The 115,343-nt window shown below is 55.1% G+C and carries 94 protein-coding genes, 1 tRNA gene, 2 pseudogenes and 1 riboswitch; of the genes and pseudogenes, 33 read left to right on the top strand and 64 right to left on the bottom strand.

All coding sequences use genetic code 11. The features are described from left to right. Window positions 1–426 precede the first annotated feature (426 nt). The 10 genes from DRET_RS02085 (at window position 427) to DRET_RS02035 (ending at window position 13,766) form a co-directional block, all read left to right on the top strand. A complete protein-coding gene (locus DRET_RS02085; RefSeq protein WP_015750877.1) occupies window positions 427–1,494 on the top strand; it encodes a Coenzyme F420 hydrogenase/dehydrogenase, beta subunit C-terminal domain in 1,068 nt (355 codons plus the stop codon). Window positions 1,495–1,517: 23 nt separating this feature from the next. Continuing rightward, window positions 1,518–3,542, top strand: a complete 2,025-nt coding sequence (locus DRET_RS02080; RefSeq protein WP_015750876.1) for a CoB--CoM heterodisulfide reductase iron-sulfur subunit A family protein — start codon at window positions 1,518–1,520, stop codon at window positions 3,540–3,542. A 24-nt stretch (window positions 3,543–3,566) separates the two neighbouring features. Continuing rightward, window positions 3,567–3,986 carry a hydrogenase iron-sulfur subunit gene (locus DRET_RS02075; RefSeq protein WP_015750875.1) on the top strand — a complete coding sequence of 140 codons (420 nt, stop codon included), beginning with the start codon at window positions 3,567–3,569 and terminating at the stop codon, window positions 3,984–3,986. Between the two features lie 62 nt (window positions 3,987–4,048). Beyond that, window positions 4,049–5,197, top strand: a complete 1,149-nt coding sequence (locus DRET_RS02070; RefSeq protein WP_015750874.1) for a 4Fe-4S dicluster domain-containing protein — start codon at window positions 4,049–4,051, stop codon at window positions 5,195–5,197. 43 nt (window positions 5,198–5,240) lie between these two features. Next, window positions 5,241–8,669, top strand: coding sequence for an FAD-dependent oxidoreductase (locus tag DRET_RS02065; protein ID WP_015750873.1), 3,429 nt, complete (start codon window positions 5,241–5,243; stop codon window positions 8,667–8,669). Between the two features lie 88 nt (window positions 8,670–8,757). Next, window positions 8,758–9,342, top strand: coding sequence for a 4Fe-4S dicluster domain-containing protein (locus DRET_RS02060; RefSeq protein ID WP_015750872.1), 585 nt, complete (start codon window positions 8,758–8,760; stop codon window positions 9,340–9,342). Next, window positions 9,309–10,217, top strand: coding sequence for a CoB--CoM heterodisulfide reductase iron-sulfur subunit B family protein (locus DRET_RS02055; protein ID WP_015750871.1), 909 nt, complete (start codon window positions 9,309–9,311; stop codon window positions 10,215–10,217). The genes DRET_RS02060 and DRET_RS02055 overlap by 34 nt, the downstream gene beginning before the upstream one ends. Window positions 10,218–10,671: 454 nt before the next feature. Further along, window positions 10,672–11,562: a universal stress protein gene (locus DRET_RS02050; RefSeq protein ID WP_015750870.1), complete on the top strand. Its 891-nt coding sequence runs from the start codon at window positions 10,672–10,674 to the stop codon at window positions 11,560–11,562. A gap of 202 nt (window positions 11,563–11,764) precedes the next feature. After that, window positions 11,765–13,120 (top strand): (Fe-S)-binding protein, encoded by a 1,356-nt coding sequence (locus tag DRET_RS13245; RefSeq protein WP_015750869.1) that lies wholly within the window; start codon window positions 11,765–11,767, stop codon window positions 13,118–13,120. Window positions 13,121–13,364: 244 nt separating this feature from the next. Beyond that, window positions 13,365–13,766 carry a cytochrome c3 family protein gene (locus tag DRET_RS02035; protein WP_015750868.1) on the top strand — a complete coding sequence of 134 codons (402 nt, stop codon included), beginning with the start codon at window positions 13,365–13,367 and terminating at the stop codon, window positions 13,764–13,766. 261 nt (window positions 13,767–14,027) lie between these two features. Here DRET_RS02035 and DRET_RS02030 read toward each other — a convergent pair whose 3' ends face one another. The 5 genes from DRET_RS02030 to DRET_RS02010 all read right to left on the bottom strand — a co-directional run bounded on the left by DRET_RS02030 (window position 14,028) and on the right by DRET_RS02010 (window position 20,778). Further along, on the bottom strand, window positions 14,028–14,807 hold the full coding sequence (locus DRET_RS02030; protein WP_015750867.1) for a glycosyltransferase family 2 protein: 780 nt from the start codon (window positions 14,805–14,807) through the stop codon (window positions 14,028–14,030). Beyond that, entirely contained in the window at window positions 14,804–16,153 is a 1,350-nt protein-coding gene (trmFO, locus tag DRET_RS02025) for a methylenetetrahydrofolate--tRNA-(uracil(54)-C(5))-methyltransferase (FADH(2)-oxidizing) TrmFO (protein ID WP_015750866.1), read from the bottom strand. Before trmFO ends, DRET_RS02030 begins: the two co-directional genes overlap by 4 nt. Before the next feature lie 342 nt (window positions 16,154–16,495). After that, window positions 16,496–17,212: a response regulator gene (locus DRET_RS02020; RefSeq protein ID WP_015750865.1), complete on the bottom strand. Its 717-nt coding sequence runs from the start codon at window positions 17,210–17,212 to the stop codon at window positions 16,496–16,498. Continuing rightward, window positions 17,209–19,188: an ATP-binding protein gene (locus DRET_RS02015; RefSeq protein WP_244147919.1), complete on the bottom strand. Its 1,980-nt coding sequence runs from the start codon at window positions 19,186–19,188 to the stop codon at window positions 17,209–17,211. The genes DRET_RS02020 and DRET_RS02015 overlap by 4 nt, the downstream gene beginning before the upstream one ends. A gap of 339 nt (window positions 19,189–19,527) precedes the next feature. Then, window positions 19,528–20,778, bottom strand: coding sequence for an ABC transporter substrate-binding protein (locus DRET_RS02010; RefSeq protein WP_244147918.1), 1,251 nt, complete (start codon window positions 20,776–20,778; stop codon window positions 19,528–19,530). Between DRET_RS02010 and DRET_RS02005 the strand changes: the two genes are divergently transcribed. Beyond that, a complete protein-coding gene (locus DRET_RS02005; RefSeq protein ID WP_015750863.1) occupies window positions 20,777–21,628 on the top strand; it encodes a transposase in 852 nt (283 codons plus the stop codon). The two genes, DRET_RS02010 and DRET_RS02005, sit on opposite strands and share 2 nt — an antisense overlap. 631 nt (window positions 21,629–22,259) lie before the next feature. On the opposite strand, the gene DRET_RS02000 is transcribed toward DRET_RS02005, so the two are convergent. Then, window positions 22,260–22,769: an HNH endonuclease gene (locus DRET_RS02000; protein ID WP_015750861.1), complete on the bottom strand. Its 510-nt coding sequence runs from the start codon at window positions 22,767–22,769 to the stop codon at window positions 22,260–22,262. A gap of 576 nt (window positions 22,770–23,345) precedes the next feature. Between DRET_RS02000 and DRET_RS13795 the strand changes: the two genes are divergently transcribed. From DRET_RS13795 to DRET_RS01990, 3 genes are all read left to right on the top strand, one after another. Continuing rightward, entirely contained in the window at window positions 23,346–23,597 is a 252-nt protein-coding gene (locus tag DRET_RS13795) for a hypothetical protein (protein ID WP_167317782.1), read from the top strand. A 208-nt stretch (window positions 23,598–23,805) separates the two neighbouring features. Beyond that, on the top strand, window positions 23,806–25,179 hold the full coding sequence (locus DRET_RS01995; RefSeq protein ID WP_015750860.1) for an MATE family efflux transporter: 1,374 nt from the start codon (window positions 23,806–23,808) through the stop codon (window positions 25,177–25,179). Beyond that, window positions 25,166–25,621, top strand: a complete 456-nt coding sequence (locus tag DRET_RS01990) for a thermonuclease family protein (protein ID WP_015750859.1) — start codon at window positions 25,166–25,168, stop codon at window positions 25,619–25,621. Before DRET_RS01995 ends, DRET_RS01990 begins: the two co-directional genes overlap by 14 nt. Window positions 25,622–26,376: 755 nt before the next feature. Here the strand turns inward: DRET_RS01990 and DRET_RS01985 are convergent. Together DRET_RS01985 and DRET_RS01980 are read right to left on the bottom strand one after the other, a co-directional pair. Continuing rightward, window positions 26,377–28,017 (bottom strand): glutamate synthase-related protein, encoded by a 1,641-nt coding sequence (locus DRET_RS01985; RefSeq protein WP_015750858.1) that lies wholly within the window; start codon window positions 28,015–28,017, stop codon window positions 26,377–26,379. A gap of 126 nt (window positions 28,018–28,143) precedes the next feature. After that, entirely contained in the window at window positions 28,144–28,329 is a 186-nt protein-coding gene (locus tag DRET_RS01980) for a hypothetical protein (protein ID WP_041281836.1), read from the bottom strand. Window positions 28,330–28,520: 191 nt separating this feature from the next. Here DRET_RS01980 and DRET_RS01975 point away from each other — a divergent pair, with 191 nt between their 5' ends. The 4 genes from DRET_RS01975 (at window position 28,521) to DRET_RS13235 (ending at window position 32,939) form a co-directional block, all read left to right on the top strand. After that, window positions 28,521–29,996, top strand: a complete 1,476-nt coding sequence (locus DRET_RS01975) for an MraY family glycosyltransferase (RefSeq protein ID WP_015750857.1) — start codon at window positions 28,521–28,523, stop codon at window positions 29,994–29,996. 617 nt (window positions 29,997–30,613) lie between these two features. Continuing rightward, window positions 30,614–30,910, top strand: a complete 297-nt coding sequence (locus DRET_RS13790; RefSeq protein WP_015750856.1) for a type II toxin-antitoxin system TacA family antitoxin — start codon at window positions 30,614–30,616, stop codon at window positions 30,908–30,910. Beyond that, window positions 30,907–31,554, top strand: coding sequence for a GNAT family N-acetyltransferase (locus DRET_RS01960; protein WP_015750855.1), 648 nt, complete (start codon window positions 30,907–30,909; stop codon window positions 31,552–31,554). Before DRET_RS13790 ends, DRET_RS01960 begins: the two co-directional genes overlap by 4 nt. Further along, window positions 31,539–32,939 carry an ISKra4-like element ISDere1 family transposase gene (locus tag DRET_RS13235; protein WP_015750832.1) on the top strand — a complete coding sequence of 467 codons (1,401 nt, stop codon included), beginning with the start codon at window positions 31,539–31,541 and terminating at the stop codon, window positions 32,937–32,939. The genes DRET_RS01960 and DRET_RS13235 overlap by 16 nt, the downstream gene beginning before the upstream one ends. A 304-nt stretch (window positions 32,940–33,243) precedes the next feature. Here DRET_RS13235 and DRET_RS01950 read toward each other — a convergent pair whose 3' ends face one another. The 23 genes from DRET_RS01950 to DRET_RS01850 form a co-directional block, all read right to left on the bottom strand. Continuing rightward, entirely contained in the window at window positions 33,244–34,158 is a 915-nt protein-coding gene (locus tag DRET_RS01950) for a transposase (protein WP_015750854.1), read from the bottom strand. A 598-nt stretch (window positions 34,159–34,756) separates the two neighbouring features. After that, a complete protein-coding gene (locus tag DRET_RS13600; RefSeq protein WP_208595896.1) occupies window positions 34,757–34,894 on the bottom strand; it encodes a hypothetical protein in 138 nt (45 codons plus the stop codon). A gap of 65 nt (window positions 34,895–34,959) precedes the next feature. Continuing rightward, complete coding sequence (wecB, locus tag DRET_RS01940) at window positions 34,960–36,180, bottom strand: non-hydrolyzing UDP-N-acetylglucosamine 2-epimerase (protein ID WP_015750853.1); 1,221 nt, start codon at window positions 36,178–36,180, stop codon at window positions 34,960–34,962. After that, the gene (locus DRET_RS01935; protein WP_279614521.1) at window positions 36,177–36,551 is read right to left on the bottom strand and encodes a four helix bundle protein; all 375 of its coding nucleotides are present in this window, start codon (window positions 36,549–36,551) and stop codon (window positions 36,177–36,179) included. Before DRET_RS01935 ends, wecB begins: the two co-directional genes overlap by 4 nt. Window positions 36,552–36,608: 57 nt before the next feature. Continuing rightward, complete coding sequence (locus tag DRET_RS13730) at window positions 36,609–36,758, bottom strand: hypothetical protein (RefSeq protein ID WP_153304096.1); 150 nt, start codon at window positions 36,756–36,758, stop codon at window positions 36,609–36,611. Continuing rightward, window positions 36,755–37,966 carry a glycosyltransferase family 4 protein gene (locus DRET_RS01930; RefSeq protein ID WP_015750852.1) on the bottom strand — a complete coding sequence of 404 codons (1,212 nt, stop codon included), beginning with the start codon at window positions 37,964–37,966 and terminating at the stop codon, window positions 36,755–36,757. The genes DRET_RS13730 and DRET_RS01930 overlap by 4 nt, the downstream gene beginning before the upstream one ends. Further along, on the bottom strand, window positions 37,963–39,615 hold the full coding sequence (locus DRET_RS01925; RefSeq protein ID WP_041282162.1) for a heparinase II/III family protein: 1,653 nt from the start codon (window positions 39,613–39,615) through the stop codon (window positions 37,963–37,965). Before DRET_RS01925 ends, DRET_RS01930 begins: the two co-directional genes overlap by 4 nt. Before the next feature lie 22 nt (window positions 39,616–39,637). Next, the gene (locus tag DRET_RS01920) at window positions 39,638–40,069 is read right to left on the bottom strand and encodes a protein-export chaperone SecB (RefSeq protein ID WP_041281832.1); all 432 of its coding nucleotides are present in this window, start codon (window positions 40,067–40,069) and stop codon (window positions 39,638–39,640) included. Continuing rightward, on the bottom strand, window positions 40,047–40,454 hold the full coding sequence (locus DRET_RS01915) for a helix-turn-helix domain-containing protein (RefSeq protein WP_015750849.1): 408 nt from the start codon (window positions 40,452–40,454) through the stop codon (window positions 40,047–40,049). Before DRET_RS01915 ends, DRET_RS01920 begins: the two co-directional genes overlap by 23 nt. After that, window positions 40,438–40,773 carry a type II toxin-antitoxin system RelE/ParE family toxin gene (locus DRET_RS01910; protein ID WP_041281831.1) on the bottom strand — a complete coding sequence of 112 codons (336 nt, stop codon included), beginning with the start codon at window positions 40,771–40,773 and terminating at the stop codon, window positions 40,438–40,440. Before DRET_RS01910 ends, DRET_RS01915 begins: the two co-directional genes overlap by 17 nt. A gap of 108 nt (window positions 40,774–40,881) precedes the next feature. Next, window positions 40,882–43,047 (bottom strand): bi-domain-containing oxidoreductase, encoded by a 2,166-nt coding sequence (locus DRET_RS01905; protein ID WP_015750847.1) that lies wholly within the window; start codon window positions 43,045–43,047, stop codon window positions 40,882–40,884. Further along, on the bottom strand, window positions 43,044–44,444 hold the full coding sequence (locus DRET_RS01900) for a phenylacetate--CoA ligase family protein (protein WP_015750846.1): 1,401 nt from the start codon (window positions 44,442–44,444) through the stop codon (window positions 43,044–43,046). Before DRET_RS01900 ends, DRET_RS01905 begins: the two co-directional genes overlap by 4 nt. Continuing rightward, window positions 44,434–45,738 carry a DUF362 domain-containing protein gene (locus DRET_RS01895; RefSeq protein ID WP_015750845.1) on the bottom strand — a complete coding sequence of 435 codons (1,305 nt, stop codon included), beginning with the start codon at window positions 45,736–45,738 and terminating at the stop codon, window positions 44,434–44,436. The genes DRET_RS01900 and DRET_RS01895 overlap by 11 nt, the downstream gene beginning before the upstream one ends. A 78-nt stretch (window positions 45,739–45,816) precedes the next feature. Then, window positions 45,817–46,497, bottom strand: coding sequence for an NAD-dependent epimerase/dehydratase family protein (locus DRET_RS01890; protein WP_279614520.1), 681 nt, complete (start codon window positions 46,495–46,497; stop codon window positions 45,817–45,819). 31 nt (window positions 46,498–46,528) lie between these two features. Beyond that, window positions 46,529–47,707: a glycosyltransferase family 4 protein gene (locus tag DRET_RS01885; RefSeq protein ID WP_015750844.1), complete on the bottom strand. Its 1,179-nt coding sequence runs from the start codon at window positions 47,705–47,707 to the stop codon at window positions 46,529–46,531. A gap of 17 nt (window positions 47,708–47,724) precedes the next feature. Next, window positions 47,725–48,780: an O-antigen ligase family protein gene (locus tag DRET_RS13595; protein WP_167317781.1), complete on the bottom strand. Its 1,056-nt coding sequence runs from the start codon at window positions 48,778–48,780 to the stop codon at window positions 47,725–47,727. A 329-nt stretch (window positions 48,781–49,109) separates the two neighbouring features. Further along, window positions 49,110–50,513, bottom strand: a complete 1,404-nt coding sequence (locus tag DRET_RS01880) for an oligosaccharide flippase family protein (RefSeq protein WP_015750842.1) — start codon at window positions 50,511–50,513, stop codon at window positions 49,110–49,112. Continuing rightward, complete coding sequence (locus tag DRET_RS01875; RefSeq protein ID WP_015750841.1) at window positions 50,510–51,427, bottom strand: sulfotransferase; 918 nt, start codon at window positions 51,425–51,427, stop codon at window positions 50,510–50,512. Before DRET_RS01875 ends, DRET_RS01880 begins: the two co-directional genes overlap by 4 nt. After that, entirely contained in the window at window positions 51,390–52,565 is a 1,176-nt protein-coding gene (locus DRET_RS01870) for a glycosyltransferase family 4 protein (protein ID WP_015750840.1), read from the bottom strand. The genes DRET_RS01875 and DRET_RS01870 overlap by 38 nt, the downstream gene beginning before the upstream one ends. Before the next feature lie 49 nt (window positions 52,566–52,614). Further along, on the bottom strand, window positions 52,615–53,676 hold the full coding sequence (locus DRET_RS13230) for a sulfotransferase family protein (RefSeq protein ID WP_015750839.1): 1,062 nt from the start codon (window positions 53,674–53,676) through the stop codon (window positions 52,615–52,617). 5 nt (window positions 53,677–53,681) lie between these two features. Then, window positions 53,682–54,728 (bottom strand): CgeB family protein, encoded by a 1,047-nt coding sequence (locus tag DRET_RS01860; RefSeq protein ID WP_015750838.1) that lies wholly within the window; start codon window positions 54,726–54,728, stop codon window positions 53,682–53,684. Window positions 54,729–54,928: 200 nt separating this feature from the next. Continuing rightward, window positions 54,929–56,065: a glycosyltransferase family 4 protein gene (locus DRET_RS01855; protein WP_015750837.1), complete on the bottom strand. Its 1,137-nt coding sequence runs from the start codon at window positions 56,063–56,065 to the stop codon at window positions 54,929–54,931. Between the two features lie 381 nt (window positions 56,066–56,446). Further along, a protein-coding gene (locus DRET_RS01850) for an IS3 family transposase (protein ID WP_425248167.1) occupies window positions 56,447–57,972 on the bottom strand; the annotation gives its coding sequence in 2 pieces (ribosomal slippage) (window positions 56,447–57,534 and window positions 57,534–57,972; 1,527 coding nt in all). A 252-nt stretch (window positions 57,973–58,224) separates the two neighbouring features. Between DRET_RS01850 and DRET_RS01840 the strand changes: the two are divergent. From DRET_RS01840 to DRET_RS13220, 4 genes and pseudogenes are all read left to right on the top strand, one after another. Next, window positions 58,225–59,046, top strand: a pseudogene (locus DRET_RS01840) (ISKra4 family transposase); the annotation flags it as partial. A 143-nt stretch (window positions 59,047–59,189) separates the two neighbouring features. Continuing rightward, complete coding sequence (locus DRET_RS01835; RefSeq protein ID WP_015750833.1) at window positions 59,190–60,416, top strand: ISL3 family transposase; 1,227 nt, start codon at window positions 59,190–59,192, stop codon at window positions 60,414–60,416. 102 nt (window positions 60,417–60,518) lie between these two features. Then, a complete protein-coding gene (locus DRET_RS13225) occupies window positions 60,519–61,919 on the top strand; it encodes an ISKra4-like element ISDere1 family transposase (protein ID WP_015750832.1) in 1,401 nt (466 codons plus the stop codon). A 13-nt stretch (window positions 61,920–61,932) separates the two neighbouring features. Further along, a pseudogene (locus DRET_RS13220) lies at window positions 61,933–62,517 on the top strand (ISKra4 family transposase); the annotation flags it as partial. Here DRET_RS13220 and DRET_RS01820 read toward each other — a convergent pair. The 10 genes from DRET_RS01820 to DRET_RS01770 form a co-directional block, all read right to left on the bottom strand. Beyond that, window positions 62,464–62,946 (bottom strand): class I SAM-dependent methyltransferase, encoded by a 483-nt coding sequence (locus DRET_RS01820; protein WP_083777061.1) that lies wholly within the window; start codon window positions 62,944–62,946, stop codon window positions 62,464–62,466. The pseudogene DRET_RS13220 and the gene DRET_RS01820 sit on opposite strands and share 54 nt — an antisense overlap. An 18-nt stretch (window positions 62,947–62,964) precedes the next feature. Next, the gene (locus tag DRET_RS01815; protein ID WP_015750830.1) at window positions 62,965–63,921 is read right to left on the bottom strand and encodes a UDP-glucuronic acid decarboxylase family protein; all 957 of its coding nucleotides are present in this window, start codon (window positions 63,919–63,921) and stop codon (window positions 62,965–62,967) included. Window positions 63,922–63,984: 63 nt separating this feature from the next. Next, a complete protein-coding gene (locus tag DRET_RS01810) occupies window positions 63,985–64,353 on the bottom strand; it encodes a hypothetical protein (protein WP_041281824.1) in 369 nt (122 codons plus the stop codon). 109 nt (window positions 64,354–64,462) lie between these two features. Then, a complete protein-coding gene (locus DRET_RS01805; protein WP_015750829.1) occupies window positions 64,463–65,005 on the bottom strand; it encodes a hypothetical protein in 543 nt (180 codons plus the stop codon). A gap of 392 nt (window positions 65,006–65,397) precedes the next feature. Then, entirely contained in the window at window positions 65,398–66,858 is a 1,461-nt protein-coding gene (locus DRET_RS01800) for a mannose-1-phosphate guanylyltransferase/mannose-6-phosphate isomerase (protein WP_015750828.1), read from the bottom strand. 747 nt (window positions 66,859–67,605) lie between these two features. Then, window positions 67,606–67,797 carry a DUF2283 domain-containing protein gene (locus DRET_RS01790; protein ID WP_015750825.1) on the bottom strand — a complete coding sequence of 64 codons (192 nt, stop codon included), beginning with the start codon at window positions 67,795–67,797 and terminating at the stop codon, window positions 67,606–67,608. After that, window positions 67,794–68,054 carry a DUF4258 domain-containing protein gene (locus tag DRET_RS01785; protein ID WP_083777058.1) on the bottom strand — a complete coding sequence of 87 codons (261 nt, stop codon included), beginning with the start codon at window positions 68,052–68,054 and terminating at the stop codon, window positions 67,794–67,796. Before DRET_RS01785 ends, DRET_RS01790 begins: the two co-directional genes overlap by 4 nt. 794 nt (window positions 68,055–68,848) lie before the next feature. Beyond that, window positions 68,849–69,667 carry a 3'(2'),5'-bisphosphate nucleotidase CysQ gene (gene cysQ / locus DRET_RS01780; protein WP_015750822.1) on the bottom strand — a complete coding sequence of 273 codons (819 nt, stop codon included), beginning with the start codon at window positions 69,665–69,667 and terminating at the stop codon, window positions 68,849–68,851. A gap of 436 nt (window positions 69,668–70,103) precedes the next feature. After that, window positions 70,104–70,700, bottom strand: a complete 597-nt coding sequence (locus tag DRET_RS01775; RefSeq protein WP_015750821.1) for a virulence RhuM family protein — start codon at window positions 70,698–70,700, stop codon at window positions 70,104–70,106. Window positions 70,701–71,567: 867 nt separating this feature from the next. Beyond that, entirely contained in the window at window positions 71,568–71,885 is a 318-nt protein-coding gene (locus DRET_RS01770; protein ID WP_015750819.1) for a MarR family EPS-associated transcriptional regulator, read from the bottom strand. A 247-nt stretch (window positions 71,886–72,132) separates the two neighbouring features. Here DRET_RS01770 and DRET_RS01765 point away from each other — a divergent pair, with 247 nt between their 5' ends. Continuing rightward, window positions 72,133–73,023, top strand: a complete 891-nt coding sequence (locus DRET_RS01765) for a Wzz/FepE/Etk N-terminal domain-containing protein (RefSeq protein WP_015750818.1) — start codon at window positions 72,133–72,135, stop codon at window positions 73,021–73,023. 110 nt (window positions 73,024–73,133) lie between these two features. On the opposite strand, the gene DRET_RS01760 is transcribed toward DRET_RS01765, so the two are convergent. Then, the gene (locus tag DRET_RS01760; RefSeq protein ID WP_015750817.1) at window positions 73,134–75,245 is read right to left on the bottom strand and encodes a helix-hairpin-helix domain-containing protein; all 2,112 of its coding nucleotides are present in this window, start codon (window positions 75,243–75,245) and stop codon (window positions 73,134–73,136) included. A 322-nt stretch (window positions 75,246–75,567) separates the two neighbouring features. Continuing rightward, the gene (locus DRET_RS01755; RefSeq protein ID WP_015750816.1) at window positions 75,568–76,464 is read right to left on the bottom strand and encodes a LysR family transcriptional regulator; all 897 of its coding nucleotides are present in this window, start codon (window positions 76,462–76,464) and stop codon (window positions 75,568–75,570) included. Window positions 76,465–77,045: 581 nt separating this feature from the next. Between DRET_RS01755 and DRET_RS01750 the strand changes: the two genes are divergently transcribed. From DRET_RS01750 to ybiO, 5 genes are all read left to right on the top strand, one after another. After that, the gene (locus DRET_RS01750; protein WP_015750815.1) at window positions 77,046–78,305 is read left to right on the top strand and encodes a M24 family metallopeptidase; all 1,260 of its coding nucleotides are present in this window, start codon (window positions 77,046–77,048) and stop codon (window positions 78,303–78,305) included. A gap of 869 nt (window positions 78,306–79,174) precedes the next feature. Beyond that, complete coding sequence (locus DRET_RS01745) at window positions 79,175–80,530, top strand: radical SAM protein (protein WP_041281822.1); 1,356 nt, start codon at window positions 79,175–79,177, stop codon at window positions 80,528–80,530. 146 nt (window positions 80,531–80,676) lie between these two features. Further along, entirely contained in the window at window positions 80,677–81,525 is an 849-nt protein-coding gene (locus DRET_RS01740) for a glycine betaine ABC transporter substrate-binding protein (protein WP_015750812.1), read from the top strand. Between the two features lie 250 nt (window positions 81,526–81,775). Further along, window positions 81,776–82,537 carry a class I SAM-dependent methyltransferase gene (locus DRET_RS01735; protein ID WP_015750811.1) on the top strand — a complete coding sequence of 254 codons (762 nt, stop codon included), beginning with the start codon at window positions 81,776–81,778 and terminating at the stop codon, window positions 82,535–82,537. Between the two features lie 284 nt (window positions 82,538–82,821). Continuing rightward, the gene (ybiO, locus tag DRET_RS01730; RefSeq protein WP_015750810.1) at window positions 82,822–85,101 is read left to right on the top strand and encodes a mechanosensitive channel protein; all 2,280 of its coding nucleotides are present in this window, start codon (window positions 82,822–82,824) and stop codon (window positions 85,099–85,101) included. Window positions 85,102–85,495: 394 nt separating this feature from the next. On the opposite strand, the gene DRET_RS01725 is transcribed toward ybiO, so the two are convergent. Then, window positions 85,496–86,395, bottom strand: coding sequence for a DMT family transporter (locus DRET_RS01725; protein WP_015750809.1), 900 nt, complete (start codon window positions 86,393–86,395; stop codon window positions 85,496–85,498). Between the two features lie 333 nt (window positions 86,396–86,728). Here DRET_RS01725 and DRET_RS01720 point away from each other — a divergent pair, with 333 nt between their 5' ends. After that, window positions 86,729–87,697: a GlxA family transcriptional regulator gene (locus DRET_RS01720; RefSeq protein WP_015750808.1), complete on the top strand. Its 969-nt coding sequence runs from the start codon at window positions 86,729–86,731 to the stop codon at window positions 87,695–87,697. Between the two features lie 28 nt (window positions 87,698–87,725). Here the strand turns inward: DRET_RS01720 and DRET_RS01715 are convergent, their stop codons facing one another. The 4 genes from DRET_RS01715 to DRET_RS01700 form a co-directional block, all read right to left on the bottom strand. Further along, on the bottom strand, window positions 87,726–88,205 hold the full coding sequence (locus tag DRET_RS01715; protein ID WP_015750807.1) for a thioesterase family protein: 480 nt from the start codon (window positions 88,203–88,205) through the stop codon (window positions 87,726–87,728). Continuing rightward, window positions 88,189–89,172, bottom strand: a complete 984-nt coding sequence (locus DRET_RS01710; protein ID WP_015750806.1) for a 3-hydroxyacyl-CoA dehydrogenase NAD-binding domain-containing protein — start codon at window positions 89,170–89,172, stop codon at window positions 88,189–88,191. The genes DRET_RS01715 and DRET_RS01710 overlap by 17 nt, the downstream gene beginning before the upstream one ends. A 44-nt stretch (window positions 89,173–89,216) precedes the next feature. Continuing rightward, entirely contained in the window at window positions 89,217–90,089 is an 873-nt protein-coding gene (locus DRET_RS01705) for a beta-keto acid cleavage family enzyme (protein WP_015750805.1), read from the bottom strand. 106 nt (window positions 90,090–90,195) lie between these two features. Then, window positions 90,196–91,137: an ABC transporter substrate-binding protein gene (locus DRET_RS01700; protein WP_015750804.1), complete on the bottom strand. Its 942-nt coding sequence runs from the start codon at window positions 91,135–91,137 to the stop codon at window positions 90,196–90,198. Window positions 91,138–91,418: 281 nt separating this feature from the next. After that, window positions 91,419–91,493: riboswitch (cyclic di-GMP riboswitch) on the top strand. Between the two features lie 324 nt (window positions 91,494–91,817). On the opposite strand from DRET_RS01700, the gene DRET_RS01695 reads away from it, so the two are divergent. Continuing rightward, on the top strand, window positions 91,818–93,917 hold the full coding sequence (locus DRET_RS01695) for a methyl-accepting chemotaxis protein (RefSeq protein WP_015750803.1): 2,100 nt from the start codon (window positions 91,818–91,820) through the stop codon (window positions 93,915–93,917). A gap of 117 nt (window positions 93,918–94,034) precedes the next feature. Here the strand turns inward: DRET_RS01695 and DRET_RS01690 are convergent, their stop codons facing one another. The 4 genes from DRET_RS01690 to DRET_RS01675 form a co-directional block, all read right to left on the bottom strand. Then, complete coding sequence (locus DRET_RS01690) at window positions 94,035–95,261, bottom strand: ISL3 family transposase (protein ID WP_015750802.1); 1,227 nt, start codon at window positions 95,259–95,261, stop codon at window positions 94,035–94,037. A 221-nt stretch (window positions 95,262–95,482) separates the two neighbouring features. Then, window positions 95,483–95,559, bottom strand: a tRNA-Pro gene (locus tag DRET_RS01685). Window positions 95,560–95,783: 224 nt separating this feature from the next. Beyond that, complete coding sequence (gap, locus tag DRET_RS01680; RefSeq protein ID WP_015750801.1) at window positions 95,784–96,800, bottom strand: type I glyceraldehyde-3-phosphate dehydrogenase; 1,017 nt, start codon at window positions 96,798–96,800, stop codon at window positions 95,784–95,786. Between the two features lie 14 nt (window positions 96,801–96,814). Then, complete coding sequence (locus DRET_RS01675; protein WP_015750800.1) at window positions 96,815–97,384, bottom strand: GAF domain-containing protein; 570 nt, start codon at window positions 97,382–97,384, stop codon at window positions 96,815–96,817. A 289-nt stretch (window positions 97,385–97,673) separates the two neighbouring features. Between DRET_RS01675 and DRET_RS01670 the strand changes: the two genes are divergently transcribed. Next, window positions 97,674–98,420: a DUF364 domain-containing protein gene (locus tag DRET_RS01670; RefSeq protein WP_015750799.1), complete on the top strand. Its 747-nt coding sequence runs from the start codon at window positions 97,674–97,676 to the stop codon at window positions 98,418–98,420. A 113-nt stretch (window positions 98,421–98,533) separates the two neighbouring features. Here DRET_RS01670 and DRET_RS13215 read toward each other — a convergent pair whose 3' ends face one another. The 10 genes from DRET_RS13215 to DRET_RS01630 all read right to left on the bottom strand — a co-directional run bounded on the left by DRET_RS13215 (window position 98,534) and on the right by DRET_RS01630 (window position 108,679). Continuing rightward, window positions 98,534–98,671: a DUF3096 domain-containing protein gene (locus tag DRET_RS13215; protein WP_015750798.1), complete on the bottom strand. Its 138-nt coding sequence runs from the start codon at window positions 98,669–98,671 to the stop codon at window positions 98,534–98,536. Between the two features lie 102 nt (window positions 98,672–98,773). Continuing rightward, window positions 98,774–98,917: an entericidin A/B family lipoprotein gene (locus DRET_RS13210; RefSeq protein ID WP_015750797.1), complete on the bottom strand. Its 144-nt coding sequence runs from the start codon at window positions 98,915–98,917 to the stop codon at window positions 98,774–98,776. A 24-nt stretch (window positions 98,918–98,941) separates the two neighbouring features. After that, window positions 98,942–99,232, bottom strand: a complete 291-nt coding sequence (locus DRET_RS01665; protein WP_015750796.1) for a sll1863 family stress response protein — start codon at window positions 99,230–99,232, stop codon at window positions 98,942–98,944. Window positions 99,233–99,493: 261 nt separating this feature from the next. Beyond that, on the bottom strand, window positions 99,494–99,937 hold the full coding sequence (locus DRET_RS01660) for a sll1863 family stress response protein (protein WP_041281819.1): 444 nt from the start codon (window positions 99,935–99,937) through the stop codon (window positions 99,494–99,496). 424 nt (window positions 99,938–100,361) lie between these two features. Next, entirely contained in the window at window positions 100,362–101,792 is a 1,431-nt protein-coding gene (locus tag DRET_RS01655) for an RtcB family protein (protein ID WP_015750794.1), read from the bottom strand. Between the two features lie 16 nt (window positions 101,793–101,808). After that, a complete protein-coding gene (locus DRET_RS01650) occupies window positions 101,809–102,231 on the bottom strand; it encodes an archease (protein WP_015750793.1) in 423 nt (140 codons plus the stop codon). A gap of 217 nt (window positions 102,232–102,448) precedes the next feature. Beyond that, the gene (locus DRET_RS01645) at window positions 102,449–104,638 is read right to left on the bottom strand and encodes a malate synthase G (protein WP_015750792.1); all 2,190 of its coding nucleotides are present in this window, start codon (window positions 104,636–104,638) and stop codon (window positions 102,449–102,451) included. Window positions 104,639–104,980: 342 nt separating this feature from the next. Beyond that, complete coding sequence (locus DRET_RS01640; protein WP_015750791.1) at window positions 104,981–106,576, bottom strand: histidine kinase N-terminal 7TM domain-containing diguanylate cyclase; 1,596 nt, start codon at window positions 106,574–106,576, stop codon at window positions 104,981–104,983. 397 nt (window positions 106,577–106,973) lie between these two features. Then, entirely contained in the window at window positions 106,974–108,104 is a 1,131-nt protein-coding gene (gene cfa / locus DRET_RS01635; protein WP_015750790.1) for a cyclopropane fatty acyl phospholipid synthase, read from the bottom strand. A 146-nt stretch (window positions 108,105–108,250) separates the two neighbouring features. Continuing rightward, window positions 108,251–108,679: a PaaI family thioesterase gene (locus DRET_RS01630; protein WP_148213991.1), complete on the bottom strand. Its 429-nt coding sequence runs from the start codon at window positions 108,677–108,679 to the stop codon at window positions 108,251–108,253. Between the two features lie 363 nt (window positions 108,680–109,042). Between DRET_RS01630 and DRET_RS01625 the strand changes: the two genes are divergently transcribed. Beyond that, window positions 109,043–111,013: a peptidase U32 family protein gene (locus tag DRET_RS01625; protein WP_015750788.1), complete on the top strand. Its 1,971-nt coding sequence runs from the start codon at window positions 109,043–109,045 to the stop codon at window positions 111,011–111,013. A gap of 182 nt (window positions 111,014–111,195) precedes the next feature. After that, a complete protein-coding gene (locus tag DRET_RS01620) occupies window positions 111,196–111,549 on the top strand; it encodes a phenylpyruvate tautomerase MIF-related protein (protein ID WP_015750787.1) in 354 nt (117 codons plus the stop codon). A 126-nt stretch (window positions 111,550–111,675) separates the two neighbouring features. On the opposite strand, the gene DRET_RS01615 is transcribed toward DRET_RS01620, so the two are convergent. Together DRET_RS01615 and DRET_RS01610 are read right to left on the bottom strand one after the other, a co-directional pair. Further along, window positions 111,676–112,653 carry a nucleoside recognition domain-containing protein gene (locus DRET_RS01615; protein WP_015750786.1) on the bottom strand — a complete coding sequence of 326 codons (978 nt, stop codon included), beginning with the start codon at window positions 112,651–112,653 and terminating at the stop codon, window positions 111,676–111,678. Continuing rightward, window positions 112,650–115,022, bottom strand: a complete 2,373-nt coding sequence (locus DRET_RS01610; protein ID WP_041281818.1) for a penicillin-binding protein 1A — start codon at window positions 115,020–115,022, stop codon at window positions 112,650–112,652. The genes DRET_RS01615 and DRET_RS01610 overlap by 4 nt, the downstream gene beginning before the upstream one ends. Window positions 115,023–115,343 lie beyond the last annotated feature (321 nt).

Here is a 115,343-nt window from a genome sequence, read left to right as displayed (position 1 = left end):
CCATGCCCTGTGACGAAGAGCCAAGTTTTTTGACAGCCCTTTCCCCGAAGCTGTTCACGGAATCAGACCTCACTGTCCCAAGGAGCTCTTTAAGACAGTGAACCAGTTGAATTTGTTGTCACTTTGCTGTCAGCAAGAGTTCTCCAGCACTATGTCTCTATCGCGATCCCGGCAATAGCTTTGCAAAGTTCTATCTTGTCTAACAAGACATTTTCCTTTCCGGCAACCCAAATATCAACAAAAGCCGGAAGTCATCTTCTGCGCTACCTAAATAACAACATAAAATATATAGAAATTATTCTCCTGGTATCTTTTTTGAATACTCTACAATAGCGAATGGCGCCAAAAGACACAGCACAGTGTGCACCAGATGCACGCTCCCAGGAACACACCCGCTCAGCAATGTCACCTACATGGGGAACACGCATGGCTTCCTTTTTCGACTTGCTCAGAGACATCATCCACCCTGGATATTGCCGCCGTTGCGGCGGGTGTGTCGCGTTTTGCCAGGCCAACAATTACGGGGCCTTGGAAACAAGTCCCGAGGGGTGGCCGCAATTTCGCAACGCGGAACGGTGCCTGGAATGCGGCGTCTGTTATCAGATCTGCCCGGCCACGGGACAGTTGACCGCAGAAACCCGCCGTCGCGTGGCCTGGTCAGCTCCCATCGGCCGGGTCATGGACAGTGGCGTATTTCGCAGCACTGCCTCCTCCGCTGCCACGCACCCCGACGGCAAAGTCGGACTGGGGCTTATCGAACATCTGTTTGCCACCGACCGGATTGACGGCGCCGTGGTTTTGCCCACGGACCATGTCTTCAACAAAGCCTCCCAACTGGCCAGGACCCCGGACCAGCTCCGGGCCCTGGACGACAAAGGCCTGACCACGTCCCAGGTCCGGGCGGCGGCCTCGTCACTCGAGGTTTTGGGGTCAGTGCGCAAAACCGGGCTGCGCCGGGTCGCCTTCATGGGCACCCCCTGCCAGGTGGAAACAGTGCGCAAAATGGAAATCCTGGCCGTGCCTCCTGCCGAGCGGCTCTATTGCACCATCGGGTGCTTTTGCGACGGCGACTTTCTGCTCGGTCCCGCCCAGCAGGACCGCTTGGAAAAACTCGGCTTCTTCCGCTGGAACGATGTGCGCCATATCACGTTGCGCGACCATCTGGAATTCTGGCTCGCCGAGGGCAAAACCCGGGACATCCCCATGGAAGACCTGGATTTCATGCGCCGCTACGCCTGCCGCTTGTGTACTGACTATTCCGCACAATTTGCGGACCTCGCCGTCGGCGGCACGGGGGCCCCGCATGGATGGAGTACGGTCATCGCCCGAACGCCCCTGGGCCAGGCCATTCTCAGTGAAGCCAGGCAGACCGCATTGGAACCATTCAACGGGACCGCAGCTTCCCAGACCCGGCACAACGCCTTGTACACCGTCTGCCGGCTGGCGGAGCGAAAACAGCACCGGGCCCTGCACAGCAGCAGGGCGGCAATGTGACCTCAGCGCAAGGAGAGGAGTCCATGGCTGTCAAAATCGGAGTCTATGTCTGCCACTGCGGCACGAATATCGCCAGTAAGGTGGACTGCCCTGAGGTAGCGCGTTTCGCCGCTGGCCTGCCCGGCGTGGTGGTGGGCCGGGACTATAAATTCATGTGTTCCGATCCGGGGCAGGACATGATCATCAAAGATATTCAGGAACTCGGCCTTAACCGCGTCGTTGTTTCCTCCTGCTCGCCGCGCCTGCACGAAAAGACCTTTCAAAAGGCGTGTCTCCGAGCCGGGCTCAACCCCTTTCTCTTCCAGATGACCTGCATCCGGGAACATTGCTCCTGGGTCACTGCCGATCCGGCCGAGGCCACTCGCAAGGCCAAGCACCTCGTGGCCGCAGCCGTCAATCGGGTCCAGCGCCACGCCAAACTCTACGCCCGGCAGGAACACGTCCATCCCGATGTCCTGGTCGTCGGCGGCGGCATCGCCGGCATCCAGGCCGCCCTGGATGTGGCCAAGTCCGGACACCGGGTCCACCTGGTGGAAAAAGCCCCGTCCATCGGCGGGCACATGGCCCAATTCGACAAGACCTTCCCGACCCTGGATTGCGCGGCCTGCATCTCAACCCCCAAAATGGTCGCCGTGGCCCAAGAGCCGAACATCAACCTCATGACCTACGCGGAAGTCCAGGAAGTCAAAGGGTTTGTCGGCAATTACGAGATCACCGTCCGCCAGCACCCCCGGTACATCGACGCCACCAAGTGCACCGGCTGTGGGCTGTGCCTGGAAAAATGCCCGACCAAGGTTCCCAGCGAATTCGAGGAAGGACTGGGCATGCGCAAGGCCATTTACCGCTATTCCCCGCAGAGCGTCCCGGCCACCCCGGTCATCGATGCCGACCACTGCCGCTTTTTAAACGGCAAAAAATGCCAGGTCTGCGCCAAATTCTGCCCCTCTGAGGCCATTGATTTCAGTCAAAAACCGCAAGACGTCGTCCTCGAAGTGGGCTCCATCGTCCTTGCCACAGGGTACGACGCCTTTGATCCCGCCGGGCTGGAACAATACGGCTACGGCCGCCTGGACAATGTCTACACTGCCTTGCAATTCGAGCGCCTCAATAACGCTGTCGGTCCCACCGGCGGCAAAATCCAGCTCAAGGACGGCTCCGCGCCCCAGAGTGTGGGCATCGTCCACTGCGTCGGCAGCCGCGACACGCATTACCACGAATATTGCTCCCGGGTCTGCTGCATGTACGCCCTGAAATACGCCCACCTGATCAAGGACAAGGTCGGTCACGACGTCGCTATCTCCAATTTCTACATCGATCTGCGGTGTTTTGGAAAAGGGTACGAAGAGTTTTCCCGCCGGGTCCAGGAAGAAGGAGTCACCTTCATCCGCGGTCGCCCCGCCGAAATCACCGACGAGGCCCAATCCCCCGCCGAGGACGGCAAGCTCGTGGTCGTTTGTGAAGACACCTTGCTCGGCCGCAATCTGCGGGTGCCCGTGGACATGGTCATTTTGTGCACAGCCATGGAGGCGGGGCGGGATGCCCCGGAGCTGGCCCGGCTTTTTGGCATCAGCCAGGGGCAGGACGGCTTTTTCCTTGAAGAACACCCCAAACTCGGACCGGTGACCACGGCCACAGACGGTGTCTTCCTGGGCGGATGCTGCCAGGGTCCCAAGGATATCCCGGACGCGGTCTCCCACGCCTCCGGGGCCGCGGCCCAGGCCCTGGCCCTGGCCACCCGCGGCGAAGTGGCCATCTCCCCGACTACAAGCTGGATCGACCCGGATATCTGTATCGGCTGCCAGGTCTGCATCGGGCTGTGCGCCTACAGCGCGATCACTTTTGATGCCCGCCGGGGCGTGAGCGTGGTCAACGAGGCCCTGTGCAAAGGATGCGGCAGCTGCGCCGGGTATTGCCCGAGCGGCGCGGCCCAGATCAAACACTTCAATCAGCAGCAGGTCTTCGCCGAACTCGAAGGCATTCTGGAGCCCGCTGCACCGCCACCCCCGGCCGAGGAAGAAGCACTCGCCGCGGAAAAAGGGGCCTCATAACGTCAACGGCCCGGGAGGAGCATTATGAGCGATTTCGAACCGACCATTGTGGCTTTCGTCTGTAACTGGTGCACCTACACCGCCGCCGACCTGGCCGGGACCTCGCGCATGACCCAGCGCCCCAATGTCCGGCTCATCCGCATGATGTGCACCGGCATGGTCGATCCCAAATACATCATCAAAGCCCTGCTCAGCGGCGCGGACGCGGTTCTGGTCAGCGGCTGCCATCCCGGGGATTGCCACTATATCAACGGCAATTACAAGGCGCGGCGCCGGGTCAAACTGCTCAAGGAGATGCTCTCGAACTTCGGCATCGATCCCCGCCGGGTCCGGCTGACCTGGGTCGGGGCCAGTGAGGGCAACGAATTCGCCGCCACGGTCAATGCCCTGGTCGAGGAAGTCCGGGAACTCGGGCCCTGTCTGGCCCAGCCCCTGGCGGTTTGAGCACACGGGACACAACGTTTCGAGACAGAGTTCATCCACATTGAAGCGATACGAGGTGGAACATGGCCACAACAGCACGAATCGACGTCAAGGACCAGGGACCGCTGGGGGCCATACGGGAACTGGGACACCATATGCTCGAAAGCGGTGACATCCAGGCCCTGCTCGTGGCCAAGCGCTTGCCGCGCCAGGGCAGTGTCATGCCCGCCCTGATCAGCGACCCCGCCGAACTCGAAGAGGCCGACCCCCTCTCTCCGGCCTTTCCGCTCAACGCGGCCAAGCTCGTCTCCCGCCTGACCAAAGGGGAAACCCGGGGACGTATCGGGGCCATCCTCCGGCCGTGCGAGATCCGGGCCTTCGTGGAGCTGGTCAAACTCAACCAGGGCAGCATGGAGGATGTACTGCTGCTGAGTCTGGATTGTTTCGGGGCCTTGCCGAACAACGAATACAGCGCCCTGGTCCGCCAGGAGGGCACCGCAGCGCTCACCGAGCGTTACCTCAAAGCGGTCCAGGAAGGGCACGAGACCGTCACTGCAACCTTCCCTCTCGCTCCAGCCTGCGCGATCTGCGAACACCCTGTGGCCGAAGCGGCGGACCTGCACATCGGCCTGGCCGGCGTGGATCTCTCCAAGCACCTGTTGCTCCAGGCCAACACCGCCCGCGGCGAGGGGTTGCTGACCCGGCTCGGCTATCAGGACTGCCCGGAGCCCCCGGCCCACCGGCAGGCCCTGGAAGGGTTGCGCAGCAGCAAAAAGACCGCCCGCGACGCCTGTTTTGCCGCCACCCAGGAGGCCACCACCGACCTGGACAAACTCTCAGAGTACCTGGCCGGCTGCGTCAACTGCTACAATTGCCGCGTGGCCTGTCCGGTCTGCTATTGCAAGGAATGCGTCTTCGTCACCGACGTTTTCGACCACCGGCCGACGCAGTATCTGGGCTGGGCCAACCGGCAGGGGAGCCTGAAACTGCCCACGGACACGGTTTTTTTTCACCTGACCCGTTTGGCGCACATGTCCCTGTCCTGCGTGGGCTGCGGCCAATGCTCGAACGCCTGTCCCAACAACATCCCGGTCATGGAACTTTTCCGCACGGTGGCCCAGAACACGCAGAACGCCTTCGGATACGTCCCGGGCCGCAACCCCGATGAACCGATACCGCTGTCTGTCTTCAGCGAAGAGGAATTCGAAGAAGTCGTCGACCACCTGGCCTGAACCCAGGCAATCGGGAGTCCAATCCTCGGCAAGGAGCTGGATCATGCCCACACAAGAATACGCAGCCCTCGTGGTTGGAGCCGGCATCGGCGGCATTCGCGCCGCCCTGGATCTGGCCGAAACCGAACACAAGGTCCTCTTGATCGACAACAAACCCCACCTCGGCGGGTTGCTGGCCCAATTGGACTATCAATTTCCCAGCGATCATTGCGGGATGTGCAAAATGCTCCCTCTGACCGAGCGGGACGATTCGTCCCAATTCTGCCTGCGCAAGGGACTCTTCCACCGCAACCTGGACATCCTGCTCTCCAGCCGGTTGACCAGTCTGGAGGGGGAACCCGGTAAATTCCAGGCCGTGGTCAAGCAGCAATCCTCTCTTGTGGACGCCCACAAATGCATCAGCTGCGGGCAATGCAGCACCGTCTGCCCGGTTCGCATCCCGGACACCTTCAACGCCGGACTCGGTGAACGGGCAGCCATCTATCTCCCCGTGCCACACAACATCCCCAACCAATACGTGGTCGATCTCGCCCACTGCACCCGCTGCTGGAAATGCGCCGAAGCCTGTCCCACCGGCGCGGTGGATTTCAAATTCGCCGAACGCGCGAACTTCCCTATCCTCGTCGCCCACCAGGACAGTTCCCTGCGCCAAAGTATCGACCAGTCCTTGGCCGATGAGAATTTTCCCCTGCACTGGGCGACGACAGGCGAAGAGGCCCTGCGGATGGTGGAACAGGAGACCTCTCTGGGCCTGGTCCTGCTCGACAGCACCTTTGCCGATGTCACCGCCCAGCGCGTCCTGCAGCGCGGCCTGGAAATCCATCCCGATCTCCAGGTCGTGGCCATGGCCCCGGAGTCGGTCGCCGAAGCAGCGCAGGCCCTTGTCGCCAATGGCGCCCGGACCACCCTGGCTACGCCTCTGACTGACGATTTTCCCGGCTGGCTGGACAAGCTCTATCTCCGGATCACCTCGGAAACGAGCCACCAATTGGAGGTCGGCGCGGTCATCCTGGCCGGGGGGTTCGAGTGTTACGACCCCGCTCCGGTCCACGATGTCCTCGGCTACAAAGACCATCCGCAAGTAGTGACCAGTCTGGAATTCGAACGTTTGCTCAGCTCCACCGGCCCCTGCGGCGGAGACCTGCAACGGTCCGACGGGAAGCCGGTGCAGTCCATCGCCTGGCTGCAATGCGTCGGTTCCCGGGACCGGCAGAAAAACGCGGACTATTGCTCCTCGATCTGCTGCATGTTCGCCATCAAGGAGGCCCTGCTGGCCAAAGACCATGCCCGAGACCAGATCGAGACGACTATCTTTGCCATGGATGTGCGCACCTTCGGCAAGGGATACCAGCGCTACCGCGATCACGCCGAGCAGGAACGCGGCGTCCGTTTTGTCATTGCCCGGCCGCACTCCATCATCCCCGACGGTCACGGGGGGCTTCTCCTGCAATACATCGACGAAAACGGGCAACCGCAAAACGCCGAGTACGATATGGTGGTCCTGGCCACCGGCGCCAAACCGCCGCAAGACATGCCCGGTCTGATCCAGGCCACGGGCATTGAATGCAACGAATTTGGCTTCTGCCGTACCGACGCCCTGGCCCCGACCCGGACCAGCCAATTCGGCGTCTTTGCCGCCGGGGCCTTTGGCGAACCCAAAGACATCGCCGACACCGTGATCCAGGCCAGTGCCGCAGCCCTGGAGGCTTCCCGCCTGATCTACCTCTACGCCGCGCCCAAGCGGTGGGAAAAAGAGCCTGAACCGACCTACCGCCGCGTCGAGCAGGAGGCGCCGCGAACCCTCGTCGTCCTCTGCGACGCCTGCCCGACACTGGAACAGAGCGTGGACATGCCCACGCTCACCGAGCAATTACAGCAGATGTCCTCGGTCCAGGAAGTCGTGCGCATTCCCCAGGCCTGCACTGAAGCCGGGTGGCAGCGCATCGAGGACCAGGTCCGCCAGAGCGCGCCCAACCGCATCGTGCTTGGGGCCTGCCTGCCGTACGCCCACGTCCCCCGCTTGCGCCAGTTGGGCCGGACCGTGGCCCTGGACCCGGCCTTCATGGAGGTCGTGGACATCTACACCCCGACCTTTCCGGATATGCCGCTGACCTCTGAGCAGCGGCTGCGGGAAATTGTCTCCAATCTCGGCATGGCCGTGGTCAAAGTCCAATCCGCTTCCCCCACGCCGCTGCTCAAACCGGTGCCGGTCACCCCCAAAGCCCTGGTCGTCGGGGCGGGCCTGGCCGGGATGACCGCGGCCATGGCTGTGGCCGACCACGGCATGGATGCCTATCTGGTCGAAGAGGGTGACAGCTTGGGCGGCACCGCCAACCGGCTGCGTTCGACCCTGGAAGGCTCTGATCCGGTGAAATACATCCAGGATCTCTGCGAGCAGGTCCAGAAGCACCCCAAAATCACCCTGCTCACTGAAAGCCGGATCACCTTGTCCATGGGGCGCGCCGGGCAATTTTTGAGCGCGGTCCAGACCGAGGCTGGCCAGTCCCTGACCATCGAACACGGCGCCACCATCCTGGCCACCGGCGGCAAGGAGGCCAAATCCTACGCCTACGGGTACGGAACCCGCAAAACCATCTTCAGCCAGCTGCAGTTTGAAGACAAACTCGCCACTGGCGCGATCGATGCCGGGGCCTTGTCCGGGGTGGTCATGATCCAATGCGTCGAATGCCGCGAGGAACCTCGGAACTATTGCAGCCGGGTCTGCTGCGCCACCGCGGTCAAAAACGCGATCACCCTCAAGCGACGCAACCCGAAGCTGCCGGTCTACATCCTGTACCGGGACATGATGACCTACGGGTTCAGCGAACACTCCTACACCGAAGCCCGGCGGCTGGGAGTCGTCTTCATCCGCTACACCCCGGCGCACAAACCGCAGGTCGAATGCATGGATGACGACCGGTACCGGGTCACGCTCACCGAACCCATTTTGCAACGCCCCTTGGAGATCCACGCCGATCTGCTCGTGTTGGCCACCGGGATCGTGCCCAATGAGGTCGAAGAATTGAGCGAAATCTTCCGTGTCCCGGTGGACCAGGACGGCTTTTTCCAGGAGGCCGAATCCAAATGGCGGCCCGTGGAATTTCTGCGCCAGGGCGTCTTCGTCTGCGGACTGGCCCGGGCGCCCGGCAACATGCGCGAGACAGTGGCCTCGGCCAAGGCCGCGGCCCAGCGGGCCCTGCGTCTGTTGACCCACGACCGGATCGCCGGGGGCACGGTGACCGCCGAAGTGCGGCACAGCCTCTGCTCGTTGTGTCAGGCCTGCGTCAACGTCTGCCCCTACGGGGCGCGGAGTCTGGATTGGGAGAACGAACAGATCGTCGTCGACGAAATCCTCTGCCAGGGATGCGGGGCCTGCACTGCAGTCTGCCCGAACAGTGCAGCAGTCCTGCGTGGCTTCCAGGACGAACAGGTCCTGGCGGAAATCGACGCCTCTCTGGGGGTCGTCCCCTGACCGGAGTGGTTGTCCAGAAAGCGTTTCAGGCGCGTGCCCGGTCACAGGCAGGGTTCCGGCTGCCAACGAGAAGTTCAGGAGAAGTCCAATGACCACGACATATTCCGGTTCGCACGAAGACGCCGCTCTCCAGCAGCTCCAGGACATGGTCCAGGCCTGCATGCAATGCGGCACCTGCAGCGCCTCCTGTCCCAACAGCGGGGCCATGGATCTGACGCCCCGACAGGTCTGGCGGCTGGTGCTCCTCGGCCAGTTCGAGGACATCTGGCACAGCCACACCTTCTGGCTCTGCTCCAATTGCTACACCTGCACCCTGCGCTGCCCGCGCGGCCTGCCGCTGACCGAAGCCGTGAACACCCTCAAACGGCTGGCGCCGCGCGAGACGCTGCACGATCGGCGCCAAGCCGCGTTCTACGAGGTCTTTATGGACAATGTCCGCCGCTACGGCCGGGTCCAGGAAATGGACATGATGCTCCACTATTTCTGGGCCATGCGCGATCCCCGGGTGCCGATGGCCTTCACCCCCCTGGGGACCAAGCTCCTGCGCCGCGGTAAAGTCCACCCCGGCCATCCCCGCGTCAAAGGCCTCGGCAAATTGGACCGGCTTTTCGCCAAAGCCCAACTCATGGAAGGTGCCCCATGCGCTACGCCTACTACCCCGGATGCTCCCTGACCGCCACGGCCAAGGAATACGACACGTCGACCCGAGCCCTGTGCGCCCGTCTCGGGATCACGCTGGAGGAGATCCCGGACTGGACCTGTTGCGGTGCCAGCGCGGTTGAGCCGGTCAGCCAATTGCTGACCCATGTCCTGCCGGCCCGCAATCTGGCCCTGGCCGAAGGCCTGGACGAAAACGAGGGGGTCCTCATCCCGTGCAGCGCCTGCTACCTGAACCATCTGCGGGTGGAAATGGAAGACGCTCCTGTCCCGGAACGCAAACGGCGGGTGAACACGGTCCTGGCTGAAGAAGACCTGGTCTACGACGGAGACCACCCGGTCGTCGTTCACCTGCTGGAAGTTCTGGGACGCCCAGAGATCCTGGAGACGTTGACGACCGAGACGACGTCGCCCCTCAACGGCCTGCGGATCGCCCCGTACTACGGTTGCCAGATCCTGCGCCCCTTCGCCCGCTTCGACGACCCGGAAATTCCCACGAGCATGGAGCCGATCCTCCGGGCCGTGGGAGCGGAGATCCATCCCTGGCGCCTGGGCAATGCCTGCTGCGGGGCCTCACTGATGACCACGCACAAGGAGGTCGCCCTGCACAATGTCGGACGCATCCTCCACAGCGCCCAGGGCGCCGACGCCGTGGTCACCGTCTGTCCCATGTGCCAGCTCAATCTGGAGGGATTTCAAAAAAACGCCCTGCACCGCTTTCCCGACGACGAGCCGCTACCGATTCTCTATCTGCCGCAATTGATCGGACTGGCGCTCGGCCTGACTCCTGGGGAGGTGCAGTTGAACAAGAATCTCCACGCCGGAGAGTTTGTCCACGGATTGGCGGGCCTGGTTCCGGAAAAGCAGCCGGAGGCGGACGCCGTCTCCTGAACGCTTTCGAAGACGGGCTTCGCCAAATCAATGAAGAGAAAGCGAAGCACGCGGCCCAGCCTCAAATTTTCGGCTCTTCGTCACAGAGCATGGAATTTCAGACGCAAAAGTTTGCCGTCTCTTCTGTGTGCTTCGAGCGAAAGGCCCGCACATTTTCTTGGTCCCGCCAAAAGGGGGAAACCGGACCGCGAACTGAATGCTCCCAGACGGATTCCGATACAACAAGGGCCATCTTCGACACCTGGAGTTCTGTTCCACTTGAGAGTCCGGAGGGGGCAAGGATCCCCCTTTGGCGGGATTGAGAAAATACCGGGCCGAAAGTGGGCACACAGAAGAGACGGCAAACTCCAAAAATCCACAGGATCCGTCAAAGAACCAAATTTTCGACCCTGTTTTTGGCTCCGGCCCGGGGCAACCACCGATCCCAACCCTTTGACCACAAGGGGGTATGACCATGTTTAAGGACATCGTTCTCGCCGCCACCTCGTCGCAGGTCACCGAAGCCGCTGCCGATGCAGCCTTCGCCTTTGCCCGGAAACACGATGCCCGACTCATTGTCACCCATGTCTGTGGCTTGCCCTCGCCTGGGTGGGGAGCCATAGAGCACATGATTCCATCGGGAGAAGTCGAGCGCATCAAGAAACAGATCCAGGAATACTACGGCGAACGGACCTGCGATCTGGAGAATTGCTGCTACGAAGTTATCCCCGGCGTCCCGCACAGCGAACTCCTGCGCCTGGCCCGCAAAGTCAACGCGGACCTTATTGTCATGGGCACGCACACCAAGGAGTTTGCCGAGAAGCGGGCCAAGATGTGGGGTATGGCCGGCTCGACCCTGGAACGTGTCAGCCAGAAGGCGCGCTGCCCGGTCATGGTCGTCTCCCGGCCGGTGCCCGAGACTCGCATGGACTTCAAAAACATTGTCGTGGCCACGGATTTCTCCTACCAGGCCGAGTGCGCCATGCTCTATGCCGGGCAGATGGCCCGCCAATACAAGGCGGCCCTGCACGTCTTCCACGTCCTGGAAAACGGCTCCGCCGGCAAGATGGCCACGGACCAGGAGATCGACCGGGTCAAACAGCGCATGGCCGATGAGTTTGATGAAAAGCTCAAAGGGGTCCAGGAATACCACTTTGAAACCTGGGAAGGCACGCCGGCCATGGAAATCCTCAAGTTCGCGCGCCTCAAGGACGCCGATCTGATCATCATGGCCCACCACTCCAAGGAAACCGACCCGGAAAAGGCCTATCTCGGCTCCACGGTGGCCCAGGTCGCCTTGAACGCCAGCTGCCCGACCATGAGCGTCAACCGCCACTTCGACCTGCGGTGCGCGCTGTATGATTAAGCGAAAGGCAGAGCACGTTATGTCAGAGGCCAGCAGCTCCTTCATACCCGCGGGCGGCGACAGGCCGCCCGCGTTATCCGGCCCGGCGCTGAAGCGGTGCCACACCCCCAACCATGTGGACAGGCTCTGCAACGCATTGTAGGGTCATATAGCCTGTAGTGGAAGACACCCAGCGCCCCGCCGACCCGCCAGGAGGCCGACCATGCTCGAAAACGCGAATACCACTCCGCCGACGCCGGGCCATCACCCGCCCCATGTATTGGACGGTCCCCCCGTCTCGACCTTCACCGCTGCCCTGCGGGACCTCCTCCCCGAGGCCGGCGGACTGGATATGTGTCTGACCTGCGGCCTGTGCGCCTCCGGGTGCCCCGCTTCCGGTCTTGAGGGGCTTGATCCCCGCAAATTTCTACGTCTTATCGCCCTGGGGCTGGAGGAGGAGGCCATCAACTCCCCCTGGGTCTGGATGTGCACCATGTGCCAGCGGTGCATCAGGGTCTGTCCCATGCAAATCGACATCCCCCAGCTTGTCTACCAGGCCCGGGCCCGGTGGCCCCGCGAGGACCGACCCAAGGGCATCCGCGGCTCCTGCGATCAGGCGATCAACAAGGAGACCAATTCGGCCATGGGCGCCGGGGCGGAAGACTTCGAATTCGTAGTCGCCGATGTCCTCGAAGAGATCCAGGAGAACCAGCCTGACTGCGCTGAACTCCAGGCGCCGATGAACAAGAAGGGGGCCTACTTTTTTCTCAACCAGAACTCCCGGGAGCCGGTCACCGAACCCGACGAGATGGTCCCGCTGTGGAAGATCCTCAACTACGTCGGCGCGGACTGGACCTATTCCTCCGTGGGCTGGGCCGCGGAAAATTACTGCATGTTCCTGGCCGATGACGAGGCCTGGGAATCCATTGTCCGCAACAAAGTCCAGGCTGTGGAGAATCTCGGGGCCAAGGTCTGGCTCAACACCGAGTGAGGCCACGAATTTTACGCGGTCCGGGCCGGACTGCACAAATTCGGGATCACCCCCAATTTCGAACTCGATTCCATCATTCGCTGGTACGCCCGCTGGATCCGCGAGGGGCTGCTGCCGGTGAATTCGGACTGGAACAACGATCTGGGCATCACCTTCACCGTCCAGGACCCCTGCCAGCTGGTCCGCAAATCTCTGGGCGATCCGGTGGCCGAGGATTTGCGCTACGTAGTCCGTTCCGTGGTCGGCGAAGCCAACTTCCGGGAGATGTACCCCAACCGCTCCAACAATTATTGTTGCGGCGGCGGGGGCGGCTTTCTCCAGTCCGGGTATACCGAAGCCCGACATGCCTACGGACAGCGTAAATACGAACAGATTATGGCCACGGGCGCCCAATACTGCATCGCGCCCTGCCACAACTGCCATTCGCAGATCCATGACCTGAGCGACCATTTCCAGGGCGGCTGGCACACCGTGCACCTCTGGACCCTGATCTGCCTCTCCCTGGGCATTCTTGGCGAAAACGAGCGGGAATATCTGGGGCCGGAACTGGCCGAAGTCGCCCTCCCGTCCCCAAGCACTGAGCCGTGAAGGGCAGTTCAACTGACTGTTGAGAAATTTCGTAGTACGCAGGTCGTTCAAAAATCCCAAGGGACGGCGACAAAACGTTCAAGGTCGCAGCGTACTTAGCCGTAGGTACAAGTTTGAACGTATTGCAGCTGTCTGCCATGGGGAGATATTCAACGGCCTGCCAATCTTGACAGGATCGAAGGGGCCAGGGTAAGGGCAGGCTATTGTTCATCCGATCAGTATAGAAGGAAGGAGAGAGTGTGTCGTGAAAAAACAGATCTGTTTCGCCCTGGCCTGTTTGGTTGTGGTCGGTTTCGCTGTGCTGCCCACATTGCAAGCCCAGATGCCGCCCTCGAACATCACCTACGAGGCTCCGGAAATCATGCCCCGGCTGGGTCCGAGCCACTTTTCCCATGATTCCCACTACGCCCATGACTGCATGACCTGCCACCATATGTGGGACGGCTTTTCCGAGATCAAGAGCTGCTCCGCCGAGGGGTGCCACGACCAGCGGGGCACCATGAAAATGGAAGGCAGCACCATCTATTACGCTTTCCACAAAAAATCGAGTCAAGCCAGCTGCCTGGGCTGCCATATGCAGCTCAAGAAAGCCGGTGAGCCCACCGGTCCTATCGGCTGCACGACCTGCCACGAGAAACAGGATTAAGCGCTTTCCCTTTTTTTAAAATGCCACGTAAAAGAGCCGCTGACCTGATGGTCAGCGGCTCTTTTACGTGGCACCCAATCGCTGCCTTGGCAGGAGGGAGGGCGGCTCCGACGGAGCCAAAGCCCCCCAACGAGATCACACCTCGAGAGGAAAAGCCGGAGTCCCGATTTCGATCCCGATAGCGATTTGCAGAGGCCCCACGTCTTCAATCCTTCAATTCCTCGATTCCTCAATTCCTCAATCTTCTTAACCACTTAAAACCTAAAACTTGACACTTCCCTTCTTCTTCTCCTCCTTCCCCAACTCCGCCACCCGGATATACTTGTGGAAGACATAGAAAAAACCGTTGAGAGCCAGGATCAGCCCGGCCCGCCCGTCCAGAAATCCCCTTTTGAGCACATAGATCTTGAAAAACCGGGCCAGACCGTGGCCCAACGCTTTACCCAGCCCAGCGCGTTCGCCGCGCGCGAATTTGTCTTCAGCCGCGCTCTGGGTATAGCTGTTGATTTTCTCCAGATGCTCAGCCAGTCCGCTGTAGGGATAGTGGACGATGTCGCCCTGAAGTTTTCCGGTAGGGCCCTGAGGATGGAAGCTGTAATGGGGCATGGAAATCTTGAGTTCCATGCGCTCCAGCCGGAAAACCCGCAGCAGATAATCCGGGTACCAGCCGCTGTGGGCCAGGAAGCGATCAAAATAAAAGGAGCGCCGGGGGCAGTACCAGCCGGCCATCTCGCCGGGATTGGCCAGCACGCCCTGGATCTCCTCCTGGAGTTCCGGCGTGCAATACTCGTCGTGGTCCAGGGAGACCACCCAGTTGGTGCGCACCTGTTCGAAGGCGAAAGCGAACTGCGGCCCAGGGCCCTCCCAGGCCCGAGTCAGAATCCGCGCTCCGGCCGCCTCGGCAATAGCCAGGGTCCGGTCCGTACTCCCGGAATCGACCACCAGGATCTCGTCGCAAAAGGCCAGCGAGGCCAGGGTCTGTTCCAGGACCCGTTCGCCGTTGAACGTCAGGACCAACCCGGTAACGCGTTCCCTGTTCATGCCTGCTCCTCGGTCGTTTGCCCCTCCAGCCAATGCTGCCAAGCCCGGTCGGCCCGCTCAGCGTAGAGTTCCTTACGCCGGGCTTTTTTGGCCCGCACCCCGAGCGGGGGCATGAGACCGAAATTCACGTTCATGGGCTGAAAATGCTTGTTCGGCGTGGAGAGATGCCCCAAAAGCGCCCCCATCGCCGTCTCCACGGGGGGCAGATCCACCGCTTCGCCGTGCAAACGCCCGCCAAGGAATTTCCCGAGCCAGAACCCACTGGCCGCCGACTCCACATACCCTTCGACCCCGGTGATCTGGCCAGCGAGGTAAACGCCCGGCATGTCCCGAAGTTCCAGATGGGGGAGCAGGACCCGCGGGGCATTGACAAAGGTATTCCGGTGGATGGACCCCATGCGCACAAATTCGGCCTGCTCCAGCCCGGGGATCATCCGAAAGACCCGCTTTTGCTCCGGATAGGTCAGTTTGGTCTGGAACCCGACCAGATTGCACATGGTCTTTGCCGCGTTTTCGGGACGCAATTGGACCACGGCAAAGGCCTGTTTCCCGGTCCGCGGGTCTTCCAGGCCGACCGGTTTGAGCGGCCCGTAGGCCAGGGCCAATTCCCCGCGCTCAGCCAAGGTCTCTACAGGCAGACACCCCTCGAAATGGACCGACTTTTCAAACTCCCGCGCCGGCACCTTGTCCCCGTCCAGGAGGGCCTGGCGAAAGCGATAATAGGTCGCTTCGTCCATGGGGCAATTGAGATAGTCCTTCTCCTCCGGATTGTAGCGTGAGGCCCAGAAGGCGACGTCCATGTCCACAGAATCGGTGTTCACAATCGGCGCGATGGCGTCATAGAAATAGAGATCTTCCCCCCCGATGCGCTGGACCAGATCCGCGGCCAGGGTTTCGGAAGCCAACGGCCCCGCCGCGACAACCACAGCGTCAAACCCGGACAGGGCCGGGTCGGTCAGCGAGCGGATCTCCTGACGCCGAAGACCAATACGAGGGTGCGCCTCCAGGGCGCTGGTGACGGCGGCGGAAAAGGCATGCCGGTCCACGGCCAGGGCTTTGCCTGCCGGGACCCGGGTCTTCCGGGCCGCATCCATGATCAGACTGCCGGCGGACTCCATTTCCCGCTTGAGCTGGCCAACCGCCGTGGTCGTGTCGTCGGAGCGCAAGGAGTTGGAACAGACCAGTTCGGCCAGGCCGGACTCGGTGTGCGCCGGGGAGAACCGCTCCGGTTTCATTTCGAAAAGCGTTACTTCGATATCGCGGTGGGCCAGGGCCCAGGCTGCTTCCGAGCCAGCCAGCCCGCCGCCGATAACTGCGACGCGCTGCGGAGTATGTATTTCAGACATAGAGTGGTTTCCATTTGTGGTCGTATTTGCAAAGAGATGTGACAGTGCGGAGGTCGGCTCCGGCGGAGCCGAAGCCGACAGGAAAATCAACCCGACATGAAAAGGCAGGGCAGGGTCACTGCACACGATCTGTTCAAAGGCTTCCGTCGGACGCTTCGCGTTCAGCAATTTAATCTCAAGGCGTCGGGACTGGCCGTGACTCCCTCATATCCGTTCACGGATACCAGATAACCGCTTCGCGAAGATCGATCCCGATTTCGATACCGATCCCGATTTGAAAAGGATTCCTATTCTTCAATCCCTTGATTCATCAATCCCTCGATCCTTCAATTTCAAAATCCCTCAATTTTCTTCAATATCTATCCCCACCGCCTCCTCCAAAGACCCATACAGCGGCGCCAGCTCATGCAGCCCAAGGCGGCGGAAGACCTCCTGGAAGTTCTCGGAGAGACAGACGACCCGCAGCTGCGGATACTCCCGCAGCAGGCTTTCAAGGGCCGCCAGCCCGCCGCCGTTGACCGAAACGCTGGCCGGAAAATGAAGAACCATCGCCCCACGCGCCTTTGCTGCGGCCCGCTCCAGGGCTTGGCGCAAAAACGGTTCGCTCTCGCTGGTCACATGGCCGTGCGCAGTGACCACCACTGCCGACTCCAGAGACTGGACTTCAATATTCTGCTCCTGCTCCCGGCTGCAGGCCCGGCGCTCCTTGCACCGCTCCAATGAGGTCTCCAGGGCCTCGCGGCCCAGCGGCTTATTGATAAAATCGGCGGCGTCGCATTCCAGGGCCCGCAAAGCGAGTTCCATATCCCCGTGCCCGGTGATGACAATGACTTCGGTGGCCGGCGACCGTTTTTTGATCGCCCGCAAGACCTCAATCCCGTCCATGCCCGGCATTTTAATGTCCGTCATCACCAGCGGCGGCTGGTGGGCGTCGAACAGGCGCAACCCCTCCTCCCCGGTCAGGGCGGTGAGCGGTGTATAGCCAAAGGCCTCCAGAAACAGGGCGAACATATCCAAAGTGGGTTGCTCGTCATCAATGACCAGAACGGCTTCGGTCATGGGGTGCTCCTTTGCAAAACGCCCGGGGCGGTCTTGGCCACCGGAAAAGATACCGTAAAGCACGCCCCTTCACCCGGCGTGCTGTCGATGGTGATGGTCCCTTGATAGTCGCGGACCAGGGACTGGGTGATCGCCAGCCCCAAACCCATGCCCTGCCCGCTCGACTTCGAGGAGACAAAGGGCTCGAAAAGGGTCTGGCGCAGGGAATCAGGGATACCGGGCCCGGTATCGCAGACCGCAGCGCAGACCCGCCCGTCCGCCGCCCAGGTCCGGACATGGATAGTGCCCTCGGCCTGCGGCGAACTGCGGCGCAGCTCTTCAATGGCCTCTTTGGCGTTGGTAAAGAGATTGAAAAAAACCTGCTGCAACCGGGTGTCCTGGGCCAGAACAGGCGGCAGATTCTGACCAAGAGCCAGATGAAAATCAACATTGTGGAGTTGAAATTGCTGCCGCAGGATAGAGAGCACCGCCTTGATCGGCTCATTGATGTCCAGAACATCCTTGGAAAGCGTCTCTTTGCGACCAAACGCCCGCAAGGTGGCGATGATGCCGGCGGCCCGGTCGACTTGAGCGCTGATTTCGTGGACCACGCCCTGCCACCGTTCCGGCGGCAGTTCCGTCCCCCGCTCCACCGTAAGCGCCAGAAAATCACTGCCCATCTTGATGGCGTTCAACGGCTGGTTGAGCTCATGGGCGATCCCGGCGGACATCTCGCCAAGGCTCTTCATCTTCGCCGCCTGAATGAGTTGGGCGTCTTTTTCGATCATCTCCGTAATGTCGGTGCAGGCCACGATCAGGGCCGGACAGCCGGTGTAGCTGATGACGCAGGCGTGGGCATTGACAAAGAACGGATGCTGGTCCCGTTTGTAATGGATCTCCTTGGGATAATAGACACACCCCTGCATGGGCATATCTTCGACGAAATCGTGGACACATTTCTGGGCCTGATCTGGAGCGAGTTCGGCAAAGGGCATACCCCGCAACTCGTCGGCCCCGTATTCGTAAATCTCCTGCGCCCGGGGATTGGCATCGAGGATGCGCATATCCTCCTGGGCCAGGACGAACACCGGGTCCGGTCCGCTGGCAAACAGGGAGCGGTACTTTTCTTCCGATTCCTGGAGCCGTTTGCGATACAGCCGGATGGAGCCGACCATGTTCCGAAAGGCCGTGGCCAATTGGGAGACCTCGTCGCCCGAGCGGGGGCGGTAAAAAACGCATTCCCGGCATTGCGGCTCGTCCTGGGCGATGTCCTCCGGACAGCCGTCGTTCGGCGACGCCCCGTCAAGATGCCAGCAGGGCACATTCGTATCCCGGTAGGCCGGGCATTGCTGCAATTTGTCGCCCAGTTCCACACCGCTTAAATCCTCAAGAGAGACGTCGAAATTCCCCCGGCTGAGTTCATCAGCGGCGCCGGTCAGCGACCGGATGGGCCTGGTGATGTATTTCGCCAGCAAATGACTGATAACAAATACGATGACCACGACCGCGGAGATAAACCCCAGAAAAGTCACCCGGAGTTTGTAGACAAGGCTGTCGATGTGGCTCTTGTTCAATCCGACGTGGACCGTGCCGATGCGGTAGATGCCTTCTTTGATGGGCACGCCGATGTCAAAGGCTTCTCCCTCGGCCACCGGCACCAATTGCATGCTTTCCCGGGCGCCGGGCGGGATGGGATTGGCCATGTGCAACGATTCGGGAAACGGCCTGGTAAAGGTGTGGGCCAGGACAGTGTGCTCACGGTCGAGGACGTAGATGTAGTCGATCAGATGGTGACGCTCCCGCAATTGGGCCTCGTCAAAGATGAGACTCAACAATTGCGGGTACTCCTTGTCCAGGATATAGCCGCCGCCGCGCTCAGAGATGCTCCGGGCAATAGCCACACCCCGCATCTTGAGCTCACTCGTCAGCCCGGAGACCAGTATCCACCGGGCCAGAAAAGCGATGGCTACACTGATGACCAGTATAACGGTCAGCATGGACAAGAAAATTTTATTCTTCAGCGTCACGTTCATTTTTTTTTTAAAAAGTTTTATGTTTTATGTGTTAAGTTTTAAGGAAGAAAGACAGCACCTAAAAAATCATACCTCTTGTATATTAAACCAGGTAATAAAACCCAAATCACCACCTGATTCTTCAGCTCTTGAATTCTTCAATCTCTAAACTCTTCAATTCCTCAATCTCCTTATTTCCTGACTCCTCAATTTCTGAATTCTTCAATTCCTCAATTCCTCAATTCTTCAATCTTCTTAAATCTCAAATCTTAAATCTTAACACGTAACACTTAACACTTAAAACGTAACACGTAAAACTTCTTCTCATTCCTCCAACAACTGAAACGCCCCATCCTGCAGTCGAGTCAGATAGACTTCGTCCAACCCCTGATTGTCCTGGGGCCCGAACCGGATGCGGGTTCGGCCGCCAAGATCGAAATTCCGCATTTGCTGAAAAGCCTGAAGAAACCGCTCCCTCGTTAAGTCCCGCCCGGCCCGGCGCAATCCTTCAACGAGAATACGGGCGTTGAGATACCCTTCCAGGCCGACTACATTCGGCGTCTCCTCAGGGTAATACCGTTTCAGGAGTTGGATATACTCCCGGGCAAGCGGCAAAATCTCCTCGGTGGCCGCTGCGGTGGGCGGCGGCACCACCTGGGACATGAACACCGAAGCGTCATCCACGGAATACCTGGCCAAGTGGTAGGCCAGATCTTCGGCGCCGACAAAGGAAAGGGCATAGAAGGTGGGCGTGTAGCCACTGCGGCGGGCCATCTGGATGAGCTTGGCACACGGTTTCGAGGTTCCGATCATGACCACGGCGTCAGCTCGCGATGTGCGTATCCGGCGCAGGGCGTCGCTGACATCCAGGGTGCCGCGAATGTAGGAGCCGCGCGCCACCGGGGTCAGATCGTACTGCCGCAGGGCCAGTTCGGTCCCGGCCAGTCCGTCGAAGCCGTAGGCGTCGAACTGGTAAAACACGGCGATCCGTTCCTTCTCGAGGCCTTCGACGAGATGCCGGACAATGGCCGCGGTCTCCTGGTAATACGAGGGCCGAATATTGATCAGCAGCCGATTGTACGGCTCCCTGAGTCCGTTGGCGCCGGTGAACATGCCCACCAGGGGGATCTCGGCGTCCTCGATCATCGGCACCACCTTCACCGTGGTCGGTGTGCCGACATAAGAAAAGAGGGCAAAAACCTGGTCTTCAATGATCAGCCGCTGGGTGTTGGCCAGACATTGCGGCGGTTCGTAGCTGTCGTCGTAAGCTCGGACCACAATACGCCGGCCGTGAACGCCCCCCTGGGCGTTGATCTCCCGGATATAGGCCATGGCCCCGTGGTAGAGCTGTGAGCCGAGATACCCGGCGTGGCCTTCCAGCGCCAGGGATGAGCCAAGAAAGATCTGATTTTCCGTGACCCCGGTGGAGATAGGGCTGTCAGAGTTGGAGTCGCGCTGGACCGGACAGCCGGGGACTAACGCGGCCAGCAGGATGAGCAGCGCACCGAGGACGGCGGCGGCAATCAGCCCCCCCTTGCTTGGTCTGTCAGCAGTGGTGTACATATCCTGTCCCATGCTCGATACTCCCTGCACACTTTCTGAGGAGAGCGCCCACGCCCGTCTCTCCGGATTCTGCTGGCCCGACGGCACCGTCTTTTGCCCGCGATGCCGGGAGACCGCCATCTATCACCTCGCCTCAGGGCGCAAACGGTGCGGGGGATGCGGCTACACCTTCCATGACTTCAGCGGTCGCTGGCTCAATTCCGCGGGTCTTGGCAGCAGCCATTGGCTCTGCTTCATCCGTCTCTTCTGCCAGGGACGCCCGCTCAAGGAGGCTGCCGAAGCCCTGGGACGGTCCTATAATGTCGTCTACAAAGCGGCAACCGTCTGCCGCTTCGCCATCACCGCCGGATCTCTGGACGGGGCGCAGATCATGGGGCGACAAACCGGTCTCTCGGCCTGCCTCCATAAAGGCAAGGTCCAGGGGCTCAACCATGTCCAATGCCAGACACCCCCCGTCTTCGGCATCATCGAACGGCGCGGCATGGCCTTTCTGGACTATCTGCCCCATTTCACGACCGAAGACATCCTCCACTTCCACCGCAGCTTCCACCTCCCGGCCAGCTGTCACGGCAATATCCTCGTCACCGGGGCCTACCGGCGCTACTCGAGTCTCATCCTCTGTGGCAGCCCGGATTTTCCGTGGTACCTCATAACGCCAGAACACGGAAGCCGTCCGGCGGCCACTCCGTTCTGCGCCTTCGTCCTCGAGCAGCTCAAGGGGTACAAAGGGATCAGCCCGCCCCGCTTCCCACTGTATCTCAAGGAAATCGAGTTTCGCTACAACCACGCCCCCGAGAAACAGGAGGAACTGCTGGCCAAACGGCTGTGCGGCTTCGTACCGGATGAAACGGACATCGACTGAACGGCCTGGAGAAGAGGAGAGGCGCAGACAGGAGACGGAGGACGGAACACTGAGGACGGAAGACGGAGGACAGAAGACGGAAAAAAAACCACCATCACATCGCTATCGGGATCGGTATCGAAATCGGGTCTCCGACCTTTCATCTGGGGTGGAGATCTCCATGTCGGCTTCGGCTCCGCCGGAGCCGACCTACGCACGAAGATGAGTGGTGAATTATGGGATTGAAAATTGAGGGATCGAGGAATTGAAGAATGGGGGCCTCTTCAAATTGCTATCGCTATCAGGTTGCTATCGCTATCAGGATCGGTATCGAAATCGGATTGTGGTTTTACGCTCCCGTAGGTCGGCTGGAAGCGCAGCGCCAGCCGACGAAAGCGTTGGTTTGCAGCCGCTGGCTGTGACCGGGTCGCATTTGAAACGACAACAAAGCTGCACCGCCTTTAGTCCCAATCAAAATCGAATTTTGATTTGAGATTCCAGGACAGTGGTTTTAAGCACACTGGAAAACCAGATATTCCCCCCCCTGAGCACCTCTCCAGATAACTGCTTGCTGATAACCGATAACTGATACCCACAACACGCTGAAGACAAAGAGAGCTACAACAGCCGCACGGCCCGTGTCCCCGTCCGGCTATGTTTCTTGCTGAAGTAAAGAGTTGACCAATTCCTGGATCCCGGAATGGTGGTTCTGGATATGGAGGAATTCACCGATGGTCGGCTGACTGGGCTGGCGCAGCAAGGGCATACGGGCTTCGCTCGGGGTCTTGTTCCCCTTGCGCTGGTTGCATCCCCGGCAGGAGGTCACGCTGTTGGTCCAGGTGGTCTGGCCTCCGCGCGACTTGGGCAGGATATGGTCGATGGTCGGATGGTCGCGGCAAGACCCGCCGCAATACTGACAGCGGTACCCGTCGCGAAGAAAGATGTTACGCTTATTGAGTGGGACTTTGCCTTTGTAGATCCGGCGCACCATCTTTACCAGACGCACAATGGCCGGCACCATGAATTCGGTTCCGAAACTGGCGACCTTGAGCGTACTGTACTGCAGGACTTCCACCTTCCCCTTGAGATAGAGGTTGATGGCCCGTTTCCAGCTGATGCTGTGCAGATAGGTGTAATTGGCGTTGAGTACGAGGACGCGCACGTTCCGCCTCCCGCATTTGCGGCGTGCTCACCCGAACATGGCTCGCGTCCCGCCAGTGCCGCTTCACACGCCTTGAGCAGATAATTCCCGCCATACACAGTCCACCCTCTCTTGGCAACCGGCCCGCGCAAAAAGACACAACACTGCCATACAATTGACAAAAAATATGCCCAGCCGACGGTCAACCGCCCCCGCTCACTTGCTTCTATTCGCCGGAATCCCTACAGTGGCGCGACACTGCCGCCGCCCTGCACCGGTTGAGTGAACTGAATGGCTGGGAAAAGACACGCTATCTCCCAGGTCGCTCAACAATCCCCAGGGACGGCGTAAAAAACGTTCAAGGTCGCAGCGTATAGGCAATACGAAAGAGTTTGAACGTTTTGCCGCTTTGCTGCCATGGGGAGATTTTCAGCGATCTCCCCAAATGGCTGCTCAAAAACCGCACCCGCAGCTCGCTCAACAATCCCAAGGGTAAGGCGCAAAAAACGTTCAAGATCGCAGCGCATAGACAATACGGATAAATTTGAACGTTTTGCCGCTTTGCTGCCATGGGGAGATTTTCAGCGACCTCCACAAATGGCTGCTCAAAACCGCACCTGCAGCTCGCTCAACAATCCCAAGGGCAAGGCGCAAAAAACGTTCAAGGTCGCAGCGTATATGGAATACGCAAGAGTTCGAATGTTTTGCCGCTTTGCAGCCATTGGGAGATTTTCAGCGACCTCCACAAATGGTTGCTCAAAACCGCACCCGCAGGTCGCTCAAAAATCCCAAGGGACGGCGCAAAAAACGTTCAAGGTCGCAGCGTATATGGAATACGTAAGAGTTTGAACGTTTTGCCGCAACGCAGCCATTGGGAGATTTTCAGCGATCTGCCCAAATGGTTGCTCAAAACCGCACCCGCAGATCGCTCAAAAATCCCAAGGGCAAGGCGCAAAAAACGTTCAAGGTCGCAGCGTATATGGAATACGTAAGAGTTTGAACGTTTTGCCGCAACGCAGCCATTGGGAGATTTTCAGCGATCTGCCAAGAGGCCCCTATGCCGCAGAACAAAGGCGACCTCACCACCCGCCCCATTCCGCAGCTCATCCGCCAGATCGCCATCCCGGCGAGCATCGGCATCTTTTTTCACACCATGTTCAATGTGGTCGACACCTATTTCGCTGGCCATTTCTCCACGCAGGCCCTGGCCGCGCTGTCGCTTTCGTTTCCAGCCTTTTTCCTGATCATTGCCATGGGCTCGGGACTGCAAACCGGCACCACAGCGCTCATCGGCAACGCCCTGGGCAGCTACGACCACGAAGAGGCGGGCCGCCTGGCCCTGCAGGGACTGGTATTTGGACTGATCACCGGCATCCTCCTCACAGGCGTGGGGATCGCTGTCTCGCCGTGGCTGTTTCGCTCCCTCGGCGCTTCAGGCGATTACCTGGCGATCACCCTGGAGTATATGGACACCATTTTCATCGGGGCGGCCGCCTTTCTGCTCGTGTACATGAATAACGCCATCCTCCAGGCCCAGGGCGACACCCGTCCCTTTCGCAACTTCCTCATTGCCGGTTTCGCCGCCAATTGTGTCCTCGATCCGTGGTTCATCTTCGGGGGGTACGGCGTGCCCGCAATGGGCATCCAGGGCGTGGCCTTGGCCACCATCTGCATCCAGGCTGGAGGCGCGGCCTACCTGGGCTGGAAAGCCCGCAAAACCGGCCTGGTGCGCATGCAACAATGGCGCGACCTCATCCCCCAATGGCGCCCCTGTCGGGAAATCGCCAGACAGGGACTCCCCTCGAGCCTGAACTACATGACCATCGGCCTCGGCATCTATGTCATCACCTATTTTGTCAGCGACTTCGGTCCGCAGGCTGTCGCCGCCTACGGCTCGGCCATGCGCGTGGAACAGATTGCGCTGTTGCCGAGCATCGGCCTGAACATCGCCACGTTGAGCCTGGTGGCCCAGAACCGCGGCGGACAGCGCCATGCCCGGATCTGGGAGACCATCGGCAAAGCTCTGCAATACGGCGCCATAGTCACCGGCATCGGGACCGTCGGGGTCCTGCTCCTGGCGCGGCCACTGATGGGGGTCTTCACCGACGATCCGGCGGTCGTGGATATCGGGACGACCTACCTGCGCATCGACGCCCTCGTCTTTTTCGCCTACGTCATCCTGTTTGTGCACGTCGCCGCGTTGCAGGGCGTCAAGCGTCCCATGTTCGGGGTCTGGATCGGCCTGGCTCGGCAGATCGTCGGCCCGGCCCTTGTCTTCAGCCTGCTGATCAAGGTCTTGGGCGTGGGGTTGCTCGGCATCTGGTGGGGGATTTTTGGAGTCACCTGGGCCGCGGCCCTCACCGCCGCGCTTGTCGGGCGGCGCTATCTGGCACGGGTGCTGGCGGAGGATGCGCAGCGTGACAAGACATAGAATCCGGATTCTCTTTCTCTTGCTGGTGCTCATCGGTTCCACCGGAAGTGCCTGGGCTTGGCCGGGACGGGTGCTAGAGATCGCCTCTTCGCAGGTGCTGGTGATCAAGACGGAGCAGGAGGTCAAGCGGGTGAGTCTGTTCGGTGTGGACAGCGTGCCCAAGGGCCACCCGCACCAAGCCCAGGTCCAACGGTGTATCAAAAACGAATTGGCCCCGCTCAACCGGGTCGAGGTCGTGCCGGTACAGGGGCACCAGGCCCATGTCTATATTGAAGGCGACGGCCAGAATCTGGCCGAAGAACTCATCCGCGCCGGCTACGCCTGGGTCGACCGCGCGGACTGCGGCACACGGATCTGCCGCTTCTGGCGCTCCCTGGAAGCCCAGGCCCGGCAGGAACACCGCGGCCTGTGGGCTGAACCGTCATTCCCGGTTGGCAAATGAGAAGGTGTGCGGAATCCAGTCCACTGTATCTCTCTTGCCGGGGATACAGCTGACGTCGGCTGACGCTCTGCTTTCAGCCGACCTACCCGGGCAGAAAAATAAACAAATTGAGGGGATAGAGGAATTGAAGGATTGGATCGATTTCGATCCCGATCCCGATCCCGATTTCGATACCGATTTGGACACAACCCCTCTTCACCAACTCTCTAAAAAACCAGTAACTAACCGTACTCACGCCGTTTCTTTATCTATCCGCCCCAGCCACAGCACAATACACACTCCACCGACCTTCCCTCCCCGGACCGCCAGGCGCCTGCTTGGCTCTTACAAAGCAGAGCAGTTTTTTCAATATTCAACTTTGCAAATTTCTGTTCTACAATTATTGATTTGCAAATGTATATAATTTATATTTTTTTCCAATCTTGCAACTCTTCAAGTCATGATTTTCTCTTTGTTCTTCAATTCTTCAATACTTAAATCCTTCAATTCCTCAATTTTTCAATCCCTAAATCTCTCAATCCTTCAATTTTAAATCAAAAAAACCGGCGCCACCTCGAAAGGCAACGCCGGTTATAATCAACTCCAAGGCTGTCTATCAACCTAGCTGACTGCTACAAAACTCTTTATGCTGCAGGTCGTTCAAAAACCCCAAGGGCAAGGCGCAAAATACGTTCAAGGTCGCAGCGTACTTGGTCGTACGTAAGAGTTTGAACGTATTGCCGCAACACAGCCACTGGGAGATTTTCAACGGGCTGCTAAGCTTTCAGCAACCGCTTGGCAACCTCATCTTCCACATCAGCAATAAACGGCACTCCGGTTTCCTGTTCCGTCTCCCGGTTGGCCGAGGCGATGTCGTTGCGCTCGATCTCCGAAAGGCTGAAGTGGCGGGCACCGGCGAGAAGCTGCTGCAAGCCGGCTCCGATCTTGTCCATTGCCGTCCACATGGCGATCGCGCCGTACGGGATATTGGCCATCTCGTCGGCACCGACCTTTTCCTGCAGATCGTAATAGCCGGCAAAGATCTCGGCCGCGCTTTGACCGCGGTCCGCCACCGCCTTGGGCAGGGAATTCCAGTGGCCATGCACGTTCGCTTTGCGTTCTGGATTCAAAGCACCCTCGACATTGGCGCCAACAAATCCGGGGATCATCAACCCGCGGCCCATGCAGATCAGTTTGGTGTACGGGGCGCCCAGGGCCAGTCCTTTGTAGATCTGGTCCTCGGTGCCGAAGCCGCCGGCAAAGGAGAGGTCCACGACCCGTTTGCCCTGCGCCGCGAGCATTTTGGCGTACTCCACAGCCTTGGCGTGCAGCAGGACAGAGGGCACGCCCCAGCTTTCCATCATGTTCCACGGGCTCATGCCGGTGCCGCCGCCAGCGCCGTCAATGGTCAAGAGATCGAGTTCCGCGTCTGTGGCCAACCGCATGGCCAAGGCCAAGGCTTCCATGCCGTAGGCACCAGTTTTCAGGGAGATGCGGCTGAAGCCGAGCTTGCGCAACTCGGCCACCGCGTCCATAAACGCCTCGCTCACGCCGTCGGCAGTCGAGAGGTCTGTAAAGCCCAACCGGCTGTGACGGGCAAAGGCGCGGATGCCGCCGGCCTTGAACGACTCCTGCACGCCGGGCTTGGTCGGGTCCGGGTCGACCACGTAGCCGCGCTCTTTGAGAAACAGGGCGTAATCAAGGGAGTTGACTTCGATCTCGCCACCGATGTTCTTGGCGCCCTGGCCCCATTTGAGTTCGATGACCACCTGGTCGCCGTATTTCTCAGCCACGTATTCGGCCACGCCGTTGCGGGCGTCCTCGATGTTGAGTTGGACGATGATCGCGCCGTAGCCGTCATAATAGCGGAGATAGGTGTCGATGCGGCGATCGAGTTCCGGGGCCTTGGTGATCCGGCCGTTGGACAGTTCCGCGTCGCGGTCCACACCAACCACATTTTCGCCGATAACGATGGGAATCCCGGTCAGGGCGCAGCCGGTGGCGAAGGAGTCCCAATACTTGGAGGCGATAAACGTCGAGCCCAGGGCTCCGGTCATCAGAGGCAGGCGGACCTTGGTCGTCTTGTGACGGCCGAACTCGGATTCCAGACCGACGTTGGGGAAGACGCAGTCGTCGGGATCGTTGCTCAACCCTTCGGCCAGCCCGTCCGACCCGTAGCAAAACCCCTGAATGCGCAGCGAGGAATATGAAACGCCGGTGTGAGTCGTGCGCGCGCTGCCGGCGGTAACGATCCCGAAATCCCGGGGATAGAGCATCTTGCGCCCAGCCAGACTCGACATCCACATCTCGCACTTGCCCTGGCAGTCGGCCCGACACAAGGTGCACAGCCCGCTTTCACAAGGCGTGCCGCGGTTCACGGTTCCAAGAACATCATTACTCTTCGGTGGAATATGCATCCCTTCCTCTCCTTTGGGTTTGTAGAAAATGCGCGGACCATAGCGAGACCCCACAAGGAAGGCAAATGCATGTTACGAAAATGTAAATATACGTTTTCGTCAACCTATAAACTTTACTCAAAATATTCAAATACTTATTCCAATGAAAATCAAAACCGCCCCACAAAAAATATTTTTTGGCTCCCAAAATGGGAGCGTTTTTCTCCCACTTGGAAACCGGATCTGCTCCCAACCCGGCCAGATCCCAAATGCTGACTTGGCATACACTTGACTGTCAAAGCCAAGTTTTTCTCTTAATTCTATATGCTTCATCCCCACACTCTTGACTCGCCAACCACATACCCAGCCATCAGCCTCGGCCCCACCGCACCATTTGCCTCCACCCCGGTTCTTCGATATAAACATTTGGCCATTTTCTCTGCGGCTCATTCTGGTCCTCAACTACAAAAATCAAGCACTCCAGCCAATCTAGACCAAACTGCCAACAAGCCACCTGCAGATCTATGACCACATTACTCATCGCCTTTCTCTTCGCCTGGGGGCTGTGCCTGCTTCTAACCCCCATAGCGCGGCGCCTAGGCCGTCAATGCGGCGCCGTCGACGAACCCAATGCCCGCAAGGTCCATGCCTGCCCAGTTCCTCGTACTGGTGGCGTTGCGATTATTGCCGCACACATCCTGGGCCTGCTCACTATTAAACTTATCGGTACAGACATCAGTTCGCTTCTCACGTCCGAAACCGCTCTGCTCTCCCTCTGGGGCGGGGCCGCCCTCGTCTTCGGCATTGGACTGTGGGACGATTGTAAAGGGCTGGCAGCCAAACCCAAACTTGCAGTCCAAGTTCTCGCAGCCACTTGCGCCTTTTTCGGCGGCGTGGCCATTGACCCAAGTCCCCTTTTTGGCTGGCTCCCCATTCTTGACTCCTGGCTCGGCAGCTACCTGTTGACCCTGTTCTGGTTTGTCTTGCTCATCAATGCCATGAACCTTATTGACGGTCTCGACGGCCTGGCTGGGGGCATCGCTCTCTTTGTCTGTCTAGTGCTTTCCGTGATCCAGGTCATCAACCGTGATTTTCTTCTGGCCCTCTATTTCCTCACTCTGGCCGGAAGTGTTGCCGGTTTCCTGCGCTACAACTTTAACCCGGCGACCATTTTTATGGGCGACAGCGGCAGCTATTATCTCGGCTTCATGATCGCCGGATTAAGTATACTCGGCTCTGTCAAAAGCCATGTCGGCGCCACCCTCACTCTTCCGCTTCTGGCCATGGGGGTTCCGGTCTTCGACACCCTGTTCGCCCCGGTGCGCCGTATTATTCTCGGTCGCAGACCTTTTGAACCTGATCGACACCACTTGCACCACAAACTCCTCGCTCTGGGCCTGTCCTCAAAGCGCGTTGTCTTGGTACTATACGCGGTCACCGCAGCTCTCTGTGCCACTGCCCTCATCCTGGTGAACCTCCAGGACGAACAAAGCGGCCTGCTGCTGGTGCTCCTTGGGGTCGGGGTAGTCATCGCCCTGAACGGGTTGGGGTACTTCCGGTATGTGGACCGGGAAAAGGTGGGATCCTGGTTTCGCGACGTCGGCTTCGTCACCGGCCTGCACCGCGATCGGCGCCGTTTTCTGGATCTGCAGGTCCGAATCAATCAAAGTCAGACCTTCGATGCCCTTTGGGAGACCATAGCCCACGGACTGGCCTTGCTTGATATCGACTATGGGGAAATTCGATTGACTTCAAATTCAGAGGCTACAGATGTCCACCGCAATTGGACACGATCCAAGAAAGGGATTGACCTCCAGGCTCAAGGGTTGTTGAAGATGGAGTTGCCCTTGCAGTGTCAGGAAGGCCGCTACTTAGGAGAGTTGTGGCTGGTTAAAGACATCAAACGCTCCGACCTCGGGCACTACACCCTCAGCCGGATTGAGCACCTGCGACGGGCGGTGGTGCGGACCTTATCCAGATGGGACAAACCCAGCACGTAATCAGTAGGCCCCATCTCCTTCCTTTACGTCTATTCACGCCACGCGTAGGTGCCTCTATCTGTATCACGCGCAACCTGACGGTCCTCAGGTCCGGTTGGGTGATCTGGTATGGACACGAAAAACGCGCTGCTTCCCCCTGCTGCAACCACATCCTCAATGTCCATAGCTTTCCCCCTCCCCGTGCAATTACCGATTTCTGGACAGTCCCGGATCCGGTAATCTGAATTCTGCTCCTCGGACCGCCAGGCGCCTGCCAGGCTCATTGGGTGGACATCCCAATGGTGCCTCGTGCTTGCGGCACCGGCCCGCTGTGGACAAAACTCCCCGCCCCGCCTTTCGAACGATCAGAGGCAGCGACCATCAACTTCTCGTACCCCCCATTCATCGCTTTTCTCGCAATTCGCGAACCACTCTTGCCCCCGGTCCCCGATGGAAACAATCAGGGAATGCGGTGCCAGCCGGGAATTCCAAGGCACTTTTCCCCAGGCTTTTGCTGGCCAAAACATATCCAGCCTCCATTGCGTGGCCGAGACCATCCCCCGCATACCATCGCCTTGCTTGACGAACACCTCGCCCGATGTCATACAAAGTATGTCATCAACAAGGAGGAAAATCGTATGCCGAATACAACCAAAAGAGAAAAATGCTCCGAACGTTTCAGTTTTCGGATTTCCGCCCGAAACAATGAGCTCATTCGGTCTGCTGCCCAACTCAAAAATATGAGTGCGTCCCAATATGCAGCCGAAAGCGCAGCCAATCAAGCCGAGATGGACCTTGCAGACAGGCGCTCTTTCTCGCTCTCCGAGGGGCAAATGCAGGAATTTCTCAATGCCTTGGATCGTCCGATCCAGGAAAAGACCCGTTTGCGCCAACTCTTCAGAGAAAAAACGATTTTGGACCGGGACAGTGAATGACCGCCGCCGACTCCAGATTCCAAGGCCCTCTTTCAGATGTGGAGAAGCTCTCTGCAGTGCATGACTTAACCCACTTTGACTGCGGAAAAAATTCTTTGAACGTTTGGCTGCAGCGCTATGCAAGGCAGAACCAAAAGGCCGAGGCCGCCCAAACCTATGTTGTCCATCGCGAATACCGAGTTACTGGGTATTTCACGTTAACCTACGGCAGTGTCCAGCCTGAGGAAGCGCCTGCACGGATAATCAAAGGGTTAGCCCGGCACCCAGTACCAGTAGTCCTTTTGGCCCGCCTTGCTGTTGATGTGAACGAAGCCGGCAAAGGGCTTGGGAAAGCCTTACTCAAACAGTCGCTGATCCAGGTTGATGCTGCTGCAGACATCGCCGGCGCTCGTGCTCTGTTGGTACACGCCCTCGACGAGCCGGCGCGTGGCTTTTATGAACATTTTGGATTTGAACCGTCACCTGTGGACACCTACACATTACTGCTTCTTATGAAGGACTTGCGGGGGGTGCATTCGGTAGCTGCGACCGTTTTTAAAAAGTCAAATTGCCAAATAAGCAACTGTTATTTATTGAAAAGTTTCGGTAAATACTGTAATATCTCCGCAAATCTACCGGAGGTATTACCATGCAGACTGCTCTAAATCAGAGTGATATTTATAAAGAACGTGCTCATCGGAAGTACTTTAGCGATATGAAAGAATTATTTGACAACGTATACGATATAATTGACGTACCCGGGCTGTCACTTTTTGAAAATATTGAAAAACTCTGTGAGCATAAGCTATACAATCTCGATCCAAAAATGCTGTCTGCGATCATTGAGACCAAGCTAGAGCATTACTTTTCTGGCTTCGAATGCCCTCTATGTGGTTGCAAGTGTTCTCATAATAAAAAATCAAAGAGACATATCGAAACCACTTACGGAACCGTATCATTTGATTCACCTTATTATAAATGCAAAAACTGCGATAAATTTTATGAACCGTACGTCTCTGCGTTGAACCTTCGAAAGGGAAAGTACCAATACGACGTCCAAAAAATTGTCGCCAAAGTGGCCTCGTCGGTGCCTTTCGATGAAACAGCGGAAATCTTGTACGATACGCATGGCCTTTCCCTCTCCCAGGCTACAGTTCATGAGTTGACCAATGAACTAGCCGCCCATGCTCGACTTGAAGAGATCAGCCCAGAAGCAGCAACTATCCATGAGATTATCGAACAGGCTACCCGCCCCAATAAAGCCAGGCCGGTGCTTGTTTTCGCCGCAGATGGAGCCATGTCCCCAACTCGAACAGAAAAAGGCAAACCCAATGCGTGGAAAGAGGCCAAAGGTATACGGGTCTACTTGCTTGATGGGCAGCATTTAGCCCAAGTGCTGAGTTGGCATCAGATATGCGACAAACACCGCTTCAAATCCTTTTTGCAGCAGATTAAACAGCAAAACCTTTTCCCGGAAGACAAAGTTCGGATCTGCTGTATAGGCGACGGAGCCGGGTGGATATGGGAGGCGATGGAAGAGGCTTTTCCAGACGCACGGCAAATTTTGGATTATTACCATTGCCAAGAACATATCCACGAATTTGCCAACGCCCGCTTTGCTGACAAGGCAGCCCGGGACAAGTGGCTGCGTGAAACGACAAATCGGCTCTTTCAAAATAAACTGAGCAGTGTTCTCGCTGGATTGAGGCGAATGAAGCTCACCGGCGAGGCAGCAGAGAAGCGAGACGCTCTGTGCTCGTATTTGTCAAAGAACAAGGACCGCATGGATTACGGGAAAGCCAAGCGGGGCGGCTATCCTCTGGGCAGCGGGGCCATAGAAAGCGCTAACAAATTTATAAGCCACATACGGCTCAAACGCTCAGGAGCCTGGTGGAAAGTCGACCTGGCTAACAATATCCTGGCCTTGCGCTGTTCGAGGTACAACAAATCCTTCGATCGCTTCTTTGCCGCCTATGAAAAAAGCCAGCGGCAGGACTTAGGGTCGGCTCAGCCCCACTTGTCGCTTTGTCAAGGGGGTCGTCGCAAGTAGCGAATGCACCCCTTGCGGGAAATGACGCAGAAGCATCCGTAAAAATTGACGAGTCGTTGCAACCCGGGAGCGACGATAGCGCTCGTGAGTTTTGCGCTGTCAGCGATACCCGCACCAAAATCAATGTCCTCAACCCCGCCTGTCCCAAAATGGGCCAAGATGCGACTTGTTCAGTGGCTTGCTGTCAATGGCCGTGCTGACAGCCCCATTTCCTATCCACGTTCATGAAGCCACCTGCTCCACGTGCACCGCGTATACAAAATTACCGTTTTTTGGACAGTCCCGAGACCGGAAATCTTTCCGCTCATGAGTGCAAAAGATTATAGACCGTCTTCGGCGCAATACCGAGGCGTTCGGCTATTTCTTTACGGGGAAACCCTCTGGCCTCAAGTTGCTCCAGAACATACTTCTTGGCTTGTCGCGTTTCCGGACGCCTCGCGCTTCCAGTTGGAAACTGGGCAAGGAGCTGCTCAAGGGAAGGACTGCCTTGCAACGGCATGGAAGTATCGTGAGGAAGAACTCGCTTGCTTTGCAACCGCCCAAACAGTTTCGGAAAACGGGCACCAAGACGATCACAGAATTTTTCAATCACCCCCGGCTGCTCCTGCGCATTCTCTGGAGCATCTGCCCGCCCCTGGTGCAGCAACCGAGCGTACACCTGCCGCGCTTCATCCGGGTCTGCGGCCACCAAAGTACATATACGTTCGGGCAGAAGAAAGGAATCCTGCTCCGCCTGCCTGCAATAGACCGCCGCAGAGGACCATGGATAGTCGCTGGCCCTCTTGGTCAGTCCGGCGCGCACTGGGTTAAGATGGATATAGACTGAAGCGGTCAGCAAATAATCTGGAGCAAGACACAGCGCTTGGCGATATCGCCCGCCGAAGAGATGCCCCCGGCGTTGGTATTTACGGTTAAAAAACGTGGCATACCGAAAAAACAGGGAGTGCATCCCACTGTCCAGGTTCGGCTTGTGCGGCTCAACCAGCAAATGGACATGGTTGGGCATCAGACAAAACGCGTAATAGCCCAACTCAAACCGGGAAGCACTCTCCTTCAGCAGCGCTAAGAAGTGCAGATAATCTCCCTTTTCCAGAAAAAGCGGCTCTTTTCCTGCCGCTCGCTGGGTAATGTGCGAAATAAACCCCGGTTGGTTAATCTTGTACTTGGCCCGGAAAACCCGCTGGTTGCCACCTGCTGCAACCACATCCTCAATGTCCATAGCTTTCCCCTTCCCCCGTAATTACCGATTTCTGGACAGTCCCGGATCCGGTAATCTGAATTCTGCTCCTCGGATCGCCAGGCGCTTGCCAGGCTCATTGGGTGGACATCCCAATGAGCCTCGTGCTTGCGGCACCGGCCCGCCGTGGGCAAAAATCCCCGTACCGCCTGTCGAGCGGCCAACGGGAGCGGGCGGTTGCACCAACCAAAATTACCGGATTCTGGACAGTCCCGAGATCGGTAACTCTTTGATCCCTCACCAATGAGTGGCGGGTAGATGAACGGCCTGAGCCCTATACCTATCTGTGCCATCTCTTTGAGCACCTGCCCCGGTCTCAGGATGAACAGAATCTTCAAGCACTCCTGCCCCAGCACATCGATCCCACCCTGATCCAAACGCCTTCCGCAGGCTAGCCCAACAACCGACTTCGTCCCAACCAGGCCCGCTTGGTAGCACCTACCAAGCGGGCCTTACCATTTCCTGCTCACCTCTACCATGTGGGGTTAATTGGACGCTTACATAGCTCCCCCCCCCCCCCCGAGATTACCGATTTCTGGACAGTCCCGAGACCGGTAACCTGGAAGAACAGTACATCGGATCAGTCCACAATCTCCCGGATCGCGGCCAAGTACATGTCCAGCACGATGCGCTCGTCAAACTCCCGGACCATCTTCTCCCGGCCCCGGTGGCCCATCTGCTCCCGCTCGTCTGCCGGCAAAGCCAGGAAAGCACGCAACTTGGCTGCTAAAACACCTGCCCTGAAGTGGGAAATCCACTGCTGCCCCACAGCCAAATAGCGCTCTATCCTTCGAACGCCACCAATGCCTGGACAATACGCTGCGCGGTGCGACCGTCCCAGAGTTCCGGTCGGGCCGGAGCCCGCTCGGCTACCAGCATTTCTCGGTAGGCGTCCCGGATTTTGTGTACATCATTGCCCACCAATATGCTGGCGCCCCCATGTTCTTGCAAGGTCACCGGCCGCTCAGTATTCCACCGCAAAGTCAAACAGGGCGTCCCCAGAACACAGCATTCTTCTTGTAGCCCCCCGCTATCGGTGAGCACCACCCGGGCAGCCATATTCAAACGCAACAGTTCATGGTAGCCAAGCGGGTGCAAAAGAAGCACCCCTGGACAATCCAACACCTTTTCCCACAGCCCGCAGTCTTGCAATCGCTGTTGCGTCCGCGGATGGATCGGCCAGACAAGCGGCATTTCCGCAGCCACTTCCTCCAGCAGAAAATCCAGAATAGCGGTGAGTGTCCCTGCGTCATCCACATTCGAAGGTCGGTGCATGGTCATCAATGCGAACGCGTCTTGACGCAGCGGCGACGCCTCCGGACGCTTTTGCCCGGCAATAGCGTTCTCCTGGACAATAGTGGCGATTTCCAGGCGTTCGGCCTTGGCCCGCTGGTGCTCCAGGGTATCGATCATAATATTGCCAACAAAGTGGATCGCGGTTGCAGCCGCGCCTTCGGCGCGCAGATTGGCGCTTGAGAGCTGATCCGGTGTCAACAACAGATCGGACAAGCGGTCCGTCACCAGCCGGTTCACCTCTTCCGGCATGGTCATGTCCCGGGATCTGAGCCCCGCCTCGATATGCGCCAATTTGACATGTTCCTTTTTGGCCGTGATTGAGCACGCGCAGGTGGCGTTCACGTCCCCGACCACCACGACCCAGTCCGGCCTATGTTCCCGAAGCACCTTTTCAAAGGCTATCATGGTCTGCCCCACCTGTTCAGCATGGGAGCCGGAGCCGATTTCCAAATTGATGTCCGCTTGGGGGATATCCAGGGCTTCAAAAAAGGCCAAGGACATTTTGTCGTCATAGTGCTGCCCGGTGTGCACGAGGATATGCTGGAGAGGCGAGGTGGCAGAGTGATGGAGGGAGCCAGAGGGGGGGCGGGAAGGAGGGACAGGCTGGGAATCCTCCCTGAAGGCATTGTTATAGTCCTCAATAGCCCGAATAAATGGAGCGATCTTCATAAAGTTGGGCCGAGCACCAACCACAGACATAATTTTCATGGCCACCCTTCGCTCTTTAACTGTTCATTTGAAAACGACCAATCACCAGGATTCATGATCATACTGATCAGCATGCCTAAGACTTGATCATAGGCTTGATACATTGTTTTGTGAATCTGTTCATCCATATATTTGCATGCGAAAGCGTAATCAAGCCAGACCTGAGTTTCTGCCGCCTCGCATTCAGCTTGCCCCAGTTTCGCAACAAAGGCCTTTGGGTATCGCCGGGATCGAAATGCTTCTGCTATATTAGCGGACACTGATCGTGAACTGCGTCGTATCTGATCTGTCAAAGAATATCTTTCTTCTTTAGGGAACTGCTTCGAATACGTAAAGACCTCCATACCCAACTCAAAAGACTTCTGATACACACGCAAATCTTAGTGTGTCCGTATCTTCCCCATCACTCCCCCCCACTTTCCATCTCTCTATCTCTCCTCTCTCCCTCTTTCCCTCTCCCTCCATCTCTCCTCTCTCTTCCTCTTCCCCCTCCCCATCCCTCCATCTCTCCTCTCTCCCTCTCTCTTCCTCCTCCCCATCTCTCTATCTCTCATCTCTCCCTCTTCCTCCCCCTTCACCCTATAGCCTTCTGCAACACCTGCAACATCTCCCCGGCCAGTTTCTGCCGGTCGTATTCCCGGGCCAAACGCGCGCATCCATTTTGCAATTGGGCATACAAATCAGGGTCATCTTTGAGCCGCCTGACCTGCCGTAGAAAATCGGCTTCATTCTCCGGCTCGAAACACACCCCGGCCCCATGTTCCTCGACAATTTCCTGGGCCTGGCCTTCCACGCCGAGGATAATTGGCTTGCGCATGGCCGCGGATTCAAAAATCTTGGAGGGAATAACCGTGGTAAAGGTTTCGGCCTTGATAAGCGGCACTAGCGCGGCATCGGAAACACTGATATACCGCCCGACCTGATCTTTGGGCACCGGGGGAACGAAGGTGGCATTTTTAACCCCCAGTTCCCGCGCCACCTGCACGACCCGCTCTTTTTCCGCCCCGTCGCCGACAAACAGAAAGTGGACGTCCGTATCTGGCAACTGGGCTACACTGCGGACAATAAACTCCAAGCTGTGGGCCAGCCCGTGCGTGCCGATATAGGCAATCACGAACTTCCCGCTCACCCCCAACTCCGCCTCCAACGCTTGGTCCTTGGGCAACGGGGTGAAGCGCTGCATATTGGCCCCGTTGGGCACCACCTCGATTTTCTCCGCCGCAATCCCCCGGGAGACGAGGTTGCGCTTAAAAGCCGGGGTGACCGCAACCACCCGACTGGCCTTGCGGTAGAAAAACAGCTCCATCGCTTCAAGCCAGTCCAAAACCTTGCTCTCCCGCATGGCCCCCACTGTGCGGATGGACTCCGGCCACAGATCGCGCAATTCAAACACCCACGGCCGCCGTTTCAAAACGCTCAACCCCAGACCGGCAAAATTGGTAAAAAACTGCGGCGAGGTGGTCAGGACAATATCGGCCTTGTGGAAAATCCCAGCCAGGAATCCGGTGAAGGCGAAACTGGCATAATCGAGCACCCGTCTGGCAAACCCGGCGTTGGGCGCCATGTACGACCAGACCCGGACCACGGTGATCCCGTCCATGTCCTCTTTGCGGTACAGCCGGTTGCGATACCCGGGATACACCCGCCCAGAGGGGAAATTGGGCGCACAGGTAATAACCGTCACCCGCGCCCCTTGCCGGATCCATTCCTGGCAGTGCTCATAGCCCCGGGTCGCCGGTGCGTTGACTTCCGGAGGAAAATTATCGGTCAAAAACACAATATTCATACGTCCCAGCCAATCTCCGTATACAATTGCCCGTAAAAATCCAGCACAAGACAGATGTTCGGCAACGACGCGCCAAATTCTGGATGCCATGTGCTCTCTTCCATTGTCATCTGCCCGCCCCGAATGGCCACCCGCACCCGTTTTCCCGGGGCCAGATGCAGGTCAGCCGTATGCCCGTCCACACGTCGGCAGTGCCAAGCAGGATGCAGATGCAAGCGGGCCTGCGCCCCGGATTGTGCATCGGAAATACTGTCCTGCATGCCCAGCTTGCCCGGAGTAAACTCCCAGCGCCTGGTATGCACAGGGCTCCCCGGCAGCCGCGTATACCCGTCATGGCTGCACTGCACCGTGACCACCTCGTGGTCTTGCCGCACGGTCAATCCCTTGGGGTACGCCCGCCGAGCGACCCGAAAGCCCGACCAGACCTCGGAGGAATCCTTCCCGTCCACGACCACGGTGTTGTGCGCGGCGGTCGAGCGCTGCCGCAACCGCTCCGGACCCAGCCCGTAGCATGACGCCCCGGAGTCCACGATCAGCCGCTGCCCCCACACAGACAGGGCAAACGTCAATGTGTCCGCATGCGCATGCCCCGGCAGATAATCCGGCCCAATGGGGGCGGTGTCTAAAAAGGCAACCGCCTCCCCGGCGTCAACCCGGATATAGCCGGTGTCCGGCAACTGCGTCACCCGCAACCGCTCCCCGCTCTCCCGGCTGGCCGGCCTAATCCCCAGCCGCTGGCAGTATTGGGCCAGCTGCTTTGGCCCAGGGGCAATATTCAAGGCGGCATCGTTCAACAGCACGATATTGCCGTCCGGATGGCACATGGCCTGCAACCACTCCAGCATCCGCTGCACGGTATCCGGCCAAGAGCGGACAAGCTCGTGGCCCTGCTGCGGCAGGCTGTGCGGATAGGCCCGGCAGATATTGACCAGATCCGCCATATCTTCCACAGCGATGGCGTGGTACATGGGCGAGCGCTCAAAATGCCCCCCGTCTGGCAGAATCTGCTCCGGGATTTCCCGGGCCAAAATGGCCAGGCCCTTGTCCATCCATTGGCGGGCTTCCTGGCCCTCAAAAAAAGCCCCGGCAAAAACCAGGGCCTTGGCGTTGGCAAACAAGTGGTTGCCCAGAAGATGGTATTCCAGATGCTTGCCCAACCAGCGGACCTGCACCGCCAGGCTGTGCACCGCGGCTTCCGGCAACGTATTCCCGGCCAAGGCCCACTTGACCCAGTTCACAACTCGAAGCGAGGTGGGATACGGCTCCCAGCCGTTGCCCTTGCCAGGCGGGTTCTCGTCCACCCAGCGCAAAAGCAGCCGGTGGTGCCATGCGGTGCGCTCTTCTGCGCCCTGGGCATGGAGGTCATCAAAATAGTGCAGGTTGTAGAGCCACAATTTGTCCGCGACCGCATCGTTCCAACCCTGCGGCCAGTGCAAGGTGTGGGTCTGGTTCAAAAAGCAAAAGGTCGCCGGCCCCAGCATGGACTGGGGCCGCTTGACCGGCTGCACCCAATCTTGCCGCCCCCCGGTACGAATGTCCGGCGCCGGACGGGAATCGATTTGGGGACGGCGGAGCTTACGGATCAAACGGGCATAGATTTGGCCGGCTTTGAGATGCCGAAGGGTGTGGAAATATGTTTGAATATCCATGGCAGGAAAACGTCGCCCCATATCAATCAGGCCTGGCCTGGTCTTGCGAGGCAAAGTCTTCTTCGTGTTCGCAGGTATTGAAACGAACCGTTGGCAGCATCAACGGAAAACTTGGCCCCCGGGAGGTGATGGAAAGCACAAATTCACGGGCCGCAGAATAAAGGATCGATGCACCGTTAATATAGACCTGTTTTTCTTTTTCCTCCACCTCAGAAGCCACTGAAAAAATGCCGACAACCTTGACGCGACCAATATACGAACAGTGCTCTCCTTCGCTTCCAAAGCGAATCTCCAGCGCAAGGCGATAGATAGCATCATCATCTTCCTTGACCGCCATGCGAGGATTCACCTGGACTTCCGGTGGACACACTGCATCGGGATTGCGAGGACAATCAGGATTCTCGCGGCACTCAATTTCTGGAAAGACATATTCAACGAGTTGCAACACCGGCATACGCATATCCTTCCTTTTCCCTGAAGCCATCCGCAAAACGCGCCCGGCGGTCTCCTTGCCGCTGCTTATTCACAGGGGATACAGCAAAAACCCGCGCTTCCCAATGCTTGGGGATCATGGAAATACACGTTTTGTATCCCAAAGCAGATGCAACCTTGGCCAGGGTCTGCAAGCTCACGTTCGTCCCGCGAAGCAATTTTGTTATATACGGCCTGGAAACGCCCATCTTGTCAGCCAGCTCCGCTTTCGTCAGGCCTTCTTTGCACATAATCCTATTGATTTCTTCCGAAACAGTATGCAGCAATTCTTCATACTGCATTTCCTGCTCAGAGATCTGCGAAAAAATGCCGTCGATCACACCGCTGTATTCATTGTCCGTCTGCATAATACAGCTCCCTGCGTTGTTGCGCCTTGGCAATAAGCTCCGGAGCAAGCTTTTGTTTCTTTTTCACACCCATACAAACAATGATAAAATCAGGATGGACCTCAAACCCCAGCAAGCGCACTTGGCTGGTCGGCTTCAATTCGCAAATCTTGCCCGCAACATGCCTGAATTTCTCTTTGTTTGTCCGTGGCAAGCCGTTTGTAGAAAATATGGCCAATTGCGCGAGCAGTTTTTTCTTCACCTTGATGTCCAGTCGGCTTGTGGCCAGCCACTTCGAAAAGCCGTGCGCCTCATCCGGCGACCAAAAATAAATGCTCACCTTCCTTGCTTCCGGCTCAACGTGGCCCCGAAGGATATCTTGACACGGCATCTATTAACTCTCAGGTTAACTAATCTACAAATCCTGTCAACAAAAATCCCCGCCCCATTAGGCCAGAGCCAGCGTCACCCGCATGACCTCAGTGATCTCTTCAAAGGGGATCGGGCTTGCTTGGCCCTCGCGGATCGCCGCGAAAAACGCCTGCATTTCTGCTTGCTGGCCCTTGTCCTGCCGCCAGAGCCGTTTATTGCCCCCCCTACCCTTGCGAGGAAAGCCATAGCCCTTCAATGTGCGGAAATTGTTCATCTGCAGGATCTTGCCCTCACAGAAGACTTCCAGCCGCTCCTTGGGAAACATCTTGGACCCGTTGGCGAAATAGTGCACTGCGCCGATGGAGCCATCCGCGAAGCGCAGCGTGATGGTCAGGGTGTCCCCGCCAGCGCTTTGCATCACGGTCTTGTCATAGCCCGTGATATGCGCCCCGGCCAAATAGCGCAAAAGATCAATGAAATGGCAGGCTTCGCCGATGATACGTCCCCCGCCGACCTGCGGATCCTGCGTCCAGTGCTCCAGGGGGATCTCCCCGGCGTTCACGGTCATGATCATAGACTTCGGCCCGGACATGGCACCCAGTGCCTGCTGCATCTGCTGAATCAGGGGCGCAAAGCGCCTATTGAAGCCGAGCATTAGGATCGGTGGCCGGTGGTTCGACGTCAAAGACCCTCGATCAGCATAGGCATTGGAAATATCATCCAGTTCCTCTCTATTCATACACAGCGGTTTTTCCACAAACACATGCTTCCCCGCCTCCAGCGCCTGCATGACGAAGCGGTAATGGGTATTGTGCCTAGTGGTCACAAAAACGGTGTTGATTTCCGGGTCGCTGAGCAGCGCTTCCGTGTCCGTGGTCGATTGCTCGAATCCGAACTTTTTGCCCAGATGGGTACCGGAAACCCCGGTGCCCGAAGCGATGGTTTTAAACCGGACATCGCTGCCCTTGCCCATTGCCGGAAGGAGCACCTGCCCGGTGTATCCGCCAGCCCCGATCATGCCAACAACAGCGGAGGTCGGAGACCGGAGATCAGACGTCTGCGAAGAACGCAACTGAACTGTCCACCCTCCGCCCTCTGTCTTCCGCCCTCCGCCCTCCGAGCTCTGATAATCCAGAATAATTCCCACATACGGCTCAGAATTATCCGCAATCATCCTGTACGCATCTTCAGCATTTTCAAAAACGAATCTATGACTTATTAGCGGCTTTACATCCAGCTTTCCGGCGGCCATCAAATCCAGCACGGCCTCGAAATTGCGCTGCTCAGTCCAGCGCACGAATTCGAATGGATAATCCTTGCCCTTGTCCTCATACTCCGGATCGTATCGCCCCGGGCCATAGGAACAGGAAACCTGGAAGGAAAGCTCTTTTTTGAAAAACAGATCCCGGGACAGCTCCAGCCCGGTCACTCCGGTGAGCACGATCCGGCCTTTTCTGCGGCACATCTCCGTGGCCTGGCGGATGGGATCATTGGACTTGGTGGCCGCGCAAATAATTACGCCGTCCACCCCCCGCCCTTTGGAAAAACCGTCCGCAACCCGCAACGGATCTTCACCCTGGCCCAGACAGACAGCCTTGGCCCCGAATCGCTCCGCCAAGCGGCACTTGTCCGGGTCAAAATCAATTCCCAATACTGAACAACCGTTGGCCGACAGAATCTGGACCGTCATCAGCCCCACGAGCCCCAACCCGGTGACCACAAAATATTCCCCCAGAGTGGGCTCAGCCAAACGCACGCCCTGCAGGGCAATGGCCCCGATCACCGTAAAGGCGGCCTCTTCATCAGATACGTTGTCCGGAACTTTGGCACACAGGTTCTTCGGCACACACACATATTCCGCATGCGGCCCATTACTCGCCACACGATCATTTTTCTTAAAACTTAAAACTTGCCCCTTAAAACTCGTGGCCGGGTCTTCAACCCGGCCAACGTTGCAATACCCCAGCGGCAAAGGCGCTCCCAGCTTGGACCGTACAGCTTCCACAGTCGGCATCAGCCCGTCGGTGCGCACCTTGTCTAAAACCTCTTTCACTTTCTCCGGCTGTTGCCGGGCCTTTTGCAGGTAATTGCCCTTGCCGAAGTCAATGAGCATCCGCTCGGTGCCGGCGGAGATAAGGGAAGTAGAGCTTTGGATATACAAATGCCCAGATTTCGTCCTAGGTTTGGGGACCTCAACCAATTCGGTTTTTCCATTTTGCAGGTCTTGGAGAATTTGTTTCATACAGCTATCTTATTCTCTTGTACATCAGAAACTACAAACCGTAGCTTTCCGGATTTCGTTTTAGGCAGTTCACTCACATACTCAAATGATATGGAAATCTCATTTCCTAACCGCTTTCGAGTTTCAGAAAGAATATCTTTTTCATCCCGTTTTCGATTAAAATTCTTGCCAGGAACTACTCGGATAACAATATCTTCGACATTCGGTTGATAAATTTGTGCTGCATTAATATTAATCATATCTTTAAAAATGTGATCCAAGCGACCTACTTTAGCACCAGAAGGAAGAGATACATAGTCTTCTTTCCGCCCATCAATACATTTCACTACACGTCCCTCTTTTTCACAAGAACACTCATTATCCTCTATTGTAGCAATATCGCCTGTGTCATAACGAAAAAGCGGGAAAACCGGATTAGACCAATTTGTACCAACTATCTTAAAAAGAGTTCCATCACGGTTGACGGGTAGAAATTCAACGTAGGCAAAATCCTCATCAACATGCAGTCTACCATTAGGGCACTCAGATATATTCGCCACACCTTCAGCTAGACCGTAATGCTCCCGTACAGGAACTTTCAAAACATTTTCAATAAGTTCCCTTTGCTGCGAAAGCAAACTCTCAGCCCCAATAGTGGCCACTTGCAAGGATGGAATATCGGGTAAACCAAGATCCCGCTTCAATCCTGCGAGTAAAGCAATTGTCGATGGATATCCATGGATCCAGGGTACTCGGTATCGATTGAGAGCAGCGATATAGTCTGGGGCAGTTTTGTCACTCAAATGATAAGCGCTGAACATGATTTGACGGCCAGGTCGATTGACACGCCAATATGGGGGCTTTTGCTGGCTAAGAGAAACAAGCGAACGCCCCCCAAAATAGCCACATAAGGTATCAAATTTGATCCCATGCCATAATCTGTACCTCCACCACGTAGCCCATTGCTCTCTTTCCGCCTCCTTACTTACGGGGAAAACTAGCCCACTCCCTGTGGTTCCACTGGTATGACAAGAAAAAAAATCTACATCTAATTGTGCTGAAATATCTATATCATGCGCATGGTCCTTCACCTCATCCTTAGATAATACAGGCAACTTCCTTAATTCTTGAAAGACATCTTCAGCGTCAGGATCCACTTCGTAATCTAGGAAGCGCTTATACCAAAATGGCGAAAGTCGCGCTTTTTGTAAAAAATCCCGCAATCGTTTTTTTTGGTAATCGCCTTGAAATGCCATATCTAAATCACAAAATCTATCTATAACTTCATTAAATATATTATAAAAATGGCGAGAATATCGACGACGCTGAATACGTTTCCCCTCAATCGAAACAAGAATATTCTGCAAAAAAATGGGAAGTTTTAAATATATGCTTTCTATATCTATTTTATTTTTCATACTCAATGTGGCCTTGCCATCCGAAATGGGGCTTAAAACTTAAAAAATTCTTTTTTTCAATATCTGAAAAAAGACCGCACCACTCTGAGTTATTGCTTGAAATATAAACCTCTTTTGGAGAAGACAATGTAATGGGATAATTTTGCACCTTGAAAGCCTCTCGAATAACAGGAATTTTGCGCCAATCAAACCCCATTAGTTTGGCGGCTACCATATCCGTCGCAACTGGGTCAGCGCCGGAGATGACTAGGTCGCTTGCCACAGGCTCGCCCTGCATGGGGCCATTGCCTTCCATGCCGACAATGCCATCTATAACTGTATAATATCGCTTTGGATTTGATGTGCGCAAGGTGCCATCTGGATTCCCATACAAAAGACATCGATTCAAGTCCAGTACCATACGCCAAGTAGTATCATTACCATACCAATTCCCGCTTCGAATGACCTCGTCTCCACTGCCAAAAGTTTTAGTCCCAGCTTTTCGCAAATATTGAGCCATTTTAGGCCCCAACAATGGTATCGCTAGGGCCATTCTTCTAACATTTCTAACTGCCACCTGTTCAAGTCTCTTCTTGAACGAAAGTTCAGGAAACTGATCACCACCGGATGAAGGATCCCCTTCAGTATGGTGTGGCAGCCAATTCTTATCGGCATTAATTCCTACCAAATTTTTTAAACTTAACGTAACGCCGGTTTTTTTATGCGTTTTAAGTTTAGGCATATTGATTAAAACATCGCAAAGTACAGGTGTAGCACAAATGAGGTATTCCTGCTTTTCCCCACAATGGTGTTTATTCACTATAGCACTATCATAGTCAGCGCCATAATATTTACCTTCACCCCTATAACCATAAAAAAAACTAGCGCGTCCCACATTAAAAGCTATAGAACCTTGTGGATCCCCGCTAAGTTTTTTGCGCTCGGAAATGATTCCTTTTTTATTAGTCCATTCTTCATTTCTCAGATCGAAAACCTCAATCGATATTTGATATCGAGCCATATATTTTTTAGCTATAGCGTAAAGACCAGCTCTTTCAGATATTTTAAAAAATGATGAATCTGTTTGCGGAGCATCACAGATTGATATTTTTCCTTTCCCATTAAGCTTTTCACAAACAATTTCACAAACCCTATCAATTAAAGCAGGCGAAGTTATAACACTTTCCCATTCACTTTCATCACTTTCTTTACATTCTTTGACAAGATTAGGCTTTATAACCACCCAATCACCTGGACGAACATCTATGTTGTTTTTATCTAGCGATAAACTTTTATATTGTATGTCGACATTCATTTTACGTATTCCAATCACAACTGCTAATGGATAAAAAAGTCATAAACAAAACCAACATTAAGGTAAAAACATCAATCACTACTTCTTCAGAAACCACGAAATTGTTTTCTCAAGCCCTGAATCCAGTTCCTCCTGACACTCCCAACCCAACACTTTTCTCGCCTTTGCCGTATCCGAAAAATTGCGCTGCACATCGCCTTGCCGCCGTTCGCCATGTTCCACTTGAATATCAGAGACGCCAAACCGGTTCAGAACAGGCACAAGTTTCTCCACGAGTTCGCCCACGGTCGTCTCCCGGCTGGTGGCGATCTGGAAGGTTTCCCCGCCGATATCGGGAACGCTGGCGGCCTGGCGGATGGATCGGACCAGGTCGTCTATATAGATAAAGTCCCGCGTTTGCCGGCCATCCCCGTAAATCTCCAGGGGCTGTCCCGCCAGGGCACGCTTGATGAATTTGGCCACCACGCTGTCCTTTTTCCCGGAAAACGGCCCATACACATTCCCGAAGCGCAAGCACACGGTCTCGACCCCAAACGTTCTCCAATACGCCGAGCAATAGCCTTCACCGGCCAACTTGCTTGCCCCATACGGGGAAACCGGGTGCGGGGGCAATTCTTCATGAATGGGCGGCTCTACCTCCCCGGCCGGGGCGCCGGAAGAGGCAAAAACAAACCGCTTGCTCTGACAGTGCCGCGCCGCTTCGAGATAATTCAATGTCCCGAGCACGTTTGTCTCACAGTCCATTCGCGGATCAGCCACTGAAGGCGCCGCTTCAAAAAAACACAATCTCCTATTCTCCACAGGCTGCCAGTTGAAAAAGTTTTCGGTTCTGCTCCAGCACTTCTGACCCGGAGGCTACCTGCAAAGCATAGTCATGGGCACTTTTTTGAAAAAAAGTTCGCTCATCGTCTGTTTTGTACGCATACGCATTGATAACAGAAACAAACTCATCAAAATCAGCAAGTCGCCGGACAAAGCCAGCGCCTTTTTCATCTAGGTCACGCCATGGGGTCTGATCGCTAATCAATGGCGGCACACCGGCTGCAAGGGTCTCGTAAATCGCATGGCCATAGTTTTCCCCATGGGTAGGCAGAAAAAAAAGATCATACCCGGAGAGCAGTTCATGCACGTCTTTATGGTTAACAACCCCATGATAGAAAACCTTTATCTGTTCCGGCAAAGTGTTTATAAGCTGGCTGCACTTGTCCCAATAAGCATTGTCATCTATTACCCCGTAAATATCGAACACCACCGGCACAGTAACCTGGCCGAGGACCTTTAGCGCAAAATCCAGGTTCTTCTTCGGCGATACGCGTGACAAAAAAATGATCCGTAAATAAGAATCATCAGCAATGGCATTGTTTTCTGATGTTATCTGGAGTTCATTTTGCAAAGGAGAAGGAAGATTAGGCGCAATAAAAATATTATTGGCGGTATTCCCTATGGCATAACGGATATCATCGACCTCGTGCTGGCTTGAAGCCTGCCAGGCAAGTCCGGAAGATATCCCCACAGCCCGGGTCAGTCGTAAATATGCCTTTTTTTTCCATGCCTTCAAGGCCAGGGCCCCTGCTGAAAACTCCCCGCGGGGTGCGATAACGCAAGGCTTCTTCGGCGCCAGCCCCAATCGCCTTGCCAAAAGCGGCAGCGCTGTGAACCCAAAAGAAAAAAAACTGTTCAGATACAACACGTCATGCGGGGTTTCTCGCAACAAACGAGCTACCCCGCACAATCCCAAGGTTTCCTGGGAAGCATAAAATACTTGCGCCTTACCCACTGTGTTCCAGGAATCGATCTTTACATCTGGGTACGGTTCAGTATCCAACGCATCCCGATCCCGGGTGACGATCCGAAAATCAAAATCATCACCCAAATGTTCTACCATGTTGGCAATGGTCCGCACTGGGCCGCCAGATTTATAGCCGGGTAGGTAGTAGCCTACAAATGTAAAAACAATAGAGAAACTCATTATAATTTATAAATATATCAATATTTAGCATTCATGTGAAAGTGTAAAGATGAAAACCACAACAAGAAAAACAATATTGAATTCAATCCATAAGTTTGACCAATATCTGCCATAGTCGTGTTTAGAATAATACCAACAAAATAAAGGACGGTAGATTCTATAGATTTATACTTTATTCCTAAATACCCAAAATATAACAATGAGATATAAAAAAGGAAAGAAAAAACACCATAACGTGCAAGAGATATGGTCCAATACGATTCCCCACCAGCTCTTGCTCTTGTTCCATTAATCATGTCACCTTTTTTAAAGTCTACCTTATCGGCTGACACTCCAGTAAGGTAATTATCTTTAAAAAGATCTAAATGGTAATACCAGAGCCAAATTCTACCAGCACCAACCTCACCATGATCGCTAGTGGTTTTAGTAAGCTCTCCTGCAAAGCCTGGTAATTTAACGTTGTTATATTCTATATATAATGTAGTAGAATATATGAAAGCAATTATAATAAAAGGTAACAACAATAAAACATATCTATATCTTTTAAGTCTAGCAAAAAATGTTTTTATCGTTAAAAGAATGATTGGCAATATAATCACAATAATAAAATTCGTTCTGCTCCCTGAAAATATACTCAAATATAAACCTAATGATATAGAAAATAAAGAAAGGTAAGTATTATATGTTACTTTGTTCCTATACGATAGAAAGTAAAATAAACCCGATAACAATAAAAAATTAGCTAAACGTTTTGTGTTTGCAATGGAGACAATATAAACTCTCCATTGATCTCCTGTAAAAGCAAATAATGATAAACCTTGAACCTGTTGTGTAAAAATCAATGCAGAAATTATAGAAATTGGCAATAAAACATATAGACTTAGTTTTAAAAATATGGGTATGTTAAAATTTACTACTTTTGTTAAAGTCCAATATCCCATAATCCCACCAAAAAACATAAATGATTCAAGAATTGCATCAATATCATTTCGAATAGTTGAAATTATTAAAAAAACAAACAATAGTGATGTATTTAAAGCTATTACTTTGTCTATTTTAAAATCTATACTCACCTTAAACAAGGAATAGCAATAATAGTAAACAAAGGCAAGAAATAAAAATAGCATTATTAGTATGTAATTCACAGTATTGAGACTCGAAAAAAGAGGATTTATCAACCTATAAATTACTACTAAACTTGTAAATATAGAAATGCAAACAAAATTATTTCTTTTTAAAAAGATATCCATAACTCAATTAAGAAAATCAAATCTATCACGTTAATAACTTTTGGCCGCCATTTACTGAAACAATAATACATAATATGCTTTTTATGTTTATCATTCCATAGCTGTGATGATTGTTTTAAAGATTCTGCAGAACCAAAACTAGTTTAAAGATTCTATCTTTTACATATATTATAAAAGATAGACAATTTATTTTTATCCAAGAAAATAAATATTATGGCCCATGCTAATATTGTGATGCATATAAATTTCAAACTTGGTTTTACACAGGGTGTAATCATAACAGCAAATATAAACAACATAGCTATAAAAAAAGGGAATTTTATTACTCTGAACAGATTAATCATCATTTTGTGTTTATAGCATGCAATAGCCAATAGAATTATACCAATTAACGACGCCCAACTCATAAACCAAGGCACTACAACCCATTGACTATCACTAAACCAGGCCATCAAAGTTCCGACACCTACTATAAACACACCCACAATCCTACTAACTGTGACCGGTCTAGTAGCACCAATGGCCAACAAGCCGTGCTTGAGAATAGCAAATATGGGAAGTGTAACTATGAAAGGAGTAAACCCTTGAAAGAAAGGAGCAGCTTCTGCCCATTGCTGGCCCAGGAGAGTGGTCAAAACAAGTTCAGGGAAAAGAAATACCAGTAGCCCGGCCAAAAACATTATCCTGCTAGCAAAAAAAAGGTTCCACTCCAGCCCCTTAGCAATCTTCTCCGGTTGGTTCTTGACTTTGGAAAAGACCGCAAACCCCACCTTGCCATAGAACTGGGAGAGCATGGTATTTGGCAAGTTAGAGACATAAAGGCTGCGCTCAAACAGACCAAGCGTGGCTGGACCGGCCAAGCTGCCCAGCACCAAATTTGGTGCCCGGTTAAAGAGCACCTCGCTCATGCGCATAAAAAACATGCCAAAGGAAAAACGCCAAATCTTTTTTGCTGTATTTTTATCAAAAGAAAAGCCGAACCTAAAGGGAGAAAAAATAAGGGATCCCAGAAAGACGAAACCTATAGCCATTACTTCCCGCAGCAGCAGGCTCCATTTACCAAGACCCCAAATGGCCAGTGCTATGGCCAGACAAATGGCAATGCTGCGGCCAAAGCCGGAGATGAAAGCACTTTTGCGAAAGGCAAAATCCTTTTCCAAGTAGGCCAAATAGACAGAGCCTGGGAACTGCAAGGATTTTATTAAACATAATACAACCAAAAAGATAGCCACATCGTGTGCGTATACATTTGTGGCCACCCAAGCTGATATAAGACCAATGACAGATAGAAGGGCTGTAAGCGCCCAAGCGAAAACGAGCCCGGTATCAAAAACCTTTGGCTGGTCCTGCAATTGTATGCACGCTTTGGCCAGGCCGAATCCTCCGATCATGAAAAGGATTTCGGAAATGGACATGGCCAGGGCAAAGATACCAAAATCCTCTGGAACCAAAAGTCTGGCTAGCCAGATGTTGCCCACAAAATTGATTATAAAGGCAATATACCTTATCCCGGCCATCCATAGACCACCCTGAATAGCAGACTTGGCCAGGCTCATGCCTTATAATATCCATATCGTCTGCCTGCCAAAGCAGTGATGGTTTGAACAATTTTTTGTGTTGATTTGGGCATATTTCTGCGCCATTTCTCGTCAAGGGATATCTCGTCAGTGCGATGCCGCATCTGATTGCCGGATATGGCATGGTTTTCTGCTTGGCGAAAATTATCAGGGTCATAGTCAGAGAAATCTATGCCAAACTTTTGATAAACAGCCTTCATGGTATCCTGAGGGTGAGACGCCAAATCCTCATAGCGGATGTGCATAGATTCCTTCAATGGGGCCTTTTTACAAACCAGATCAATAATACGGTTCTCAACTTCATAGCGAAGGCTCATGCGTACTGTTTTGCGTGTATCTGAAGAGTTGTTCTTGATCATGCTATAGACAAATGCACGGGGATCTTTGGTCAAATGAATAGCATAAATGGAAAAATATCCGGACATGGCTAGCCAATAAAGACGATAGGGGTCTTTTGAAGCATCAACCAAATACTCAACAGGCTTTTTGTCTTGGACCTTACGCTTAATTTCATTCATTACCCGGGCGTTCTCACGACCATAGCCCTCAAATCCATTTGTGTGGCTTAAAAACGATTTTTGGCTCATCAAAATCCGAAACAGTTCAGAATTACGCAGGACTTTTCCCTGACCATGTGATTCGCGAAATTTATGAATCGAACCTTCGGTTAACTGGTCATCAAATTTTTGTACAATATTACACCAGAAAGGGCATTCTTTAACATTTAGACCACAGCCGCAAGTCTGCCTGGGGGTCATTATCTCCCAAGGCAGGATTTGAAACTCGCCAAGTGTCCAAATTTTTGGATGGCAACCCAACAGGAGATCCAAAAGAGTTGAACCGGATCTGCCGTTGCTAGCTATGTATATGAGCTTGATTTTGTCCTCTTGCATCAAGTATCCTTTGATATTGTCCTATCATCTTGCGCCCATAATCGTCCCAAGTGAATCCAGAACTGACCTTTTCCTTGGCAGCTTGCCCCATCTGATAGCATATATCTTGATTCTCGTAGAGATAAAGAATTTTCTCTTTTATAGCTTCGACATCTCGTATGGGGATAACAAAGCCATCTTTGTTATCTTCAACGATGTCAGATGTACCTGTTTTTTCGGACCCAATTACTGGAAGGGCACAAGCCATTGCTTGAATAATGACCATCCCAAAACCATCATGAATTGATGGAAAGCAAAAAACATTACCTTGAGAATAATATTTATAAAGTTCGTTTTGAGGCTTATGGCCCTTAAGAAATATCTTTTTCGAATCATATTTCTTTAAAAAAGGTTCAATTTCTTGAGCCATACTTCCTAAATGCCAAAACTCAAAGTTTGGTAGATCTAGTTCATAAATAGCCTGTAATAAATAATGACTTCCCTTTTGTAGTGACAATCGTCCGGCATATATCACCCTAAAAATACTGTCTTCTTTTTCGATTTGTTTAAAATGTGTTAAATCTACGCCATATGGTACTTGAATCAATTTATTTTTATTTATGCCATGTTCAACAAAACTTTGAGATACAAAAGATGAAGGAATAGAAATGTAGTCAGCTTCTTCATATTCTTTCAATTCTTTCTCAACAATTTTATCTGGAGCTATCTTTGGCTTAAGACCATACTTCTCATATTCATCGGTCAACAGCTTTTGTTGAGTCAACATATGAGCAGAACCACGTTCAAGGATAGTAACTAGCCCCATCTGCTTGGCCTTTCTAATAGAATGTAAGCTATTGCTACTCCATCCCACAAAAATGTCAGCGTCCGAAGGTATATTACTAGCGGTTCTTTTATCAAAAATAAATTTTTGTGCAATTGTTGGTAAGTTACTACATAAATTAGGCAAACGTTGGATGGATCGCTTAAATATTTCTGTAAAAATTAAAGATTTGATTTGACTTTTTTTTATATTCCACTCTAATACCTTAAATTTTGGATAAGATGTTATCAACGAGTGTAGAACATTGTGCCTATGCAGCTGTATAGCCAAATCAAATGCATGAAACCGTCCATTTACTGATACTATCACTTTCATCTTAATTCTTTAATGTTAAATAGTATTTGAAACAATACTGATATATATACTAATATTTATAATCAAAGTCATCGACAATATCTGAACAGTGATATTGTATAGTATCAATAGCCCATTTAGGTATATCTTGTAAATATCCGAAATTAGCATGTTTGCTCACAGGCCACCATTTATTTCTACTTTTTGTTCCCAAAGGTATATTCATATTATAGGCAGGTAACTCATATCTCTCTTTATCCAAATCGCAAAAGTCCAATAAAGTATATACATACTTCTCAGGCTCTAAAACGAAATCTTCGTACCTTAATATATAATTATCTGTATTATCATCTAGATCGTTTAGGGCTATTGAATATGTGTTATACCAGTGCTCTACCGCCCATTGCAGAGCTTGTTTTTGATCAGGAATTTTAGCAAAATGTCTATATTTGTTGTTTTTTTTGGTTACTTCTCGCCAGCACATGGCAAACGGGTTGCGGATTAATAAAATGAATTTGGCATCTGGAAATATTTTCTTTAGTAAAGGGACCTTGAGCGCAAAAGATTGGCTCATATCGTGAAATCTTGCCAAATGCGGATCTTTCGCATAAGCACGAATACATCGTTTTAAGACATTGACAATTGAATTTTCCACATATTCTGACCAATGGCTTTCAGTCAATCTATACCAGGGTAATAATGCATTTGTAGCATATAGCCAGCTTCTTTCATATCCAAATGAGGGATGGTACTCTTCGGTTCCCAATAAATTGTTGTACCCCGGTGATCTTAATACCCATTCGTCAGGTAATTTTTTGAACCTTTGTATATTGTGTAGTTCATCTTCTCCACCCCAAAACATGTTATTTCCGGTAATATATACTACATCCGGGTGTTGCCGTAGCAAACGCGAGACTATCGTTCCACCCCCCCCCTGCGTGCCTAGCAAAAAAATCGGGCGTTCAATTTGTATACTATTTAATGGGTGATAAAAATTACGTGGATGTAAATATATCTTTCCCTTCCAATAATCATGAACTAATCTATCAACCACTCTTCTTAGAATGACCTCTTTTAAGCCATTATTTTGAATATAACTTTTGAGATTATGTAATCTATGCAATACATTCATTAGTTTTAACCTATTATTTTGCTTAAGATATACTGCAGTCGATCATGATGACTATACTTGCTTTCAATACACCTTTGCCTGCCAGCTTTCGCAATCTGTTGCCTTTCATCATCATGTTGCAAATAATAACTAACTTTTTCAAAAAGCTCTTCTGGATCATTTACATCAAAAAAAGATGCTTCAAAGTTTTCCTCAAACAGCCTTGAATGCTCCTCGGTTCTTTCAGCGAGCATAAAAGCGCCGCATGCAGGTATTTCCATAGTTCTATCAGTCTGCAAGTCTCTATTTATCTTACGCAGAAAACACAAATTTATCTTTGTCGCGCATATGGCTTTAACATAATCATCTCCGTAGACTGGTTTATTTTCCACCTGGAGATTGGGATGCTTGCCAACCCAATCTCCCCACCCATTTCCCCAAATACGAACCTTAATGCCATTATGTGCCAAGTAAAGCATTTTTTCAGCTCGATCTTTTTCGTAAGTTCCAATGAAGCCGACATCCGCACCAAATTTTTGGATATCTTGCTGCGTCAATTCGATAGGACGGTGACGGTATTTGTCATAGGCTTTATCGACAAAAAAAACCTTTCTAGCACCCAACGCTGGAAGCTCTTCAGAATTGCAGTTGTAACTCTTGGTGGTGATAACAATATCATACAGAGGAAGGCACTTTTTGTAATACCAGGACTGATTATGCCTGGCAAACATATCGTCTTCCGTATAAGACAGCAATTTTAAATAAGGATGAATTGTTTTTGCTTTTCTGAGCACGGAAGGCTTGACCATTAATCCCTTTTCAATCCAGATCAGATCGAAGTGATGTTTTTTTATGTGATCTGATATTCTATAGTTAATTTTTGTATTATCGAGAGGAAAACCCAACTTATGAAATATCCGATATAACAACTTATGATTTATATTATTGTATTTGTTATGGCTTATAAAAAAAGATAAACCAGTGACATCATGCCCAAGTTCTTTCAATGCATTATAGCGCTGGAATGATCGAGCTATCTCTTTTCGCAAATCACCTATAACCAGTATTTTCATTTTATACTTCACCTAGATCATGTACTTTATATTACTTGAACTCTTTTCCTTGCAGTTTATAAATTACTAGCCACAAAGAATGCGTAAAACATATAAATTATTTAATGAAGGTTTATTAAATTATATGAACGGCTGATAATGTCACTCTAGATTATGTAACTTGTTAAGTATTATATATAATTTAATACCCATTCAATAAATTAACTTGACGAAATGCTTTCATAAACATGCATGAGTTGTTTAACTGTGCTTTCCCAAGTAAATGATGTTGAACGCTTTTTTCCCTTTTCTACCAAATCCTGATAAAATACATCATCAGTTAAAATTCTATTTACCTTATTTGTCAACTCGTTCACATTATCAGCATCAGCGATTAAACCCGCATTTCCAACAACTTCCGGGAGAGAGGCTCTGTTTGAAGTAACTACAGGGGTCCCGCAGGCCATTGCTTCAAGGGGTGGACGCCCAAAACCTTCATACCAGGAAGGAAACAGCAAACAGTCTACAGCTTTGTAGACTTCAATCACTTCTTTTCTTGGAAGATTTTGCAAGCAAATAGGAAAGTTTTTCAAGTTAGCTTTTTTTATTTGCTGGTCCCAATTCATAGTCTTTCTACCAAGTCGTACAAGCTGAACAGGCTTCCTGGATATCTCTTGTAAGCCTTCAATAACCTTTAAACAGGTTTTATGGTTTTTATATTCCTGTTGGCCTGTTATGAGAATCAGGTGCGTACTGCAATCAGGAAAATTAAGCATTTGCCTTGGAATTTGTTTGTTATTTATCGACACATTATGAAATTCAGGGTCTAGTCCTTGATAAATAACATTTATTTTATCTGGATTTATATTACATAAACGAATTAAATCATTTTTTGTGCTATGACTGTTAGCAATAATTTTTCTTGCTCTGGATAATGCCTTAAATGAAAACTCAGCGAGCCTGGGCCGGTGTGAATAGGTCATTCCAGGTATCTCATTATTCCAGGCTAACATTGGTATCAAATCATGAACTGACACTACTGTACGGTTTGGATCAAGTGTATACAGAAGGTGTCCATAACCTTCTTCCATGATATGATTAATTTCACCTTGGCTTTTTTTAGCTTGCAAGGGATATCCAATGTAACGGGCTGCCCTCATTCTTAGATTAATCTTATCTGGAAGTTTGTTGATAATAGAAGGAATCTTAGGCTGAAATCTATAAATTTTATAGCTTTCATTTATAAATTTTAATAAATAGGTCTCTAAAAAGTCGGAAAATATGTCTATACTGGTTCTTTTATCTTCCTTGAAATCTTGATACAAAGTGACTGTTTTAAGTTTTTGAACCATAACCATTTTACTGGACTCGTTGTTTTTCTGAGTTCACACCCTTGACTGCTACAGCAGTAAAATTCTGGCTAAAAATTTCATTTTTCGATCCTGTTTCTGCAGCAAGGATAAAGCGAAAGCAACTTCTTATGATATTCCATAGGACCCAGCGTAATAAACTAATCAAACCATGCACAGGCGGACTATCTTCGTAACAATTAATTTTGCTAAATCCTGTCAATTGCAGAATCTGTTTTAATGAACTCTGCGTAAAAGATTGTTCATGAGTATAGTCCCCGTAGCGCATCCGTCCTCCAAATGGTGATGCAGCGTTGGGCATATGAAGGATAAGCCCCCCCCTCATTGGGGTGCATTCGGTAGCGGTAAATTTCAAGGAAGTTGTCGCTTCTAGGCTGCAGACTTTTCCGCTTTAGAGGTTCTGTGTTTATTTAGGGTGACCGCTACCGTCGTAGCCCATTGCCTGGTCTGTCCAGACCACCTCTCAGGCTGTTTTTGCCTTGCTCTTTGATATACGGCCCGACGATTGGCCAGAATGGCTTTGTCCTGCCCTGTATGCCGCTCGTTTGGAGTGACATATTCCAGCTTACTGTGCCGGTGTTCAAAGTTATACCACTGCACAAAGCCTTCTACCCATTCTCTGGCCTCGCTCACGCATTGAAACGGCCTGTGGGGATACCAGGGACGATATTTCAGGGTCTTGAACAAAGATTCCGAATAGGGGTTGTCATTGCTAACGTGGGGCCTGGAAAACGAGGGCATGACGCCCAGTTGCTGCAAGGTGGCCAACATCGTGGCTCCTTTCATGGGCGAGCCGTTGTCCGAGTGCAGAACAAGCTGTTCCCGGGCCACGCCTTCCTGGTAGCAAGCTTCGCGGATCACTTCGCTAGCAAGTGTCGCATCCTCTCTGTCATGCACCTGCCAAGCTACGACTTTTCTGCTGTAAAGGTCCATGACCATGTAGAGATAGAAAAAGCTGCCCTTGGTTGCACTTGGTAAATACGTGATGTCCCAAGTCCAGATCTGATTAGCATCTGTAGCAACAAGCTCTGTTGGCTTTTGATGCTTCTTGGGGTTTGAGTCTTGCCTATGTGTATTTTGGCCGACTTCTTTTAATATGCGGTACATGGAGGCCTCAGAAGCAAGGTATTTTCCTTGATCCGCCAGCTCGGCAACAATCTGGTGAGGTGTTTTATCCCTGAATTCTGCACTGCTCAGAACTTTTAAGATCCTTTGCCGCTCTATTTCGCTGATCTTATTGCTTGGGAATATACTGGAGCCTTTACGCTTGTCCTCGATTGTTTCAGGCTGCCGCCAGCGCTGGAGAGACCTGACTGAAATGCCTAATATTTCACAGGCTTTTTTCATTCTGGCTCCAGCCCTACAAGCCTCGTCTATCAAGGTAATCGCATACTTCTTCATTTCAGGGGGTATCAATCGTCCTCGTTGTCCCCCCAGATTGCATCGGCTTTTTTTTTCAGCACCAACAAGGCGCTGGTTTCAGCAAGGGCCTTATCTTTTCGATTTAATTCGCTTTTGAGTTCTTTGATCTCTTTTTTCAGTTGTTTGGATGTTGTCTTTTCGGCGCTAGGTTGTTCTTGGGCAAGTTCTTTGCGCCATTTTTCCAGATGGTGGGTGTGTAGTCCTTTTTGCCTACACCACGCCCCCAATTCTTCATCAGAGAGCTTAGCCGCTTCGAGAAGGGCATTGAGTCGCTCTTCCCTGGTCCAATCTTTGGGGCGCTTTTCTTTCTGGGCCATGCCAGGGGCTCCTGAGTTTTTTGCATTTTTGATCCAGCGATTTAGAGAGGAAAGCCCGACTCCGTACTCCTTTGCAATTTGCTTTGTGGTGCTGTGTCCCGTCAACGCTTGATGCACCGCTGCTTCTTTCATTTGCTTGGGAAGATGAGGAGGCATATCAAAAACTCCAAGCCCCTTGTATTTTTTGCAAAATTAAGCACAAAAAGGTGAGGCGCTTCCTCCGGGAGGCCCTAGGGCCTCCCGGAGGGCCGGAAATCCCGATAGCGCCCCGAAGCGACAACTAGCCTGACACATGGGGTAGCTGCGACCATTTTCAAAAAGCCAAATTTTTTAAATAACCCGCTGTTATTTATTGAAAAGTGGCAATAAATACTGTAATATCTCCGCAAATTTACCGGAGGTATTGCCATGCAGACTGCTTTAGACCAGAGTGATTTTTATAAAGACCGTGCGCACCGGAAGTATTTTAGCGATATGAAAGAATTATTTGACTACGTATACGATATTATTGATGTTCCCGGGATGTCACTTTTTGAAAATATTGAAAAACTCCGGGAACATAAGCTATATAACCTTGACCCGAAAATGTTGAAGGCAATCATTGAGACCAAGCTAGAGCAATGTTTTTCTAGCTTTGAATGCCCTATATGTGGTCGTAAATGTTCTCATAATAGAAAATCAAAGAGACACATCGAAACTACTTACGGAACCATATCATTTGATTCACCTTATTATAAATGTAAAAATTGCGATAAATTTTATGAACCGTACGTCTCTGCGTTGAATCTTCGAAAGGGAAAGTACCAATACGACGTCCAAAAAATTGTCGCCAAAGTGGCCTCGTCGGTGCCTTTCGATGAAACGGCGGAAATTCTGTACGATACACATGGCCTTTCTCTCTCCCAGGCCACCGTTCATGAACTGACCAATGAGTTGGCCGCCCATGCACGACTTGAGGAGATTACCCCAGAAGCAGCAACCATCCATGAGATTATCGAACAGGCTATCCGCCCCAATAAAGCTAGGCCGGTGCTCGTTTTTGCCGCAGATGGAGCCATGTCGCCAACTCGAACAGAAAACGGCAAGCCCAATGCGTGGAAAGAGGCCAAGGGTATACGGGTCTACTTGCTTGATGGGCAGCATTTAGCCCAAGTGCTGAGTTGGCATCAGATATGCGACAAACACCGCTTCAAATCCTTTTTGCAGCTGATTAAACAGCAAAGCCTTTTTCGGGTGCATTCGGTAGCTGCGACCGTTTTTAAAAGGTTCCTCACACAAATCTGTGCCTGACTTGAGGCCAAAAACTTGAAAAGCATGAGCCCTCTCGGGTATTTAGGTAGTTACCACACAAACCTACCACCCAGGAGGAACTCATGCTCGTGTCCCAGTTAACCAAATTGACGCTGGATATTCAAGGATTTCGTGTCGGTCGAGTTCAAGGTGATACGAGCGGGATCACCGTAGATATAGCCCCGGACCGGCGTCATCTGCTCTTTTGCAGCCGCTGCGGCAGCGCTGCCAAGTATCGGGATACCCTTAAAAGCCGCTATTTTCGCCATGTCCCTCTTTGGGGAATCCCTGTATGGCTCAGGTACAGCCCCCGCAGAGTTCGGTGCGGACATTGCGGCATCAAGGTGGAGTATTTCCCCTGGAGCACTGGCAAACATCGGTTCACAACGGCTTTTGCCCACTTCCTGGCTTCATGGGCCAGATTACTGCCCTGGAAACATGTGGCGCAGCTTTTTGGCTGCTCCTGGGGCACCGTAGCCGCTGCAGTTGCCCAGATGGTCGAGTATGGTTTGGACCACCAAGACCTGTCGAATCTGACCCACATTGGGATTGACGAAATCTCCCGAGAAAAGGGCCAAGTATACCTAACCAATGTCTACGACCTAAATACCTCCAGTCTCGTATGGAGTGGGGAAAAACGGACAAAGGCAACAATCACCAACTTCTTCACCTCGCTTGGTCCTAATAAGACCGATAAGCTTGAAGGGGTCTGTTGCGACATGTGGGAACCGTACGCCCAGGTTATACGAGAAATGGCCCCGAAATCGACGATGGTCTTCGACAAATTCCACATTGTCCGGCATCTCAACGAAGCCGTTGATCAGGTCCGCAGAGACGAGATCCGGGAAAAGGGCCAAAAGCACAAGGACCTGGTTAAAGACACCCGGTATATCTGGCTCAAGAACCCGTGGAATCTGACTGACAAGCAGGCATCTCGGTTGAGCGCACTGGAAAAACTCAATCTCAAAATCAACAGGGCGTATTTACTCAAGGAATCATTCCGCCAGTTCTGGTCGTATGAGTGCAGAGCTTCAGCCAAAGAGTTCCTCGACAAGTGGTTCTGGTGGGCGACACATTCCAGGCTGAAGCCAATGCGAAATTTTGCTTGGATGCTGCGCCGCAAAGAAGAAAATATTCTCAGTTATTTCGATATGCCCATCAGCAATGGCTCGGTGGAAGGCCTCAACAATAAGGCTAAGGTCATCAGTCACAGAGCATACGGGTTCAGATCAGCCAAGAATTACATCCGGAATCTGTACCATTGCATGGGCGGGCTCCCTGAACCCCAAATTATGCACAGATTTGTGTGAGGAACCTTTTAAAAAGTCAAATTGCCAAATAAGCAACTGTTATTTATTGAAAAGTTTCGATAAATACTGTAATATCTCCGCAAATCTACCGGAGGTATTACCATGCAGACTGCTCTAAATCAGAGTGATATTTATAAAGAACGTGCTCATCGGAAGTACTTTAGCGATATGAAAGAATTATTTGACAACGTATACGATATAATTGACGTACCCGGGCTGTCACTTTTTGAAAATATTGAAAAACTCTGTGAGCATAAGCTATACAATCTCGATCCAAAAATGCTGTCTGCGATCATTGAGACCAAGCTAGAGCATTACTTTTCTGGCTTCGAATGCCCTCTATGTGGTTGCAAGTGTTCTCATAATAAAAAATCAAAGAGACATATCGAAACCACTTACGGAACCGTATCATTTGATTCACCTTATTATAAATGCAAAAACTGCGATAAATTTTATGAACCGTACGTCTCTGCGTTGAACCTTCGAAAGGGAAAGTACCAATACGACGTCCAAAAAATTGTCGCCAAAGTGGCCTCGTCGGTGCCTTTCGATGAAACAGCGGAAATCTTGTACGATACGCATGGCCTTTCCCTCTCCCAGGCTACAGTTCATGAGTTGACCAATGAACTAGCCGCCCATGCTCGACTTGAAGAGATCAGCCCAGAAGCAGCAACTATCCATGAGATTATCGAACAGGCTACCCGCCCCAATAAAGCCAGGCCGGTGCTTGTTTTCGCCGCAGATGGAGCCATGTCCCCAACTCGAACAGAAAAAGGCAAACCCAATGCGTGGAAAGAGGCCAAAGGTATACGGGTCTACTTGCTTGATGGGCAGCATTTAGCCCAAGTGCTGAGTTGGCATCAGATATGCGACAAACACCGCTTCAAATCCTTTTTGCAGCAGATTAAACAGCAAAACCTTTTCCCGGAAGACAAAGTTCGGATCTGCTGTATAGGCGACGGAGCCGGGTGGATATGGGAGGCGATGGAAGAGGCTTTTCCAGACGCACGGCAAATTTTGGATTATTACCATTGCCAAGAACATATCCACGAATTTGCCAACGCCCGCTTTGCTGACAAGGCAGCCCGGGACAAGTGGCTGCGTGAAACGACAAATCGGCTCTTTCAAAATAAACTGAGCAGTGTTCTCGCTGGATTGAGGCGAATGAAGCTCACCGGCGAGGCAGCAGAGAAGCGAGACGCTCTGTGCTCGTATTTGTCAAAGAACAAGGACCGCATGGATTACGGGAAAGCCAAGCGGGGCGGCTATCCTCTGGGCAGCGGGGCCATAGAAAGCGCTAACAAATTTATAAGCCACATACGGCTCAAACGCTCAGGAGCCTGGTGGAAAGTCGACCTGGCTAACAATATCCTGGCCTTGCGCTGTTCGAGGTACAACAAATCCTTCGATCGCTTCTTTGCCGCCTATGAAAAAAGCCAGCGGCAGGACTTAGGGTCGGCTCAGCCCCACTTGTCGCTTTGTCAAGGGGGTCGTCGCAAGTAGCGAATGCACCCGCCTTTTTCCGGAAGACAAGGTTCGGATCTGTTGTATAGGCGACGGAGCCGGGTGGATATGGGAGGCGATGGAAGAGGCTTTCCCAGACGCACGGCAAATTTTGGATTATTACCATTGCCAAGAACATATCCACGAATTTGCCAACGCCCGCTTTGCCGACAAGGCAGCCCGGGACAAATGGCTGCGTGAAACGACAAATCGGCTCTTTCAAAATAAACTTGGCAGTGTTCTCGCTGGATTGAGGCGAATGAAGCTCACCGGCGAGGCAGCAGAGAAGCGAGACGCTCTGTGCTCGTATTTGTCAAAGAACAAGGACCGCATGGACTACGGGAAAGCCAAGCGGGGCGGCTATCCTCTGGGTAGCGGGGCCATAGAAAGCGCTAACAAGTTTATAAGCCATATACGGCTCAAACGCTCAGGGGCTTGGTGGAAAGTCAACCTGGCTAACAATATCCTGGCTTTGCGTTGTTCGAGGTACAACAAGTCCTTTGACCGCTTCTTTGCCGCCTATGAAAAAAGCCAACGGCAGGACTTAGGGCCGGCTCGACCCAGTCTTTCGCTTTGTCAAGGTGGCGGTCGCAAGTAGCGAATGCACCCCCTCATTGAGGACCAAATTAATCTTATCCAATAATTTCAGCAATTCCATTTTATTGAAATGCTCAATCACGTCTATGGCTATTATAAGATCGTATGTATTATTTGCACTTTCCTCAAGCTCTTGCATAAGATCTTTTTGACGTACATTGCTGATTCCAAATTTTTTAGCGATATCGACCTGTTCACTTGAGAAATCAACCCCTTGGATATTTGTATATCCATATTCTGACATCTTTCTGATAAAAGCCCCATGGCCACACCCAAGTTCTAATATTGGGGCATCATCTTTATCAGCTGGAAAGTGTTTTTTAATGATACGCTTGTACAAAGGATCACGGCTTTGACTCCGTCCTTGACTTACCTCTCCAACATGCGAGCTTACATATCTTTCGTATAAACGTAGGCGGTAATCCTTCATGAGTTTGGCCCTATGGTTTTAGGCATCAAACAATTTTCCTTTCAAGTATGCGTCAAAATATTCAATAGTACGAGGCAGACCTTCTTCCAACCCAATTTTGGGCTCCCAGCCTAATTTTTCTTGAGCAAGCTTAGTTTCTGGCTTGCGCTGTTTGGGGTCATCCTCTGGGAGTGGTTCAAAGATCAGTTCTGACTTGGACCCAGTCAACTCAAGTACCTTTTCCGCCAATTCACGAATGGTGAACTCGCCTGAATTGCCCAGATTCACCGGCCCTGTAAATTCGTCTTCGGTATCCATCAAGCGTATGAAGCCTTCTATCATATCATCCACATAGCAAAAAGAGCGCGTCTGTTCTCCTTGACCGTAAATAGTAATAGGTTCGTTTTGCAAAGCCTGGACAATGAAATTGCTGACCACGCGGCCGTCGTGCATATACATTCTCGGCCCATATGTATTGAATATACGGGCTACCTTGATAGGCAGGTTATGTTGCCGATAATAGTCAAAACACAAAGTCTCAGCGCAACGCTTTCCTTCATCGTAGCAGGCCCTGCGGCCAATAGGATTTACATTGCCCCAATAGCTTTCCGGCTGGGGATGAATTGTAGGATCGCCGTAGACTTCCGAGGTAGAAGCCTGCATTATCTTGGCTTTAACCCGCTTGGCCAGTCCCAACATGTTGATCGCCCCGTGAACAGATGTCTTTGTTGTCTGCACTGGATCCAACTGATAATGAATGGGACTGGCAGGGCAAGCCAAGTTGTAGATCTCATCCACCTCCACATATAATGAGAAGGTGATGTCGTGGCGCATGAATTCAAAGCGGGGATTATTCATCAAGTGGTAGATGTTTTCCTTGTTGCCGGTAAAACAATTGTCCATACAGATGACTTCATGCCCGTAGTTGAGCAATCGTTCACAAAGATGAGAGCCAAGGAATCCGGCCCCTCCGGTGACTAGTGTTGTTTTGCGCACAATCCAATCCCCATATTGATGCTAAAATAAATACTCATCGAACGCCCCTTGAGATAAACACATTTACTCATCAAGCGCAAAACACCGCTCCCAGTCCATGCCCGTGTCATCCTCGGTAGCGAAAAGTGCCCACAAACCGATTGCCTTAAATGCGGCCTCTGATGAACCCGCTTGAGCTAGAGTCATGTCGCTCGCCGAAAATATTTGCTCGAAATACATTCCAATATTGCTTTCTGCTCCAAGCCTGTCCGCTGCAAACAGTTTTAAAAGGGTCGCGCCACCTCTACGATGATCTTTTTTGGCCACAACCACCCCCAAAGATAGAAAAAACAAAATCAGATGTCTTCTTATCGGGAATTGAAGCAACCCACTATTCACAAAAGCCGGATTTATCCAGAGTCGGAGCTGCTGAAGCCAATCAAATGCTATCAAACAATCTCAGCACAAAGTTATTTCCTGCGCCTAAAGCGCCGATTTCCACCTTAACCAGCACTGGAATTGCGAAGTAGCGCTCACCCCAAAATTGAGTGAATCCTAACATTTACTCCCAAGGAGAAAAAGGAATGACTTTTCGGACTGCGGTGCCCTTGAGCTTAAACGAAGGCACCAGGTATGTAAAAATATTCATGTTCTCTTCAAGATACCTGAGAGTATTTTCCAAATCACTTTCTTTGCCTTTTTCGATATCATAATACACTTGTTTTCTTTCTTGGCTAAATATAAGTATCAAGAAAACAAACTTATTTTGAATCCGATACAAATGACCCTGGCCAATCGCATCTTTTAAACCAGCATATGAAATATATTTTAGCTCTACTGCAATACCATCCGAGCCGATTGTCATATCAGGCCGATGATGTTTCCCGAAACAATACACGCTTTGGACGTGGTTATCACGATCCACCTGGGAATATATTGTTTGGTTATATTTTTCCTTAGCGTTTAATAGCGTGACAGCAAAGCCTTGCTCAAACGATCTTTCATTTGCCCCGGTGGTTTGAAAAGGAAATTTCATGACCATGTTGTGTAGCGTTTCCGCATCTTCCCATGTCTTACCGCGCCTTCTCACTGGAGCAAAACTCATTGCCTGCGTCTCCTTGTTCTGTGATCGGGGCCAGGCCCACGCAAGACACCTGAGGCAGTAAGACAGGCCTAAAGAAGGGAGGTTTTGGGCGGCCCGCCCATTTTGGAGACAAAATGAACCGTGAACGGCGGAAGTTTCTCTCGCCAAGGCCCTAAAGGCACCAAAATTTTCTCGCAAAGCCCTCTATGCCATTAAGGGCGTCTTCGCCCGGGCGCGAGGCATCTCTTCCTGCTTCGGACCGCCAGGCGCCGGCCTGGCTCTTCATCCCCCTACAACCGCCAAAACCGCCGATCGGCTTGAACAACCTTCATCCCATCGGCCACCGAATTCACATCAATTTTTATCCCGCCCTTTTGCACAAGGGTTCATTATTACAAAATGATCGGGCATAGCTAATTTTTCATCCGCCCATACACATCTTCCAACCGCACAATGTCATCCTCACCCAGATAGCTCCCGGTCTGGACCTCGATCAGCTCCAGATTGAACTTGCCCACGTTTTCCAATCGGTGGGTCGCGCCAAGGGGCAGGTACACGGACTGGTCTTCGGTGAGCAGGATTTCCTCGTCATCTTTGGTCACCTTGGCCGTGCCGGTGACCACAACCCAGTGCTCGGAGCGGTGGAAATGCTTTTGCAGGGAGAGGACTTGGCCGGGATACACGGTGATGCGTTTGACCTGGTAGCGGTGGCCGCAGTCGATGCATTCATAGTTGCCCCAGGGGCGGAAAACTTTGCTGTGGACGTTAACGACCTCGCGTTGTTGGTCTTTAAGAGCCGAAACCAGGGTTTTGACTTCCTGAACGCGGTCCAAGGTGGAGACCATGATAGCGTCGCTGGTTTCCACCAGCACAAGGTTTTCCACGCCCAGGGCGGTCACCAGCCGGGCGTTGGAATGGATATAGCTGGAGCGCACGTCCACGGCCTGGACGTCGCCGACAAAGACGTTGCCGTCCGGGTCCTGGTCCAGGGTCTCGTGGAGCGCGGCCCAGGAGCCGACATCGCTCCAGCCGCAGGCCAGGGGCACAACCATCGCCCGATCGGTCTTTTCCATAACCGCGTAGTCGATGGAATCCTCGGGGCTGGCCGCGAAAGCGGCTTCGTCGAGGCGGGTGAAGTCGAGATCATTGCGGGCGTGCTGGACGGCGTTTTGGCAGGCCTCAAGGATAGCCGGCTGGTGGCGGCCGAGTTCTTCCAGATAGGTGGAGGCCTTAAACAGAAACATGCCGCTATTCCAGACGTAGCCGCCGGCGTCCAGATAGCTTTGGGCCGTGGCCTGGTCCGGCTTTTCCACGAATTCGAACACGGGCACCGCGTCAGGCTCGTCACCGTCGAGATCCATGCGGATGTAGCCGTAGCCGGTCTCCGGGCAGTCCGGGACAATGCCGAAGGTAACCAGGCCGCCTTGCTCTGCGGCGGCGCGGCCGGAGGCCACGGCCTGGGCGAAGGCGTCCTGGTTGGCGATATGGTGGTCGGCCGGCAGGACGAGCAGGAGCGGATCCTCGCCAGCGGCCTGGGCGGTGAGCGCGGCCACGGCGATAGCCGGGGCCGTATTCCGGGCCACCGGCTCAAGAAGAATGTGTGCAGGAGTGGCACCCGCCTCCTGGGCCTGGGCCGCGACCATGAACCGGTGCGCCTCGTTGCACAGCAGCATCGGCGCCCCCGCGTCCGGGATGGATTGCAGACGGCTGAGTGTGGCCTGCAAGAGCGTCTCCTCCCCGCCGAGCATGGGCAGGAGCTGCTTGGGGTACAGCTGCCGGGACATCGGCCACAACCGCGTGCCTGAGCCGCCGCAGAGGATGACGGGGACAATGGGCGAGGGGTGTGTCGGAGATGGTGCGGTGTTTTGGGGCATAACGTTAGCTGAAAGCAAGTTTTATGTTTTAGGGAAGAGAAGCCAAGCTGCGAAGAGTGTCTCACGCCAAGTCGCCAAGGCACGAAGGGGGTAGAAGCATTTTCCTCCGCGAAGGCACGCTAAGCCCCGCGAAGGGAGGCACAAGGCGGATTCCGTTTGCCCGTCCAGGAAGAAGAACCTGGCCGGGCAAGGGCGCCTCGTTCATTGCCCATTCACGATCAGAGCTTCTGGTTCCGCAGGGAACCTCGGGTAAGCGGCTCGGGGACTCAATCCACCGCCTGCCTTTTCTCCCCACCCCTTGGTGACTTTGTGGCTTGGCGTGAAGAATTTCCTCGCACAAAGACACTAAGGCGCAAAGGAAGACAAAAGGCGAATTCCTTTTTGCCCGTCCAGGAAGAGGAGCCTGGCCGCAGTCAAGGGGCGCCTCGTTCATTACCCATTCACGATCAGAGACTCTGGTTCCGTCGGGAACCTTGGCAAGCTTTGGCCAGGGGCTTCGGAACTGCAAGATGACAAAGAACACAATCTGAAAAAAACACTGCAGCGTGTGCACCGAACGGGCAGTGAGGGGAGCGCCGCCGGGCCAGCGGGTCTTCTGCCGCTGGGACGGCCTCATCTCTACTCCTCATGCCTTCCTTCGTGCCACTTCGCGTACCTTCGCGGATAAAAATCTTTGTGGATTTCATCCAAGAGCCAAGCCGACGCCTGGCGGTCCGAAGAGTTTTTTTTCAACACTCAGAATCGCTCCTATGCCGCCTCACTTCGCAGAAGAGGCCAAGCGCCCTGTTTAGAGGCCTCAAGGATAACAACTTCAACGATAGTGCCATCCTCAGCATAGCTGATATGTGTATTCCAGTCCTGCGAGGTTTCTTTGGCTATTTTTTTCTCAGAAAGACGCACAACAAGAATATCGTCAGCTTCTTCGTAACTTACTCTCATGACTCCACCTCCCACTGAAAATGGTGCATCACTGTCTTTATTATCAGCTTCTTCTCAAGAGAAATAGCTATACAGACAAGATTATCATTGCGCTCAGGAAAATTCATGGCGATCCATAACCGAGTAGTATCTTTGTAGCGTGCCGTTCCGTTTTGAAGCAGATACTCGATATCCGCATCGGTTAGTCCCCGCTGAGACATACGCTCTCGTGCATGGCGATTAAAATATACATCAAGGCCAAATCGCTGGCAAAACATACTCTAGGCACCTTGGTAGCGTGTAAAATATCTAAAAACTACGGTCGGGTAACTTGTTCAGGTATATCCCCCGGTAATTCGAGTACAAGGATGGCCAACGCAACTGGCTACCGGGCCATACTCTTCCCTGTGCGAACGAAAGAATACAATTTCTGGTGGCACGAGGGCCTAGTGCAAGACACACGGGCGGCTGGAACCGCTTACGGGCAGAAGGAAGAAGATATTTAACCGCCCGCTCCTTACAGTCGCTCGACATGCGGGACAAGAGCCATTCACCGCGGCGGACCGTTGCCGCGGTCAAAGGGGCCTCGTTCATTACCCATTCACGATTGGAGCTGCTGGTTCCGCAGGGAACCTGGCTAGCCTTGGCCAGGGGCTTCGAAACTGCAAGATGACAAAGAACAAATCTGAAAAAAAACTGCAGCGTGTGCACCGAACGGGCAGTGAGGGGAGCGCCGCCGGGCCAGCGGGTCTTCCCTTCCGCTGGGACGGCCTCATCTCTACTCCTCATGCCTTCCTCCGTGTCCCTTCGCGTACTTCGCGGATAAATCTTCAAAGATTTTTCTCACGCAAAGTCTCCAAGGCGCTAAGGGCAAAGGCTTGTAGGGCCAAGAGCCATTGGTTTCGAAGACATCCGTGTCGTTAATGTTACGGTTGCGGAATCAACAAGGACTTTTGCGATTCGTTTTTCCCGTACCATGCCCCTTCTCCTGCTTCCTTGGTGCCTTCGCGGCTTGGCGTGCCACTCTTGCCTCCGGGGGGCGTCACGGCGACTATTCGACCATCCGTCCGCCTCAGCGGACGATGAACCACGGATTCAACAACTCCTCCCGGTTGTAGCGCAGGCGCTCGCCTGTCTCCCAGACCGTCACCGACTTCCCGGCCATCTCGGCGATGGCTTGGCCGGCGGCGGTGTCCCACTCCATAGTCGGACCGAGGCGGGGGTAGATGTCCGCGGAGCCTTCGGCAACGCGGCAGATCTTGAGCGAGCTGCCGGCAGCGGTAAAATCGACCGCGCCGTAGTGCTGGCGCATATCCGCAACAAAGGCTTCAAGTTCAGGGGTGGCGTGGGAGCGGGAGCCGACGATAACCAAGGCCCGAGGCGACGGAATCCCCATCGGCTGGGGCAGTTCCACCGACTGGGCGCGGAGAGAGTCCAGATCCGCAATCGCTGCGTCCGGCGGCAGCTGGCAACGCCACGCGCCGAGGCCGGCACAGGCCCAATAACACGTCTGGGTGACCGGGACGTAGATGACGCCCAAGACCGGGAGGTGGTCCTGAACAAGCGCGATATTAACTGTGAATTCGCCGTTGCGCTTGATGAATTCTTTGGTCCCGTCCAGGGGATCCACGATCCACAGCTCCGGCCAAGCGGAACGCTCGCTGTAGTCGATGGCTTTGCCTTCTTCGCTCAGGATCGGCACCTCGGTCGGTTCCAAGGCCGCCTGAATAACAGCGTGCGCTTGGCGATCGGCCCGGGTCAGGGGCGAGTCGTCGCTTTTCATCTCCACGTCGAAATTTTCCGTCTCGTAGACGTCGAGGATAGCGCGGCCGGCGTGAAGGGCGGCGTGGACGGCGGTCAGGAGATAAGCTTGGGGGTCTGACAGGGACATAGACGCGGTATCTCGATTCGTTTTAGAGGTCGAAAATTTTCAGGCACAGCGCCCGGCGAAGGTGATGGCTAGCAGAGCTTCAGCCAACATTCAAATGGGTTTTTCAGGCAATGATACAGCGATGTTGAACCGGCTCTGCTCGCTATCCGTGCTTATTCGTGTCCGTCGTGGGCAGAAATGCACGAATTTTTCTCACACAAAGACGCCAAGGCACCAAGGAAGCTAAAGAATTTTTTCTCCGCGAAGGTACGCCAAGCCCCGCGAAGGGAGGCACAAGGCGGATTCTGTTTGCCCGTCCAGGAAGAGGAACCTGCCCGGGCAAGGCGCCTCGCTCACGCCTGGTTCACGATCAGAGCTGCTGGTTCCGCAAGGAACCTGACATGCCCCCGCTATGCCTCGAAACTCCGAGATGGCAAAGAACAGGCCCCGAAAAACGCTACACCGCCTGCGCCCGAACGGGTAGTGAGGGGAGCGCCGCCGGGCTGACCGGAAGGCTCCTGAAGCAACCCCTCTCGTCATAGCGCTGCAGCCAGAGGAAAGTCCGGGTGTAGTGGCTGAGGATTTCTACAAGCCCCTGGCCGGCTTGGGCGTCCAGCGCGGGCGCAGCTGCAGCCTTGCGAACGAGTTGGAGGGCCGCTTCCAGTTCTCGGGCGTTTTCCTCGAAACGATGGCGGTTGATGGTATAGCCCCGGGTCAGATGCTCTTTGAGGACTCGGTTCGCCCATTGACGGAACCGAACACCCTGCTGGGATTTAACCCGATACCCCACGGAGATGATAACATCTAAAGAGAACTCCGCGACTGGTTTGTCCGAGGAGGCAATATGCATTTTTTGCATATTGGTCTCCCGCTCAAGCTCCCCTTCGTCAAAGACGTTTCGGACATGACGCGAAATAACGGACTGGTCTCGTTGAAAGAGCGCGCTCATCTGGGCTTGGGTCAACCAGACGGTCTCTTCCTTCACATGGACCTCGAAGATCCCGGACTCAGCCTCATAAATGGCGATTTCGCCTGCCCTACGCCCTTGCTCCATGCTTTGAATCCTCTTGTCTGTTCAAGGCCCCACCCCGAATGTCCTTGAACTGGTCGCGCAGTTCCTGGATCTGCACCTGCTGGCACTCGTATGTGTCTCCAGTGTCATGGTCCCCATGTGTCAGGCTCGTTGTCGCTTCGGGGCCCTCCCACGAAACTGCTCCTGGGCACGAAGGGGGCAGAAGAAAGAGGAAGATATTTAACCGCCCGCTCCCGCTGGTCGCTCGACACGCGGGACGAGAGCCATTCACCGCGGCGGACTGTTGCCGCGGTGAAAGTGCGCCAATATGGCCACGGGGTATTTCCCAGTTTGGATTCGTGCCCACATGCGTGAATTTGACTGGCCGCAGTGGAAACCTAGAGCAAAGGCACAAATCATTGCGGCTCTTGGGCCCCGCAACGGTCCGCGGGGGCCAAATCCACCGTCTGCCTTTCCCGTCGAGTGAGCGCTAGCGAACGGGCGGCTAATACTCTTGGAAGAAAGATTTGTAACTGCCCGCTTCTTGCAGTCGCTCGACACACGAGCCGGGAGCCATTCACCGCGGCGGACCGTTGTGGCGGTCCGAAGAGGCAAAAGACAATGCTCGTGCTATGCCTTGCTATCAGCGTGGATCGGCGTGATCGGCGGTGAAAGAACCCTGGATTCCGGCCTCCGCCGGAATGACGGAGCGGGCTGGACACGGACTTCTGCCTCGCACCTAAAGTCAGGAATCGATTTCGATACCGATCCCGATAGCGATTTCGATGGACTTATCCGCTATCCGCAGCGTTCTATCGTCTTCGTGCCTTCGCGTCGTGGCGTGCCAGATATTTTTACTTTGCGCGTAATTCGGCGACAAATCCGCCATAACGCGCATTTGCCCTCGCCCTACCCCTCCACCTCGTCCTGGAGGCGAGCGATCTCTGCCTTCAACTCCTCGTATTCCCGCAACTTGCGGTGCAGAAACCGCTTGGTCAGTCTGGCGCGGGCCTCTATGCCTTTGGGGGTCAGGACGTAAAAATAGCGCCCCTTGTCCGGGTTGCGGTAAAAATTTTCCGCCTTGACCCAGCCCTTTTCAATGAGCGCGCGGAGGCAATAGTTGGTCTTGCCCAGTGAGACGCCAAGCTCTCGAGCCAGTTGGCGCTGGGATATTTCCGGATTGGCCTCAAGGGCCTTCAAGAAGTGGTAATGTGTCGAATCATCCATGCCTTGAACCGAAAGAAACAAGTGTTCAACAAATGAACGGGTACTGAGTTCACTACTTACAGTCAAGGGGGAGACCAGTCAACTCTCCAGAGCGCCCCCACCCCAGCTGCTCATATAACAACATGAAATATTTACATCTCCGCCGAAAAATTTTCTGACAAGCTTCCAAGCCGGACTTGCCATCGCCTTCGTGTTTCCTTACAAAAGCTCCTTTTCCTCTCGCACGCCATCTCTGGAGTATAAATATATGACAAAAATAGACGAACACTCCGATAAAACGAAAGAAATCATCTATATCGCCCACCCCGGGCAGGTGTCCCCTCAGGCCGACGATGAGATCGATCTCGTCGAACTCTGGCTGATTCTGTGGAGGCGCAAATGGCTTGTTGCCGGTGTGACCATCCTGGCCACACTGGCAGCAACATTCATCACTGTGTTCGGCATCCAGCCTGCATACAAGGCCACGGCGACCATCCGGGCTGTCGAGACCGAGGAATTTTCCAACAAAGACTTTCTGGAATCTGTGCTGACATCCAATATCTTCAAACGGAAAGTTATTGAGCAAAACTCCCTCTTGCCCCACTATTTTCCTGAAAAATGGAACCCGCAAGAAGGGACTTGGCGCAGCGGGGTGGACATCCCGACAAGCACCCAAGTGCTGGCCAGCGGGCGGTTCCCGCTCAAGATCCAAACCAGCGGCCACGAAATTTCCCTGACCTGGACTGATGCCGATCCACATTTTGCCGCCAATCAGCTTGAGAAGACCCTGGATGTTTTCCGAAGCCATCTCAGCCAGGCCACGCCAGCGGAGACAAAACAGATTGCAACCATCGATACGCACATCCAATCGCTCCAGGAAATCAAAGGTGCTACCGAAGCCCCTGAAGAATTGAATATCGAGCTGGCATCGCTAATTCGGAAAAAGGCCGAGTTGGAATCCCAGCGGGACCTGTATCAGTCCTTTACGCTCATCAACGAACCGTTGCCGCCGTCATCACCAACCAAGCCACGAACACAACTCATTCTCGCCTTGACCTTGGCGACATCGCTTTTTGCCGGTGTCTTCCTGGCCTTCCTGCTGGAGTTTATCAAAAACGCCAGGCAGCGCATCCGGGAAGGGTATTACGAGAAGGAGTAAGAAGGACCGCAGGGTGTTGATCCTGGGCCGTCCGGCCACAGCCCAGGGGGAGCCGATACATTGCAAATCGCACTTGCCGGTGCGGGCTCTGTCACCGGCACCGGAATCAGTTACTCCTTCAAACTCAAAGCCACCTGCCCTTTTTCCGGGAACACCCGGAGGACGCGGATGCGGGGCAGGTACTGGTTCACCGCCAGCACCTCCAGGGGATGACTGACCCGGCTGTGGCTCAGCTCGGAGATATGGATCAGGCCGTCGTTTTTGAGCCCCACATCGACAAAGGCCCCGAAGTCCACGATGCTGCGCACCACGCCGGAGACAATGTCCCCTTCCCGCAGGGCCTCGATATCCCGGACATCGTCGCGAAACGGCACGGCCGGCAAGGTCTGCCGGGGATCAAAGCCCGGTTTTTGCAGTTCAAAGACAATGTCCGTCAGGGTCTGCCTTCCCACGCCGAGCTTTGCAGCAATGGGCCCGCAGTCCTGGACGCTGAGCACGTGGGGGTCGTACTCCTCGCGCAGTCGCGTGGCCGCTCCGTAGCTCTCCGGGTGCACCCCGGTGTTGTCCAGCAGGTCCCGCCCCTGCCGGATCCGAAGAAATCCGGCGCATTGTTCAAAGGCTTTCGGCCCCAGCCCGGCAACCCGGAGCAGGTCCTTTTTGCCGCCAAACGGGCCTTTCGTCTCACGGTCCGCGACAATCCCCCGCGCAAGCTTGGGCCCCAATCCGGCGACATAGCCGAGCAGGGCCGCGGAAGCGCTATTGACCTCCACGCCGACCTGATTGACCAGATCCTCAATGGTTTCGTGCAGCTTGCGCGCCAGGAGCTTCTGATCCACATCGTGCTGGTACTGCCCGATCCCCAGGGATTTGGGGTCGATCTTGACCAGTTCGGCCATGGGGTCCCGCAGCCGCTGCGCGATGGAGATCGCCCCGCGCAGGGTCACGTCCAGATCCGGGTATTCGGCCTGGGCCAGCTTGGAGGCGGAATAGACCGAGGCTCCGGCTTCAGAGACCACGGTGTATTTAAGTCCCAAGCCCTGGTCACGGTTCAGTCCGGCGAAAAACTCCTGGGTCTCGCGCGAGGCGGTCCCATTGCCGATGGCCACGCCCTGCACCTGGTGGCGGCGGACCAGCTCGCGCACTGTGGCCGCGGCCCCGCTGACATCGTTTTGCGGCGGGGTGGGAAAGATGACCCCGGTTTCCAGGAGCTTACCGTTGGGGTCGATGACCGCCAACTTGCATCCAGTGCGGTAGGCCGGGTCCACGCCCATAAGCACCTGACCGCTCACCGGAGGCGTCATCAGCATCTGGCGCAGATTGGCCCCGAAGACGGCCACCGCCTGCCGGTCCGCCCGCTCCTTCAACTCGGCATGCATCTCCCGCTCCACCGCCGGAAACAGCAGCCGTTTGAGACCGTCCTGATACGCGGCCCGGAGCAGTTCCGCTACTGACGTGGCCCGCTTGGGGATCTTGCTGCGCAGGATATTCGCCAGCGTGCGCTCGAGGTCCACCCGAATGGCGACCCGGAGCTGCTTGTCCCGCACCCCGCGCATAATCGCCAGATACCGGTGCGAGACCACCCCGGCGAGTTTCTCCCGGTAGTCGCCGTACCCGGCGTAGACGCCTTGGGTATCAAACGCTTTGCCGGGTTTGACCTCCAGCACGCCGTGGCGCCGGACCTGGTTGCGCAGGACCTCCCGCTCCCGCGGGTCATCGCTCAATCGCTCGGCGAGGATGTCCTGGGCACCTTGCACCGCCTGGTCCACATCAGCGACCTCTCCCCCCACATAGGCCCGGGCCTTGTCCCGAAACGCGGCTTCGGACAAAGCCGCCTGCTGCAACACATCGGCCAGCGGCCCGAGGCCCTGGGCCAACGCCCGTCCGGCCCGGGTGCTCTTTTTCTCCTTGTAGGGACGGTAGATATCTTCCACTTCGGTCAGACTCTGCGCCCCGTCGACCTTGGCGCGGATAGCGTCTGTGAGGTGGCCCCGCTCCTCGATCAAGCGCAGCACCGCAGCCTTGCGCTCCAGGAGCCGCTCGGCCGAGCGGTAGGCCTCTTCAAAGGCGCGCAACTGCTCCTCTTCAACGCCGCCGGTCTGGTCCTTGCGGTACCTGGCGATAAAGGGAATGGTGGCCCCGCTCTCAAAAAGGGCCAGTATATTGCCCACAGCCTTGGCGGGAATGCCCGTCTTCTCAACAAGATACGTATGAAGTGCGTCCATGCCAGTACAATCCTTGCTGTACATCCCGGCCTGCCCGGGAATGCTGCAAAACGTGAAGGGAACTTGGGCCAAGCTCCCTTTGTCCTCTCGGTGCGGACACTCCTTAGTGCCCCACTGTCTCCCGCAGGGTCTTGACCAACCGTTCACCGCACCCCGATCCCCGAATGCATCTCCATGCGACAACGCAGACCATCCCGCTGGATTGCCCGGCACCAAAGGCCTGCGCTGTGATGAACGCTCGGGCCAGGCAATGACGGAAACAGCGCCCGCAGAGATCGAAACCATGCCGCAGCCCAGCCCGCAAAGACCGTGTTTGCCCGAGTCACCCGTCAGCTAGGCGGCTCCCCATTTCGGCGAACATCTCGAACAACCATTGCCCGGCCTGTCCGACGACATCGTCGCGTTTCCACAACAGGTACAAAGGCGACGTGTGGACGCGATGCTCCAATTCCAGGGACAGCGCCACGATACTGCCGTCACCCGTGGCGTCCTGCAAAACCGGTTCCGGCAAAAACGCCCAGCCCACCCCCTTGCGAATCATCCCCAGCCCTGAGGCGTAACTCTCGGCGACCCACAAGCGGTGGCTAAAAGGCGTGATTTCACTGTGGCGCTGTTCGCCGCGGCTGGTGATGATGATCTGCCGCTCATCTTCAAGGTCCGAGACAGCGACCTGTTTCTTCGCGGCCAAAGGATGATGTGCTGCGACGGCTGCCTGAAACGGGATATATCCAAGCAGCTTGTATTTGACTGTGGGCTCGGGAATGCCTGTGCCGATCAAGAGCCCGATATCGGCGTGCCCCAGGGCGACAGCCCGATGGACATCAGTAAACAGCCCTTCGCTCACATCCATTTCCGTGGCCGGGAATTGGGCGGCAAATTCCGGCAACACTTCCAGCAAGGGGGACCGCAGGGCCTCGTCTATGGCCACGCGCACCCGGGTCTCGACATCGGCGGCAAAAGCGAGGGCCCTGTTTTGCAGCCTGGCACAGCGGTACAAAATCGTTTCCGCCTCCCGCAGCAAGACCTCGCCTTCAGACGTCAATTCCAGATATTTTCCGCTACGGTCGAACAGGGGCACCCCGAAATCGATCTCCAGATTGGCCACGCTCGTGCTCACCGCTGACTGGGCCTTGTTCAACTGCCGGCCGGCTTCGGAAAATGAGCCCGCCTTGGCCGCGGTCACAAAGCACTCCAATTGATCAAGACTGTATTCGACCATACTGCGCTCCCTCTCGCGCTCCCTGTCCAGGTTGACCTTTCGTATCTGCTCACGGCTCCCGGGGCCCGAAAGGGGATGCGTGCGGCACAACGCAGGCGATTTTCCTGGATTGCCCGGTATCAAGGGCATGTGCTGCACGCAACGCAAGGGGCCGGGCAATGACTGGCACAACGTCGCATGCAGCGATCATGCGCCGTCCCCCCCAGTGAGGAGAGACAATCTTTCCCCCGCACCTGATCCCTTTGGTGCGAGCAAAGCCAACTCTAGCGGAGCGGTTCAGCCCGTTCTCCATCGACCCTGCCGCGCCATGGCCGCAGCAGCTGTCGTCCTCCCTTGGACTTCATGCGCGGGCTCGGGGCTTCTGTCAAACAGCCCACCGCAGCGCCGCACCACCGCACCTATCAGAAATTTTGATAGCACCTCATTCGAATCCCGGTGGGCCGACTGGTAGAGGGGGCGTTGTCCCGGCGCCGATATCGGTGTCGCCCTGATTGGAGGAAAATTCCTTTTCTTCGCATTCAGACCACGTTCTTGCTCACCAAACCGTCCACGGCCTCGTCGGGCCGCATAAGGGAAACACTATGGCACTTTTGGAATGGCATTCGGAAAGCACCGCCCCCACCTGGCTCGCGCTTCTGGACCAGGCCCCGGAGAGTATCGGCATTGATCTGCCCGCGGTGCGCACGTACCGGCTGCAGCGGGTCCGGCAGGAAATGCAGCGCCACAACGTCCAGGCCCTGATCCTCTCTGATCCCGTGAATATCCGCTACGCCACCGGCGCGCGCAACATGCAGGTCTTTTCGGCCCGCAACGCCCCCTCGCGCTATCTTGTTCTCACGGCAAATCATTCCATCCTGTACGAATTCACCGGCTGCCTCCATCTCGGACGCGGATTCGAGACCATTGACGAGGTCCGTCCTTCGTCCACGGCGAGTTTTGTCGCCGCTGGCCCGGCCATTGCGGACAAGGAACGGGCCTGGGCCCAGAATATCCTGGCCACCCTGCGGGAATTGCTCGGCGGCGAACCGGAGACCTTGGGGCTGGAGCGCATGAACGCCGGCGTGGCCCTGGAAATAGCCCGGCAAGGCGTCCGCGTCAGCGACGCCCAGGAGCCCGTGGAACTGGCCCGGAGCATCAAATCCGACGAAGAGATCAAATGCATGATGGCCTCGTTGCAGGCCACGGAGATCGCCACCGGCCACCTCCGCGACTCCATACGCCCCGGGATCACCGAAAACGAACTCTGGTCGGTTTTGCACCAGAGTATCATCGCCTTAAACGGTGACTATGTCGAAACCCGGCTCTTGAACTCCGGCGAGCGCACCAACCCCTGGTTTCAGGAATCCTCGAACAAGGTCATCGGCCCCAACGAACTCATCGGGTTCGACACCGATGTGGTCGGCTGTCACGGCTATTATTCCGACTTCTCCCGCACCTTCCACTCCGGGCCGGACCAGCCCACCGAGACCCAGCGCACGCTCTACACAATGGCCTATGAGCAGATCCAGCACAATCTGGATATCATCCGCCCGGGCATGAGCTTTCGGGAATACGCGGACAAGGCCTGGGAAATCCCGGACCGCTATTTTGCGAACCGGTATTACCTCTCGGCGCACGGCGTGGGCATGACCGGAGAGTATCCGTATCTCTACCACCGGGCCGATTTCCCGGATGCCGGGTACGACGGGACCATTTTACCCAACATGACCCTCTGCGTGGAGTCGTATATCGGTGACGAGGGCGGCGGTGAGGGCGTCAAGCTCGAAGAGCAGCTCCTGGTGACGGAAAACGGCACCGAACTTTTGACCCATTATCCGTTTGAAGAAGATCTCTTGCGCTAGGACAAAAAGGGCGCGCAACGACGCGCAGGAGGTCGGCTCCGGCGCCAACCGAAAGAAGGGCGTGCGCCACACGCCCCTACAAGTGAAACCACAATGTTGTCCCTTGCCTCCACAGCGACCAGAGAGGCGGGCCTTGTACCCGCACTGGCAGAGACAATCAGGGCACGCGACGGCGCACAGGAAGTCAGCTCCGGCGCCAACCGAAAGAAGGGCGTGCGCCACACGCCCCTACAAGTGAAACCACAATGTTGCCCCTTGCCTCCACAGCGACCAGAGGGGCGCGCCTTGAACCCGCACTGGCAGAGACAATCAGGGCACGCAGCGGCGCGCAGGCACGAAGAAAAGCCCGACGGCAAGAGCACAGATGGCGGCAAGAGCCGCGTCACGAAGCAAAGAATAGTATTGTCTGTGTAGGGGCGTGTGGCGCACGCCCTTGTCTGCCTGCCCCGGTGTGTGGTTACCGCTTGAAAACGCACATGGTTGTGGCCTTCACGGCTCCCTCCCCCTTGCCAAGGGGGAGGGGAGCAAGAGGAAGCCGGTGTCGCGGATTTCGCGGCGTTTTTCATCGGGCTGGGCTAGAAGCAGAATGCGTCCGAAAGAAGGGCGTGCGCCACACGCCCCTACAAGTGAAACCACAATGTTGCCCTTGCCTCCACAGCGACCAGAGGGGCGCGCCTTGAACCCGCACTGGCAGAGACAATCAGGGCACGCAACGGCGCGCAGGCACGAAGAAAGGCCGGACGGCAATAACACAAAAGGCGGCAAGAGCCGCGTCACGAAGCAAAGAATAGTATTGTCTGTGTAGGGGCGTGTGGCGCACGCCCCCTCCAAGCGGGAACAAACTCGCAGCTCAAAGGGACATGATACCCATGATAAACATACCCTCGCCCACAACCGCCATTGGGGACGGTTTTACGATGACCCTGTATAAACGGGGGGCTGAGCGCTATGAAAAAACCCGCCATCCCCTGCATTTCGGGGTCTTCCATGAACTGCGCACCCCGGAGGCGACGCTCCACTTCAATCTGAACCACGAAATCCTCCGAGCCCAGGGTCACAGTGCCAACTGGCCCTCGGAATTGGAATGGCTCAAGCGCACCCGGGGCAACGACTGGGTTTACTACTCCACCGGCGGATACGCAGGCACGTACGAAACCATCGGCGAGAATCTGCTGACCGCGCCCATTTCCTTTCGCATCCCCACGCCCTATAACGAAGTGGTCAAAGCCACCGGGGAATACTATCTGCCCAATGTGACCTACCCCTCGAATGCGGTCCTCGGCCATGACCCCTTCGCCAATGCGGCAGTCCAAGACCTGATCGCCAACTGGCCGGCGATTGTGGAGCGCGTTTGGGCCACGGCCGGGGACCTGCCGGACGCGCATCAGGATGCGTTGCACCAAGTACGACAGAAGACGCCCGAGGCGTTGCAGGCCGCGGCTGAGCGATTTGCCGCAATCGCCGGCGGTCGTGTCAGCGTGTTGCCCCCGGACGCCCGCCATGTGGACTACAACATCCTGCCGCTGACAGTGGCGGACGGTTGCCGCTATAAATGCCGCTTTTGCACCATCAAAAACCGCAAACCCTTCGCCCCCCGCAGCCAAAAGGAGATCAGCGACCAGCTTGGCGCCCTGCGCGACTGCTGCGGCCAAGACCTGGTCAACACCAACGCGGTCTTTTTCGGCGAGCACGACGCCCTGAGCGCCCCGGCGGAGATACTGGAGTACGCCGCCGCGACCGCCCGGGAGACGCTCCAGCCTGAGACCTCCTTTATGCAGGACTGGAATTGCTTGTGCTTCGGCAGCGTCGATGGACTCCTGGAAGCCTCGGACAGGTTTTTCCACCGCCTCAACGCCCTGGGCGCGACCGTGTATATCAATATCGGCTTCGAATCCGCGGACCAGGAAACACTGGACACCATCGGCAAACCCCTGGGGGTGGAGCAGGTCGAAGCCGCTTTCGCCCGCATGCTGGATCTCAATGCGCGCTTTGCGAACATTGAGATCACCGGGAATTTCCTGATGGACGACCAACTGCCCTCAGGCCACTACCCCAGCTTTTTGCGCCTGGTGCGCGACTCCATTTCCGCCCCCAAAGGCAAGGGCACCATCTACCTCTCGCCGCTGATGCACTCCAACCCGAGTTCAAAAATGTTGTTCACCTTCAATCAGCTCAAAACCCTCAGCCGCCTTCCCACGTATCTCTATCTCATCCAGCGGCTGTGATTGCTCCGGGCCGTGTCAGCGACCTATCGGAATTCAAGATACGTCCTATCTTTGGGCCCTGTAGCCCCCGTGCTACTCCTGCAAACAGACTTCCCGCCCACTTCTGGGCCGGGAAAAAATCGCAAACCGTATCAAGGAGTCTTTGCATGAACAGATTGCAAAAAATGGTTACCCTTCTCATTGTCGGCATTGTCCTGGGATTATGCGCCCATCCGGCATCGGCCAAGGAGCAGACGCTGCGTATCGGCATGAACAATTGGGCTGAAAACGTCGCTGTTTCCAATATGTGGAAATTACTCCTGGAAGAGCGCGGCTACGACGTGGAACTCATGGATGTAGGCAATGCCGTGATGTACGGAGGCGTGGCCAGCGGCGATCTGGACATCGGGATGGAAGTCTGGCTGCCGACTGCGGACAAGCCGATGGTGGAGCGCTTCGGCGATCAGTTCGACATCCAGGAGCCGTGGTACAAAAACACGCGACTCGGGCTTGTTGTCCCTGCCTATGTGGATATCGACTCCATCGAGGACCTCAAGACCCAGGCCGAAGCCATCAACAACGAAATCTTCGGCATCGATTCCGGTTCCAGTCTGAACGCCCTGACCCGGGATGCGATCAAGGAATACGATCTGGACGTGGAATTTACCGAAAGCTCTGAACCGGCCATGCTGGGACGGCTGGACCAATCCTACCAGGCCCAGGAACCTGTGGTGGTCACCCTGTGGAATCCGCATTGGTCCTTTGCCGAGTATGATCTCAAGTATCTCGAGGATCCGGCCAATGTCTACGGCGAAGGGGACGATATCTTCTTCATCACCCGCGAAGGGTTTGCCGAGGATTTCGGGCCGGTGCTCGAATGGATGAACACCTGGTTCATGACCGATGCCCAGTTGAGTTCACTGATGAAAACCATCAAGGACACTGGGGACCCGGTCAAAGGGGCCTCCATGTGGATCGAGGACAACCAGAAACTGGTCGATTCCTGGTTTCAATAAGTCTCTGACTTCCCGAACAGGACCGGGGCTCCAGTCCCGGTCCTGTTTCCCCATATCCCCCATTCTTTCCCCTCCGCCTCTTGCCACCTGACATCAGGTGCTCTTCGCAGGCCTCTGCCCGGTGACGGCACAATCAAAAGCCGCGACTGTCGCGACCTCTCCAGTTGACGCTGCCGCTGATCGCGCGCAGGATTCGTCCTGGACATCTCTCCGTTCCACCTCCATTGACCTCCTTCCAAAGGACACCCCCATGGACGAATATCAACTTCTGCTGGACCTGCACAAAAACGCGGACCGTCAAGGCCCAGGCGGCGATGCAGAGACCTGGAAAGCCCTTGATCTGGCCCAGGTGGACACCTCAGCGCCCCTCCAAATCGCGGATATCGGCTGTGGCACAGGGGCTTCCACACTGCTGCTTACCCAACTCCCCAATGCCCGGATTACGGCCGTGGACCTTTTTCCCGAATTTCTCGACGAGTTGGAAAAACGGGCTGCACGCACCGGCGTTACAGACAAAATATCCACCCTGCCCTGCTCCATGGACAATCTCCCTTTCGACAACGAAACGTTTGACGTCCTCTGGTCCGAAGGCGCGATTTACAACATCGGTTTTACAAAGGGAATCCGCGACTGGCATCGCTTTCTCAAGCCGGGAGGGATTTTGGTTGTTTCAGAACTGACCTGGACCACGGGCGATCGCCCCTCAGAAATCCATACCTACTGGGCAGAAGAATACCCGGAAATAGAGACCGCTTCAGCAAAGATCGGTATTTTGGAAAACTACGGCTATGCGCCGATCGGCTACTTTGTCTTGCCCGAGCATTGCTGGTCGGCGAATTATTACCAGCCGATGCAAAACAGATTCAAGGAATTCCTGGACCGCAACGGCAACAGTGATGCGGCGCGAGCCATAGTGGAGGCTGAAAAGAAAGAAATCGCACTGTATGAGAGCTACAAAACGTACTACAGCTACGGCGTGTATATCGCCAGGAAGGTGGAGGGTCCCAACTGACCGCCCCCGGGAGGTGTTGCCTGCGGCAGCGCAGGCGGTTGTGCTGGATGGCCCGGTGCCGGGAGCAACCGCTGGACTGCAGGCGTGGGGCCATTCATCCAGTTCGTGCCGCCGCCCCTGAGTTGGGACGGTGACGGTGGACACGACTCGTTGCGAGCAGATACTGACACATGTTAGAGACACCGCAAAAAACTGGCCATTGCGAGCTATCCGTGGCATGTCTGCGGATACGTGGTGCCTCAAGGGAAATCTGCTTCCCCAATCGACTCAAAGCGAGGGAATTGATGCTGGTATTGTTGCGCAAGACGTTCTTGGGAGTTGTCCTTTCAGGCCTCGTCGCAGTGGCCGTGCTTGCTGCGCCCGTGCAGGCTGCCGACCAGGAGCAAGACACCCAGCCTGCGGCGTATGCGACCCTGGCCGATATTTTGGAAAACGAACAGGCCCGCAACAAACTCATCCAGGACTTGCGGGAGATGGCCGCCAAGCAGGGCGAGTCGGGTGCTGTCGGCGCGCCCCAGGCGGCAAGTCCGGAAAAACTCTCTCTGCCGCGGCGAATGGCGCATATCGTCAGCGGGTTTGCTGCCACCATCGGGACCCGTTTTGAGACCATCGCTGGCAACCTCAAGGGGATATTCGCGACAGCGCCGGGCGACAAAGCGCCTTTCGATTACAAGGCGCTGGGGCAGGCTGCCTTGAACCTGGGACTGGTCATCCTGACGGTCATTGCGGCCTTTTTTCTTTTCCGCCGTCTGGCCCATCCATTTTTTGCCCGCTTGAGTGCCTGGTCGCGGCAAGGATCAGGCAAAAGCGCCCTCTTACGGCTCACCGGCATTGTGGCTCTGGCGGCGGGCGGCGATGTGCTGGTCGTGGGACTGGCGTATGTGACCGGCAACCTTGTGGCCACCTTCGCGGTTGGTGAGAGCGGCGCGTTGAGCACCCAGGTTGCCTTGTTTTTAAACGCCTTCTTGCTCATTGAGCTGCTAAAGGCCGGCATACGAATGCTGTTTGCCTCGCGTTATGACGGCTTGCGCCTTTTGCCCCTGGCAGCAGAGCATGCCGCGTATTGGAACCGCTTTTTGGCCCGTCTGGCCGGGTTTGTGGGCTACGGCATGCTTTTCGTGGTCCCGCTGACGGCCCAGAACATGTCCAATGCAGCCGGCCAGGGCGTGGGGCTGCTGATCATGCTCGCGGCGTTTATCTACGCCACGACAATAGTGCTCCAAAACCGGGTCGCCGTCCGCGACGGGTTCAGCGCCCGGGCCGAGAAATTCAGCATGGGCACCTCGCAGGTCCTGCTGCGCATCGCGGCGCGAATCTGGCACCTGCTGGCCATCACCTATCTGGTGGTGGTTTTGCTGGTGACCCTGATCCGGCCCTCCGACGCCCTGCCCTTTGTGATGCTGGCCACCCTGAAATCCCTGATATTTATTGGTGCCGGTGTGCTCGTATCGGGCATTGTAGCCCAGTTTCTCGGCAAACGTGTCACCTTGTCCCCGGAACTGCGGCGCAAGCTTCCCCTGCTGGAGACCCGCTTGAACGCCTACGTACCGATTGTATTCAAGGTCGTGCGAACGATCATCATCCTCGTGGTCGGTCTATTTATCCTCGACGCGTGGGGGCTCTTTGATTTCTCAGGCTGGTACACCAGCGTAGCCGGACGGAATCTGATCGGCACCGGGGCCAATGTGGCGGTTATCCTGCTCTTTGCCCTCGGGGTCTGGATCGCTCTCGCCAGTCTGATCGAGCACCGCTTGAATCCGGATACCGGCACCGGGGCGCCCACGGCCCGGGCCAAGACCTTGCTGAGTCTGTTTCGCAATGCGGTGGCGATTACCATCACGACGATTACGGCGATGATCCTGCTTGCCGAAATCGGTATCAACATCGGGCCGCTGATCGCTGGTGCGGGGGTACTGGGGCTGGCCATCGGTTTCGGGGCCCAAAAACTGGTCCAGGATATTATCACCGGGGTGTTCATTCAGGTCGAAAACGCCATGAACACCGGAGATGTTGTCACCGCTGGGGGGATTACCGGCGTGGCCGAACGCTTGAGTATCCGCTCGGTTGGCTTGCGGGACCTCTCCGGCACCTACCATATCGTGCCGTTTTCTTCTGTGGACACGGTCTCCAATTTCATGCGCGATTTTGCCTTCCATGTCGGGGAATACGGCATCGCCTACCGTGAGGATATCGACGAGGCCGTGACCCATTTGCGCGCCGCCTTTGACGAACTCGCCGCAGATCCGGAATACGCGGACGCTCTTTTGGAACCGTTGGAAGTCTCCGGGGTCACAGCCCTGGCGGACAGTTCGGTGAACATCCGGGTACGGATCAAGACAACGCCGGGCATGCAATGGGGTGTCGGGCGCGCCTATAACCGTCTGGTCAAACGCCACTTCGACGCCGCAGGCATCGAGATCCCCTTCCCGCACACCACGATCTACTTCGGGGAAAACAAGGACGGCAGTGCCCCGGCCGCCAATCTGCGCATGGTCCAGGACGCACTTGAGCAAGAGGCGCAAGACACAGCACCGGGCGAAGCAAAAAACGAGAATGCAAAGTAAAGAAAGCGGCCTCCCCTCTTGGGGGAGGCCCTCACACACACTTAACACCGTGGGGCTATAAGGTTTCAGGGCCATCATCCCAACCACCCCTGGCCCCTCCTTGCCAAGGAGGGGAATGAAGAAAACCGAGGCTAGTTGCTCGATGAGCATTGAAAACCGTCCTGGGTGCCAAGGGTCGGAATCGAAGATTTAGCTTCAAATCAGACGCTTACAATTCCCCTCCTTAGCAAGGAGGGGCCAGGGGTGGTTGAATATTGACAACTACCTTAGGCCACGGTGGCAGGTATGTATAAAGACCAGCTTGCCAAGAAGGGGAATGAAGAAAACCGAGGCTATTTACTCAATGAGCATTGAAAAACGTCCTGATTGTCAACGGCCTGCTCAATTAGCCTCTTCAGACAAGGGGATCTTCGCAAGGCTCGGTTTGCGCGCTCGAGTAGACGCTCAATGCAGTCACGGTGACCAGAATCAGCGCCATTCCGAGGATTTGGGGGCCGGCCAGGTTTTCGTGCAAAACCACGACCCCGAATAACGAGGCGGTCACTGGTTCAACCATGGCCACGATGGAGGCCACGGAAGGCGCAGTATGGTGCAGGCCGACGATATAGAAAAGAAACGACAGCCCTGCGCCGAGCACCCCCAGCACCGCGAACCAGGGCCAACTCGGTGTACTGAGTACGGCCACGGTCTGTTCTGCATCACCCAGCCAGAAGAGAATGGCGGCAAGGGCCGCGAAGGCTATGACGAGAATTGCCTGGGGGCTGCCGTGCGGTGCGGCATACTTGAAGCCAAAGATAAATACCGCATAGGAAAGCCCGGACAGCAATCCGGCCCCGATGCCGACCAATGTGACGCTGCCCGCCCCTACGTCATACACACGGGTCAGCAGCACCACGCCGATCATGACCAGTCCGATGGCGGCCCACTTCGGCAGGGTCGGTTTTTCCAGCTTCAACGCAAAAGACACAAGGTACACGAACACCGGAGCGCAATACATAAGCGTTGCCGCCACCGCTACACTGCCCTCGGAAATGCTCACAAAATAAAAGGCGAAGTTCCCTGCCACGCCAAGACCGGCAATGGCGGACCAGGACCATAATCGGGGACTTTTCAATCCGCTTTGCATCGGGCGCAGGGCCAGCCAGCCACACACGAACAGCAACCCGATCGCCCCCCGGTAGAACGAGACCACGACCGGGTCCCAGCCTTCGGCCATAAGAACCCCGCCGATCCCGCCGGACAGGCCCCAGCAAAACGCAGCCAGGGCCACCAACGCCGCACTCAATTTTGACATCGTTTTTCCTTTTGCTCTCCTACAATCCCTCCGCCTGGAGAAACACATAAAAAGCATTCCACCCTGCGGAAAAATTGGCTTGGTTCCCATTTGGCTCTCAAACGATCTACAAACCACCCTGCATGATCGCAACCCCCTTGACCATCCATGCCAGCCCTGAATATGGGGTGCGATAATGACCCAACCCCAGATCAGGTGCCGCCTTGCTTCCCTGCAGGTATTTTAGGCAATGTGGGGAACCTGCTTACAGATACGGAACATCACAAGTTGGACACTCTCCGGTCGAGAAGCGACAATGTCCTTGAAATGGGCCGACAGTGAGGAGCTTGGAGCATACAATCGAAACACAATACGCCGGAATACATCCTCTTTTTCATCGCCCCCGGGTTCTCCATGATGGGACTGACCTCGGCAGTGGACCCCTTGCGGGTGGCGAACCGATTCGCCCCGGAAACCTTCTCCTGGGAGTTTGTCTCGGCCCGGGGAGGGGCGGTGACAGCGTCCAATCGCATGACCGTGCTGACCCGCTCTATCCAGCGCTCCCGGCACCAACCGGACTTAGTCCTAGTCTGCACCGGGTTTGATGTCGACGCCGCAGTGACACCAAACGTTCTGGAATGGCTGCGTAAACAGGCACAAAACTCTGTGCGGCTTGGCGGGATTGATACCGGGAGCGTCTTGCTGGCCCGTGCGGGGCTGCTCAAAAATCGGCGAGCGACAATCCACTGGGAAGCCCTGGCGGCTTTTCAGGAGGACTTTCTGGACGTCAACGCTGTGGATGACCTCTTTGTTCTCGACCGGGATTGCATGACCTGCTCCGGCGGCACGGCCGCCCTGGACATGATGCTGCAGCACATCGGGTTGCGGTACGGGGAAAGCCTGGCCAAGGATGTCTCAGAGCAGTTTTTGGTCGACCGCATCCGGGAACCGGGGCAGGGGCAACGGATGGACGCCACTGCCCGATTCGGCATCCACAGCCCGCCGCTGCGCAAGGCCGTCCAATGTATCGAACGCCACCTCGATGCGCCACTGACGCAACAGCAGCTTGCCGAGCATGTGGGCATATCTGTGCGCCATCTCCAACGCCTTTTCCAGGAACACCTCCAGACCACGCCAACAACCTTTGACCGCACGCTGCGACTGGAACGGGCGTGGCGGTTATTGCGCCAGACAGATTTGCCCGTTGTGGAGGTGGCTGTGGCCTGCGGATTTGCTTCAGCCAGCCACTTCGCCCGGGTCTTTCGCGAGCACTATAAACGTTCCCCGAAAAACGTCCGTTCGCCCACAGAACACCCTGTCTGAACACAACAAAACGTGCAGGGTGCGCGGGCTATCCTGTGACAGAACGAGACGGCATCGTGATCGCCCGGGCCACGTCCTGCGGGCGGGGAAGGCGGTCGTGTCGCTTTTGCAGTTGCTCCAGGGCATTCGCTGCAACTGGCTGAAACGGGGCGGTTCCTCCCGCCTGCGTATCCACATGCAGCACAAGGATCTCTTCCGTGGCCACCACTGTGCCGTCCGCTGCCCGGGCCATGGTGTGGAAAAGATGCGCTCGCTTGGCGTCATGCCCCACAAGCTGCGTCTGGACTTCCACCGCTTCTCCTTCCTGTACCTCGCGGACATACCGAATATGGGCTTCGACCGTATAGGCCGACACCTTGGCCTGCGAGCGGGTCTCGGCATCCAGCCCGATGGCATCCAGGAAGGCATCAGTGGCATGGCCAAAAATAAGGACGTAAAAGGCCTCGCTCATATGCCCGTTGTAATCGATCCATTCCGGCTGGACCCGGCTGTTATGAACAAGAGGCATAGGCGTCCTTTTGGGCTATGGGGTTGGTGGGCTGGATCTCCTGCAAGGCCTGCATGACCCGGATAAGGCATTCGTCGCGCTCCTGAACGACCTCGGCGATCGACCGTCCTGCTGTTTGGCGTTCGCAGCCCTGCACCATCCGTTCGCGCAGCGTGTCGCTGAGTTCCGGTGCTTCCAGCCTGGTCCAGGGTTCTTTCAGGGCCGGCTCAAAATGCTTCAACATATGCGCCATGCCTCCTTCCCCGCCAGCGAGATGGAAGGTCATGCACGGCCCGTGGAAAGCCCAGCGCAATCCAGGGCCATACACAATCGAGGCATCGATTTCTTCCGGCGTGGCCTCCCCTTCGGCCACCATGTGCAACGCCTCGCGCCACAGGGCTTCCTGCAAACGGTTGGCGATAAATCCCGGCAATTCGCGCTGCATGGCAATAACTTTCTTCTCGCACGCGGTATAGAAGGCCTCGGCCCAGCGAACGGTTTCCGGATCTGTCTTCTCACCGCCCACGACCTCGACAAAGGGAACGATATACGGCGGATTGAACGGATGGCCCACACAGGTCCGCGCCGCACTGCGGCAGGTCTTCTGCATATCGGTCATGGCGAAACCGGATGTGGAGGACAAGACCGGGACATCCCAGTCCAGGGCGGTATCGAGTTCCTGGTACAGGGCCTGCTTTTGCTCCAGATCTTCGGGAGCGTTTTCCTGGACCACCTCAGCCGCGTTGAGCGCCTCCAGGCTGGAGACCAATTCCAGATTCTCCAGACAGGCCCCGCAGGCAAGGCCTATGCGCTCCAGGGTCGGCCAGGTAGTTTTGGCGGTTTCCCGGAGGTGTTCCCCGGCCGCCTCTGAGGGGTCGTAGACCAGCACTTTTTTCCCCAACCGCAGAAAATGCAGGGCCCAGCCGCCGCCGATCACCCCGGCACCGATGATCCCCACTTTTTGAACCGCTTCAGGTGTCGTTCGCATTCGTCTATCCTTTATTGCTTGGAGTTTCCGGCATTGCCGGTAGGCTAGGCAAGCCCGAGGTGGTCGCGGGCCGCGTTTGCATCCAGCAACCGGCAGCCCATGGCTTCGAGCATGGTCCGGGCCTTGGTCACCAATTGGGCGTTCGTGGCCGGGACCCCTTTTTCCAGATAAATATTGTCTTCCAGCCCGACACGGACGTGACCGCCGAGCAGCGCAGATTGAGCGGCAAACGGCATCTGCATACGCCCGATCCCGAACGCGGCCCACTGGCTGCCTTGGGGCAGATTGTCCCGCATGCAGAGCATATTCATTGGCGTAGCCTCGGCTCCGAACGGGATGCCCATGCAGAGTTGAAACAGCGGGGGGTGATTGAGATACCCTTCGGTCAGCAGCGTTTTCGCCAGCCAGATGTGCCCCAATTCGAAGCACTCGATCTCAGGTTTGATCCCGGCCGAAGTGATGGCCTGGGCCATTTCCCGCAGTTGATCGGGGGTGGCGACGTACGCCGCGTCGGGGAAATTCAGACTCCCACAGTCCAACGTACAGATCTCCGGTTTGAGGTCGAGTACGTGGGCAACACGCTCGTGGGCCGTGGCCATGTCCGTTCCCGGACCGCCCTGAGCCGGATTTTCAGCATCAGGTGCAAAATCGCCGCCCATCCCGGCCGTGAGGTTGACGATGACCTCGCTGCCGCTGTCCTGGAGGCGCTGCATGACCTCGGCGTAGAGATCGTGTCTCCGGGCGGCCTGCTTGGTCTCCGGGTCCCGGACATGGATGTGCACCACAGCGGCTCCAGCTTCGTGGGCCTCCAGGGCGTCCGCAACAATCGCTTCGGGCGTGACCGGCACATGGGGATTTTTGGCGGTCGTATCGCCAGCACCGGTCAAAGCACAGGTAAGTATGACATCTTGACGCATGGGGGGTTCTCCTCGGTCCAGGCTGCGGGCCAGACGACCCGCAGCCTTCTGTATCACTATGTCGTGGCCCCACCTCGAAGAGGGGGGCGATCACGAACTCCAAATGTTACTTGAACGCCGCGCGGACAACTTTCAGGGCGGGCTCACCGTTGGCAGCACGGACACCTTCCAGCCACTGCCCCACCAGCCCATCAAGATTGGCCTTGATCCATTGTGGAGCCAGATCTTCAGGTTCTTTGTCTTGTTGGCGATACTCGTAGATCCACTGGCTCTGGACATCGGAAGGCACCTTGAGCTGTTCCAGAAACGCGTAGGCTTGGGGATTGGCTTCAGGGAGGTCGTTCGAGGTGATGGTGTAGACTACGCTGACCGAAGCCCCGATTTTTTCCGTCGCCGGGGTTTCGGATTGGAGGTAATGCAGATCCATGACCGCGTTCATCCAATGCGGCTCCCAACCCCAGAAAACGGCCCACCGTTTGTTCTCACTCAGGCTCTGCACCTGGGCCAGCATGGAAGCTGTGGACGAGGCGGCCAGTTCCCAATCGCCGAGCCCGGCGGCATTGGCATCGATGGCTTCCTGGATATCGTTGTTGGCCCCGGACCCGGATTCAATGCCGTAAATCGTACTCTCAAACTTGTCTTTGTGCGCCGCCAGATCTTCAATGGAAGTCACTCCGGCCTCGGCAACAAACGAGGGAACGACCAGGGCGGTCACAGCTTCTTCAATGTTGGCCCCGACACGAATGATCTCCCCTTTTTCCACCAGAGGATCAATCATGGGATCTTCTACCGGCGACCACCCACCGAGATAGGCGTTTAACTCGCCCAGGGTCATCGCCTTAAAAATGATCGAGGGCGAGGCCACCGTCTGCTCGACCTCATAGCCCATGGCCCGGATGAGTTGTGAGGCGACCTCGGATTTGACCGTTACCCCCGGCCAGGAAGGGACACCGAATTTGACCGGCCCGGAGGCCATGGCAGGCAGGGCAAGAAGAGAGAAGACCAGCACAGTGAAAAGAATCCGTCCGATAGAAAGCCGCTTGCTCATGAAAACTCCTTCGTTGTGGTTCAACGAGGCACAAGACAAAAAAAGCCTCAGCCCCGTCAGCAAGACAAGCGGCAACCTACGGGGAGACCAAGCACCCTGCCTGCCTGAAAACGACATTTTTAGACGGATTTACGACATGCGGCTGAAAGAGAACTTGGCAGGTGGGGGATGGAGAGAAAGATGGTGGCATTGGTACACCTCTTGAGCTTTGATGATTGAAATGCTAGGTTTACTGCTAAGAACCCAGGCTCCACACTGACAAAGCCTGATTATTGACAATGGACTGACAAAGCCAAACCCGTCGTGAGGCGAGGACGGAAAGCCACGGGTCTCAATGAGACAGCCGGGTTGCCGGATGGGTCCTTGCAGGTCGCCAGGAAGCACTTTTTCCAAAATGCTTCGCAGGCGGTTCGTTTCACTCATCGCCAATCCCCCCGCACGTCTCCTTACCTCTCCTGGCTTTATCTATCTCGTCTTTTCACCTGGCACCGCTGTATACGGCAATCTCTATTGATTAAGGACCTTGGACCTCCTCAAGCCTAGAGAACAGGTCGATTATTTTTTCCGCCTGAGGGGTCACCATGGCGATCGACCCCATCGTGTTGAATACTTTCCGGATCAAAACAGGCCTTCAGTAAAATATACGAAGAAAGTACCACCAGAAAACCAAAGGGAGGGTTATGGGGCTCAAAAATCAAAACTTACAAATCAAAATTGTTGGCCTGGGCTGCTTGGCTGTTGTGGTAAGTGTGGGCTTGATCCTGGGCATACTTTCCTACCAGGGAAGGGGCCTAGAAAAAGACATGGCCAAAGAAGTTGACCATATGGCCGAGCGGGAGCTTGGGCATATTGCTGAGGACATTCGGCACATGGTCGAAGCTCAAAATGAGTCGGTACAACAAAAGGTTGAGTCCGATCTCCGCGTAGCCAGCCATCTGTTGGAGCAACAGGGGGGGATCTATACCGCAACTCAAACCGAAACCGTTTCCTGGCAAGCAGTTAATCAGTATACGGGCCAGTCCAAAACGATGGATCTGCCCAAAATGCTCATGGGATCAAACTGGCTCGGCAAGGTTCGGGCAATGGACAAAACAGCCCCACTGGTCGACCAAGTGCAAGATCTCGTGGGAGGAACTTGCACGGTGTTCCAGCGCATGAACGAAGCTGGTGACATGCTCCGGGTGGCTACCAATGTGGAAAAGAAAAACGGGGACCGGGCCATCGGGACGTACATCCCGGCCACCAATCCTGACGGCCAGCCGAACCCGGTTATTTCCACTGTCATGCAGGGGCAGACCTTTTACGGACGGGCGTATGTGGTTAATGCTTGGTACATCACCGCCTACAAACCGATCCGCGATCAACGTGGTGAAATTACCGGCATCCTGTATGTTGGAGTCAAACAGGAGAATGTGGAGTCCCTAAGAAAAGGAATTGAATCCAAACAGATAGGAAATGAGGGTTACGCTTTTGTCCTCGGAGGCAGTGGGGATTATAAAGGACAATACATTGTCTCAAATGACGGGCAGAGAGACGGGGAAAACATCCTCGACGCGCAAACCGAGGACGGAACCTACTTCGTCCAGGAAATGATCGAAAAAGCGAAGCAGGCCCAAGGAGAAACTGTCTTCTATTCGTATCCTTGGAACGGGCAAAAGAAAACGGCAGCCTTAACCTATTACGAACCCTGGGATTGGGTAATCGGGGCCAGCGTCTACAACAGCTTTTACAATTCCATTGAAAACCGCATCGTTGATTCCGTGCGGAGCATGACCATTACGACAATCATTTTTGGCGTAGGTTTGATTCTTGTAATGATCGCAATAGCCTATCTCCTGGCACGGTCCATTGTCAGACCGATCAAGACGATTTCCCAACAGCTTTTCGCTGGCTCTGAACAAACAGCCAACGCCTCCGATGAAATCGCCTCGTCCAGCCAACGACTTGCCGAGGGGGCCAATGAACAAGCATCCAGCCTTGAAGAAACAAGCTCATCCCTGGAAGAACTCTCATCCCAAACCAAACAAAACGCTGAAAACGCCTCCCAAGCCGACCAATACACACAAGAGGTCAATCAGGTCATCCAGGACGGAGTAGGCTCAATGGAGCAGATGGAGACCACCATCGGATCCATTAAAGAGTCCTCTGAGCAGACGTCCAAAATAATGAAAACAATTGACGATATTGCCTTCCAAACCAATCTGCTTGCCCTGAATGCTGCTGTAGAGGCGGCCAGAGCAGGCGAGGCCGGCAAAGGCTTTGCCGTAGTTGCTGAAGAAGTCCGCAGTCTGGCACAGAGATCTGCAGAGGCGGCAAGGAACACGTCAAGCATCATCGAGGACGCTCAAGCCAACGCGGATCAAGGGGTCCAGGTTGCCGCAGAGGTATCCCAAAACCTGAGCCGTATACAGGAAACCGCAAAACAGGTCGGCATCCTCGTCTCCGAGATCGCTGCCGCCAGCAAAGAGCAATCTGAGGGCATTGAGCAAATCAATACAGCGGTGTCTGAAATGGACAAGGTTGTGCAGCAAAACGCCTCTGATTCAGAAGAAACCGCTTCTGCCTCCGAAGAACTCTCTGCTCAGGCTGAGGAACTGGAAAAGGCTGTGCGAAATTTGATGGTGATTATCGAAGGCGGGCAGGACGCTTTGGACCAGAAAGGCCCAACTGCTGATCAAAATCAAGACAGGCAAGATTGGGGCCGCGCCTCTACTCACAAGCAGGCACAGAGTGGCCTCCAGTCTTCCGGAAAGGCTTTGATGTCCGGAAAAGAAAAGTAAGGTCTCATGCGATCTTGATGGAGGCTTTTGAAGGCAGGGGGGCAATCCCCCTGCCTTTTTTGGTTCTCTGACGGATCCTATGGATTTTTGGAGTTTGCCGTCTGAAATTCCGGTTCCTCACACAAATCTGTGCATAGTTTGAGGTTCAGGAAGCCCGCCCATGCAATGGTACAGATTCCGGATGTAGTTCTTGGCTGACCTGAACCCGTATGCTCTGTGACTAATGACCTTAGCCTTATTGTTGAGGCCTTCCACCGAGCCATTGCTGATGGGCATATCGAAATAACTGAGAATATTTTCTTCTTTGCGGCGCAGCATCCAAGCAAAATTTCGCATTGGCTTCAGCCTGGAATACGTCGCCCACCAGAACCACTTGTCGAGGAAATCTTTGGCTGAAGCTCTGCACTCATACGACCAGAACTGGCGAAATGATTCCTTGAGTAAATACGCCCTGTTGATTTTGAGATTGAGTTTTTCCAGTGCACTCAACCGAGATGCCTGCTTGTCAGTCAGGTTCCACGGGTTCTTGAGCCAGATATATCGGGTGTCTTTAACCAGATCCTTGTGCTTTTGGCCCTTTTCCCGGATCTCGTCTCTACGGACCTGGTCAACGGCTTCATTGAGATGCCGAACAATGTGGAATTTGTCGAAGACCATCGCCGCTTTCGGGGCTTTGTCTTGAATGACCTGGATATACGGATCCCACATGTCGCAACAGACCCCTTCAAGCTTATTGGTCTTGTTAGGGCCAAGCGAGGTGAAGATGTTGGTGATTGTTGCCTTTGTTCGTTTTTCCCCGCTCCATACGAGTCTGGATGTATTCAGGTCGTAAACATTGGTTAGGTATACTTGGCCCTTTTCTCGGGAGATTTCGTCAATCCCAATGTGCGTCAGATTCGAGAGGTCTTGATGGGCCAGGCCATATTCGACCATCTGGTCTACAGCAGCGGCTACGGTGCCCCAAGAGCAACCAAAAAGCTGCGCCATATGTTTCCAGGGCAATAGCCTGGCCCACGAAGCCAGGAAGTGGGCAAAAGCCGTTGTGAACCGATGCTTGCCAGTGCTCCAGGGAAAGTACTCTACCTTGATGCCGCAATGCCTGCACCGAACTCTGCGGGGACTGTACCGGAGCCATACAGGGATTCCCCAAAGAGGAACATGGCGAAAATAGCGGTTTGTAAGGGTATCCCGATACTTGGCAGCGCTGCCGCAGCGGCTGCAAAAGAGCAGATGACGCCGGTCCGGGGCTATATCTACGGTGATCCCGCTCGTATCACCTTGAACTCGACCGACACGAAATCCTTGAATATCCAGCGTCAATTTGGTTAACTGGGACACGAGCATGAGTTCCTCCTGGGTGGTAGGTTTGTGTGGCAACTACCTAACTACCCGAGAGGGCTCATGCTTTTCAAGTTTTGGGCCTTAAGTCAGGCACAGATTTGTGTGAGGAACCGGATAAAAATGAGCGTGGTCCCAATATGGTCCAAAATCGCTACAGGGGGCGGAAAACGCAAAAAACCGGCGAACTTGCCTGCTCACAAGTTGCCGGTTTTCTTGAATCTTTTTGGTCGGGACGGCAGGATTTGAACCTGCGACCCCCTGAACCCCATTCAGGTGCGCTTCCAGACTGCGCCACGTCCCGATGTCTTGAGAAGCAAGTCTTTATCGCTGACACGTCCGACTGTCAAGCACAAATCCCGGCCAGTGATCTGTGATCAGTGCAGAATCTGAGCCTTAAAAAGGGAGCCTTACGACCACTGAGCCCCCCAGGTGCAAACTCACCGCCACCGTTATTCGTTGGAAAACGCAAGACAGTGGCCGGTCCCATACAGCCGTTTTCGTGGCCGCCCCTCAGCGACCGCCTTTTCAAACCCCTTTCTGCCGGATCAGTTCCGCCAGATCCGCCACACGGCAAGAATAGCCCCATTCGTTGTCGTACCAGGCCATAACCTTGATCCAATTACCGTCGCGAACCGAAGTGAAGGCCGGATCCACTATCGAGGACCGGGGATCCATGACAAAATCCGAGGAAACCAGTGGTTCATGGTTGTAGCCCAGTATGCCCTCCAACTCTCCGTTGGCCGCCGCCTGCAGCGTGGCGTTGAGTTCTTCCGTGGTCGTGGCACGATCCACCCAGGCGGTGAAATCGACCACCGAAACCGTGGGCACCGGCACCCGCATAGCGTAGCCGTCGATCTTGCCTTCCAGTTCCGGGATGACCTGCCCCACCAGTTTGGCCGCGCCGGTGGTCGTCGGGATGATATTCTGCCCGGCAGCACGGGCGCGCCGGGGGTCCTTGTGCGGCAAATCCAGGATACGTTGGTCGTTGGTGTAGGCGTGCACCGTGCACATGGAGCCGATGCGGATGCCGAAATTCTGCTGAAGGACCCAGGCCACCGGAGCCAGACAGTTTGTGGTGCATGAAGCGTTGGACAGGATCTGATCACTCTGCGGCTGGTAGGTCGCCTCGTTGACGCCCAGGACAATAGTCCGGTCCACCTCTTTGCCCGGGGCAGTGATCAGGACCTTCTTCGCGCCGGCTTCCAGATGAGCTCTGGCCTGCGGCCCGGTGCGAAATATTCCTGTGGACTCGATAACCACGTCCACGCCCATATCCGCCCAGGGAATTCGCTTGGGATCGGTGTAGTCAAAATTGTGGATGGACCAGTCCCCGATGGTCATCACATCGCCGTCGACATCGACCGATTCCGGAAACCGGCCGTAGGTGGAATCGTGCCGGAACAGATTCGCGTTTTGCTGGGCGTCAAAAAGATCGTTGATCGCGACAACCTGGACCGTCTGCGGATAATTCAGCCGCAACGCCTTGAGTACTTGCCGTCCTATACGGCCGAAACCGTTGATGCCGATTCTGAGCTTGGTCATAGACACACCTCGTCTCAGTCCTCAAAGAGCTGATAGGTATAGCGGTTCAGGAGTTCGTGCTCGTAGCGAACCTTGTCGTAGGCAAGGGAATTGTGGATCGCCAAAGCGCACAAGTCGGCCATGGCATTCAAAAATTCGACCTCGTCGCTGGTGAAATCGCGCTCCGTACTCGAATACACGCGCAGGACGCCGATAACCTCCCGGCCCTGGAGGTGCAGCGGCACCGCCATCACCGAAGCGATTCCTTCTGCCTGGGCCTCCTTGGAATATTGAAACCGGGTGTCCGTACAGGCGTTGCAGACATAGACGTTCTGCCCCTGCAGGACCTCCTGGTCCAAAACGCTCTTGGCCACTTCAACCTTGCCCTTGCGCAGATAGGCCTGGCTGAGACCGGCACTGGCCCCGGCCAGAAGGTATTTGCGATCCTCGCTCAACAACCGGATGCTGCAGGCCTTGACTCCCATGGCCCAGCGCGCTTTGTCCGCGACCTGGGAAAGGACGGTTTTGGGATCAAGGCTGGAATTGACCGCCTTGACGACCTCGTACAATGTCCGAAAATAGCTCATCGACTGTTCGTGTTGCATCACCGGATCTCCTTGGCGTGGTTGCTGAATACATTTTGACCACTTCTTCATACGAACCGCTTACCCAATCTTTGTGGGCGCTTCTTTGATGTACGATTGCGTTGTTGATGCATTTCTCACCCGCCGCGTATGCAGCCAGTTCCGGTCACACTCACAAGAACAGCGGCTCCAGGTCAACGGGGAAACAAAAAACTGAGCGTCTTGCGCAATCGGCTTGTCAGTCCGAGGCAGACAGCGCATATTCAGACCGCAGAAGACAACACAACCGACATTCCCAAGGCAGACACACATGCAACTCGACCAGAACCTCTATGACATCTTTCAGGACAAGGCCCGACAGACCACCATCACGACCCTCAATCTCGGGCTGGCCTACACGGCTGTGGTGACCTCAGACGGTGGGATCGGGGTGGCCCACACCTGCCTGGAGCAAAGCGGACCGTGCGGCCTGGCCCATGAAAACCGGATCTACGAAGGCCACTGCGCCGCAGACCTGTTGCCCTGCATTCTGGAGGCTGATCCCCTTAAACGCAGCATGGCGCTGGCTCTGATTAACGCCCTCAACCATTCAGCGGCGGTGGCGCTCCCTGAAGACACGACCACTCGCCTGTTCGAGCACCTGAAAATCGGTCACGGAACCCGGGTCGCCATGGTCGGCTATTTCGGACCGCTCATGCCTGTTTTCCAAGAAAAGGGCGCGGTGGTGGAAGCCATCGATCGAGGCCGGGCCATCGGCGACCCCGCGGCCTTCCAGGCCAAATTGCATGACTGGGCCGATGTCCTGCTTTTGACCTCGACCTCCATTCTCAATCAGAGCACCGAAGAAATCCTGGGCCACACATCGGACACGGTCCGAACAGTGATTTTAGGACCAAGCACTCCAATGGTCCCCGACGCTTTTGCTTCCTTGCCAGTCAACCTCCTGGCTGGAACGGTTCCCCTGGACAGTAAGGGAGTCCTGCAATGCATCCGTCACGGCGCAGGGACCCGGTCCATCCACAAATTCAGCCGCAAGGCCTTTACAGAGCTTGGCTGAACAGGAACAAAACAAGATTTTTTCTATAACGGAGGAACAAGGCACCCCGCCGGGGAAAACCCCGGAGGGGTGCCTTGTTCCTCCGTAGACGCGGTACCGTGCGCTCAGAAACCTCAAAACGAGGTGATACTCAAAACCCCATACGCTATGAGATAAATGGCAATAATAGAGTTCAGCAGTTTGGGAAAGATCAAAACGAGGACTCCGGCGGTTATTGCCAGAAGCGGCTGAAGCTCAATATGCAGATCCATAGTTCTCCTTTGATCGCTCACAGATTCTGTCTGCGCTAAGAATCAATTTCTCCGTATGTAGCTGGAATGGTAGCAGGACCCCTTGAGTTGGCACGCAAAGCATCACTCCTCAGCTTCCTGTTCAATGGCTTCTCCGGTAGCTTCCAGATCTTCACCCATACCTTCAATAGTATTACAGCCGATTGTCGAGAAAAAAAGAACCACGGTTACACAGATAATCCCGAGTACTGGCACGATCCTCTTCATATACTCTCCTGACCATCTTGCCGACTATTTTTTGAAATGCTGCCTGGCGTTTTTATACGCCTCAGACAAGGCTTCCCAGGCCTGCTCCGCTCCACGTTGGAGTTCTGAAAACGCCGCCTCGCCGGAATGGGCCATTTCTTCAATGGTTTTACGCAACTCGTCGCGCTTTTTCTTGAACCGGTGTATCTCAGCTTCATATTTTTCCCGGTTCTCCATCTCAGCCAGCTTGGCCTGGACTTCCAATTCGTCAATTTTGGCATTCCACTTATCCAGTTGCTGTTTGAGCTCCTGAATATGTTCGTCTCTGGATTTCATAGGCCTCTCATCTTTCAGGTTGAAGAATTTTTGAAAAGGGAGGGCTTTTTTATACGCCTCGCGCCCCCTCTGATGTCCCAGTTCACCGCCCCCATCCCGCGTAAATGGCGTACGTCGGCAACACAGGGAATCCTGCTGTGGATTGCCCGGTAGCAAAAGCCTGCGCTGTACTGGACATATGGGGCCGGGCAATGACGGAACACGCTCCGCCGCTGGGATGTATCGAGGCCGTGCCGCATCACATGAGCGGATACGCTTTGTTTAGTTTTCCGACGTCGAGGACTGCAAATCCTCATAGGACTGTTTGAGGTCTTCCATGGCCTGACTGGACTCTTTTTTCAGCTCCTGCCACGTATCATTGCCGGCATCCTGAAGCTGCTCCAACTTCGCCTGGAGATTCTGGCGCTGCTCTTTCAAGGCCGCGAGCTGTTCCTCCATACCTTCCTGGGCGTCTTGGCCCATAGCTTCCACTTTGCTCTCCAACTGGGCGATATCCTGTTTGAGAGCATCGAGCTGCTGACGAATTTGCTCTTCAAAATCCGCCTTTTTCTCAGAGGCGTAATCCTGAACCGCTTCCACTGCTTCCTTGGTTTCCTTTTTAACATCTTCAGCCCCTGTCTTTTCAGTGCTATCCCCTCCGCAGCTAACAAGAAAAAACAACAGGCTAAGACCCACCACACCGATACTTAATCGCGGTAATTCCATTGTCCATCCTTCTAGGGGTGCCACTGTGAAAAAAGAGACCGACTCCACACCGGCGGCGGCCATCGCAAAGCGCTTTCCAAGCGTTTCGAGCAAGGGGGGCGCCCCAAATCCCTGCATGCGATGTCTACTGTTCCCGATTGTGTATACAAACACATTCCGCTACTTCTCACAAGCTCGAAATTGGGTTCGAATGCCCTGGACAAAAATTCAAGAATTGGCATACGCAATGGTGACACCTATTCCGGCGAGATGAAGAGAAAAGCGCTAACGGAAATACAAGAGGTTCCTTCCCACAGTGGGACAATATTTAGTCCAAAATCCGTATCGGCAAAGATTTTACTTATTTTGACTCCATGAATTTCGTGACATTGAAAAGGGATTTTTAAACTTGAGGCATGCTTTCAACGGCATCCTCCCTTCTTAATCACCCCTTGATACAGGCCAGGGGTCGCAAGCGGCCCACCTTGCGCGCCAACCCGGCATGGTGGGTAGATTCCACGACCTCGTCGACGTCTTTATAGGCCCCCGGGGCCTCTTCAGCCACACCACGCTGACTGGCCGCACGCACCAGGATACCGCGGTGTTCCAGTTCGTGGAGTACACTCTTGCCTTTCCACCGCTTCGTCGCCTGCTTGCGGCTCATGGCCCGTCCGGCGCCGTGGCAGGCCGAGCCCCAGGCCATGGCCTCGCTCTCCACCGTACCGGCCAGAATATACGACGCCGTCCCCATAGTCCCACCGATCAGCACCGGTTGTCCCACGCCGCGGTAGGCGGCTGGAAGTTCCTGACGCCCCGGCCCAAAAGAGCGGGTCGCCCCCTTGCGGTGCACATACAGGGACTTGCGCAGTCCATCGACATCGTGGTCTTCGACCTTGCAGGTGTTGTGGCTCACATCGTAGAGCAATTCCAGACGGGCCAACGGAAACATTTCGGCAAAGGCCTGCCGGACCAGGTGCCCCAGCACCTGCCGGTTGGCCAGGGCGCAATTCACACCGCAGGCCATAGCCTGGTAATAATCGCGGCCCTCTTTGGAATCGATGGGCGCGCAGACCAGGTCCCGCGAGGGCAGGTGCAGGCTGCGTTTTTGCGCCGCCCGCCCCAGGATTTGGATATAATCGGTGCCGATCTGGTGCCCCAGAGCCCGTGAGCCGCAATGGAGTGAAACCACGACACCGCCCTCTTTGAGCCCGAAGGCAAAGGCCGCTGCTTGGTCATAGATCGCATCCACATACTGGACTTCCAGATAGTGGTTGCCGGAGCCCAGGGTGCCGACCTGATCCTGCTGCCGCTTTTTCGCCGTTTCTGAAACCACCTCCGGATTCGCCCCGCTCAAGCAACCGCCATCCTCGATATATTCCAGATCCCGCGATTCTCCGTATCCTTGGGCCACGGCCCAGCGCGCGCCCAGACGCAGGACATCGTCGAGTTCGGAGCCGGACAGCCTGAGCTGTCCGCCGCGTCCGACCCCCGCAGGAATCACCGTAGCCAAAAGATCCACCAGTTCCGGTAAGACAGAAAGGACGTCCTCTTTGGACAATCCTGTCCGCAAGGTGCGCACACCGCAGGAAATATCATACCCCACCCCGCCCACGGAAATAATGCCTCCACGGTCGGGATCAAAGGCCGCCACGCCCCCGATAGGGAATCCGTACCCCCAGTGGGCGTCGGGCATGGCCAGCGAAGCACGGACAATCCCTGGCAGGGCTGCGACCTGGCTGACCTGCTCCAGAACCATGTCGTCGAGGTCGCGGATAAGGGCTCCGCTGCCGAACAGACGCCCTGGAACCCGCATGGCGCCCTGTTGGGGAACTTCCCAACAATAGGCATTGATCCGCCGCAAAAGACTTGTGTCCATACGCGCCTCCACACGATCAGACATCGACGACGCATTGCGCCGCCCAGCCGTCGTTCTGCCGCCCTGCAAACAATTCGGAGAATGTCGCCCCTTTGACTTCGACGCCCCACTCGTGCTCACGGACTGCAACAGGCTCCCCCCACACCGTGGCGCTCAAGGTCGTCCCGGCAATCGTGGGAACAAAGGAGCAAAAGACCATTTTCCGCAGTTCGGCTTCGGCCAGCAGACCATTAATCCAGGCCACAAAAAGCCCTTCGACGTCATAGGAGGTAACCTGGAGTTCAAAGGATTGCTGTGGCTGGACACGCTCCCAGGAGCCGTCCATCAGGGACATCAGGGCCACGGCCGCCTGGGCAAAGGCCCCTTCCAGGCTCGCCCCCCAGCCGCGGATCCCGATATCCGCCCCGTGATCAAAAGTGCTCCAGCCCGCCGTTGCCATACCGTCTCCAGGCTCGAGGTCGTCCGTTTCCATTCAAAATCGTTTATGATCGGGATCGAAATCGTTTTTAGGCATTCGCACTGTGTCTTCCCATCGAACAAAACGGTAAAGGCATCGTGCCGCCTCGATTTTCTCAACTCTGATCCAATCTCCTTTCGATACCGATTTCGATCCCGATCCCGATTTGGATACCAAGAGCACACAGGTTCAGAAGGGATCACTCAATCCCGAATTTCGCTTTCGCTTCCCGGCGACGGGCGTGCAAAATGGGTTCGGTATACCCATTGGGCTGTTCACACCCTTTGAATACCAGATCACACGCCGCCTGAAAGGCCACGCTATTGTCAAAGTCCTCGGCCATGGGACGGTAGAACGGATCCCCGCTGTTCTGGCGATCGACCACAGCCGCCATGCGTTTGAGCACCGCCAGGACCTCGTCCTTGCTGCATATCCCGTGATAGAGCCAGTTGGCGATATGCTGACTGGAAATGCGCAAAGTCGCCCGATCTTCCATCAACCCGATATCGTTGATATCCGGCACCGTCGAACAGCCGATGCCCTGTTCCACCCAGCGCACGACATAGCCCAGGATGCTCTGGGCATTGTTTTCCAACTCCTGCTGGATCTCCGCCTCCGACGGAGCCGCAGACCGCAGCACCGGAATGGTCAACAAATCATCCAGCGAAGCCCGCCGCTGCCCTTCGAGGGCGACCTGCCGGGCGTTCACCTCCACTTGGTGGTAGTGCAGGGCGTGCAGAGTCGCTGCCGTGGGCGAGGGCACCCAGGCGCAATTGGCGCCCGCCTCGGGATGGACCTGTTTGGTCTCGAGCATCTCCCGCATCTTGTTCGGCTTGGGCCACATGCCCTTGCCGATCTGGGCCCGTCCGCGGAACCCGGCGGCCAATCCGACATCGACGTTCCAGTCCTCATAGGCCTGCATCCAGGGTTCCTGCTTCATCTCGTTCTTGCGCACCATAGGGCCGGCTTCCATATTCGTATGGATCTCGTCGCCGGTGCGGTCCAGAAACCCGGTATTGATAAAAATAATCCGGTCCTGGGCCTGACGGATGCATTCTTTGAGGTTGAGCGTGGTCCGCCGCTCTTCGTCCATGACCCCGACTTTCAAGGTCCGGCTGGGCAGGCCCAGGGATTCTTCCGCCGCCGCGAACAGCTCGCAGGTGAAGGCCACTTCCTCCGGACCGTGCATTTTGGGTTTGACGATATACAGGCTGCCGCTACGGCTGTTCTGGAACGGGCCGGTCTTTTTCAGATCATGCAATCCGATAAGCGCGGTCATGAAGGTATCGAGGATACCTTCGGGGATCTGCCGCCCCTCTTCGTCCAGCACGGCGTCCGAAGTCATGAGATGCCCGACAGTGCGTACGAGCATCAGACTCCGGCCGTGGAGATGGAAAAGGCGTCCCTCAGGCGAGGTGTAGCTGCGGTCCGGGTGGAGCCGCCGCTCAACGGTTTGCCCGCCCTTGGAAAACGAGGTCTCCAGGTCCCCTCGAAAAAGGCCCAGCAAATTGCGGTAGGCGACTGTCTTGTCCACACCATCCACGGCGGTCACCGAATCCTCGCAATCGAGAATGGTGGTCATGGCCGCCTCGACCACCACATCCTTGACCCCGGCCGGGTGATTGCGCCCGATGGGGTCCTCGGGATCGATCTGGATCTCAATGTGCAGCCCGTTATGGCGAAAGAGAACGGCTGACAACCGGTCCTCCCCCACATAGCCCACAAATTGCTGTCCGTCGCGCAATCCGGTGACAGATCCATCGTCAAGGGCCACTTCTAAGCGGGCTACGCCGTCATCGTGGCGGACGGCATATCCGGTCACACCGGTGTAGGAGCCCTGGGCCAGGGGGACGGCCTGATCCAGAAAACGGGCGGCGTGTTCGACGACCTTTTCGCCGCGGACCGGGTTGTATTCTGCGGTCTTCTCCGCTCCGTCGGTTTCCGGCAGGACATCTGTACCGTAGAGGGCGTCGTAGAGGCTGCCCCAGCGGGAATTGGCGGCGTTGAGCGCATACCGGGGGTTATTGACAGGCACGACCAATTGCGGCCCCGCCACAGCCGAAATCTCCGGATCCACATCAGAAGTCCGAATGGAAAAATCCTCGCCCTCGGGAATCAAATAGCCGATATCGTATAAAAACTTCTTGTGCGCCGCAGCATCATGCGCTTGACCGCGACGGTCTTGGAACCACTGGTCTATCTGCTCCTGCAGCCGGTCCCGCTCTTTCAACAAAGCCGCATTGCGCGGAGCGAAATCGCGCACAGCCTGGGCGAGAGCGGTCCAGAACTTCTCCGGATCTACGCCGATTCCGGGCGTCACCTCCTGAGCCACCAGCTCGGCCAACGGCGCCGCTACCTGGAGTCCTCCACTACGGACATACTCCGTCATATTTCTCCCCTTTGTCGTTTTTTGCCACAATATCCAATTGCCTCGGCCTTGCGGGCCGGTACCGGCTCCCTTCCTGGCGAGCCACTTGGCTGCCGCATGGGCCACCACTCTCAGGTCATGTGCTGCGCGCGGGACATTCCGGCAACAACACGCCTTCTCCTTGCCGTATCTCTTGTCATACACAGGGAGCCCGTCACGGGGCAAGGGGGGACACGAACGAACCGCTTGCCCTGGGCACCGGAGGGCGCCGTTTTGAGCACGACTTCATGCCATTTCTGAATCACGGGAAATCTGGCGCAAGGAGGGAAACAACGAGAGCACAGGAGGGTTTGTCCCCGGAAGCTAGGTAAGACGCGTCTTGGATTGGACAAGATTTCGAGGAGTTGCCAAACAAACCTGATTGCGCCCGTCTCGCTTGGCGCGGTACATAGCCTCGTCGGCCCGGTTGATCAGTTCCCCGACATCCTGCATTTCCTTGGAGTACCCAGCCACGCCGATACTCACCGTGACAAAAAGAGTGGTTTCAAAAAGATTGATGGCCGTGCTCTCAATCTCACTACGAATCCGTTCGGCAATCCGTTCGGCATCAAACTGGTGGGTTTCGGGAAGCAGGGCGACGAATTCTTCACCGCCCAACCGGGCTAGCACATCCAGACTCCGCAACTGCGAAGCAATCATCGACACAATGCACCGCAGGGCCGTATCTCCGGCGTCGTGACCATATTCGTCGTTTATGCGTTTAAAATAATCGATATCCAAAAGGAGAATGGTCATAGGGCTACTATATCGTTTGGCACGATTGAATTCCCCGCGGGCCAATTCGAAAAAACGGCGACGGTTGTACAAGCCGGTCAACTCATCAGTGGCCGCCATTTGGAGCAGGCGCGATTCCGCCTCCTTGCGTTCGGAAACATCACGCATCAAAACAAGCTGTCCCCACAATCGGCCCCGAGCATCCCGTATTTCCGAGCGCTCGATTTCCAGCCAACTCATCTCTTTGAACCCGTAGGGCAATCGGATCTCGACACTGCCGCTACCTGGCTCCATGACCACAAGCGTCGCATACCACGGCGCGAACACATCCCGGGCCCGCATACCTATCAACCCGGCAACATCCGACTGGAGGAACTGGCAGGCCGCTGGGTTGGCATCAACAATACGTCCGGAATTGTCCACAGCGGCGACCCCTTCGGACATAGCGTCGATGACCTGTTTACGGGCAATGGGCACGACATCCAGGACTCGGAAACACAAAATGCCCAGGGCGAGAATGACCCCGGAAAGCGCAAAAGACATCGGCGTCCAGTTCAAACCCGGCAGAGGCGTGAAGCCGAACACATCGACAAGGTTGCCTGCCAGGGGCAAAAGGACCCCGATCAGCAGGAAGGTGTTCTGGATGCGGTAGAAATCTGGGAAAAGACGCTGGGCCTGAAGCAAAAAGACAATGCCAGCCACCAAAAGGCTGTATTCATACACCACCAGCGCCCAAAAAAGGGGGCCGTGCTCATACATCGCCCAGAAGCTTTCAGGCCTCATCCAGACTTCCTGCCAGATCAGACCGTGAAATTGGTTGGTGGCCGCAGCGAACAGAAAAAAGGCGGGCAAAATAAAAAGGGCGGCGATTCGTTGGGTGGAGAGCCAATGGCTTTGCTGACCAAACTCAGCAGCAAAAAGGAAAAAAAAGACAGGGGCGCTGGTGACCCCGACATAGGAAATTTGGGTCCACCAGATCTTCAGTGGCACGACTGTGGCCGCCAATTCAAAAGCCGCAGCACAACTCCAGGCAGCCACAGCCACCTCGAACCACATCAAATACCAAGCACCGATCAATGTCCTGCGGCGCCACAGCAAAAAGGTCAGAGCGATAGCGATGCTGGAAGCAAAAAAATAAAAATAGCTCAGAAAGCCGAACTGATACAAAGCGGCCAAATCAAGCATGGGGTTCCACCAGTATCGACAGTATCAGACTACCTCGTACACGGGCCCATTGATTCTCCTCCCTTCTAGTCTGTCCTTGTCCTGTATTTCCGGCAAGGTCAAGACTTCAAGGCGACTTCCGCCATTTTTTCATACATTACCAAGTTTTTAGCACGCAATTCCCTTCGCAAGCCCTCTTGCGCAACTGAGAAAAAAGCCTAAGTACCTGCAAATAAACTTTTTTTAAACTATACTGCACATTCCAGGAATACGATTTACTCAAAGAAGCACGACCTCAGCCAGGCAAACAACACCAGCCAAAAAAAGCAAAAAATCGACATTTTCCTTGCCATAGCAACTACGCCTCCCTTGTCGTGCTCCCCGCCTATAGCCTCCGACGAGGCAATGGGAACGACACTCAGTCCCCCTGTTGAACCGCCAAACGGCATTCCGGTTGCGGGCACCGCCCCTTGCTGAACACTACCTGCCACAATTGAATGGAACGCGACCGAAAGGCCCCGGCACAAGACTGGAGGTAATATTCCCACATCCGTTTGAAACGCCGTGAATATTTCTTCCGCAGTCGGGGCCAAGCCTCCTGGAACCGACTATTCCAGGCCATCAGCGTCTTATCGTAGTGCGGGCCGAGATTGTGCCAATCTTCCATGATAAAATAGGGCTCAGCGGCCCGCCCGATCTGAGAGACACTCGGCAACACCCCGTTGGGGAAAATATATTTCGAGATCCAGGGGTCGACGTTCAGTCGCGACTTGTTGCTTCCAATGGTGTGCAAGAGAAAAATACCGTCTTCTTTGAGACACCGCTGCACCACACGCATGAAGCTCTCATAGTTTTTGGGGCCCACATGCTCGAACATCCCAATGGAAACCACTTTGTCATAGGTGTCGGTGACGTCGCGGTAGTCCTGCTCGACAATGTCCACTGGCAGTCCCTGGCAATCCTGACGGGCAAACGCAATTTGCTCCTCGGAAATATTGACCCCGGTGACATGGCAGCCGAAGTGCTCTGCCGCATACTTGGCAAAGCCCCCCCAGCCACAGCCGATATCCAAAAGCGAGTCGTCCCGGGAAAGTTCAAGTTTCCGGCATGTCAGAGCAAGTTTCGTCTCCTGGGCTTCTTCCAGGCTGCAGTCGCCATTGAAAAAGCCGCAGCTGTACTGGTTGTAGGGATCGAGAAACGACAAAAAGAGATCGTTGTCCAGGTCATAATGGTGCTCAGCGATCTGCCGGGACCGGGAAAGCTTCTGCCGATTGGTGAGCAAACTGAGGGCTGCCAGGGCCCCGTGCGCCAAGCTCCGATTGGCTGCCTTGCGCACGCCGGAACGCAGAATCCGGTCAATGCACATGTCCAGACGCTGACAGTCCCACCACCCATCCATATAGGCCTCTCCAAGGCCGAGGTGTTTATCGCGCAGGACCCGCCAATACAATCGGTCGTCATGGACCTGGATGTCCCAGGGAGCCGAACCGTTCAGGGTAATGCCCGCGTGCTCGAGTAGCTCTGCGCATTTGTGTCGTGCATAGCGCATGGCGCCTCCTTAGCTTTACCTGATAGGGCTTTTCTTCCTCTATGCCCAAAATCGGTCTTTCTGCCAAGTCGCGGACACAAAAAGTCCCCTTCTCCACAAAGGACAAGGGGAAACATCGGCACACGGGCAATGCGGCCCCAATTCAATCAGACGTCGTGGGGTGCGCCCTGGAGTTGCTCGAAATCCTCCCTGGCGATGGTGAACCGGGCTGAAAAACGCATAACCTCCCGATTTGCCGCGTCGTAGACCAGGGCCTCGCCCCGGAGGTGGCGATCCTCATGCCCTGTGACCTGGGCCCGGACAAAGACGTCGCCTTCCCGAACCGGAGCCAGAAATTCACTATGCGCTTCCGTGGTCGCGAACCGGGTTCCCGGCTCCAGCAGGCTTTTGATAGCCATTGCCACCGCTGTATCGGCCAAGCCCATCAACGCCCCACCATGCAACAATCCGCCACCTTGGGTAACGTCCGGGGTAACCGGCATGCGCAAACTGGCCCCGCCATCCCTGGCTTCCATAATCTCCATCTGCAATAACCGCTCGAAGGGCGCGCACTGTATCCACTCGGTTGTTTCCATATACTTCCTCGTCTCCTTATCTTTCGGAATTTCTCTCAAAAAGGCCTCTCGCTTTCTCCATCAGACTTTGCGGGCAAGCTGTTCGGCGGGGTGCCCGTGGATTGAAGGGGCCTTGGACATGAATCGCAAACCGTTTTCCAGAGATGTTCTTCCAACACCCACAAAATTTCAACCGGAATCCGTGAACGCCCCTGCCACAACCAGTCCGCGACCCCAAATTTCAAGGCCAAGCTCAAGCACCCCGCTATTGCCGGCCGAAAAACAGACGTGTATCCTTTCTGCTCGCCTCACAGCTGGACGAGACGGCTCTCGCCGCCGCTGTATTTCCGCAAGACCAGACAGACAAACCATCCACGGACCACCATGCCTGATATATCCGCCTTCAAGCCCGAAATTCTGGCCCCGGCCGGCAACAAGGAAAGCTTCCTGGCCGCTGTCGATGCCGGAGCAGACGCCATATATTGCGGCCTGAAACATTTTTCCGCCCGCATGGAAGCCGACAATTTTGCTCTGCGCGACCTGAGCCGCCTGCAGGGCCTGGCTCAGAAACACGGCACCCGAACCTACGTCGCCCTGAACACCCTTATCAAACCCAATGAGTTGGACCAGGCCGGACGGCTTCTGGACCAATTGACCCGCTACGTGCACCCCGACGCGCTCATCGTCCAGGACCCGGCCGCCCTCAAGCTAGCCCGACAGGCCGGCTTCACCGGCGAACTGCACTTCTCAACCCTGGCCAATATCGGGCTCGCTTCAGCCCTGCCCAGTGTTTTGGCCCTGGGCGCAGACCGCGTTGTTTTGCCCCGGGAATTGACCGTCGACGAAATCAAAACCTTGGACACTGCCTGTCCCGACGCCCTCGATCTGGAAGTCTTTGTCCACGGTGCCCTGTGTTACGCGGTCTCGGGCCGGTGCTACTGGTCGAGTTATCTGGGCGGGAAAAGCGGTCTGCGCGGGCGGTGCGTCCAACCCTGCCGAAGGATCTATACCGCTGGCGGACCGCCCCAGCGGCTTTTCTCCTGCCAGGACTTGGGTCTGGACATATTGACCAAGGCCCTTTTGGAGGCCCCGCGGGTCAAAGCCTGGAAAATAGAGGGGCGTAAGAAGGGCCCCCATTATGTGACCTATACGGTCCGGGCCTATGCCCTGCTCCGGGACAACCCCCTGGATCCGCAGGCCAAGAAGGAAGCGGTCGACCTTCTGGACCAGGCCTTGTCGCGGCCGACCACCCACTACAGTTTTCTGCCCCAGCGCCCCCACCCTCCGGTCACCCCGGACCAATCGACAGCCTCGGGAGGATATCTCGGCCGCTTGCAGGCCAAGAACACCAAAATCCAGCTCCGTCCTCACAAAGCGCTCTTGCCCCAAGACCTGCTTCGGATCGGATATGAGGACGAACCGGGACACCGGATTTACAAGGTCAGCAAATACATCCCCAAAGGGGGGCTGTTGACTATCCAAGGACGCAACACAGAGAAACAAAAAGGGATGAGCGTCTTTTTGATCGACCGGCGCGAACCCGAACTGGTGCAGCGCCTGAAGAAAATGGATCAGGAATTTCAGGCCGAGCCCGCTCCTGAAATCACCCCTTCCTCCTTCACCCCGACGCTGCCCGGAACCCGGACTCAGGCTGGCCGACCCAGCCTGGTCCGCGTCTATCGTAACCTGCCGCCCGGCAAGACCGGCAAGACGCCAGGACTGTGGGTCCAACCCAAACCGCCGCGGGGGATCAGCTCCACACGCTACAGCCATATCTGGTGGTGGCTGCCTCCAGTGCTCTGGCCCGAAGAGGAGCGACTGTGGCAAGAGACGATCGACCGTTTGCTGGCCCGCGGCGCGAAGCGCTTTGTTTTGAACGCCCCCTGGCAGGTCGGATTCTTTAACGATTCCGAGGATCTGATGCTCTGGGCCGGACCGTTTTGCAACCTGGCCAATGCCCTGGCCCTGGAAAGCATGGTCGAACTCGGATTCAGCGGGGCTTTCGCCAGCCCTGAACTCGCCGGACCAGATCTCCTTGCCCTGCCCGGGCAGAGTCCGCTCCCAATGGGCTTGGTCCTCGGCGGAGCGTGGCCGTTTTGTCTCTCCCGGGTGCAGCCCCCCCATCTGGAGCCCGGCCAACGCGTGACCAGTCCGAAAAAAGAGATATCCTGGACCAAACGGTATGGGCCGACGACTTGGCATTACCCCAATTGGGACCTGGACCTCTACAAACACCAGCGCGAGTTGGAGCAGGCCGGATACACCCTTTTTGCCCATCTCTATGAGCCGCGCCCCAAATCCGCGCCCCGGCCCCACCGGACCTCAACCTTCAATTGGGATCTGCAACTCTTGTAGCAAGGGGTCATAACTGGCTGTTGAAAAATTCCTTCCAATGCAGGTCGTTCAAAAATCCCAAGGGACGACGACAAAAAACGTTCAAGGTCGCAGCGTACGTATCCGTCTGTACAAGTTTGAACGTATTATAGCTTTGCTGCCATTGGAGGATTTTCACGGCCTGATAAACCAAGGAGACGACCATGCCGTATCTCAAAATCCAGACCAACACCTTTACCGGAGACGAAAACGGTTTTCTGCGCCGCGCCAGCTTCCGGGCCGCAGCCATCCTGGAAAAACCTGAGGAAGCCATGTGTGTGGCACTGGAACCTTCCGTGCCCATGCTTCTCGGCGGTACTGACGCTCCAGCGGTTTTTGCCAAGCTCAAAGGCCTGAATTTCCCAGAAGAGCGAACCGCAGAAATCGCGTCCCAACTCAGCGCCTTTATCGCCGAAGAGCTCGAGGTGCCAACCGAACGCATCTATTGTATCTTTGAGAATGTCTCCCGGCACATGTGGGCCTGGAAAGGGACCACCTTCGACGCCATGGGCAAATAACCCATGGCCGGCTCGCCGGCAGCCCATGGTTCTCGAGGCCACTGCTGTAGTGCGGTATCCGGTCCTGGCCCACGGGCCTCTTTTCAGCCCAGCTGAGTCAGGGAGGCCCCAGGCGGCCTCGACCGGTCATTGCTGATACAAAAAGCGATTGATCAAACTGGCGGGTAAGGCGCGGACAAGCCGCACAAGCAGAAAAACAAACAGAAGGGAAAAAAGGAGACGGGCCCACAACAACCCGGAAACATGCGCCCCGAGCAGGGTCATGAGCAACGTGTCCTCGATGATACTGTGGCAGAGTCCCATAAGTGTCAGGGAAAAGAAGATGTCCTGCCGGGCGACCCGCCCCGATTTGGCCTCATGGAGGATGAGCCCGCCGCCGTAGGCCAACCCCATGGTCATACCGACAATGGCGATGGGCGCCGCCTCTCCGCTGATGCCCAGCAACCGCAGGACAGGCTGCAGGACCCGCACCAGGGCCTGGGTCACCCCGAAATACTGCAACAAGCGCATCAGGGCCACCAGGACCAGGATGATGCAAAAAATCATGGCCAGATTCCGGACCTGATCCAGAGCCCAGAACCCCAGCCCTCCACTGCCGGTCTCAGCCGGTTCCCAGAACAATCGACTCGGTTCCTGGAGCCAGCCGGTCGCCGAATATCCCAGGTGCAAAACCCAGCCGACGATAAAGGCGCCCCCCGCCCGGGCCAGGGCCTGAAAAATAAACCGCGTGCCCGCTTTCTGAGCGATCTTCCCTTCCAGGGGCAGAGCATGGGCCATGAGCATCATGGTCGCCAGGATCGTGATCTGGGCGCAGGTCAGGGGATCATCGGCCGCCAACGAAAAATAGACGACCATGGCCGCATAGAGATTGTTCACCAGCGCGGTCGCCCAGACGAGTCCCATGCTCCCCGGCAAGCCGACAATCTCCATGATCGGCGCCAAGGGACGGGCCAGGTAGGGAATGAGGCCCAGTTCCTGCAATACTTTGACCCCGATAATAATCGGGATCATGATTTTAAAGAGCATCCCGGCAGCGGCCGAGGCCTCCCGCAGGACAGCCATCCCGGCCTGTCCCAGCTGAAACACTCTCCCGCGGAGCGTCAAAAGACCTCCTTCAAGAGATCATCCCCCCCAGTCTCACCACCGGAGCTGCCGCCGGACTCCGGGCTGTCCTGTTTCAACGGCGGACTGACCTCCATGGGCTGGGTCCCGCTTTTAAACGGCAGGAAATAGCTCTGCTCGGTATCCGGCCCCGCCAGTTTGCCGGTATCCGCATCGATACGGGCCATGACGATCCCTGCTGGGCGTGGGAAATCCTGAACCGGGACGTCGCCTTTGACCGCCTGACGGTAGGACAGCCAGATCGGCGAGGCGGCGCGGGAGCCGGTTTCGTATTTGCCCATCGGGTCGAGGTGGTCGAAACCGACGTACACGCCGGTGAGAAGCTCGGGGGAAAAGCCCATGAACCAAGCGTCGCGCTGGTCGTTGGTGGTCCCGGTCTTTCCGGCCACCGGGCGTCCCAAGGCCCGGACCCGCCAGGCCGTGCCGCTCTGGACGACCTGTTGCAGCAAATGTTTGATGATATAGGAGGTCTGAGGGCTGATGGCCTCGTTTTGCACCGGTTCGGAAACAAAAAGCTCCTCACCCCAGGCGTCCTCGACGCGCAGAACAAATCGCGGCTCGACATACGCCCCATCCTTGCGGGCGAATGCCGTATAGGCTTGGCATAAATTCAGCGGCGAGACTGCAGCCGATCCGAGACTGACTGAGAGGTCTCTGGGAAATTCGGCCTTGAGCCCCAAGGTCTTGGCTCGTTGGATAATGGTATCGATGCCGATTTTCTGGGCCACACGGATGGTCACCAGATTGCGGGATTTGACCAGCGCGGTGCGCAGGAGGGTCGGTCCGTAGAAGACCCCTTCGAAATTTTCCGGTTTCCAGGTCGAATTGGTGGATTGATCGTTATAGACGATGGGGGCGTCCAGGAGAACTGTGGCCGGAGTCAGCCCGCTGTCCAGGGCCGCCGAATACACGATGGGCTTGAATGCGGAACCGGGCTGCCGCTGGGCCTGCGTGGCCCGGTTGAACTGGCTTTCGTCAAACGAATACCCCCCGACCAGGGCTTTAACAAAGCCGGTGCCTGGCTCGAGGGAAACCAAAGCCCCCTGCACCTCGGGCTGCTGCTCCAAGGCCAGGGACCACGGCTGTTGCGTCCCTTCCGGGATCTCGACCACCGAAGTCCAGACCACGTCGCCGGTCTCAAGGACTTTGCGCGCGTCCTTGACCTGCGGCACCTCCTCGGGCGCCTTTTCCGGATTGGGCGTCCGGGCCCAGCCCATGGTCTCCACTGCAACACGCCCGGTATGATTGCCGAAGCGCACCGCTGCGGCCTGCTTATCGACGCTGGTGACCACGGCCTGCACCCAGGTCCCGTCCCGCAGCGCTTCCTGCTCAGGCAATTCCTGCTGCTCGAGAAAATCGTCCACGGCAGTGGCATTGACGCTACGAACCGGCCCTTTCCAGCCGCGGCGCTTGCTCGAGGCCCGCAATCCTTCCCGAACGGCCTGTTCTGCGGCCCGCTGGTGTTTGAGGTCTACGGCAGTATAGACATTGAGGCCGCCGGTATAGACCGTCTCTTCCCCAAACCGATCGATCAGCCAGCGCCGAACTTCTTCTAGATAGTACGACCCGACCTTCCAGGAGGGATCGGCCATGCTCGAGTATTCCAGCTCCGCCGCTTTGGCCTCTTCGTACTCGTCCTGGGAAATCCACCCCTGTTCGAGCATACGGCTCAGGACATAGACTTGGCGCTCCCGGGCGGCCTCGGGATGGCGTAACGGATTGTAGGCCGAGGGGGCTTTGGGCAGTCCGGCCAGAAGCGCCGCCTCCGGCAGCGTCAAGGCTTCAGCGTGTTTCCCGAAATACATTCGTGCTGCGGCTTCAACTCCGTAAGCTCCGGCCCCAAGATAGATCTCATTGAGATAGATGGTCAGGATCTCGTCCTTGTCCAGGTTTTTCTCCAGGCGGTAGGCCAGGATCGCTTCTTTGAGCTTGCGCTGGTAGCTGCGCTCCGAGGACAGGAGCATGGACTTGATGACCTGCTGGGTGATGGTTGAGCCGCCCTGGACGATCTCGCCGGCCTGAAAGTTTTTCCAGGCCGCACGCATGATTCCCCACAGATCGACGCCTTCGTGGGAATAAAATTCCGCATCTTCAGCAGCCAGAAAGGCCTTTTTGATCACCGGCGCCATCCGGCTCAAAGGCACCAGAAACCGCCGCTCCTTGGAGAAATACCCCAGGACCTCCTTGTTCGCGCTGTAGACGGTGGTCACCAGGGGCGGGTTGTAATCGGTGATCTTCTTGAACCCGGGCAGATCTTTGGCCGCCCAGTAATAGACCCCGGCCGCTCCGCCGGCACCCAGAAACAGGCAGATGATCACACCAATCAAGGCTATTTTCAGAAAACGGTTCATACGCCGTCTATCCTCGACTTCAAGTTCTCTATGCATGCAACGCCCTCTGGACGAAGCCGATACCAATCCTGCCGGTTCGACAGCAGACATCATCCGAGAGCGAAAACGCAGGACACTGCCACCGGACCATTTCACGGCTGGCAGGAGCTATACGATCCCTGCGAGCGAGTTTTTCCGGGCCGTTTCGTGTAAAGGCCAAGCTTCTTCTTTCCCAAACGAATCGGTTCGGTGCAAGGCGGTTCCGGAGCTTTGCAAAATGGCCTGGAAGCTGTCTGAGCGAGCTAGGGAGCGTCGACTCCTGTCGGCTCGACAGCAGACATC

It is taken from the genome of Desulfohalobium retbaense DSM 5692 (assembly GCF_000024325.1).
Classification (GTDB): domain Bacteria; phylum Desulfobacterota; class Desulfovibrionia; order Desulfovibrionales; family Desulfohalobiaceae; genus Desulfohalobium; species Desulfohalobium retbaense.
Note: the sequence above shows the minus strand (reverse complement) of the source record. Positions and strands in the feature narration are given on the sequence as shown.

What these genes read in the sequence shown, in the direction of transcription:
- DRET_RS02085 (WP_015750877.1), top strand. Translation starts at nt 427, where the DNA reads ATGGCTTCCTTTTTCGACTTGCTCAGAGACATCATCCACCCTGGATAT.
- DRET_RS02080 (WP_015750876.1), top strand. Translation starts at nt 1,518, where the DNA reads ATGGCTGTCAAAATCGGAGTCTATGTCTGCCACTGCGGCACGAATATC.
- DRET_RS02075 (WP_015750875.1), top strand. Translation starts at nt 3,567, where the DNA reads ATGAGCGATTTCGAACCGACCATTGTGGCTTTCGTCTGTAACTGGTGC.
- DRET_RS02070 (WP_015750874.1), top strand. Translation starts at nt 4,049, where the DNA reads ATGGCCACAACAGCACGAATCGACGTCAAGGACCAGGGACCGCTGGGG.
- DRET_RS02065 (WP_015750873.1), top strand. Translation starts at nt 5,241, where the DNA reads ATGCCCACACAAGAATACGCAGCCCTCGTGGTTGGAGCCGGCATCGGC.
- DRET_RS02060 (WP_015750872.1), top strand. Translation starts at nt 8,758, where the DNA reads ATGACCACGACATATTCCGGTTCGCACGAAGACGCCGCTCTCCAGCAG.
- DRET_RS02055 (WP_015750871.1), top strand. Translation starts at nt 9,309, where the DNA reads ATGCGCTACGCCTACTACCCCGGATGCTCCCTGACCGCCACGGCCAAG.
- DRET_RS02050 (WP_015750870.1), top strand. Translation starts at nt 10,672, where the DNA reads ATGTTTAAGGACATCGTTCTCGCCGCCACCTCGTCGCAGGTCACCGAA.
- DRET_RS02030 (WP_015750867.1), bottom strand. Translation starts at nt 14,807, where the DNA reads ATGAACAGGGAACGCGTTACCGGGTTGGTCCTGACGTTCAACGGCGAA.
- trmFO (WP_015750866.1), bottom strand. Translation starts at nt 16,153, where the DNA reads ATGTCTGAAATACATACTCCGCAGCGCGTCGCAGTTATCGGCGGCGGG.
- DRET_RS02020 (WP_015750865.1), bottom strand. Translation starts at nt 17,212, where the DNA reads ATGACCGAAGCCGTTCTGGTCATTGATGACGAGCAACCCACTTTGGAT.
- DRET_RS02015 (WP_244147919.1), bottom strand. Translation starts at nt 19,188, where the DNA reads ATGCTGACCGTTATACTGGTCATCAGTGTAGCCATCGCTTTTCTGGCC.
- DRET_RS02005 (WP_015750863.1), top strand. Translation starts at nt 20,777, where the DNA reads ATGCTCGATACTCCCTGCACACTTTCTGAGGAGAGCGCCCACGCCCGT.
- DRET_RS02010 (WP_244147918.1), bottom strand. Translation starts at nt 20,778, where the DNA reads ATGGGACAGGATATGTACACCACTGCTGACAGACCAAGCAAGGGGGGG.
- DRET_RS13795 (WP_167317782.1), top strand. Translation starts at nt 23,346, where the DNA reads ATGGCTGCTCAAAACCGCACCTGCAGCTCGCTCAACAATCCCAAGGGC.
- DRET_RS01995 (WP_015750860.1), top strand. Translation starts at nt 23,806, where the DNA reads ATGCCGCAGAACAAAGGCGACCTCACCACCCGCCCCATTCCGCAGCTC.
- DRET_RS01985 (WP_015750858.1), bottom strand. Translation starts at nt 28,017, where the DNA reads ATGCATATTCCACCGAAGAGTAATGATGTTCTTGGAACCGTGAACCGC.
- DRET_RS01980 (WP_041281836.1), bottom strand. Translation starts at nt 28,329, where the DNA reads ATGAAGCATATAGAATTAAGAGAAAAACTTGGCTTTGACAGTCAAGTG.
- DRET_RS01975 (WP_015750857.1), top strand. Translation starts at nt 28,521, where the DNA reads ATGACCACATTACTCATCGCCTTTCTCTTCGCCTGGGGGCTGTGCCTG.
- DRET_RS13790 (WP_015750856.1), top strand. Translation starts at nt 30,614, where the DNA reads ATGCCGAATACAACCAAAAGAGAAAAATGCTCCGAACGTTTCAGTTTT.
- DRET_RS01960 (WP_015750855.1), top strand. Translation starts at nt 30,907, where the DNA reads ATGACCGCCGCCGACTCCAGATTCCAAGGCCCTCTTTCAGATGTGGAG.
- DRET_RS13235 (WP_015750832.1), top strand. Translation starts at nt 31,539, where the DNA reads ATGCAGACTGCTCTAAATCAGAGTGATATTTATAAAGAACGTGCTCAT.
- DRET_RS01950 (WP_015750854.1), bottom strand. Translation starts at nt 34,158, where the DNA reads ATGGACATTGAGGATGTGGTTGCAGCAGGTGGCAACCAGCGGGTTTTC.
- wecB (WP_015750853.1), bottom strand. Translation starts at nt 36,180, where the DNA reads ATGAAAATTATGTCTGTGGTTGGTGCTCGGCCCAACTTTATGAAGATC.
- DRET_RS01930 (WP_015750852.1), bottom strand. Translation starts at nt 37,966, where the DNA reads ATGAATATTGTGTTTTTGACCGATAATTTTCCTCCGGAAGTCAACGCA.
- DRET_RS01925 (WP_041282162.1), bottom strand. Translation starts at nt 39,615, where the DNA reads ATGGATATTCAAACATATTTCCACACCCTTCGGCATCTCAAAGCCGGC.
- DRET_RS01920 (WP_041281832.1), bottom strand. Translation starts at nt 40,069, where the DNA reads ATGCCGGTGTTGCAACTCGTTGAATATGTCTTTCCAGAAATTGAGTGC.
- DRET_RS01915 (WP_015750849.1), bottom strand. Translation starts at nt 40,454, where the DNA reads ATGCAGACGGACAATGAATACAGCGGTGTGATCGACGGCATTTTTTCG.
- DRET_RS01905 (WP_015750847.1), bottom strand. Translation starts at nt 43,047, where the DNA reads ATGAAACAAATTCTCCAAGACCTGCAAAATGGAAAAACCGAATTGGTT.
- DRET_RS01900 (WP_015750846.1), bottom strand. Translation starts at nt 44,444, where the DNA reads ATGAAAAATAAAATAGATATAGAAAGCATATATTTAAAACTTCCCATT.
- DRET_RS01895 (WP_015750845.1), bottom strand. Translation starts at nt 45,738, where the DNA reads ATGAATGTCGACATACAATATAAAAGTTTATCGCTAGATAAAAACAAC.
- DRET_RS01885 (WP_015750844.1), bottom strand. Translation starts at nt 47,707, where the DNA reads ATGAGTTTCTCTATTGTTTTTACATTTGTAGGCTACTACCTACCCGGC.
- DRET_RS01880 (WP_015750842.1), bottom strand. Translation starts at nt 50,513, where the DNA reads ATGAGCCTGGCCAAGTCTGCTATTCAGGGTGGTCTATGGATGGCCGGG.
- DRET_RS01875 (WP_015750841.1), bottom strand. Translation starts at nt 51,427, where the DNA reads ATGCAAGAGGACAAAATCAAGCTCATATACATAGCTAGCAACGGCAGA.
- DRET_RS01870 (WP_015750840.1), bottom strand. Translation starts at nt 52,565, where the DNA reads ATGAAAGTGATAGTATCAGTAAATGGACGGTTTCATGCATTTGATTTG.
- DRET_RS13230 (WP_015750839.1), bottom strand. Translation starts at nt 53,676, where the DNA reads ATGAATGTATTGCATAGATTACATAATCTCAAAAGTTATATTCAAAAT.
- DRET_RS01860 (WP_015750838.1), bottom strand. Translation starts at nt 54,728, where the DNA reads ATGAAAATACTGGTTATAGGTGATTTGCGAAAAGAGATAGCTCGATCA.
- DRET_RS01855 (WP_015750837.1), bottom strand. Translation starts at nt 56,065, where the DNA reads ATGGTTATGGTTCAAAAACTTAAAACAGTCACTTTGTATCAAGATTTC.
- DRET_RS01835 (WP_015750833.1), top strand. Translation starts at nt 59,190, where the DNA reads ATGCTCGTGTCCCAGTTAACCAAATTGACGCTGGATATTCAAGGATTT.
- DRET_RS13225 (WP_015750832.1), top strand. Translation starts at nt 60,519, where the DNA reads ATGCAGACTGCTCTAAATCAGAGTGATATTTATAAAGAACGTGCTCAT.
- DRET_RS01820 (WP_083777061.1), bottom strand. Translation starts at nt 62,946, where the DNA reads ATGAAGGATTACCGCCTACGTTTATACGAAAGATATGTAAGCTCGCAT.
- DRET_RS01805 (WP_015750829.1), bottom strand. Translation starts at nt 65,005, where the DNA reads ATGAGTTTTGCTCCAGTGAGAAGGCGCGGTAAGACATGGGAAGATGCG.
- DRET_RS01800 (WP_015750828.1), bottom strand. Translation starts at nt 66,858, where the DNA reads ATGCCCCAAAACACCGCACCATCTCCGACACACCCCTCGCCCATTGTC.
- DRET_RS01790 (WP_015750825.1), bottom strand. Translation starts at nt 67,797, where the DNA reads ATGAGAGTAAGTTACGAAGAAGCTGACGATATTCTTGTTGTGCGTCTT.
- DRET_RS01785 (WP_083777058.1), bottom strand. Translation starts at nt 68,054, where the DNA reads ATGTTTTGCCAGCGATTTGGCCTTGATGTATATTTTAATCGCCATGCA.
- cysQ (WP_015750822.1), bottom strand. Translation starts at nt 69,667, where the DNA reads ATGTCCCTGTCAGACCCCCAAGCTTATCTCCTGACCGCCGTCCACGCC.
- DRET_RS01775 (WP_015750821.1), bottom strand. Translation starts at nt 70,700, where the DNA reads ATGGAGCAAGGGCGTAGGGCAGGCGAAATCGCCATTTATGAGGCTGAG.
- DRET_RS01770 (WP_015750819.1), bottom strand. Translation starts at nt 71,885, where the DNA reads ATGGATGATTCGACACATTACCACTTCTTGAAGGCCCTTGAGGCCAAT.
- DRET_RS01765 (WP_015750818.1), top strand. Translation starts at nt 72,133, where the DNA reads ATGACAAAAATAGACGAACACTCCGATAAAACGAAAGAAATCATCTAT.
- DRET_RS01760 (WP_015750817.1), bottom strand. Translation starts at nt 75,245, where the DNA reads ATGGACGCACTTCATACGTATCTTGTTGAGAAGACGGGCATTCCCGCC.
- DRET_RS01755 (WP_015750816.1), bottom strand. Translation starts at nt 76,464, where the DNA reads ATGGTCGAATACAGTCTTGATCAATTGGAGTGCTTTGTGACCGCGGCC.
- DRET_RS01750 (WP_015750815.1), top strand. Translation starts at nt 77,046, where the DNA reads ATGGCACTTTTGGAATGGCATTCGGAAAGCACCGCCCCCACCTGGCTC.
- DRET_RS01745 (WP_041281822.1), top strand. Translation starts at nt 79,175, where the DNA reads ATGATAAACATACCCTCGCCCACAACCGCCATTGGGGACGGTTTTACG.
- DRET_RS01740 (WP_015750812.1), top strand. Translation starts at nt 80,677, where the DNA reads ATGAACAGATTGCAAAAAATGGTTACCCTTCTCATTGTCGGCATTGTC.
- DRET_RS01735 (WP_015750811.1), top strand. Translation starts at nt 81,776, where the DNA reads ATGGACGAATATCAACTTCTGCTGGACCTGCACAAAAACGCGGACCGT.
- ybiO (WP_015750810.1), top strand. Translation starts at nt 82,822, where the DNA reads ATGCTGGTATTGTTGCGCAAGACGTTCTTGGGAGTTGTCCTTTCAGGC.
- DRET_RS01725 (WP_015750809.1), bottom strand. Translation starts at nt 86,395, where the DNA reads ATGTCAAAATTGAGTGCGGCGTTGGTGGCCCTGGCTGCGTTTTGCTGG.
- DRET_RS01715 (WP_015750807.1), bottom strand. Translation starts at nt 88,205, where the DNA reads ATGCCTCTTGTTCATAACAGCCGGGTCCAGCCGGAATGGATCGATTAC.
- DRET_RS01710 (WP_015750806.1), bottom strand. Translation starts at nt 89,172, where the DNA reads ATGCGAACGACACCTGAAGCGGTTCAAAAAGTGGGGATCATCGGTGCC.
- DRET_RS01705 (WP_015750805.1), bottom strand. Translation starts at nt 90,089, where the DNA reads ATGCGTCAAGATGTCATACTTACCTGTGCTTTGACCGGTGCTGGCGAT.
- DRET_RS01700 (WP_015750804.1), bottom strand. Translation starts at nt 91,137, where the DNA reads ATGAGCAAGCGGCTTTCTATCGGACGGATTCTTTTCACTGTGCTGGTC.
- DRET_RS01695 (WP_015750803.1), top strand. Translation starts at nt 91,818, where the DNA reads ATGGGGCTCAAAAATCAAAACTTACAAATCAAAATTGTTGGCCTGGGC.
- DRET_RS01690 (WP_015750802.1), bottom strand. Translation starts at nt 95,261, where the DNA reads ATGCTCGTGTCCCAGTTAACCAAATTGACGCTGGATATTCAAGGATTT.
- gap (WP_015750801.1), bottom strand. Translation starts at nt 96,800, where the DNA reads ATGACCAAGCTCAGAATCGGCATCAACGGTTTCGGCCGTATAGGACGG.
- DRET_RS01675 (WP_015750800.1), bottom strand. Translation starts at nt 97,384, where the DNA reads ATGCAACACGAACAGTCGATGAGCTATTTTCGGACATTGTACGAGGTC.
- DRET_RS01670 (WP_015750799.1), top strand. Translation starts at nt 97,674, where the DNA reads ATGCAACTCGACCAGAACCTCTATGACATCTTTCAGGACAAGGCCCGA.
- DRET_RS13215 (WP_015750798.1), bottom strand. Translation starts at nt 98,671, where the DNA reads ATGGATCTGCATATTGAGCTTCAGCCGCTTCTGGCAATAACCGCCGGA.
- DRET_RS13210 (WP_015750797.1), bottom strand. Translation starts at nt 98,917, where the DNA reads ATGAAGAGGATCGTGCCAGTACTCGGGATTATCTGTGTAACCGTGGTT.
- DRET_RS01665 (WP_015750796.1), bottom strand. Translation starts at nt 99,232, where the DNA reads ATGAAATCCAGAGACGAACATATTCAGGAGCTCAAACAGCAACTGGAT.
- DRET_RS01660 (WP_041281819.1), bottom strand. Translation starts at nt 99,937, where the DNA reads ATGGAATTACCGCGATTAAGTATCGGTGTGGTGGGTCTTAGCCTGTTG.
- DRET_RS01655 (WP_015750794.1), bottom strand. Translation starts at nt 101,792, where the DNA reads ATGGACACAAGTCTTTTGCGGCGGATCAATGCCTATTGTTGGGAAGTT.
- DRET_RS01650 (WP_015750793.1), bottom strand. Translation starts at nt 102,231, where the DNA reads ATGGCAACGGCGGGCTGGAGCACTTTTGATCACGGGGCGGATATCGGG.
- DRET_RS01645 (WP_015750792.1), bottom strand. Translation starts at nt 104,638, where the DNA reads ATGACGGAGTATGTCCGTAGTGGAGGACTCCAGGTAGCGGCGCCGTTG.
- DRET_RS01640 (WP_015750791.1), bottom strand. Translation starts at nt 106,576, where the DNA reads ATGCTTGATTTGGCCGCTTTGTATCAGTTCGGCTTTCTGAGCTATTTT.
- cfa (WP_015750790.1), bottom strand. Translation starts at nt 108,104, where the DNA reads ATGCGCTATGCACGACACAAATGCGCAGAGCTACTCGAGCACGCGGGC.
- DRET_RS01630 (WP_148213991.1), bottom strand. Translation starts at nt 108,679, where the DNA reads ATGGAAACAACCGAGTGGATACAGTGCGCGCCCTTCGAGCGGTTATTG.
- DRET_RS01625 (WP_015750788.1), top strand. Translation starts at nt 109,043, where the DNA reads ATGCCTGATATATCCGCCTTCAAGCCCGAAATTCTGGCCCCGGCCGGC.
- DRET_RS01620 (WP_015750787.1), top strand. Translation starts at nt 111,196, where the DNA reads ATGCCGTATCTCAAAATCCAGACCAACACCTTTACCGGAGACGAAAAC.
- DRET_RS01610 (WP_041281818.1), bottom strand. Translation starts at nt 115,022, where the DNA reads ATGAACCGTTTTCTGAAAATAGCCTTGATTGGTGTGATCATCTGCCTG.